The organism is Micromonospora sp. NPDC006766 (assembly GCF_040636055.1).
Taxonomy (GTDB): domain Bacteria; phylum Actinomycetota; class Actinomycetes; order Mycobacteriales; family Micromonosporaceae; genus Micromonospora.
Window position 1 is genome coordinate 1 of the sequence record NZ_JBEYIX010000019.1, and the last position, 93,237, is coordinate 93,237.

The window sequence follows — 93,237 nt, forward strand, 5'->3', positions numbered from 1 at the left end:
GGGTGGTCGTCCGCCGGCGCGCGGCGCCGGCAACAATCCGTTCGGCATCCAGGGCGGCCAGCAGCAGCGGCCGCCGGCCGCCGGTGCCGGCGGCCCCCGTCCGAGCCCGGCCGGCATGCCGCCGCGGCCCAGCCCGGCGTCCATGCCGCCGCGGCCCAGCCCGGCCTCGATGCCGAGCCAGCGTCCCACCACGGGTCGCCCTGGCGGCCCCGGTGGCGGTCGTGGCGGTCCTGGTGGCGGCGCGGGTCGCCCCGGCGGCGGTGGCGGTGGCTTCCGCGGCGGTCCCGGTGGCGGCGGCGGTGGCGGTGGCTTCCGCGGCGGTCCCGGTGGCGGCGGCGGTGGCGGTGGCTACCGTGGCGGTCCCGGTGGCGGCGGCGGTGCCGGTGCTCCCGGCGGTGGTTTCCGTCCGGGTGCCCCGGCCGGCGGTGGTGGTCGTCCGGGTGGCGGCGGTCGTGGCCGTGGCGGCGGCGCCGCGGGTGCCTTCGGGCGTCCGGGTGGTCGGCCGACCCGGGGCCGCAAGTCCAAGAAGCAGCGCAGACAGGAGTTCGACAACCTGTCGGCCCCGACCATGTCCTCGGGTGCTCCCCGCGGTCAGGGTCAGGTCGTCCGGTTGTCCCGTGGCGCCTCGCTGTCGGACTTCGCCGACAAGATCAACGCCAACCCGGGTTCGCTGGTCCAGGAGATGTTCAACCTGGGCGAGATGGTGACCGCGACCCAGTCGTGCTCCGACGAAACCCTGCTGCTGCTGGGTGAGCACCTCGGCTTCGACGTGCAGATCGTCAGCCCGGAGGACGAGGACCGTGAGCTGCTCGCGCAGTTCAACATCGACCTCGACGCGGTGGTGTCGGAGGACCGCCTGGTCAGCCGTGCGCCGGTGGTGACCGTCATGGGTCACGTCGACCACGGTAAGACCAAGCTGCTCGACGCGATCCGCAAGGCGAACGTCGTGGCCGGCGAGGCGGGTGGCATCACCCAGCACATCGGCGCCTACCAGGTCCACGTCCCGCACGAGGGCGAAGACCGGGCGGTGACGTTCATCGACACCCCGGGCCACGAGGCGTTCACCGCCATGCGTGCCCGCGGTGCCCAGGTCACCGACATCGTGGTGCTGGTGGTGGCGGCTGACGACGGCGTCATGCCGCAGACCATCGAGGCGTTGAACCACGCCAAGGCGGCCGAGGTGCCGATCGTGGTCGCGGTCAACAAGGTCGACAAGCCGGAGGCCAACCCGGACAAGGTCCGCCAGCAGCTGACCGAGTACGGCCTGGTCGCCGAGGAGTACGGCGGCGACACCATGTTCGTCAACGTGGCCGCGAAGCCCGGCATCGGCATCGAGGACCTCCTCGAAGCCGTGCTGCTGACCGCCGACGCGTCGCTGGAGCTGACCGCTCCGATCGACGGGCCGGCGCAGGGCGTCGCGATCGAGGCGCACCTGGACAAGGGCCGCGGTTCGGTGGCGACCGTGCTGGTGCAGAAGGGCACCCTGCGGGCCGGCGACTCGATCGTCGCCGGAGGGGCGCACGGCCGGGTCCGGGCCATGCTGGACGAGAACGGCAAGCCGGTCGACGAAGCCGGTCCGTCGCGTCCGGTCATGGTGCTGGGTCTGACCACGGTGCCGGGTGCGGGTGACACCTTCCTGGCCGCCGAGGACGACCGGACCGTGCGGCAGATCGCCGAGCAGCGGCAGGCGCGGCGGCGGGCGGCGGCATTCGCCAACTCCCGTGGCCGGGCCACCCTCGAGACGCTCATGGAGCAGCTCAAGGAGGGCGAGAAGACCTCGCTCAACCTGGTGCTCAAGGGCGACGGCTCCGGTTCCGTGGAGGCCCTCGAGGACGCGCTGTTCAACCTCGACATCCCGGAGGAGGTCCAGCTTCGGATCATCCACCGGGGCGTGGGTGCGATCACCGAGAGCGACGTCATGCTCGCGAGCGCCTCGTCCGAGGCGGTCACGATCATCGGCTTCAACGTGCGGGCCGCCAACAAGGTCCGCGAGATCGCCGACCGCGAGGGCGTGGAGATTCGGTACTACACCGTTATCTACCAGGCCATCGAGGAGATCGACGCCGCGCTCAAGGGGCTGCTCAAGCCGGAGTACGAGGAGGTCGAGCTGGGGAGCGCGGAGATCCGCGACGTCTTCCGCTCGTCCAAGATCGGCAACATCTCCGGTTGTATCGTCCGGTCCGGCATCATCCGCCGCAACGCCAAGGCGCGGCTGCTGCGGGACGGGGCGGTCGTGGCGGACAACCTCACGATCAGCTCCCTCAAGCGGTTCAAGGACGACGCGACGGAGGTCCGCGAGGGCTTCGAGTGTGGTCTGACGCTGGGCGGTTTCAACAACGTCCAGGTCGGCGACATCATCGAGACCTTCGAGATGCGGGAGAAGCCGCGCGCCTGAGCGGTGTGAACGAGGAGACGGCCGGGGCCCACTGGGCCCCGGCCGTCGCCGTCTGCGTCGGCTGCGACAATCTCCCGCGTGCTCAGGTACGCGCTGCTCCTCGCCCCCTCCGCCAACCGGGTCTACGCCGACGCGGCCAGCCGGCTGGCCCGCGCCGAAATGGCGGTCTTCGCCGGCTCGGGGGTGCTCGACGCGGTACCCGGTGACATCGCGGTGGAGCGGATCGGTGGGGTGGAGTACCTGACCTTCACCACGCCGACGCCGGGACTGGGCGCGCGGGACCTGGCGTACCTGGCCAACCTGTCGGCGGCGTACGCGCTGTTCGAGCGGGTGGCCGACGATCTGCTCCGGCCGGTGCCGCTGCACCCCCTGGCCCGGTACGACACCGACCTGATCACCATCCCCAAGTACGCCGGCAAGACCAACGAGCAGTTCACCCGGCTGCTGCTCAACGTCACCCTGCTGGCCTCCGCCTCGGCCGGCGGCATGCTGGACCGGCAACTGGTGGTGCTCGACCCGCTCTGTGGACGTGGCACCACGCTTAATCAGGCACTCATGTACGGCTACGACGGCATCGGTGTCGAGCACGACGGCAAGGACGTGGACGCGTACGCGGCGTTTCTGCGTACCTGGCTGCGCCGCAAGCGGCTCAAACACACCGCCGAGTCGGTGCCGGTACGCCGGGACCGCAGGCTCGTCGCCCGGCGGTTCGAGGCGGTGCTCGCGCCGTCGCGGGACGCGCACCGGGCCGGCGTGACCCAGCGGGTCACCGTGCTACACACCGACACCACCCGGGCCCGGGAGGTGCTCCGGCCGGCCTGCGCCGACGTGATCGTCACCGACGCGCCGTACGGGGTGGCGCACGGCAGCCGTACCGGGCAGGTGCTGTCACGCAGCCCGCTGGACCTGCTCGGCTCGGCCGTGCCGGTCTGGCGGCAACTGCTGCGCCCCGGCGGGGCGCTGGGGCTGTCCTGGAACACCCAGGTGGCGCCGCGGGCGGCGGCCGAGGCGGTGCTGGCCGGGGCCGGCCTGCGGGTGGTGGACGGGCCCGGCTGGCGGGACCTCGCGCACCGGGTCGATCAGGCGATCGACCGGGACGTGCTGGTGGCGGTGGCTCCGGGCGACGACCGCAGCTCGTAGCACCGCGCCGGGCCCCGGAGCCGTCGGCGGAAATCGGGTGCCCCAGACGTTGGCCTGGGCGTACCGTTGCTCGCCGTGTACACGGGAACTGCGCACTTCGACCTGTTGCTGCCGGGGGACTCCCGGTCCCTGAAGGCCAAGCGTTCGTACGTCCGGCCGATCGTCGCCGCGCTGCGCCGGTTCGAGGTGTCGGCCGCCGAGGTCGGGGGGCTCGACCTGCACGGGCGGGCCGAGATCGGGGTGGCCGTGGTGGCCGCCGAAGCGGCGCACGTCCGCGAGGTGCTCGACTCCTGCGAGCGGCTGGTGGCCGCCCGCCCGGAGGCCGAGCTGCTGTCCGTCCGCCGCCGCCTCTACGGCGGCGAGGACTGAGTGAGCCCGGCACGGGCCCGGGCACGCGCCGGGCTGCAGGTGTTAACAGGGGCCCTTCCTTACAAGCTGGCGGCGCTGCGCGGGGGGCGGGGCAGCGCGGGTAGGGTTTGCGGTGAGCACAAAGAAGCCCTGGAGGTGGGGGACATGACGGATCCGGCCAAGGTACGCCGGCACGCGGAGCGTATCCGTGAACTGGTCGCGTCGGTGGTGCGGAGCCAGATCAAGGACCCCCGGCTCGGGATGATCACCATCACCGACGCCCGGATCACCGCCGACCTGCGCGACGCCACCGTTTTCTACACGGTCCTCGGCGACGCGGCAGCCCAGTCCAGCACGGCCGCCGCGCTGGAGAGCGCCAAGGGCATGCTGCGCAGCACGGTCGGCAAGGCCCTCGGGCTGCGCCACTCGCCGACCCTGACGTTCGTCCTCGACGACGTGCAGGATCAGGTCAAGCACATCGACGACCTGCTCGCGGCGGCCCGCAACCGGGACGCCGAGGTGCAGCGGCTGGCGGCCAGCGCCCAGTACGCGGGCGAGGCGCAGCCGTACCGGGTGGACGACGAGGAGGCCGAGGAGGGCGACGAGACCGGCGACGACGAGCCGCGCGGCGACCTTCGGTGACCGCACCCGCCGAGGGCGGTACGCCGGCCGGTGCCGGTCCCACCGACGCCGACTGGGCGGCCGCCGTCGCGGCGGTACGCGCGCTCCCCGCCGACGCGCGGGTGCTGCTGATCTGTCACGTCAACCCGGACGGCGACGCGCTGGGCAGCATGCTCGGCTTCGGGCTGGGCCTGCGCCGGTGGGGCGTACGGCACCTCCAGGCGACCTTTCCCGGGCCGCCGGAGGTGCCCGAGCCGTTCCGCTGGCTGCCCGGCCTGGAGCTGCTCGTGCCGCAGGACGCCGCGTACCCGGATCCGGATCTGGTCATCTGCTTCGACGCGGCGAGCGAGTCCCGGTTGGGTGACCTGGTCGACCGGCTGGACAAGGCCGGGGCGGCGCTGGTGCTGGATCATCACGCCTCGAACACCCGGTTCGGCGGCATTCACCTGGTCGACCCGCACGCGGCGGCCACCTCGATGGTCGCCGAGGGGCTGCTGGACCGGCTCGGGGTGCCGCTGGACGCGGAGATCGCCACCTGCCTCTATGTGGCGCTGAGCACCGACACCGGCTCGTTCCGCTTCGAGGCCACCACGCCCGAGGTGCACCGGATGGCGGCCCGGCTGCTGGCCACCGGCATTCGGCCCGGGGACATCTCCCGGCGGATCTTCGACACCCGGCCGTTCGGCGCGGTCCAGCTCTTCGGCGAGGTGCTGGGCCGGGCCCGGCTGGAACCGGCGGCCGCCGCCGGGCGCGGGCTGGTCTGGACGTACGCCACCCAGGACGACCTGGCCCGGTACGGCCAGCCGGCGTACGTGCTGGAGGCGCTGATCGACTCGGTGCGCTGCACGGCCGAGGCGGACGTGAGTTGCGTGGTCAAGCAGGTGGCCGCCGCCGAGTGGGCGGTCTCGCTGCGCAGCAAGGGCGCGGTGGACGTGAGCCGGGTGGCGGTGGCGCTCGGCGGTGGCGGGCACCGGTTCGCGGCCGGGTTCACCGGCCGGGGCACCGTCGACGAGGTGCTGGACCAGATCCGCGCCGAGCTGGACGAGGCGCTGCCGGCAAGATCCGGACAACGTCCCTGAAACTAGCCCCTCACGGCACTCTCAGGCCGCACTTCTTCGAAAGTGCGGCCTGATTCCTGATTCTGGGCAGGATCAGGCCGCGCCGGGTGTCCGTATGCCGGGAACAGTGGGCAGCATGTGGAAAGTGAACGTTAATTTAGGAGGGCCGGCGCGCTAATTCGGCGCTGGTCACGGGCGGTGGCGCCCACCCGGTGCCGCCTCTCCTCAGGGTCTGACCGACCCGGGCTCACGCTGCCAGGCGAGCCGCTCCGGTGATCCCGGACCGCCGCCCCGGCGTCCAGCAGGACGACGACTCCACGTCGCGGCGCCAGACGCGCCGAGCTCAAGGTGTCGGACGACGCCCAGGGCCACCCAGCGCCGGTGGCCCGCACCCTGGAAGGGATTCCCATGGCCACCAAGCGCAAGCCGCAAACCGAGACCACCACCACCGACGACGCCCGCGAGCAGCTGCGCCGCGCCCTGCAGACCTCAATGGACACCCGCCAGTAACAACACCGCTCCCCCCGCCCCCCGCGACCGCCAACCTCATGATCGACGGCAGCTCGGCACGCTGGGACGCTGGGGGCGGCGGCTGGGCGGGAGAGGTCAGCGGGGGGTGGGGTGCCCTGGGCGGCGAGGCCCAGAGCCCGGCGGAGCGCAAGGGCGAGCGGGACCGAGGGGTTCAGGCAGTCGACGATCACCTCGCCGCGGGCCGTCATGGCCTCACCGTACGACGTTGACAGACCGTGGGGCCCCAGGTTGGCAGGCCTCGCCCGGGAGCCCGCACGGTAAGCGACAGCTGGGGTTGTGCTCCTTACCTTTGGCGTGTCAGGATCGGCCGCGATGAGCCAGACCACCGCCACGGCGTCACCCCGCCGGATCGCCGCGCTCGCCCTGCCGGCCCTCGTCGTGCTCGCCGCCGAGCCGCTCTACGTCCTGGTCGACACGGCGGTGGTCGGCCACCTGGGCCGCGTCCCGCTCGCCGCGCTCGCCGTCGGCGGCACGGTGCTGACCCTCACCGCCTGGCTCGGCACCGTCGTCGCGTACGGCACCACGGGACGGTCCGCCCGGCGGTTCGGCTCCGGGGACCGGGCCGCGGCGGTGGCCGAGGGCGTTCAGGCGTCCTGGCTCGCCCTGAGCGTCGGCGTGCTGATGGCGCTCGCCATCCAGATCGGCGGCGGGTGGCTGGCACGTACCCTCGTCGGCGGTCCCGGCGAGGTGGCCGACGCCGCCGCCGGATGGCTGCGGGTCGCGGCGCTCGGCGCGCCCGGCCTGCTGCTGGCCGCCGCCGGCAACGGCTGGCTGCGCGGCATCCAGGACACCCGACGTCCGCTGCTCTTCGTACTCGCCCCCAACCTGCTCTCCGCGCTGCTCTGCCCGCTGCTGGTCTACCCGGCCGGTCTCGGCCTGGTCGGCTCGGCGGTGGCGAACGCGGTCGCGCAGACCATCTCCGGCGGCCTGTTCGCGGCGGCGCTGGTGCGCGAGCGGGTCTCGCTGCGCCCCCGGCCGCGGTTGATCCGCCAGCAGCTCGTGCTCAGCCGCGACCTGCTCGTCCGGGGTGTCGCCTTCCAGGCGAGTTTCCTGTCCGCGACCGCCGTCGCCGCCCGGTTCGGCGCCGCTGCGGTCGGCGCCCACCAGATCGCCGTACAACTGTGGTTCTTCACCGCGTTGCTGCTGGACGCCCTCGCGATCGCCGCGCAGGCGCTGATCGGTGCGGCGCTCGGCGCCGGCGACGCGGCCGGCGCCCGCGCCCTGGCCCGCCGGATCGCGCTGCTCGGCGGGGCCTGCGGCGTGGCCTTCGCCGTGCTCATCGCCGCCGGCGCCGGCCTGGTGCCGTCCTGGTTCAGCGCTGATCCACAGGTACGCGGCCAGGCGATGCTCGCCTGGCCGTGGTTGGTCGCGCTGCAGCCGATCGGTGGGGTGGTCTTCGCCCTCGACGGCGTGCTGATCGGCGCCGGGGATGTCCGCTACCTGCGCAACCTCACCATCGTGGCGGCGCTGGGTGGCTTCCTGCCGGCCATCTGGCTGGCCTACGGGCTCGACCTCGGGCTGGGCGGGATCTGGGCCGGGCTGACGCTGTTCGTGGTGCTCCGGCTGGTCGCGCTGCTGCTGCGGCTGCGCTCCGGCGGCTGGGCGGTGGTCGGCGCGGTCCGCTGAGGCGAGCCCGGCCCGCCCGCCCGCCCGGCGGGGCAGCTGACCGGTCTGGCACGCTTGGCGGTCGTGAGCACAGACGGTCTGATCGTGGTCGACAAGCCGGGCGGGATGACGTCCCACGACGTGGTGGCGCGGATCCGGCGGTTGGCGCGTACCCGGCGGGTGGGGCACGGCGGCACGCTGGACCCGATGGCCACCGGGGTGCTGGTGATCGGGGTGGGACGGGCCACCCGGCTGCTCACCTACGTGATCGGTGCCGGCAAGAGCTACACGGCGACGATCCGGCTGGGCCAGGCCACCGTCACCGACGACGCCGAGGGCGACGTGATCGCCACCACCTCGACCGTCGGGGTGACCGACGACGCGATCCGCGCCGCGCTGGCCGCCCAGAGCGGCGAGATCGACCAGGTGCCCAGTGCGGTCAGCGCTATCAAGATCAACGGTCAGCGGGCGTACAAGCGGGTCCGCGAGGGGGAGGCCGTCGAGTTGCCCGCCCGCCGGGTCACCATCTCCCGGCTGGACGTCCTGGCAGTCCGCCGGGACACCCCGGACGTGGTGGACGTGGACGTGGACGTGACCTGCTCGTCCGGGACGTACATCCGGGCCATCGCCCGGGACGCAGGCCTGGCGCTCGGGGTCGGCGGCCACCTGACCGCGCTGCGCCGCACCGCCGTGGGCGGCTTCACCCTGGCCGAGGCGGCCACCCTCGACACGCTGGAGCAGCGCGCCCCCGACGTGGTCAACCTGCCGCTGGCCGCGGCCGCCGACCGGTTCTTTCCCCGCCGGGACGCCACCGGCGACGAGGCGAAGGTCCTCGCCCACGGCGGCCCGCTCGACGCGGCCGGCATCGCCGGCCCGTACGCCGTCTTCGGACCCGACGGCGGGTTGATCGCTATCGTCAGCGAGCGGGACGGGCGGGCCCGCGCGGAGATCGTGCTGGCCCCCGCCTGACGACGACGGCGGCGTGAGCAGGGGAGGAGCCGGAATGCAACGGTGGCGGGGGTACGAGGCGGCACCCGGGGGCTGGGGGCGCTCGGTGGTCACCATCGGCGTCTTCGACGGGGTGCACAAGGGGCACCAGGCCACCATCGGCCACGCCGTCGCCCGCGCCCGCGAGCTGGGCGTCCGGTCGGTGGTGGTGACGTTCGACCCGCACCCGGCCGAGGTGGTCCGACCCGGCTCGCATCCCGCGGTGCTCACCGAGCCGGCCCGCAAGGCGGAACTGATCGAGGCGCTCGGCGTCGACGTGCTCTGTGTGGTGCCGTTCACCCCGGAGTTCTCCCGACTGCCGGCCGAGGCGTTCGTGCACGACGTCCTGGTCGAGCACCTGCACGCCGCGCTGGTGGTGGTCGGCGACAACTTCCGCTTCGGGCACAAGGCGGCGGGTGACGTGGCCCTGCTGGAGCGGCTGGGCCGCACCTTCGGCTTCGGGGTGGAGGGCGCCCCGCTGGTCGCCGAGGCGGGGACGGTCTTCTCCTCCACGTACATCCGCTCCTGCGTCGACGCGGGCGACGTGGCCGCGGCGGCCGCCGCGCTCGGGCGCCCGCACCGGGTCGAGGGCGTGGTGGTCCGCGGCGACCAGCGCGGACGTGAGCTGGGTTACCCCACCGCCAACCTGCTCACCCACCGGTACGCGGCGATCCCCGCCGACGGGGTGTACGCCGCCCGGCTGGTGCGCCGCGGGCGGGAACCTCTCGCGGCGGCCGTCTCCGTCGGCACCAACCCGACCTTCTCCGGCCGCGAGCGCCGGGTGGAGGCGTACGCGCTCGACTTCTCCGGCGACCTGTACGGCGAGCGGCTGGCCCTGGACTTCGTGGCGCACCTGCGGGAACAGCGGACGTACGACTCGATCGAGCCGTTGGTGGCGCAGATCGCCGAGGACGTGGAGCAGACCCGCCGGGCGCTCGGCTGAGCCCGCCGGACGACCCCGGCACGGCCGGCGCACCGCCCTTCACCGGGCGGTTCCCGACCGGGCTGGTAGTCTGGCGGGGACGTCGGCTGACCGACGTGGGGCCTCGCGTGCCTGCACGACGCCGCGGGCGCGAGGACCGGTCCGATCTCCGGTCACTGAGACCGGTCCGACGGACCTCATCGAACCACCCACGAAACAGGGAGAACATGGCGCTCGACCAGGAAGCCAAGGCAAAGATCCGCGCGGAGTACGCGACCGCCGAGGGCGACACCGGTTCGCCGGAGGTGCAGGTCGCTGTCCTCACCAAGCGGATCGCCGAGCTCACCGAGCACCTGAAGGTGCACAAGCACGACCACCACAGCCGCCGTGGGCTGCTGCTGCTGGTCGGCCGTCGCCGTCGGCTGCTCAACTACGTCCAGAAGAAGGACATCAACCGCTACCGGTCGCTCATCGAGCGGCTCGGCCTGCGCCGGTGACGTGACGGGGGAGTGGCCAGCGGCCACTCCCCCGTTCCGGTACCACTGAAGAACCGGGCCACGCGACCACCTGAGAGGGAGCCGGTCGGCGTACCGGTCTCCGGTAGTGGCCCCCGGGCACCCCGGCATCCGCCGGTCACCCGGGCGCTTCGATCGAAGACCGGCCGTCTGAGCAGCTCCCGCGTCGTGGGCCCCCGATGCAAAGGAGCATTGCCGCACCATGACCGAGAACCGACTCGGCACCGAAGCCCGTACCGCAGTGATCGACAACGGGGCGTTCGGCACCCGTGAGATCACCTTTTCCACCGGCCGGCTGGCCCGCCAGGCCGCCGGCTCCGTCATCGCCCAGCTCGGCGAGACGGTTGTTCTCTCCGCGACCACGGCCGGCAAGCAGCCGCGGGAGCAGTTCGACTTCTTCCCGCTGACGGTGGACGTCGAGGAGCGGATGTACGCCGCGGGCCGCATCCCCGGCTCGTTCTTCCGCCGCGAGGGCCGGCCCAGCGAGGACGCCATCCTCACCTGCCGGCTGATCGACCGGCCGCTGCGCCCGTCCTTCGTCAAGGGCCTGCGCAACGAGGTCCAGGTCGTCGAGACCGTGCTCGCGCTCGACCCGCAGCACCCGTACGACGTCGTCGCGATCAACGCCGCCTCGATGTCGACCAAGCTTTCCGGCCTGCCGTTCTCCGGCCCGATCGGGGCCACCCGGATGGCGCACGTCGACGGCCAGTGGGTCGCCTTCCCGACCCACGATGAGCTGGCCCGGGCCACCTTCGACATGGTGGTGGCCGGGCGGTCCCTGCCGGACGGCGACGTCGCGATCATGATGGTCGAGGCCGAGGCCACCGAGCACACCGCGGCGCTGGTCGCCGGCGGGGCCCCGGCCCCGACCGAGGAGGTCGTCGCCAGCGGCCTGGAGGCCGCCAAGCCGGCCATCCGGGAGCTGTGCCGGGCGCAGAGCGAGCTGGCCGAGGTGGCCGCCAAGCCGGTCGCCGAGTTCCCGGTCTTCCTGGACTACCAGGACGACGCGTACGACGCGGTCGCCGAGCTGGCCCGCGGCGAGGTCGCCGAGGCTCTCAAGATCGCTGGTAAGCACGACCGCGAGGAGGCCCTGGACCGGGTCAAGGCCAAGGTCGTCGAGGAGCTGGGCCCGCGCTTCGAGGGCCGGGAGAAGGAGCTCTCCGCCGCCTTCCGGTCGCTGACCAAGTCCGAGGTCCGCAGCCGGGTGCTGCGCGAGCAGGTCCGCATCGACGGCCGCGGCCCGCGTGACATCCGCCCGCTGTCCGCCGAGGTCGGCGTGCTGCCGCGGGTGCACGGCTCGGCGCTCTTCGAGCGCGGCGAGACCCAGATCCTGGGCGTCACCACGCTGAACATGCTCCGCATGGAGCAGTCGCTGGACACCCTCTCCCCGGAGAAGTCCAAGCGTTACATGCACAACTACAACTTCCCGCCGTACTCCACCGGTGAGACCGGTCGGGTCGGCTCGCCGAAGCGGCGTGAGATCGGCCACGGTGCCCTCGCGGAGCGGGCGCTCATCCCGGTGCTGCCGTCGCGCGAGGAGTTCCCGTACGCGATCCGGCAGGTCTCCGAGGCGCTCGGCTCCAACGGCTCCACCTCGATGGGTTCGGTCTGCGCCTCGACGCTGGGCCTGCTGTCGGCCGGTGTGCCGCTGAAGGCCCCGGTCGCCGGCATCGCCATGGGCCTCATCTCCGACGAGGTCGAGGGCAAGACCCGGTACGTGACGCTGACCGACATCCTCGGCGCCGAGGACGCGTTCGGTGACATGGACTTCAAGGTCGCCGGCACCCGGGAGTTCGTCACCGCGCTGCAGCTCGACACCAAGCTCGACGGCATTCCGTCGGACGTGCTGGCCGCCGCGCTGCAACAGGCGCACGAGGCCCGGCAGACCATCCTCGACGTGATGCAGGCGGCGATCGAGGCCCCGGCCACGATGAGCGACTACGCGCCGCGGGTCACCACCGTCAAGATCCCGGTCGACAAGATCGGCATGGTGATCGGCCCGAAGGGCCAGACCATCAACGCCATCCAGGACGAGACCGGCGCCGAGATCTCCATCGAGGACGACGGCACCATCTACGTCGGCGCGACCAACGGCCCGTCGGCCCAGGCCGCGGTCGAGCGGATCAACGCGATCGCCAACCCGACCCTGCCCAAGGTCGGCGACCGGTTCCTCGGCACCGTGGTGAAGACCGCCGCGTTCGGCGCCTTCGTCTCGCTGCTCCCGGGCCGCGACGGCCTGCTGCACATCTCCAAGGTGGGCGACGGCAAGCGGGTCGAGAAGGTCGAGGACTTCCTCAACGTCGGCGACAAGGTCGAGGTGGAGATCGCCGACATCGACCAGCGCGGCAAGATCTACCTGGACAAGGTCCGCCCGGAGGGCGCCGAGGCGCCGGCCGCCGGTGAGGCCGCCGCCGAGCGCCCGGCCGGCCGGGACCGGGGCGACCGTGGCCCGCGCGACCGGGGTGACCGCGAGCGCGGCGGCCGTGGCCCGGAGCGGGGCGAGGGCGGCGGCGAGGGCGGCGAGGGCGGCGGCGAGTCCCGCCCGCGTCGCCGGACCCGGCACAGCTGATCCCTGACGGCAACACGGCCGGGCGACGCCGACGCGTCGCCCGGCCGTGCCGGATCATCGCACCATCCACCCCTTGTTGAACTGGAAGCAGGTTGCCGTGAGTCGGACCCGCGCGGTCACCCGTACGCTCAGCGACGACCCACTGGGCGGGACCGTGCGCCGTACCGTGCTGCCCAGCGGGTTGCGGGTGCTCACCGAGGCGATCCCGGCGATGCGCAGCGTCTCCTTCGGCATCTGGGTCGCCGTCGGCTCCCGGGACGAGACCGGGCCGCAGGCCGGCGCCGCGCACTTCCTGGAGCACCTGCTCTTCAAGGGCACCCGCAAGCGCAGCGCGTTGGACATCTCCGCGGCGATCGAGGCGGTGGGCGGCGAGACGAACGCCTTCACCACCAAGGAATACACCTGCTACTACGCCCGCGTGCTGGACGAGGACCTGCCGCTGGCCATCGACGTCATGTGCGACCTGGTCGCCGACTCGGTGCTCGACGACGCCGACGTGGAGACCGAGCGGGGCGTGATCCTCGAAGAGATCGCCATGCATGACGACGAGCCGGGCGATGAGGTGCATGATCTGCTCGCCCGGGCCGTTTACGGCGACCACCCTCTCGGCCGGCTGATCTCCGGCACCGAGGAGACGGTCACCCCGATGACCCGCCGGCAGATTCAGAGCTTCTACCGCCGCCGGTACACCCCGCCGGAGATCGTCATCGCCGCCGCCGGCAACCTCGACCATGCCGCCGTGGTCAAGCTGGTCCGGCAGGCGCTGCGTGGCACCCCGCTGGACACCGGCCCGGCGGCGCCGGCCCCGTGCCGTGCAGCCGCCCCGGCGGTACGCACGAAGCCGGCCGCCACCCTGGTCGAGCCGAAGGAGACCGAGCAGGCGCACGTGATCCTCGGCTGCCCCGGCATCGACCGTACCGACGAGCGGCGCTTCGCCCTCGGGGTGCTCAACAACGTGCTCGGCGGTGGCATGTCGAGCCGGCTGTTCCAGGAGATCCGCGAGCAGCGCGGCCTGGCCTATTCGGTCTACTCGTACGCCAGCCAGTACGCCGACAGTGGCCTGTTCGCCGTCTACGCCGGCTGCGCGCCGGGCAAGGTGGACGAGGTGCTGGAGCTGACCCGGGCCGAGCTGGCTCGGGTGGCCGTCGAGGGGATCACCGGGGCTGAGCTGGCCCGGGGCAAGGGGATGAGCAAGGGCTCGTTCGTCCTCGGCCTGGAGGACACCGGCTCCCGGATGAGCCGGCTGGCCAAGGGTGAGCTGCTCTACGGGAACCTGATGCCGGTGGACGAGCTGCTCGCCCGGGTCGACGGGGTGACCCTGGACGACGTGAACGCCCTCGCCGCCGAGCTGCTCGGCCGACCGATGTCCCTCGCCGTGGTCGGCCCGTTCGACGAGTCCGCCTTCGCGGCGTCTCGCTGACCGGTCTTGAAGCAGGACGGCGTCCCGATTGGGATAGGTTGTGCCCCGTGACTGACGAGCAGGAGAAGAATCCGGGCGAGCCGCTGCGGGTCGGCGTGCTGGGCGCCCGTGGCCGGATGGGCGTGGAGGTCTGCAAGGCCGTCGACGGGGCCGCCGACATGGACCTGGTGGCGATGGTCGACCAGGGGGACGGGCTGTTCGCCGCCGCCGACGCCGGTGCCGAGGTGGTGGTCGACTTCACCACCCCCGACGTCGTCATGGACAACCTGCGCTGGTGCATCGACCAGGGCATCAACGCGGTGGTGGGCACCACCGGCTTCACCGGGCAGCGCCTCGACCGGGTGCGTGGCTGGCTGGCGCACCGGCCCGAGGTGGGCGTGGTGATCGCCCCCAACTTCGGCATCGGCGCGGTGCTGATGATGCAGTTCGCCGCCCGCGCGGCCCGGCACTTCGAGTCGGTCGAGATCGTGGAGCAGCACCATCCGCGCAAGCTGGATGCGCCCAGCGGCACCGCCACGCACACCGCGCGGCTGATCGCCCAGGCTCGGGCCGAGGCCGGTCTCGGCCCCGCGCCGGACGCCACCAAGGACGAGGTGCCGGGCGCCCGGGGCGCCGACATCGACGGCGTACGCGTACACGCGGTGCGGGCCACCGGCCTGGTCGCCCACCAGGAGGTCCTGTTCGGCACCACCGGTGAGACGCTGACCATCCGGCACGACTCGTACGACCGGGCCTCGTTCATGCCGGGCGTGCTGCTCGCCGTGCGCGCGGTGCGCAACCGCCCGGGTCTCACCGTCGGCCTGGACGCCCTGCTCGACTAGCCCGCCCTCCCAGCGGTGGCGCTCCGGCCGAGCCTAGGCTCACCTTCATGATCGATTCTGGATTGTGCGACCGTGCCGGCCGGCGGGTGACCCTGCGGCCGGTCGACGACGACAACTGGCGGGCCGTGGCCGACGTCGCGCCCCGCGATGACCAGCGCGCCTGGGTGCCGGCCCTGGCCGCCCGCTACCTGCTGCTGACCATGCGCTCGGACGGCTGGACCTCGCTCGCCGTGTACGCGGACGAGACGGTGGTCGGGCACGTCATGTGGGCCGTGGACGACGACGGTTCGCGCTGGATCGGCGGCATGCTGATCGACGCCGCCGAGCAGCACCGGGGCGTCGGCCGAGCCGCCGTGCGCACCCTCACCGACTGGCTGGTCACCCAGGGGCACCCGGTCCGCCTCAGCTACCACCCCGACAACACCCAGGCCGCCGCCCTCTACCGCTCCCTCAACTTCCACCCCACCGGCGCCCTCGAAGACGACGAACTGATCGCCGAACTCACCCCCGCCCAATCCCGCTGATCATGAGGTTGGCGGCGAAGTCGATCGCCGTAGCTGCCGCCAACCTCATGATCAACGCTGGTCGGCGGGGGGAATGGCGACGTGGAGGCGGAGTTGGGGGACCAGCATGTCGTCGACGTCCAGGGCGCGTGCGGCGGCGTCCGGTTCCCAGCCGGTCGAGGTGAGGAACTTGCGGGTCGCCGCGTCCGCGTCGAACGCCCAGGCCACCGCGTGGGTGAGGCCGTCCTCCCGCCAATGGTCGACTGCGGCCGCGAGCAGCCGGCTGCCGTGCCCGCGTCGGCCCCAGCGCGGCTCGACCAGCAGGTCGGTGACCGCGGCCACCCCGTCGCCGAGCGCGTCGGCCGGCTCGCCCGGCGCGAGCGCCTCGGCGTCGGCCGGACCGGCCGCCATGAACCCCACCAGATAGGATTGTTCGGCCTGTTCGACGGCGACCAGCACCCGGTGTGCGTCCGAGGGTGGCTCCTGCACCGCCGCGCTCCACCGCCGGGTGAGGTAGGCCTCGTCCAGGTTGTCGAGCACGTGGCGAGGCAGGATCCGGCGGTATGCGACCCGCCAGGTCGCGAGCTGGATGCGTGCGATCTCGCCCGCGTCCTGGAGACGTGCGGGGCGGACGTACCCGAGTGCCATGGCACGTGAGCCTACGCAGGGCGAGGGAGGCGACGGTGGCGCAGGGTGCCAGGCGGACGATCGCGCAGGTCGTCGCCGTGGTGGTGCTCGCCGTCGCGGTGGCAGCCTTCCTGCGGGAGGAGGCCGTGCGGCATGAGTTCTTCGACCTCAAGGTCTATCAGGGCGCGCTGACCTGGTGGGTGCACGGCGGGGAGATCTACGACTTCCTCAAGCCCGGCAGCCCGTACGGCTTCACCTACCCGCCGTTCGCCGCGTTGGTCATGCTGCCGATGGTCTGGCTGCCGTGGCACGTGGCGACGACGGTGAGCCTGGTCGCGACGGTGGTGGTCAGCACCGTGGTGATCTGGTGGCTGGTCGACCCGATCGCCCGCCGCTGCGGCTGGACCCGTTGGTTCGCCCTCGCGGTGGCGCTCTGCCTGGCCGCCGCCTACGAGCCGATGCGCGAGACGGTCAGCTTCGGCCAGGTCAACATGCTGCTGCTTTTCGTGGTGGCGGTGGATCTGCTGTGGTTGCTGCCGGCGGGCAGCCGGTGGGCCGGGGCGGGTGTCGGACTGGCCACCGCGACCAAGCTGACCCCGGGCATCTTCATCGTCTATCTGCTGGTCACCGGGCGCTGGCGGGCCGCGTTCACCGCGATGGGCGCGGCGGTCGGGGCCACCCTGCTCGCCGGCGCGCTCTTTCCGAACGCCTCCCGCGAGTTCTGGACCTCGGCGTTGTGGAACACCGACCGGGTGGGCGAGTTGGCCTTCGTCTCCAACCAGTCGCTGCGCGGGGTGCTCGCCCGGCTGGACCCGGCACACCCGGGCACCGTCGCCTGGCTGGTGCTGGTGCTCGCCACCCTGGCCGGCTGGGTGTGGCGCTCCCGCGCCGCGTCGGCCGCCGGCGACGAGACCACCGGCCTGGCCCTGACCGGCGTCGCCATGTGCCTGGTCAGCCCGGTGACCTGGGTGCATCACCTGGTCTGGCTGCTGCCCGCGCTGATCCTGCTGGTCGACAACGGCATGGCGGCCCCCGCGCGCAGCCGCCGGCGCCCGATCCTGCTGGCCGCCGCGACCATCGGGTACGCGTTCCTGATCAGCCGGATCGTCTGGCGGTTCGACGAGGACTTCGGCGGGGTGACCGGCTTCCTCGGCAGCAACACGTACGTCTGGATCAGCCTGGGGCTGCTGCTCGGCCTGCCGGTCCGCCGCCCGGCCGCGCCGGCCGGTGGTCCGCCCGCCCAGCGGGGTTCGTCACGCGTCGAGACAGGCGGTGTAGCGCAGCTCCCGCAGCCGCACCGGGTCGCGCCCGCCGGACAGCGACACCGGATAGGTGCTCTCGGCGCCGTCCGGTGACAGCCCGGCCCGTTCGTAGAAGCGGCGGGCCCGGGCGTTGTCGGCGAGCACCCAGAGGCGATATTCCTGCCAGCCCCGTTCGGTCAGGCCGGCCCGGGCCGCGGTCAGCAGGTCCCCGCCGGTTCCGGTGCCCCAGTGCGCCGGCTCGACGTACACCGCCAGGATCTCGCCGTACCGGTGGTCGAGGTCGCCCCGGTCCTGGTTGTTCCGGTACGGGCCGAAGGTGGCGAACCCGGCAACCCGCCCGTCGACCTCGGCGAGCAGGGTGGCGAACGGGTGAGCCGGGTCGGCGGTGCCGAGGTCCCGGCGACGCTGCGCCCAGGCGGCCGGGTTCAGCCGGCGCAGCACCTCGTCCGGCATGATCCCGGCGTAGCCGGCCTGCCAGCTGCGCACGTGCACCCGGGCGATCGCCTCGGCGTCGTCCGGTTCCTCGCGACGGATGGTGAGCATCCGTCCGTTCTATGCCCCGACGGCCGCCGGGTCCAGCGTGTCGTACCGGTGAAATAGGGTGCCCGACGATGGCCGCACCGGAATCGCTCTCGCTCGCCCAGGCCCGCCGGGTCGCCCTGGCCGCCCAGGGCTTCGCCGACCCGCCGCCCGCCGGGGTGCCCACCCGCCGGCACCTGCGCCGGGTGCTCGACCGGGTCGGGCTGATCCAGATGGACTCGGTCAACGTCCTGCAGCGGGCCCACTACCTGCCGCTCTACAGCCGGCTCGGGCCCTACCCGACCGAGCTGCTCGACAGCGCCGCCTACCGGCGTCCGCGGGACCTGTTCGAATACTGGGGGCACGAGGCGTCGCTGATCCCGGTCGGCCTGCAGCCGGCGCTGCGCTGGCGGATGGCCCGGGCCCGCGACGAGGCGTGGGGCGGGATGCGCCGCATCGCCCAGGAGCAGCCCGAGCTGGTCGCCCGGGTCCGCGACGAGGTGGCGGCCCGGGGTCCGCTCACCGCCGCCGAGATCGAGCACGACGCGCCCCGGGAGACCGGCAACTGGGGGTGGAACTGGTCCTCGGTCAAGCGGGCGCTCGAGTTCCTATTCTGGGCCGGCGAGGTGACCGCGGCCGACCGCACCACCTCCTTCGCCCGCCGCTACGACCTGCCCGAGCGGGTGCTGCCGGCCGCCGTGCTGGACGCACCCACTCCGACCGACGCCGACGCGCACCGGGCCCTGGTGGCGGTCGCCGCCCGCTCGTTGGGCGTGGCGGCCGAGCCGGAGCTGCGCGACTACTTCCGGTTGCCGCTGGCTGGGGCCCGACGGGCGGTCGCCGAGCTGGTCGAGGCGGGCGAGCTGACCCCGGTCGAGGTGCCGGGCTGGCGCCAGCCGGCCTACCTGCACGCGCAGGCCCGGCTGCCCCGCTGGGTCCGCGGCAACACCCTGGTCAGCCCGTTCGACCCGCTGGTCTGGGAGCGGGCCCGCGCCGAGCGGCTCTTCGGCTTCACCTACCGCATCGAGATCTACGTGCCCGCCCCGCAGCGGGTGCACGGCTACTACGTGCTGCCCTTCCTGCAGGGCGAGCGGTTCACCGCCCGGGTCGACCTGAAGGCCGACCGGAAGGCGGGGGTGCTGCTGGTGCCGGCCGCCTGGGTGGAGCCGGGCGTCGACCCGGGGGAGACCGCGGTGGCGCTCGCCGCCGAGCTCTACCGGTTGGCCGGCTGGCTCGGCCTGGCCGCGGTCGCCCCGCCGGTCGCCGGTGATCTGGCGCCGCCGCTGGCCGCCGCGCTGGCCGGCCTGGCCGGTGTACGGTGAGCCCGTGACGAGCGTTGACCGGCCGGCCGCCGCACCCGACCCGCAGCCGAGCCCCGACCCCGGGTCGACGCCCTGGCCCGCCGCAGTGGCCTACCAGCCGGTCGAGCCGGACCGGTTCACCCGTTTCGTGCTGCGGCTGCACGCCCGCGCCCCGCGCTGGGCGGTGCCGCTGGCCGCCGCGGGCTGTGTCGGCCTGGGCATGGCGTACGCGCTGCTGAGCAACCCCACCCACAGCGCCCCGGACGCCGCGCCGACCTGCCTGCTCAAGCTCACCACGGGGCTGGACTGCCCGGGCTGCGGCGGCACCCGCGCCCTCTGGTACGTGCTGCACGGCGACCTGCCGGCTGCCGCCCGGCACCATTTCCTCTTCGTCTTCGCGCTGCCCTTCCTGGCGTATCTCTTCGTCGCCTGGGCGGGCAACCTGGCGTTCGGGTGGCGGCTGCCGGAGCTGCGGCTCAGCCCGAAGGTGCTCGGCGGTTTCCTCGTCGCGTGGCTCGCCTTCTCGGTGGTCCGCAACCTGCCCTGGGCCCCGTTCACCTCGCTCTACGTCTGACCTCGGCGCGACACGCCCGAGCCGCCGCAGGCGACCCGTGGTGCGGCGTTTCACGTCGGCGTGCCCAGGTTTCGCCGGAGCGCGGACGGCCACTACAGTCGCAGGAATGCCGGACATGGTGCAGCCACAGGTCAAGCTCATCGCGTGGACCCAGTTCCAGGCCCCGGACGACGTGCCGTGGTCGACCGACGCCGAGGGCGGTCAGGCCCTCGCCGAGTTCGCCGGCCGGGCCTGCTACCAGAGCTGGAAGAAGCCGAACCCGGCCACCGCGACCAATGCCGGCTACCTCGCGCACATCCTCGATGTCGGCCACCTGAGCGTGCTGGAGCACGGCTCGGTGAGCTTCTACTTCAGCGGGGTCTCCCGGTCCTTCACCCACGAGCTGATCCGGCACCGGCACTTCTCGTACTCCCAGCTCTCCCAGCGGTACGTGCCGGAGCGGGACGCGGCCATGGTCGAGCCCGCGGTGATCGCCGAGGATCCGGAGCTGCACAAGAAGTTCGTCGAGGCGACCGACGCGGCCGTGCGGGCGTACACCGAGCTGTTGGCGGGCCTGGAGGCGCGCTTCACCGACGAGCCCAACCCGACGCTGCGCCGTAAGCAGGCCCGGCAGGCGGCGCGGGCGGTGCTGCCCAACGCCACCGAGACCCGGATCGTGGTCACCGGCAACTACCGGGCCTGGCGGCACTTCATCAAGATGCGGGCCACCGAGCACGCCGACGTGGAGATCCGCGAGCTGGCGGTGGAGTGCCTGCGGCAGCTCCAGGAGGTCGCGCCGAACGTCTTCGCCGACTTCCTGATCTCCACCTTGCCCGACGGCACCGAGGTCGCGGCCAGCCCGCACGCCGAGTGACTCCTGCGCCCTTCGCCGCCGGGCCCCCGGTGGTCGTCCGCTAGGTTGTGAACATGACGCACGACCACCCTGCCGCTCCCGACCGGGACGCGTCGCGCCCGTTCGGGCGACTGATCACGGCCATGGTGACCCCGTTCACCACCGACGGGTCCGTCGACCTGGACGGCGCCGGCCGGCTCGCCCGGCACCTCGTCGACGAGCAGGGCAACGACGCGCTGGTGCTCAACGGCACCACCGGGGAGTCCCCGACCACCACCGACGCCGAGAAGGAAGCCCTGATCCGGGCCGTGGTGGAGGCGGTCGGCGATCGGGCCCGGATCATCGCCGGGGTCGGCACCAACGACACCCGACACACCATCGAGCTGGCCGCGCAGGCGGAGAAGGCCGGCGCGCACGGCCTGCTGGTGGTCACGCCCTACTACAACAAGCCGCCGCAGAGCGGCCTGCTGCGGCACTTCACCGCGGTCGCCGACGCCACCGGCCTGCCGATCATGCTGTACGACATCCCGCACCGGTCCGGCACCGCGATCGCCACCGACACCCTGCTGCGACTGGCTGAGCACGGCCGGATCGTCGCGGTCAAGGACGCCAAGGGCGACCTCACGGCCACCTCCGAGGTGCTCACGCGCAGCGACCTGGCCTACTACTCCGGCGAGGACTCGCTGACCCTGCCCGCCCTCGCGGTCGGCGCGGTCGGCGTCGTCGGCACCTCGACGCATTTCACCGGGGCGCCGACCAAGCAGCTGATCGAGGCGTACGAGGCGGGCGACGTCCGCACCGCCCTCGCCCTGCACCGGCGGCTGCTGCCGCTGTACACCGGGATCTTCCGTACCCAGGGCGTGATCCTGGTGAAGGCGGGTCTGGCGGCCAAGGGCCTGCCGGCCGGGCCGGTGCGCCCGCCGCTGGTGGACGCCACCGCCGACGAACTGGCCCAGTTGCGCGCCGACTGCGCGGCGGTGGGCCTGGCACTTCCCGAATGATCAAACGACACGACGGACGCCGGGCGACGGCGTCGCAGAATGAGGTGGACGCGTGACCGAGGCGCACATCGAGGGTGAACTTCCCCCGCCGCTGCCGGAAGGCGGTCTGCGGATCATGCCGCTCGGCGGGCTCGGCGCCATCGGCCGGAACATGACCGTCTTCGAGTACGAGGGCAAGCTGCTGATCGTCGACTGCGGGGTGCTCTTCCCCGACGTCGAGCAGCCCGGGGTGGACCTGATCCTGCCCGACTTCGGCCCGATCCTGGACCGGCTCGACGACGTTCAGGCGATCGTGCTCACCCACGGGCACGAGGACCACATCGGCGCGGTGCCGTATCTGCTCGCCCACAAGGCGGACATTCCGCTGGTGGGCTCGCAGTTCACCCTGGCACTGGTCGAGGCGAAGCTGGCCGAGCGGCGGATCCAGCCGTACACGCTGACCGTGCGGGAGGGGCAGCGGGAGCGGCTCGGCCCGTTCGAGTGCGAGTTCTTCGCGGTCAACCACTCCATCCCGGACGCGCTCGCGGTGGCCATCCGCACCGGCGCCGGTCTGGTGCTGCACACCGGCGACTTCAAGATGGACCAGCTTCCGCTGGACGGCCGGATCACCGACCTGGCGGGCTTCGCCCGGCTCGGCGCCGAGGGCGTGGACCTGCTGCTGTCGGACTCCACCAACGCGGAGATCCCCGGCTTCGTCACCCCGGAGCGGGAGATCGGCCCGGTGCTCGACTCGATCTTCGCGAAGGCGAAGGGGCGGATCATCGTCGCCTCGTTCGCCTCGCACGTGCACCGGGTGCAGCAGGTCTTCGACTCGGCACTTGAGCACGGCCGCAAGGTGGCGCTGATCGGCCGCTCGATGGTCCGCAACATGGGCATCGCCCGTGACCTCGGCCTGCTCAACATTCCGGCCGGCCTGGTGATCGGGATCGAGGAGGCCACCACCCTGCCGCCCGAGCAGATCGTGCTGATGTCCACCGGCTCGCAGGGCGAGCCGATGAGCGCGCTGGGCCGGATGGCCAGCGGCGACCACCGGCACATCACCATCGCCCCCGGTGACACCGTCGTGCTGGCCTCGTCGCTGGTCCCCGGCAACGAGACCTCGGTCTACCGGGTGATCAACCGGCTGGCTCGGGCCGGTGCCGTGGTGGTGCACAAGGACGTGGCCAAGGTCCACGTCTCCGGTCACGCCCCGGCCGGCGAGCTGCTCTACCTGCTGAACGTCACCCGACCGAGCAACCTGATGCCGGTGCACGGCGAGTGGCGGCACCTGCGGGCGCACGCCCGGCTCGGCATCGAGTCCGGGGTCGCCCCGGACCGGGTGGTGATCTGCGAGGACGGCGACGTCGTCGACCTGGTCGAGGGCCGGGCCAGCCTGGTCGGGCACGTGAAGAGCCGGTACGTCTACGTCGACGGCCTGGCCGTGGGCGACGTCAGCGAGTCGCTGCTCACCGAACGCCGGATCCTCGGCGACGGCGGGTTCATCGCCACCACCGTGGTGGTCGACTCGGTCACCGGCAAGGTCGTCGCCGGCCCGACCCTGTCGGCGAAGGGCTTCTCCGAGGACCCGGAGGCGTTCAACCCGGTGATCCCGCTGGTCACCGAGGCGCTCAACCGGGCCGCCGCGGACGGCATCACCGACCCGCACCAGCTTCAGCAGATCGTTCGACGCACCGTCGGGCGCTGGGTCAACGACGCGTACCGGCGCCGGCCGATGATCGTCCCGACGGTCGTCGAGGTCTGACCCCGCCGGCTGTCGACGCCGGTCCACCGTTCCCGGTGGACCGGCGTCAGATAGATCACGACGACTCCCCGAGGGCGCTGGATCTGACGTACTGGAAGACGCCGCGCACGCCGAACCAGTTGCCGGTAGTCGCCAAGCGGACAGGCCCCTCGTGGTGCTGCAGCCGCGGTCAGGGCAGCGCGGCGACCGCCTCGGCGTACGCGGCCCCGGTGCTGACCGCCGCGGTCACCAGCACCACGAGCTGCGCCGGGGCGACCCCGTGCGACAGGTCGGTGGTGACGTCGGCGGCCAGCATCAGCGCCCCGTCGCCGGGATCGTGCACGTACGCCGCCGGCAGCAGCCGGTCGTGGTTCCACGCATTGCAGAACGCGTACGCCTCGGCTCGGCGGGCGGCCGGCAGTTGGCGGCTTGCCACCACCCGCGCGTGCAGGATCTCCCCCTGCCGCCCGAGCCGCCGGAACTGGATCACCGCCTCGCCCCAGCGCCCCACCACCGTGCCGTCCGGCGTCACCGCGTAGCCGTCGCCGCGTACGTCGAGGGCGGCGGTGAGCAGCGCCAGGGTGAGCGGGACCGGTTCCTCCTCGCCCGCCGGTCCCGGCTCGGTGAGGTCGTCAGCCGGCCAGTCGTCGACGTCGTCCTCGGCGGGCAGCGGCACCGGGTCGGCGAGCGGCCGTTCCGCCAGCCAGGAGGCGATCCGGCCGGACTGGTGCCCGGTGCCGTTGCGGGCGTCGAAGCTGCCGGCCAGCTCGATGGCGAGCACCTGAAGCTGACCGCCCAGCGTGGTCACGTCCACCTCGGTCGCCGGCTGCGGCCCGTGCCCCGGGCGGTGGATCCGCCGGTCGCCGCGCCCGGCCTCGACGGCCAACCCACAGAGCAGCGCGCCCGCCGCGGCGAACTCCATGGCGGACAGGTCGTCGGCGGGCCGGTCCAACCTGGGCATCTGCTCGGCCAGCAGGTCCAGCCCGCGGTCCAGGTGCCCGCCGAGCGCGCAGTAGCGCAGGTGCGCGGCGAGCAGTGGGAACGCCGTCCGCTCGCGACGGTGCCGGCGGTAGGCCCGCACGTGTGCCCGGGCGGCGCGCGTGACCTCGCCGGTGCGCAGCCAGGGCAGCAGCGCCCCGGCGAGGGCCCGTTCCGGCTGGTCGGTGCAGCCCACCTCGCCGTCGAGCACCGGCCGCAGCGCCGCCAGGGCCGCCGCCGGCTCACCCCAGCCGGCCAGCAGCTCGGCCCGCCGCGCCGGCGCGCACCCCGGGCAGCCGGCGACCGGGTCGGGCATGGCCGGCCCTCCACCGCCAAGGCCCACCGTCGGACCGGCCGCGCCGGACGGGCCGTGCCAGCGGGAGTATTCCCGGCGGGCGGTGGGCTCGTCGCCGAGGTGGTCGGCGAGGCGGCAGCGCAGCTCCGCCACCGGCTCGGCGTCCGGACCGAGCCGGTCGGCCAGCTCGTCCAACAGGGACCGGGCCTGCTCCAGGCTGATCCGTGGGGTGCCGAACACCGCCTCCACCGCCTGCCGCTGGTGCCGGCGCAGCCGTTCCGCGTCGTCGGGGCGGTCGTCCAGCAGGCCGGGAGCCCGGTCGAGCGCGGCCAGGCAGCGGCGCACCGGCTCCACCAGCCGCCACCGCTGGCCGAGGTGCAGGTACGCCTCCATCAGCGCGAACCGTGCCGCCAGCCCGGTACGCGGGTCGTCGGTCGCGTCGGCCCGGGCGGCGATCCGCTCCAGCTCGGCGCAGCGGGCCTCGCCGTCGGGCAGGTCCTGGGCGTCGGCGAGGGCGTCGGACAGGCCCTGGTCGCGGGAGGTGGTCACCGGATCGACCCGCCGGGCAGGCGGCCCACGGCGGCGGCGAGCTGGCAGCCGGTGGTGATGCCGCAGTCGATGAGCTGGTCGAGTTGGTGCGGGGTGACCCCGCGCTCCAGGTCGGTGGTCACCTCACCGCAGATCTGGGCCAGCCCGTCGTCGGCTACGTGCACGAACGCCTTCGGCCAGAGCCGGTCGTGGTTCCACGAGTTGCAGAACGCGTACAGGTCAGGGACGCGCTCGATGCCGAAGCGGTGCGCGGCGACGGCTCGCACCTGCAGCAGCTCCCCGGCGACGCCCCGGCGGTGGAACCAGATCAGGCCCTGCTCCCAACGGCCCACCAGATCGCCGTCGGCGTCCTCGGCCACCGCGTACCCCCGGTTGGCCAGCACGGCGGCGATCAGCTCGCCGGTCAGCGGCCGCAACGCCTGTGGGGGCCCGGCCAAGGGGCCGTCCGGACCGTCCTCGATCTCCGGCGACGCCATCGGGCACCCCTTCTGAGGCGAATAACACAGACTGCGGCGTGGCCCGTGCCGCGACGCGCGGACACGACCCGGAAAAGCGGCGATCCGTCGAGTCCCGCCGTTACGGTGACTCTATGGCGGGCCGTACCTCTCAGGCGAGCCGGCGGCGCGGCGCGTCGCCGCGTGGCACCACGAACAGCCGTGCCCGTCAGCCGGCCAAGAAGGCCACCCGGGCGACTCCCCGGCGACGGACCGCGGCCCGGCCGAGCCCGGCGGCGTACGTCGGCCGGGCGGTCGGTGCCTTGTGGATGGGCGTCGCGCACGGCCTGGGCTGGGCGGTCCGCGCCGCCGGACGGCACGCCGCCTCGGCCCGCGACCTCGACCCGGAGCACCGCCGCGACGGCGCCGGGTTGCTGGTGTTCGGCCTCGCCATCCTCAGCGCGGTGGGCATCTGGTTCGGCGGCGCCGGGCCGGTCGGCGCCCGGCTTGCCGACACCGTGCGGCTCTTTCTCGGCGCGGTCGCGATCGTGGTGCCGGTGCTGCTGATGATCGGCGCCTGGCGGCTGCTGCGCAGCCCGGGCGATCCCGCGCACCGCGGGCGTGGCCTGGTCGGCTGGGGCTCGATGCTGCTCGCCACCGCGGCAATGCTGCACATCGGACAGGATCCGGTCGACGGCGGGCAGCGGGACTACGCGGGCGGGCTGCTCGGCGCGGGCGTCGGCAACGTGCTGAAGGCGGCCGTCACCGCCTGGGTGGCGGTGCCGCTGCTCGTTCTGCTGCTGGTCTTCGGCCTGCTGGTGGTCACCGCGACCCCGATCAACAAGATCCCGGAGCGGCTCGGGCTGCTCGCCGGCAGCCTGATCGGGCCGATCGCCACCGACGACGCCGAGGCCGACGCGGAACCGAAGCCGAAGCCGGCCCGTAAGCGGCCGGCCAAGCGGCTTCCTCCGTCGCTGGATCCGACGGACCCGGACGGCGTCCCCGACCTCGACGACCTCGACGGCGTCGACCTGCAGGACACCCTGGTGCTGCCGCGTAAGCGGCCGGCGAAGGTGCCGGCGCGTCGCAAGCCGGCCGAGCCGCCGGAGCACTCGCCGCTGCCCACCCGGGCCGAGCAGCTCGCGCTGACCGGGCTGGCCGGCGACTACACGCTGCCGCCGGCCAACATGCTGGGCAGCGGCGCCGCGCCGAAGACCCGCAGCAAGGCCAACGACGAGGTGATCGCCGCGCTGACCGGCGTCTTCGAACAGTTCGACGTGGACGCCGCGGTCACCGGCTTCACCCGCGGCCCGACGGTCACCCGCTACGAGGTCGAGCTGGGGCCGGGCGTCAAGGTGGAGCGGATCACTCAGCTCTCCCGCAACATCGCGTACGCGGTCAAGTCGCCGGACGTGCGGATTCTCAGCCCGATCCCGGGCAAGAGCGCGGTCGGCGTGGAGATCCCGAACACCGACCCGGAGAACGTGGCGCTCGGTGACGTGCTCCGCTCGCGGGCCGCTACCAGCGACCACCACCCGATGGTGGTGGCGCTGGGCAAGGACATCGAGGGCGGCTACGTGGTGGCCAACCTCGCGAAGATGCCGCACATTCTCATCGCCGGGGCCACCGGCGCCGGCAAGTCGAGCTGCCTGAATTCTCTGCTCGTATCCGTTTTGACCCGGGCAACGCCCGACGAGGTTCGGCTGCTGCTGATCGACCCGAAGCGGGTCGAGATGACCGGCTACGAGGGCATCCCGCACCTGGTCACTCCGATCGTGACCAACCCGAAGAAGGCGGCCGACTCGCTGGACTGGGTGGTCCGCGAGATGGACATGCGCTACGACGACCTCGCCGCCAACGGGGTCCGGCACATCGACGACTTCAACCGCAAGGTGCGCACCGGCGAGATCAAGGCCCCGCCGGGCAGCGAGCGCGAGCTGCGCCCGTATCCGTACCTGCTGGTGATCGTGGACGAGCTGGCCGACCTGATGATGGTCGCGCCGCGCGACGTGGAGGACTCCATCGTCCGGATCACCCAGCTCGCCCGGGCCGCCGGCATTCACCTGGTGCTGGCCACCCAGCGGCCCTCGGTCGACGTGGTCACCGGTCTGATCAAGGCCAACGTGCCGTCCCGGCTGGCCTTCGCCACCTCCTCACTGGCCGACTCGCGGGTCATCCTCGATCAGCCGGGCGCGGAGAAGCTGCTCGGTCGTGGCGACGGCCTCTTCCTGCCGATGGGCGCGTCGAAGCCGCTGCGGATCCAGGGCGCCTGGGTGACCGAGCGGGAGATCGCCGACGTGGTGAAGTTCTGCAAGGACCAGCGCGAGCCGGAGTTCCGCGCGGACGTGCTGACCGTGGCGCAGGACAGCAAGAAGAAGATCGACGAGGACATCGGCGACGACCTGGACCTGCTGGTGCAGGCGGTGGAGCTGGTGGTCACCTCGCAGTTCGGCTCCACCTCGATGCTGCAGCGCAAGCTGCGGGTCGGCTTTGCCAAGGCGGGCCGCCTGATGGACCTGATGGAGACCCGGGGCGTGGTCGGGCCGTCCGAGGGGTCGAAGGCCCGCGACGTGCTGGTCAAGCCGGACGAGCTGGAGGAGGTCCTGGCCGGCCTGCGAGGCGGCGACGACTGAGCCGCCGGAAATCAGGAGCGGTAGATCGCGTACCCGATGACCACGCCGATCACGGCGCCGACCACGCTGGCCGCGGCGGCCCACCAGCCGAGCGGCTTGTCGCCGAGCACCGCGCCGACGATGCCGAGCACGAGGCCGACCAGGCCGAACAGCGGTGGCAGGAAGAAGATCGCGATGACCGCGAAGACGAACGCGATTATCGTGCAGACGCGCGCCGCGCCGCTGCGCGGCCGGGCGGTGGCGTGGCGGTCGGCCATGGTGTCCTCCGTGAGGTCGGCGCGGCGAGGTGCCGGATGCCGCCCGGTTACCCGGCTTACGGCCCGGCTCACGCAAGGAATCAGGCGAAGAGCTTGAGGCCGACCACGCCAGCGACCACCAGCAGCAGGCAGGCGATCCGGGGCAGGCTGACCGGCTCGTCCAGGGCGAGCATGCCGACCAGCGCGGTGCCCACCGCACCGATCCCCACCCAGACCACGTAGCCGGTGCCAACGGGAATGTCGCGCAGCGCGTACGCCAGGCCGGCCATGCTCGCCACCAGCGTGACGACGAAGACCAGGGAGGGAAGGGGGCGGCTGAAGCCGGCGCTGCGGTCGAGGGCGATCGCCCACGCGGTCTCCAGCAGCCCGGAGAACACCAGCACGATCCAGGCCATGACGGTCACCTCTGCGGGGTGGGCCCGGCCGCCGGGGCCGGGACGGGTGGTTTTGTCGCGGGGCGTCTTGGCCTGACCGGGTACGCCCACCACTCGTCCGGGGCGGCAATGCCGCCATCGCCGACGGTAGCACCGCGGCCGGTGGCCGGCCGACGCGGTGACATGGACCACCATGGCTGGAGCTGACGTGAACTTTAAGTTGCACCCTGGTCGTCATGACCCTGCTCTACTCCGACGAGGATGTCGCCGCCCTGGACGCCGCGTTCACCGTCGCCGCCATGCGGGACGCGTTGCTGGCCGCGTACGAGGGGCGGCTGGTCGCCCCGCCCCGGGCGTCCGCCCCGCTGGGTGGGGGCCGGATGGTGCTCACCGCCGGCCACCTCACCGGCCAGTGGTACGGCTACCGCTCCTACGACACCTTCGCGCTCCCCGAGAGCGAGCAGTTGGTCGTGCTGCACGACGCGCGCAGCGGGGCGGTACGGGCGATCGCGGTCGGCGAGGAGCTCGGCTCCCGACGTACCGGGGGACTGGGCGGGGCCGCCGTCGACGCCCTCGCGCGCCCCGACGCGGCCACCCTCGGGGTGGTCGGCGCCGGCCGCCAGGCGTGGACCCAGGTCTGGGCCGCCGCCGCGGTCCGCCCGCTGCGCGAGGTGACCGTGCACAGCCGCGCCGCGGCCCGGCGGGAGGCGTTCGCCGCCCGGGTCCGCGCCGAGCTGGGCGTGCCGGCCCGCGCGGTCGACACGGCCGCCGAGGCGGTCCGCGACCGGGACGTGGTGGTGCTCGCCACCACCAGCACCAGCCCGGTACTGGCCGCCGCCGACCTCGCCCCGGGCGCCCACGTCAACACGGTCGGCTTCAAGCAGGCCGACCGGCACGAGTTCGGCACCGACCTGCTGGACGCCGCCGACGTGCTGGTCACCGACTCGCCGGCGCAGGCCGCCGCGTACGTCCCGCCGATGCTCGCTGCCGTCGAGCCGTACGCCGGGCGGCTGCGCGACCTGGGCGCGGTGCTGGCGGGGGCGGTTCCCGGCCGGACCGGCACGGACCAGATCTCGGTGTTCTGTTCGACCGGTCTGGCCGGCACCGAGGTCTTCCTGCTCGACCGCCTGGCCCGGGTAAGCGCGGCGACCGGCTGACCGGTGGCCCGCCGTGGCGGGCGCGTCGGTGTGGCCCGGTACCCTCGGATGGTGTCTGCCACCTCCCCTGCCAACAACTCCGCCGGCCGCCGGGTCGCCCTGCTGACCCTGGGCTGCGCCCGTAACGAGGTCGACTCGGAGGAGTTGGCCGCCCGGCTGCACGCCGACGGCTGGCAGGTGACCACCGACGGCGAGGGCGCCGACGTGGTGGTCGTGAACACCTGCGGCTTCGTGGAGAAGGCCAAGCAGGACTCGATCCAGACGCTGCTCGCCGCCGCCGACACCGGCGCCAAGGTGGTCGCCGCCGGCTGCATGGCCGAGCGGTACGGCCGCGAGCTGGCCGACAGCCTGCCCGAGGCGCAGGCGGTGCTCAGCTTCGACGACTACCCGGACATCGCCGCCCGGCTGGACGCCGTGGTGGCCGGGGAGGCGCTCGACGCGCACACCCCGCGGGACCGCCGCGAGCTGCTGCCGCTCACCCCGGTCAAGCGGCGGGAGGCGGCGGTGTCGCTGCCCGGCCACGGCACCCCGACCCGGGTAGCCACCGAGACCGACGAGCACACCCCGGCGCACCTGCGGCAGGTGCTGCGGCACCGGCTCGACACCGGCCCGGTCGCCTCGCTCAAGTTGGCCAGCGGCTGTGACCGGCGCTGCGCGTTCTGCGCCATCCCGGCGTTCCGCGGCGCGTTCGTCTCGCGTACGCCGGACGAGCTGCTGGCCGAGGCGGAGTGGCTGGCCAAGACCGGCGTCCGTGAGCTGGTGCTGGTCAGCGAGAACTCCACCTCGTACGGCAAGGACCTGGGCGACCCCCGGGCACTGGAGAAGCTGCTGCCGCAGCTCGCCGCGATCGACGGGATCGTGCGGGTGCGGGCCAGCTACCTCCAGCCCGCCGAGACCCGGCCCGGCCTGGTCGAGGTGATCGCCACCACGCCCGGCGTGGCCGCCTACTTCGACCTGTCGTTCCAGCACTCCAGCGAGCCGGTGCTACGCCGGATGCGCCGTTTCGGCTCCACCGACCGGTTCCTGGAGCTGCTGGCCTCCGCCCGCGCGTTGGCCCCGGAGGCGGGCGCCCGGAGCAACTTCATCGTGGGATTCCCGGGCGAGACCCGGCAGGACGTGGCCGAGCTGGTCCGGTTCCTGACCGAGGCACGGCTCGACGCGATCGGCGTGTTCGACTACAGCGACGAGGACGGCACCGAGGCTGCCGGCCTGCCGGGCAAGGTCTCCGCCGCCACCATCAAGCGGCGGTACGACAAGCTCAGCGCGCTCGCCGACGAGCTCTGCTCCCAGCGGGCCGAGGATCGCATCGGCTCGACGGTCGAGGTGCTGGTCGACTCGGTCGCCGACGGCGTCGTCGAGGGCCGGGCGGCCCACCAGGCACCTGAGGTGGACGGCTCGACCACCCTGGTCGCGCCGGACGGCGGCGGGGTCGACCTCGCCGCGCTGCGCCCCGGCGACCTGGTCCGGGCCACGGTCACCGCGACCGAGGGCGTCGACCTGATCGCGGTGCCGGATGAGATGATCTCGGCGGCGCCCGGCGCGGCACGGTGACGACGGGGCCGAGCAAGGCAGGGGAGCCACGTGGTGCGGTGCGAGGTACGCCGCGGCGGCCGGAGCGGAGCGCGGGGATGACCGGGGCGGAGCCGACGGTGGCGCCCCCGGTTCCGCTGCTCAACGCGGCGAACGTGCTGACCGCGGTGCGGCTGCTGCTCGTTCCGGTTTTCGCGGCCACGGTGGTGGCGGCCGGCGGGATGATCCACACCGGCTGGCGGACCGCGGCCTGCCTGATCTTCGCGGTCGCCTCGGCGACCGACCTGGTGGACGGCTGGATCGCCCGCCGCTGGGGGTTGATCACCTCGCTCGGCAAGGTCGCCGACCCGATCGCCGACAAGGCGCTCACCGGCGCCGCACTGGTGCTGCTCTCGTGGTACGACCGGCTGCCCTGGTGGGTGACCGCGGCGATCCTCCTTCGCGAGTTGGGCATCACCGGGCTGCGGTTCTGGGTCATCCGGCACGGGGTGATCGCGGCCAGCCGGGGCGGCAAGCTCAAGACGGCGCTCCAGATCCTCGCCATCACCTGGTACCTGTGGCCGATGCCGACTGCGGCAGCCGTCGTCGGCCCATGGATCATGGCAGCAGCAGTAGTCATCACCGTACTCACCGGCTTCGACTACATAGCCCAAGCCCTCCGCCTCCGCCACCGCACCCGCTGACCCCACCCCCCACCCGCGTCGATCATGGAGTCGTGGCACCTCTCAAAAGCCGCGAAGGTGTCGAACCGGGCGCCATAAGTCCATGATCGACGCGGGTGGGGGTGGGGGTGGGGGTGGGTGGGGTGGTATGGGTGTGGGGGTGGATGTGGGGCAGGGGTGGTCGGTCGGGGGCCTGGCGGCGGGGGTGGTGCGGGGGCTGGCGCGGCGGCACGAGACTCTCGCGACCGTCGAGTCCCTTACCGGGGGGCTGCTCTCCGCCTCGATCGTGGCGATCGCAGGGGTGAGCGGCGTCTACCGGGGCGGCTTGGTGGTCTACGCCACTGAGCTCAAGTCGCAGCTCGCGGGCGTACCGGAGGATCTGCTGGCCGAACGCGGGCCGGTCGACCCGGACGTGGCCGCCGCGCTCGCCGAGGGTGGGCGGTGCCGCTGCGGCGCAGACTGGGGGCTGGCCACGACCGGTGTGGCCGGGCCGCAGCCGCAGGACGACAAGCCGGTCGGCCTGGTGTACGTCGCGGTCGCCGGTCCCGGCGGTACCCGGGTGAGCCGGCTCGACCTCGACGGCGGCCGCGACCGCATCAGGTCGGCTGCGGTGATCGAGGCGCTGCGGTTGCTGGCCGAGCGGATCCATGCCGCCGGGACGGACGACGCGGGTCCACGCCGCCGGGGCGGATGATGCCGACCGGGCCGCAGCGGGCCGGTGAGCCGTCCGGCGACGGGCCTCGCCTGCCCGCCGGCCCGTCCGCGAGCGGCGGCCCGTCCTGTTGCCGGGACGCCGGATCCGGGTAATTGGAGGGGCGGGGCGGGATGTCGTGTGGGCGGGCAGCGGGTACCGTTGCGGAAAGGCTCCGACGGACGGCGTCGGCGCCGGGAGCGGTCAGCCGCGCCCGGCAGCGGCACGGCAGGTCCGGAGAATGGTGGTCCTGTCAGAGGGAGGTGCGATGGTCCTGCTACGCCGGGTGATCGGTGACGCTCTGCGGGCGCGCCGGCAGGGGCAGCACCGCACCCTTCGCGAAGTCTCCTCCGCCGCCAACGTCAGCCTCGGTTACCTCTCCGAGATCGAACGCGGCCAGAAGGAGCCCTCGAGCGAGCTGCTGGCGGCGATCTGCGACGCGCTCGGTGCCCGCCTCTCCGAGCTGCTCCGCGAGGTCAGCGACACGGTCGCCCTGGCCGAGCAGCTGCCGGAGGTGCTGGTCCCGGTGACCGGCAAGTCGGTCGAGCCGACGTCGGTGGCCCCGCAGACCGTCCGTAAGGCAACCAACCAGAACGTCCGCCAGGTCGCTTCCGACGGCTCGGTGGCTGTCCAGGTCCGCCAGGATTCGCCGCTCAGGGCCACGCTGCGCAGCACCCGGGTCCGCTCCGCGGATCGGGACGTGGTCTGCGCCGCCTGACTCTGCTCGGCCGCGCCGTGGCCATGGTGGCACCCGCCGCGTAATGTTGATCAGGGTCGTCCGGGTGCCGGGGCTGGCGTACGCCTGAAACGATGGAGGCACACCGCGCGGCCCGTCGGTCAACTCCGCCCGGCCCGGTCGAGGCGGCGCGACGCTACTGAGGGGACAACGCGGAGATGGCGAACCCGTTCGTCAAGGGTTGGAAATACCTGATGGCGCTCTTCGGCTCGAAGATCGATGAGTATGCCGATCCGAAGGTGCAGATCCAGCAGGCCATCGAGGAGGCTCAGCGCCAGCATCAGGCGCTGGTCCAACAGGCGGCCGCGGTGATCGGCAACCAGCGGCAGCTTGAGATGAAGCTGTCCCGGCAGATGTCCGAGGTCGAGCAGCTTCAGGCGAACGCCCGGCAGGCCCTGGTGCTGGCCGACCAGGCCCGGGCCCGCGGCGACGAGGCCGAGGCTGGCCGGTACGAGCAGTCCGCCCAGCTCCTCGCCACCCAGTTGGTCTCGGCCGAGCAGGCCGCCGAGGACCTGAAGACGCTGCACGACCAGGCGCTCGCCGCGGCCGCCCAGGCCCGCAAGGCGGTCGAGAACAACTCGATGATCCTCCAGCAGAAGCTGGCCGAGCGGACCAAGCTGCTCAGCCAGCTCGAGCAGGCCAAGATGCAGGAGAGCGTGGCCCACTCGCTGGAGTCCATGTCCTCGCTCACCGCGCCCGGCACCACCCCCTCGCTCGACGAGGTCCGGGACCGGATCGAGCGCCGGTACGCGACCGCGATGGGCCGGGCCGAGTTGGCCGGCAACTCGGTCGAGGGTCGGATGCTGGAGATCCAGAAGTCGACGATCGACTTTGCCGGGTCGGCGAGATTGGAACAGATCCGGTCGAGCATGGCGGGCGAGCAGCTCTCCGGCCGGCAGGAGCGCCCGGCGGTGGCGCCGGCGGAACCCGCCGATCCGGCCGCTGCCGCCCGGCTGGACGAGATCCGGGCCAGCCTGAGCCGGGACCGTGGCACCGGGGAGAGCACCTCCAGCTAGGGCGGGAGAACGATGGCGGACGAACGAGCCCGGCATTTCCGTCGGCTGCGTCGGCTGCGGCGCTCCGCCCGCCGGTGGAGCGTCCTGGCCGGCGGTCTCACCGGCGTGACGGCGGTGCTGACCCCGTACGCCGGGATCGGCCTGCCGGACGCGATCTGGGCCGGCGCCGCGGGCAGCGCGATCGCGGTCGCCGCCTGGCGCTGGGTCGACCTGCGGGCCCTCGCGGCCACGCCGGCGCCGCCGGCCCTCGACCCGTCGGTGGCCGCCGCCCGCTCCCGCGCCCGGCTGGTCGCCGCTGTCGAGCGGTTGCCCGTCGGTTCCGGCGTCCTGGGCGAGATACGCCGGTTCCGGTCCCGCCTCGAGCTGCGCGGCACCACGGCCGCGCAGGCGTGGGCCCGGCTCGACCGGGCGGCGCTCACCCTTCAGGGGCTGTCCGGCCGCCTCACCGGGTTGGCCGAGCCGGCGGTCCGCGAGGCGGCCGAGGCCGACCGTTCGCTGCGCGACCTGGCCGCCCGGGTGGCCGGCGTGGAACGGGCGCTCCGGATCGCTTCGCATCCGCCGCTGGTCGAGGTGCACGGTACGTTGACGGCCCAACTGGAGGGTGGGGTGGCGGCGTACGAGCGGCTGGTCGTTGCCGCGGCCGGTTACGTGGCCGAGGACGCCCGCCCGAGCACCGAGCACCCCGCCGCCGCCCGCCTGACCGAGGCGACCGACCTCCTCCACGGCGTAGCCTCCGCCCTGGCCGAACTCCGCACCCCCACCACCCCCACCGCGCGCGGTTGATCAAGGAGTTTGCGTCGGGGGCGCGAATCCTTGACGCAAACTCCTTGATCAACAAGGTCGGGTGGGGGTGGTCGCCGGGGTGGGGGCGGTCCAGGGGGAGGTGCCGACGACGTTGAACGAGCGGATTCGGTAGTGGTAGGTCGTCCCCGGGGCCAGGCCGGTGTTGGTGAAGCCGCGGCCGGTGACGGTGAAGGTGGCCAGCTCACGGGTGAAGGCGGGGTCGGCGGCGCGTTGCACCACAAAGCCGGAACCCGGGCCGGCGGGCGTGCTGGCGGACCAGCTCAAGGTCACCGTGGCGGTGTCCGGGGTGGGCGTGGTCGCGGTGGCGCTCACCCCGGTGGGCAGCCCCGGCCGCGGTGGGGTGGTCACCGTGGCGACCGTCGACCAGGGTGACGCCGCGCCCAGGTACGTGGTGCGTACCCGGTAGTAGTAGGTGGTGTCCGGGGCGACCGCCGGGTCGACGTGAGCGCCGCCGACGGCGATGGCGGTGGTGCCCGGGCCGCTGGTGAACGTCGGGTTGGTGGCCCGCTGCACGTCCACGCCGGTAGCGAACGAGCGGTTGGCCCAGTGCAACGCGACCCGTAGCGGCGCGGCCGGTGGCACCGCCGCGGTCAGCTTCGCCGGGGAGGTGAGCTGCACCGACGCCGGGACGCTGTTCGACCAGGCCGAGCAGCTCACCGCGTTCTCCGCACGGATCCGGTAGTGGTAGGTGACGCCGGGCGTCACCGTCGCGTCGGTGTGCCGGGTGGCGGTGGCGGCCACGGTGATCTCGGTGAGCCCGCTGGTGAAGGCGGCGTCGGTGGCCCGTTGCAGCAGGTGACTCGTGGCCGGGGGCCGGCTGCCGTGGCCGGTCCAGGCCAGCGCTATGGCCGGCAGCGCGGTGGCCGAGCCGGGCGCCGGAGTGGCGGTCAGCCCGGTCGGGGCCGCGGGTGCCACCCGCAGCACCAGGGGCCGGCTCATGCCCTGGTCGCGCAGCCCCGCCGCGCGGGTCTGCCAGCGATACTCCCAGCCCAGGTTCACCAGCTGGTTGATCACGGTCGTCGGCCGCCCGTCGATCGGGCTGACCGGGCTGGCGTCGAGCCGGACGCCGGCCGGCCGGGACGGGTCGAGCAGCCGTACACTGTCGCCGATCTTGAACGGGAGGCTGGGCAGGACCGGGCGCAGCGCCACGATCACGTCCTCCCGCGGGTTGACCCGGACGGTCTCCTTCCAGCCCAACTCGTCGGGGTTCGGCGGGCGGACCGTGCCGTCCCAGCCGACCCGGTTGACCAGTTGTACGTCACAGCCCTCGACGTGCACCGGATGGGTACGCGGGGCGTCCCCGACGATCCGCCAGAGCTGTGTGCCGTCGTCCGCCCCGCCGATCGGCACGGTGGGGGCGGTCGGGTACAGCACTTCGGTGGCCGGTTCGACCGGCCCGAGCGGCAGGGCGGCGGCGGTCAGCGGGCCGGCGTTCGGGTGGCCGACGCCGAGCCGGCCCACCGCCCGGCCGTGCCGGGCCTCGAAGACCTGCCCGACCGACTTCACCAGCAGCGGCAGGGTCACCGGGGCGACCGCGCCGGCCGGGGTGAAGGTGACCGACGTGGCCCGCGCCGCGACCAGCGTCTCCCGGGCCGTGTGGGTGCCGAAGGCCACGTCGTACGCCGGTTGCGGCACGATCGGCGGTCGCTGGCTCGCCGCGTACGCCTCGGGCAGGCGCGCGGCGAGCCGGGCCACGTCGTACGGCTCCGCCGGGGCGCCGACCACCCGGAACTGCAGCAGGGTACGGGTGTTCGGGCCGTAGCCGGGCCGGGCGGCGGGCAGGCCGCCGATCGGGGTGCGGTCCGGGGCGCCGGTGTGGTGGTCGTACCGGGGGTCGAACCGGGGCAGCGGGGCTGGGCAGTCGTTGTAGAGGATCAGGGTGCTGCCCGGCGGGACCGTGGCGAAGTCCACCACCACGTCGGCTCGCTCGCCGGGGGCGAGCAGCAGGGTGTGTCCGTCCACGTTGAGCACGGTCGGGTCCTGCCGGTCGTACCGGTAGCCGATCGGCCGGTTGGCCAGCACCACCGGGGCGGGCAGCAGGCCGCCCTCGTTGCCGATCCGGATCAGCTCCGGGCCGGCGGCCCTCGGATCCGGCACCCCGCCGTCGCGCCCGTCGGTGGGCCAGCCCGCCGGCCGCCCGGCCGCCCGTACCGCCTCGACCATCGGCACCTCGCCGGCGTCCGGGTTGGCCAGCCGCCCGTCCTCGGTCCACATCGGCCGGTCGGAGCCGGCCCGGTAGAGCTGGAGGTTGAGGCTGCGGTCCGCGCAGGCGTTGAGGATCCGGAACCGGTACGCCCGGCGCGCCACCTCCAGGTACGGGTAGGCCACCCCGTTGACCAGCGGGGTGTCCCCGTACGCCTCGGGGACGGCCGACGGGTGCGGCACGTTGGGTGCCAGTGGCGGCTCGTCCGGCTCGGCGACCGGGTGGTGGTGCGGGTTCGGCACCGGGGCGACCCACGGGCTGTCGCCGCCGTCCGGGTCGTGCGTCCACGGACCGTAGTCCCAGCGGCCGGTCGGGTTGGTGCCGGTGCTCCGGTAGGGGTTCTGCCGAGGCTGGTAGACGTGCGGGTGCCAGAGGCTGCCCTTGGCGCCCCAGCGGTCCCGGTCCCAGGTCGGGTCCTGCGCGGCGAGCTGCGCGTCGTCCGGCACGAAGGTTTTGTCCTGGATCACCAGCGGCACCTGGTCGGGAGGCAGCACGCCGTCGTCGACCAGCCGTTCCTCGGCCGGATCGGTGAGCAGATAGAGAGCGAGCTGCCCGGCGTAGACGGTGAGCCGGGCCAGGCCGACAGTGTTGTCGTGCAGCCACATCAGCCGGCCGCTCTGCTCGTTCGGGAAGTAGAGGGTGGTGGCCCCGGCGCCCGGCGGCGGCATGTCCGGCACGGGCGTCACCCCCACCCCGACCGGGTACGGGGTGATCTCGCCGGCCGGGGTGACCCACTGCCAGGGATTACCGGCGCTGATCCAGGCGGTCTGCCCGCCGGCCAGGTGCGGCACCGCCCGGTTCTGCGGGTACGGCGCCGGCCCGTCCAGCGGCCCGGCGCCGGCCCCGTCGACGGTCTCGTCCACCGGCAGGAAGAGTTCGCCGGCCCGACCGGTGGGCAGCTGGTTGATGAACTTGATCCGTACCGGCCGACCGCGACGTGCCATGATCACCGGCCCGAGGTGCCAGGGCCGGTCCGGCGGGCTGACCGTGTTGTGCCCGGACGGGTCGGTGCCCAGGTTGAGCTGGCGGTAGCCGCGCAGCCGGGTAGCCGGCAGATCCCGGTGCAGGCGCTGGGCGTACTCCTGCAACCCGATCTCGTAGTAGTCGCAGCCGGGCCAGGTGATGGTGTCCGGCACCGCCATCGGCAGCCGGGCGCCCAGCCCGGCGGCGGCCGGCGACGGCAGCGGCAGCGCGTCCACGAACTTGCGGATGCCGGTGCCGGGCACCGGCCGGCCGTCCCGGTCGGGCACCGGCAGCGGGCTGCCGGCGAAGTTCGGCACCGGGCCGAAGCAGCGTGGCACCGCCGCCGGGTCGAGGCTGGCCGGCGTCGGCCCGGTCTCGACCTCGGCGACCCGGGCGGCGGGCACGGTCGGCGCGGGGTCGTCGGTCCGGAGGACGCGGTCGACCCAGCCCGGCCGGAGTCTGCGGAACAGGGGCATGGCTCTCCCCCCGGATCAAGGCGCGTCCGCCGCCACCCCGGCGTGCCGGGCGTACGCGCTGCTGACGGCCAGTGAATGGCCAACCGCAGCATGCGACGTAAGAGCCGGGGGAGGGAAGTACCCAATCGTCCGTATCTTGGGGGATCTTGTCGATTCGTGGAAGTTCCACGAAGCGGCGGTAGTTTGTCACCGGTCGAAACGGATCTCCACCCGCCGGTTCCGGGCTCGGCCCGCCGGGTTGTCCCGGCCGTCCACCTGGTTCGGTGCCACCGGTCGTGCCTCGCCGAAGCCCTGCACCACGAAGTGGACCGGCGCGCCGTCGAGCAGTCGAGCCAGCTCGGCCCGCACCGTCTCCGCCCGTCGCCGGGACAGCGCCAGGTTGCTCTGCTCGCTGCCGATCGAGTCGGTGTGGCCGTCGATCCGGACGTTGCCCTTGGCCTCGGCGCGGAGCTGCTCGGCGATCTCGACCAGTCGGGCCCGGGCGGCCGGGGTCAGGTCCGCCTTGCCGAAGGCGAACAGCACGTCGGCGGCCAGGGTCAGCTCGACCCGCGAGCGGGACTCGGCGGTGATGCTTCCGTCGGTCAGGTCCTCGACCGGGACGAGGATGTCCAGTGCGGGGGCGGTGATGTCCAGCGCCGGGCGGGCCACGTCCGCGCCGGGGGCGATGCTCGGCCCGGTCACGACGACGGGCCCGGATGCCGGGGACGCGGTCCCCGCCACGGCGACCGGGCCGCCCGGTGCGACGCTCAGCGCGCCGAGAGTGACAGCGGCGACGGCCAGCGCCGCCACCCGCTCAGCCGAGCGGGACATTCTCGAACACCGGTACCCGGGGGATGACCACGTCAACGGCGGCGACATCGTCCGGCGGGGCGCCGAACGTGGCGTACAACCAGATGGACTGGCCGGCGCTCACGAACACCGAGGAGAGGTCGACGGAGGCCAGATATTCCTCCCGCTCGGCCTGGTTGGCCTGGGTCCGGCCGGCGCCCGGGTTGACCCGGGCGACCAGGTACCGCTTGCGGTTCGTGCGATCCACCAGGGTCACCCCGGCGAAGGTGAGCGAGATCGTGTCGCCCTGGAACGTCTCGCCGACCTGCCAACGGTCCGGGGTGCCCTGGTCGGTGCGGGTCAGCTTGACGTTGACCGTGACGAACCCGTCGCGGCGGTGGAGCTCGTAGAGCTCGACCCGGACCGGGAAGACCTTGCCGCCCTTGCTGATCTCGATGTCGCGGGTGCCGACCACCGCGCCGAGATCGGCGGCGCTCCCGGGCGCGGCGCTTCCCGCCGCAGTGCCGGCCGTGCTCTTCGCGTCGTCGGACCGGTCGGGGCCGCTCAGGGCTCCGCATCCCGTCATCGTCAACGCAGCGGTCAGCGCGAGCGCGCCGAGCCGGCTCGTCCTGGTCAGTCGCACGAGACCATCACCCCCATGGATACGTGTGCACGGGGGCCCAGCCTACAAAGTGGATCCAGGGGCGGCGATCACCGGTCGACTCAAGAGTCGGTCGCTAGATCCGGGCGATTCTTGGCGATCCATGCCGCTACGTCTGACTTCCGCCATATCTGGCCCATCTTCAGCACCTGATACGGGGGAGGAAAGTCGCGCCGGCTGGCGATCACGGACGCACGGGCGCGGCTGACGCCTCCAAGCATCTCCCGTATCTCGGCGATCCCCACGAACTCGACCACAGGTTGACGGTAGGTACCGGCACCTGATCATCGATCGTGAACGCCGATCGGGGTTGACGACCGCCAACAGCGGATGCAGGATCGGGGGATGAGCCGCAGTGAGGAACAAGACCCGGTCATTCGTCCGTACGTACGCAAGCACGTTGGTGCCGCGAGGCTGGCTCATCTGCCTCACCTGCCCCGCCGGCCTGAGTGGAAGTGCCGCGTCTGTGGGGACATGGATTGGCCGTGCCCGTCGGCCCGGATGCTCCTGGGTATCGAGTACCGGCGGAACCTCGCCACCCTTGGCATCTACATGGCCCAGCAGTTGCTTCAAGCTGCGGAGGACCTGCGGCGGCTCACTCCGGCCAACCCACCCAACGGCAACCTCATGTATGAGCGGTTCATGTCGTGGATCAGGCGGAAGGGCCCGCTGGGGCCCGACCGCCCGGACCTCGAAGAGGACTCTCTGGGATGAAGATGCCGTTGAGAGCGATATGCCGCGGGGGCATAAACAAATATGACCCAGAGGCATATCGCTTCTTGGTGATGTGTCGTTCGGGCGGGCGGTGTCGGCCCGGCAGGCGGCCGGAGCCGCCCGGTCAGCGGCGGTCCGGCTGGCAGGCCGGGCACCAGTAGGTGACCCGTTCGCCCAGATCCTCCTTGCGGATGGCGGTGCCGCAGCGCCGGCAGGGCTGGGCCCGCCGGCCGTACACGTAGGTGGTGCCGCCCCGGCGCAGCGAGCCGGTGGTGCTCTGCGTCCACCGGCCCCGGTTCGCCGCGAGCAGCCGTTGCGCGAGGGCGACCGTGCCGGCCAGGTCGGGCACCGCGCGCACCGGCGTCCACGGCGATGTTCCGCGCAGGAACAGCACCTCGCACTTGTAGAGGTTGCCCACGCCGGCCAGGTTGCGCTGGTCCAGCAGCGCCTCGCCGATGGTTTCGTCCGGATGGGCGGCCAGCCGGCGGACCGCCTCGTCCGGGTCCCAGTCCGGGCCGAGCAGGTCCGGCCCGAGGTGGCCGACCAGAGAGTCCTCCTCGGCGGCGGGGACCAGAGCCAGCTCGTGCAGGTGGTATCCGACCGCGACCGCGCCGGGGGAGCGGAGCACGACCCGGATCAGGTGTGCCGGCCGCGCCGCCCACCGCTCGCCTGGGGCGTACGCCCGCCAGGCGCCGTCCATCCGCAGGTGCGAGTGCAGCGTCCAATCGTGCCCGTCCGGTGCGGCGAGCCGGAGCAGCAGGTGCTTGCCGCGGCTGGCCGATTCGCGGATGGCCCAGCCGGTCAGGTCGGCCGTGGAGAGCTGCGGCACCCGGAGGTCGGAGCCGGTGAGCCGGGCGCCGGCCAGCGCCCGCTGCAGGACGCGGGCGGTGTTCCACACGGTGTCACCTTCAGGCACCCGTCCATCGTCCCTCGCCCGCCCGGGTCAGTCCTCCCGGTGCACGGTCAGCACGTCGCCGGGGCGTACGCCGAGCAGGTCGACGGCCCGGCCGGTGTTGACCGCCAGCGCGACCAGCCCCGCCGAGTCGACGTACGCGACCAGGCCACCGACCGGGGCGGCGCCGAAGGTGTGCCCGCGCACCGCCGACCGGCCGGCGACCCGGATCCGCTCCGGCATCCCGTCGAGGAGGCCGGCCGGAGCGGCGAGCTGCACGTTGCCGAAGTGGTCGACGGTGAGCACCTCGGCGGCGAACCCGTCCGGCTCGGCGCGGACCACCGCCGCCGGCAGCCGGACCAGTGCAGTCGGGTCCACCGCCGGGCCCGCCTCGGTCAGCGGCGCACCGAGCGCGAGCCGGGCGGCGACCGGCGCGAACACGTCCCGACCGTGGAAGGTGTGGGACACCACCGCCGCCAGCCACCCCGGGTTGGTCAGCTCCACCGCGCCGGTGACCCCGCCCAGGGCGTCGGCGGCGTCCAGCAGCAGCCCGTTGTCCGGCCCGACGAGCAGCCCGCCCGGGGTGGACAGGGCGATCCCCCGTCGGCTGGTGCCCACGCCCGGGTCGACCACCCCGACATGCACCCCCGTCGGCAGGTAGGGCACGGTCTGCGCGAGCACCGCCGCGCCCCGGCGGACGTCCGCCGGCGGCACCAGGTGGGTCACGTCGATCACCCGGGCGGCCGGGGCGAGTCGGGCGAGCATCCCGTGACAGGCCGCCACGAACCCGTCGGCGAGGCCGTAGTCGGTGGTCAGCGAGATCCACGGGGCGGTCACGGGTGACCGCCCGGCGGGGTGAGCGGCCGCTCCAGACGCAGCTCGTCGTGCAGCGGGATGTCGTCTTCGCCGACGTACGGGATGGTCGGCTTGAGCCGCCGCGCCCGGTCCACCGCGCCCGGGTCGACCGCCACGATCCGCAGCCCTCGGCGCTGATAGAACCGCAGCGCGGCGAGGTTGTCGTTGGTGGTGACCAGCCAGAGGCGGCCCGCCCCGGCGGCCAGTGCGGTCGCCTCGGCGGCAGCCAGCAGCGCGCTGCCGACACCCAGCCCGGCGTCGGCGGCCACCAGGCTCACCACCTCCAGCCCGTCGTCGGCGAGCCGGTAGACCAGCGCGCCGGCCAGCTCACCCGCGCCGTCCACCGCCACCAGCGTTGGCAGTTCCCGCAGGTCATAGCGGGTCTCGTGGACCACTACGTGCGGGCCGCCCCACTCCCGGTGGTGCAGCACCGCCACGTCCGGCTGGTCGGGTGGCTCCGCAGAACGGACGTGAATCCCGGTCATCGGATCGCCCCCTTCTCACCGCCCACCACACCCTAGGCGACCGTGGTCCGCTCGCTCCGAGCGTCACCGCGCCCCGGCCCGCCGCCTGGACCGGGGGCGGGGTGGGGCGCGGTCAGTTGCGCAGGCGCAGGCCGCGCGGGGTGGCCCGGAAGCCGGCGGCGGTCAGCGCGTCGCGCAGCGGAGAGGCGTGGACCGCCTCGCCGTCGGCGCGTTCGACCGAGATGGCGCCGAGCGCGCCGGAGTGCACCGCGTCGGCGAGCGCCTTGCCGGCCGTGGCGAGCGCGTCGGTGTCGTTGGTGAACGACAGGAGGGTCCGCCCGCCCCGCTCCACGTAGAGCACCAGGTCGCCGCCGATCAGCACGACCAGGGCGCCGGCCTTGCGCCCGGCCCGGTGCCCGGTGGCCGGGGCCGTGCCGTCGCCCGAGTCGACGACCCGTTCCGGCCAGGGCAGCGCCGCGCCGTACGGGTTCGCCGGGTCGGTGGCGGCGAGCACCACGGTCGGCCCGCCTCCGCCCCGGGTGTCGTCGGCCAGGGCCCGGATCCGGTCCACCGCCCCGGGCACCGCGAACTGGGCTGCGCCCAGCCCTTCGACGAAGTAGCCCCGGCGGGCCGCCCCGCGTTCCTCGAGCGCGGACAGCACCGGGTAGACCGCGGCGAAGCCACCGGCGACCTGCTCGGCCATGACCGCGCCGCGGGTGACCACGCCGTGCCGTTCGAGCAGCAGGTCGGCGAGGGCGGCGGCCCGGCGGGTCGGGTCGAGGTCCCGCTCGGGCAGCCGGGACCAGCGCCCGGCGACGGTGGGTGGGCCGCTCCGGCTGGGCAGCGCCACCCGGCCGGGCCGGCGGTAGCGGGTACGCGGGGCGGACGGCCGGGACCGGTGCGCCCCGCCCCCGCCGAGCCCGGCTCGCAGCGGTGCCAGGGTGTCGTTGGTGAGGTGCCCGGCCCAGACCAGGTCCCAGATCACCGCGGCCAGCGCCGCGTCGTCGGCCGAGCCGACCCGGTCGGACAGGGTGCGGAAGAAGAGTGCCTGCCCGTCGGCGAGCGCCTCGAGCACCGCGTCGTGCAGCGGGGTGCGGGTCAGCGCCTCGTCCGGTGGTGGGAGCAGCAGCGGCGCGACATCCGCGTACGCCAGGGTCACCCAGCCGTCGCCGCCGGAGATCGCCCCGGACCCGGCCCAGAGCACCTCCCCGCTGGCGCACAGCTCGTCGAGCTGGGCGGGCGTGTAGTCGGCGACCCGGGCGGGCAGCACCAGGCGTTCCAGCGCGGACGCCGGCACGGCGAGGCCCTGCAACTGCTCGACGGTGGCGGCGACCGCCTCCACGCCCCGGGCCGACGAGCCGACCTGCTGCCAGCGGGGCAGGAACGCGGCGAGGGCCCGTGGCGGCACCGGCTCGATCTCCCGGCGCAGCGCGGCGAGCGAACGTCGGCGCAGCAGCCGCAGCACCTCGGCGTCACACCACTGGGTGCCGACGCTGTCCGGGGCGAACTCGCCGGAGACCACCCGCCCGGTGGCGGCGAGCCGGCGCAGCGCCTGCTCGACCACGAACACGCCGAGCCCGAACCGGGCGGCGCAGCTGGCCGCCGCGAACGGGCCGTGGGTGCGCGCGTACCGGGCGACCAGATCGCCGAGCGGGTCGGCCACCGGCGTCAGGTACGCCTCGGCCACGCCGACCGGCAGGGCCACGCCGAGGGCGTCCCGCAGCCGGGCCGCGTCCTCCACGCCCACCCAGCGTTCCTCGCCGGCGATCCGCACCCGCAGCGCCCGGCGGGCCGCCGCCAGCTCGGCCAGCCAGCTGGCGGGCGCACCCCGCTCGGCCAGCTCCGCCTCGGTGAGGTCGCCGACCACCCGGAGCAACTCGACCACGTCCTCGGCGTCGCGGGGGCGGCGTTGCTCGGTGCGCCAGCGCAGCTGCCGCTCGGTTTCGGCGAGCACCGCCGGGTCGAGCAGCTCCCGCAGGTCGACCCGGCCGAGTAGTTCGCCGAGCAGGCCGGAGTCGAGGGCGAGCGCGGCGGCCCGCCGCTCGGCCAGGGGCGCGTCGCCCTCGTAGAGGAACGCGCCGACGTAGCCGAACAGCAGCGAGCGGGCGAACGGGGACGGGCGTTCGGACTCCACCTCGACGAGACGGATCTTGCGGGCGGCCAGGTCGCGCATCAGCTCGGTCAGGGCCGGCTGGTCGAAGACGTCCTGCAGGCATTCCCGGGCGGCCTCCAGGGTGACCGGGAAGTCGGCGTACTCCCGGGCCACGTCGAGGAGTTGGGCGGCGCGCTGCCGCTGCTGCCAGAGCGGCTGCCGGCGGCGCGGGTCGCGGCGGGGCAGCAGCAGCGACCGGGCCGCGCACTCGCGGAACCGGGCCGCGAACAGCGCCGAGGCGCCGACGGACTCCTCGACCAGCTGGGCGATCTCGGCCGGCTCGAAGACCACCACGTCAGCGCCGGGCGGGGTGTCGGCGGTGTCCGGCAGCCGTATCACGATGCCGTCGTCGGCGGGCATCACCTGGGCGTCCACGCCGTAGCGTTCGGCGAGGCGGCGGCCGATGGCGAGCGCCCACGGACCGTTGACCCGGGCGCCGAGCACCGAGTGCACGGCGAGCCGCCAGTCGCCCAGCTCGTCGCGGAACCGTTCGACCACCACCGTCCGGTCGTCGGGCAGGGCGCGGGTGGCCGCCTGCTGCTCATGCAGATAGGTCAGCAGGTTGCCGGCGGCCCAGTCGTCCAGCCCGCCGGCCCGCAGCGCGGCGACGGCATCCCCGTCGCTCTGCCGCAGCAGCGCCCGGATCCGGGCGCCGATGGCCCGGCCCAGCTCGACCGGGCGGCCGGGCTGGTCGCCCTTCCAGAACGGCATCCGGGCGGCCTGCCCGGGGGCGGGCGAGACCAGCACCCGGTCGGGGGTGATCTCCTCGATCCGCCAGGACGACGAGCCGAGCAGGAAGACGTCGCCGACGCGGGACTCGTAGACCATCTCCTCGTCCAGCTCGCCGACCCGGGCGGCCCGCTCGGCGCCGGCCAGGAAGACGCCGAACAGCCCCCGGTCGGGGATGGTGCCACCGCTGGTGACGGCGAGCCGCTGGGCGCCGGGGCGGCCGGTGAGCACGTCGGCGGCCCGGTCCCAGACCAGCCGGGGACGCAGCTCGGCGAAGGCGGTCGACGGGTAGCGCCCGGAGAGCATGTCGAGCACGGCGTGCAGCGCCGAGTCGGGCAGCTCGGCGAAGGGAGCCGCCCGGCGAACCAGCACGGCGAGGTCGCCCAGCCGCCACGGCTCCAGGGCCACCATCGCCACGATCTGCTGGGCCAGCACGTCGAGCGGGTTGCGCGGGTAGCGCAGCTCCTCGATCGCGCCCTGCCCCATCCGTTCCGCGACGACGGTGCAGGAGAGCAGGTCGCCGCGATGCTTCGGGAAGACGACGCCCCGGGAGACCGCGCCGACCTGGTGCCCGGCCCGGCCGACCCGTTGCAGGCCGGCGGCGACGCTCGGCGGGGCCTCGATCTGCACCACCAGGTCGACCGCACCCATGTCGATGCCGAGCTCCAGACTGGAGGTGGCGACCACCGCGGGCAGCTGCCCGGACTTCAGCGCCTCCTCGATGTGCCGGCGTTCCTCCCGGGAGACGCTGCCATGGTGGGCGCGGGCGATCACCGGCGCCGCCCCGGCCGCCGCCCCGGACTGCGCCATCACCTCGGCCGGCTGCCGGGGCGCGCGCAGCGGCCCGTCGTCCCGCGCCACGCGGCCGCCGTCCGGGGCGGCCGTCGCCAGTTCCTCGGCGGCCAGCTCGTTGAGGCGGGCGCAGAGCCGTTCGGCGCTGCGCCGGGAGTTGGTGAAGACGATGGTCGACCGGTGCGAGCGGACCAGCGCGAAGACGCGTTCCTCGACGGCTGGCCAGATCGACGCCCGGCGTGGGCCGGGACCGCCGAGGTCGTCCTCCGGCGGCTCCTGCTCGTCGAGGCGGGTCATGTCCTCCACCGGCACCTGGACGCTGACCTCGATGGTCTTGCTGCTGGCCGGCTGCACCACGTCGACCGGGCGGGCCCCGCCGAGGAAGCGGGCGCAGCCGTCGACCGGTCGTACGGTGGCGGACAGGCCGATCCGCTGCGCGGGCGTCTCCAGCAGCGCGTCGAGGCGTTCCAGCGAGAGCGCCAGGTGGGCGCCGCGCTTGGTGCCGGCGACCGCGTGCACCTCGTCGACGATGACCGTGCGTACCCCGCGCAGCGAGTCCCGGGCGGCGGAGGTGAGCAGCAGGAACAGCGACTCCGGGGTGGTGATGAGAATGTCCGGCGGGTTGCGCGCGAAGGCCCGCCGCTCGTCGGCCGGGGTGTCGCCGGTGCGCATGCCGACGGTGATCTCCGGTGGGGTGAGGCCGAGCCGGGCGGCTGCCTGCCGGATGCCGGCGAGCGGGGCGCGCAGGTTGCGCTCGACGTCGACGGCGAGGGCCTTGAGCGGACTGACGTAGAGCACCCGGCAGCGCTGCCGCGTCTCGGCCGGCGGCGGCGCCTTGGCCAGCTGATCCAGCGACCAGAGGAACGCGGCCAGGGTCTTGCCCGAGCCGGTCGGCGCCACCACGAGGGCGTTGCGCCCGGCGGCGACCGAACGCCACGCGCCGGCCTGGGCGGCGGTGGGCGCCGCGAAGGCGGCCGTGAACCACTCGCGGGTCGCCGCACCGAAATCCGTCAGCTCCGCCGCGTCCCCGCCGGTCACCTCGTCCGCCACGCCTCCATCCTGCCTCGCCGCTGGGACACCCGGTCGGCGGCGGGATGTGATCTGTCCGAGTCCAGGGGATTACGCGCCGGATGCGACGTTGCAGCTGTTAAGTCTTACTTAACTGCTTGCTTGTGTCGCGCAACATAAAGTAACTTCACTCACAACGTGGCGTGGGTGGAGGGCATAGATGGCCGTCGACGGGCGAGGTTCCGGGTCCGGGACGGATGTGCTTATCCGCAAGGTCGACGGCCATCTCGCCGTGCTCCGCACCGGCCTGCACGGCCCCGAGCTGGAGCTCGCCGAGGAACTGGCCGGCTGCCTGCGTGAGCTGGTGGCCGCCACCGCCCATTCCAGCGCCGCCGACCGCGGCCTGGTCCGCGCCGCCGTGCACTACTTCGTCCTGCGTCGGGAAAGCCGCGGCAAGCTGCTGCCGGTGCGCTCCCTCACCGCCGCGCAACGGGTGGTCAACAAGGCCGTCCGCCAGCTCGGCCGTCTCGACCTGCTGGTGGAGACCCCACGGGAGCGCCCGGCCCCCGAGCCGGCTACGACCATTCCGGCTCGGCGCGTCTGACGCCGTACCACGACCCGAGCGTCGCGTGCCGGCCGGCGACGTCGCGCCTGTGCTGATCCGGGATACGCCGATTCGTGCACTCTCCGGGTTATTTTTCGCAAACCGGCCCATGGTCCGGCAATCTGACGTGGGATCGGTCGTGGCGCAGCGTGCCGGCGCGCGCTGCCACCTCGACCTGGAGTACGAGTGCTCGTCCTGCTGATCCTGCACCTGGTGGCGGCCCTGCTCGCGCCCCAGCTGGTCAAGAAGTGGGGACCGCGCGCCTGCTACCCGCTCGCGCTCGCCCCGGCCGCCACCTTCGGCTGGGCCGTCGCCCACACCGGGACGATCCGCGCCGGCGGCGCGGTCGTCGAGACGTACCCGTGGGTCGAGGAGCTCTCGCTCGACGTGGCGCTGCGGGTCACCACCCTGTCCTGGCTGATGCTGCTGCTGGTCGGCGGGGTCGGCGCGCTGGTGCTGGTCTACTCCGCCCGCTACTTCCACGCCGGCTCGGCGGGGCTGGCCCGGTTCGCGGCCGTCATGGTCGCCTTCGCCGGGGCGATGCTCGGCCTGGTCGTCTCCGACGACCTGCTGCTGCTCTACGTCTTCTGGGAACTCACCTCGGTCTTCTCCTACCTGCTGATCGGGCACAGCACCGAACGGCGGTCCAGCCGGCTGGCCGCCGCCCAGGCACTGACCGTCACCACGCTGGGCGGGCTGGCCATGCTGGTCGGCTTCCTGCTGCTCGGCCGGCATGCCGGCGGCTACCGAGTGTCGCTGATCACCACCGTGCCGCTGCCCGGCGGCGGGTACCTCGTCACCGCCGTGCTGCTGATCCTGGTCGGGGCGCTCACCAAATCCGCCGTGTTCCCGTTCAACTCATGGCTGCCGGTGGCGATGGCCGCGCCGACACCGGTCAGCGCGTACCTGCACGCGGCGGCGATGGTGAAGGCCGGCGTCTTCCTGGTCGCGTTGCTCGCCCCGGCGCTCGCCCCGGCCGGCCCGTGGCGGCCGGTCACCGTGGCCGCCGGGCTGGTCACCCTGGTCGTCGGGGGCTGGGCGGCGCTGCGCCAGACCGACCTCAAGCTGCTGCTGGCGTACGGGACGGTCAGCCAACTCGGGCTGATCACCGTGGTGCTCGGCGTGGGCACCCCGCAGGCGGCCCTCGCCGGCACCGCGATGCTGCTGGCGCACGCGCTGTTCAAGGCGGCCCTCTTCCTCGTCGTCGGCATCGTCGATCACAGCGCCGGCAGCCGGGACCTGCGCGACCTGTCCGGCGTGTGGCGGAGCGCGCCCGTGCTCGCCGGGGTCGCCGCGCTGGCCGCCGCCTCGATGGCCGGGGTGCCGCCGCTGCTCGGCTTCGTCGCCAAGGAGGCGGTCCTCGCCGCGTTCACCGGGCAGCCCCTGGTGCTCGTGGTGCTCGTCGCGGGCAGCGCACTCACCGTCGCGTACAGCATCCGGTTCCTCTGGGGCGCGTTCGCCGGACGGCCGGGCGTTCCGGCAACCGACGTCGCGCCGCCCCCGGCTGTGATGCTCGTACCAGCGGCGTTGCTCGCCGTCGCCGGGCTCGCCGCCGGCCCGGGCGCCGGCTGGCTCGGCGGCCTGCTCCGCCCGTACGCCGAACTGCTCGGCCCGGTCGAGGAGGGCCTGGCGCTCTGGCATGGGCCGACCGTGGCGCTGGGCCTGTCCGGCGTCGTACTCGCCGGCGGGGTGGCACTGCACCTGGTCCGCGGCCCGCTCGCTCCGGCACTGGCCCGGCTGCGCTCCCCGGTCAGCGGCAACCAGGGGTACGAGTGGGTGACCCACCAGTTCGACCGGTTCGCCGTCAAGGTCACCGGCGCCACCCAGCGCGGTGCCCTGCCGCAGTACCTCGGCACCATGCTGCTCGTGCTGGTGTTGGCGCCGGGGGCGGCGATGCTGGCCAGCCGGCCCTGGCGGACCCGTGTGGTCGCCTGGGACACTCCCGCGCAGGTCGTGGTCTGCGTGGTGATCGCGGTGGCGGCGGTGTTCGCGATCGGCGCCCGGCGCCGGCTCACCGCGATGCTGCTGGTCGGGGTGACCGGCTACGGCACGGCGATGATGTTCGTGCTCTACGGCGCGCCCGACCTGGCGCTCACCCAAATGTTGGTGGAGACGGCCACCATCGCGGTGTTCGTGCTGGTGCTGCGCCGGCTGCCGGACCGCTTCTCGGCCCGCCCGCTGCGGAGCAGCCGCTGGGTACGCCGGGGGGTCGGGATCGCCGCCGGGCTGGTGCTCGCCGGGCTCGCCCTCGTCGCGGCCGGTGCCCGGCGTGCCCCGTCGATCTCGCTGGCCTTCCCCGATCTGGCGGTCGTCGAGGGCCATGGCCGCAACGTGGTCAACGTGACCCTGGTGGACATCCGGGCCTGGGACACCATGGGGGAAATCTCAGTGCTGGTGGCGGCCGCGACCGGCGTGGCCAGCCTGATCTACCAGCGATCCCGCACCGGGCCCCGGCCGCGCCGCCCCCGCCCGTCCGGGGACCGGCGCACCGTGTGGCTGCGCGGCGGGGCCACCCTGCAGGAGCGCCGGCGTTCGATCGTCTTCGAGGTGGTGACCCGGCTGATCTTCCACACCGTGGTGCTCTTCTCCCTGTTCCTGCTCGTCTCCGGGCACAACGCGCCCGGGGGCGGCTTCGCCGGCGGGCTCGTCGCCAGCCTCGCCCTGGCGGTCCGCTACCTGGCCGGCGGCCGGTACGAGTTGGCCGAGGCCGTTCCGCTCGGGACCGGAACGGTGCTCGGCGCCGGGCTGGCCATCTCGGTCGGCTTCGGGATGGCCGGGCTGTTGACCACCGGCGAGGTGCTGCAGAGCACGCAGGTGCCCCTGTGGCTTCCCCTGGTCGGTCACTTCCACCTGGTCACGTCGCTCTTCTTCGACATCGGCGTCTATCTGATCGTGGTCGGGCTGGTGCTGGACATCCTGCGCAGCCTCGGCGCCGAGGTGGACCGGCACATCGAGGCGGCCGGCGAGCCGGCCCGGGGGCTCACCGTCCAGCGGAAGGAACAGCGGCGATGAGGCAGCCGAGCCTGGTCCTGGTGCTCGCCGTGGGGGTGCTCGTCGCCACCGGCGTCACACTGCTGCTGGAGCGGAGCCTGACCCGCATCCTGCTCGGCATCATTCTGCTCGGCAACGGGGTGAACCTGCTGATCCTGGTCGGTGGCCGGCCCGGCGGCGCGCCGCTGGTCGGCAGCGGGCCGATCGACCGGATGAGCGACGCGTTGCCGCAGGCCATGGTGCTCACCGCCGTGGTGATCACCTTCGGGCTGACCGCGTTCCTGCTCGCGGTCGCGTACCGCGACTGGTTTCTCAGCGGCGACGACGAGGTGCAGGACGATCTGGAGGACCGGCAGATCGCCCGGCTCGCCGAGCGCAACGAGGTGTCCACCGCGGACCTCGGCGGCGAGGGGCCGGACGCCGACCCGGAGCAGGTGGACCCGGAGCCAGCGCTGCGCCGGGGGGAACATAGGTGACCGCCCTGGTGCCGTTGCCGGTGGTGGTGCCGCTGCTCGGCGCCGCGCTCACCCTGCTCGTGGGCAACCGGCCCCGGTTGCAACGGACGATCAGCGTGGCCAGCCTCGCCACCACCCTGGCGGTCGCGGTGCTGCTGCTGGTCGAGGCGTACCGGCACGGGCCCGTGGTGGTGCAGGTGGGTGGCTGGCCCGCGCCGGTCGGCATCGTGCTGATCGCGGACCAGTTGGCGGCGCTGCTGCTGGTGGTCTCCGTGGCGGTGACCCTCTGCGTGCTGCTCTACTCGATCGGCCACGGCCGCGGCGAGACCGGCGAGACCGCCCCGGTGAGCATCTACCACCCCACCTACCTGGTGCTCACCGCCGGCGTGGCCAACGCCTTCCTGGCCGGGGACCTGTTCAACCTCTACGTCGGCTTCGAGATCCTGCTGGCCGCGAGCTTCGTGCTGATCACGCTCGGCGGCACCGAGACCCGCATCCGCACCGGCCCGACGTACGTGGTGGTCAGCATCCTCTCCTCAATGATCTTCCTGACCGCGCTGGGCCTGGTGTACGCGGCCACCGGCACCATGAACATGGCCCAGCTCGCCGGGCGGCTGGACGCCCTGCCGGGCAACGTACGCCTGGCCTTGCAGCTCATGCTGCTGCTCGCCTTCGGCATCAAGGCGGCGGTCTTCCCGCTCTCCGCCTGGTTGCCGGACAGCTACCCGACCGCGCCGGCCCCGGTCACCGCGGTCTTCGCCGGCCTGCTCACCAAGGTCGGCGTGTACGCGATCATCCGCGCCGAGACCCTGCTCTTTCCCGGCGGCCAGGTCGCCAACCTGCTCCTGGTGGTGGCCGGGCTGACCATGCTGGTCGGCATCCTCGGCGCGGTCGCCCAGTACGACATGAAGCGGCTCTTCTCGTTCACCCTGGTCAGCCACATCGGCTACATGATCTTCGGGGTGGCGCTGGGCAGCATCGCCGGCCTGTCCGGGGCGATCTTCTACGTGGTCCACCACATCACCATCCTGACCACCCTCTTCCTGGTCGCCGGCCTGGTCGAGGCGCGGGCCGGCAGCACCGACCTGCGGCGGCTGGGCGGTCTGGCCCGGGTCGCCCCGCTGCTCGCCGTGCTCTTCTTCGTCCCGGCGATGAACCTGGCCGGCATCCCGCCGTTCTCCGGCTTCCTCGGCAAGCTCGGCCTGCTTCAGGCCGGCGTGGCCGCCGGTGGGGTGCTCCCCGGGCTGCTGGTTGCCGCGGCGACGGTGACCAGCCTGCTCACCCTCTACATCGTCTCCCGGGTGTGGAACATCGCCTTCTGGCGAACCTCCCGGCTGGCCACCCCCCACCCGCCCGTCCGACTGTCCGCGCTGATGGTCGGCGCCACCGTCGCCCTGGTGGCGCTCGGTGTGGCGCTGACCCTGGTCGCCGGGCCGCTGTTCCGGGTCACCGTGCACGCTGCCACCGACCTGCACGAGCGCACCCCGTACATCCGGGCCGTCCTGCCGGCGGACGTCCGGTGACCGGTGGGGCGTCGGCTCCCGGCGGGCCGGCGGGCCGCCCGCCCGACGGGGCGCATCCGCCCGACGACGGGCCGACGCCGGCCGTCCGACGGCGTGGGTGGCGTCGCGACCAGGCCGTGGCGCTCGGCTGGCTGGTGGTGATCTGGCAGCTGCTCTGGGGCCAGTTCTCCTGGGCCAACCTGCTCGGTGGTCTCCTCGTCGGCGCCGCCGTGCTGATCTTCTTCCCGCTCCCGCCGGTCACCTTCGGCGGCCGGCTCCGCGCCGGCGCGTTGCTGGTCCTCGCCGGCACCTTCGTCGGCGAGCTGATCAGCGCCAGCGTGCACGTCGCCGCCATCGCGATCCGGCCCGGCTACCGGCCGCGCGGCGCGATCCTCGCGGTGCCGCTGCGGGTCCGCACCGACCTCAACCTGGCCCTCACCGCCGAGCTGGTCACGCTGGTCCCCGGCACCCTGATCCTCGACGTGGACCGCGACCGGGGCGTCCTGTACGTGCACGTCCTCGAGGTCTGCCGCCCCGAGGACCTGGCCGCCAACCGCGCTCGCGTCCTCGCCGTCGAACGGCGCATCGTCCGCGCCGTCGGCTCCCCACAGGAGGTACGCCAGCTCGGCGTCGAATCCGTCGACAGGAGGAATCCGTGACCGCCTTTCTCGCCGTCGCGCTGACCGTGCTGCTCTCGGTCACCGCGCTGCTCGCCCTGGCCCGTATCTACCGGGGGCCGTCGCTGCTCGACCGGGTCGTCGGCGCCGACCTGCTGCTGGCCACCATGCTCGGCGCGGTGGGCGCGGAAGCGGCGGTCACCCGGCACGCCGCCACGCTGCCCGTGCTGGTGGTGCTCTCCCTGCTGGGCTTCGTCGGCTCCGTCTCCCTGGTCCGCTTCTCGGTACGCGAGGAGACACGATGAGCGCCATCGCCGACTGGTCGGGCGCGGCCTGCCTGCTGGCCGGCGCGCTGCTCACCCTCGCCGCCGGGGTCGGCGTGCTGCGCTTCCCCGACGCGTTGGGCCGGATGCACGCCGCCACCAAGCCGCAGGTGCTCGGCGTGCTGCTGCTCCTGGCCGGGCTGGCGCTGCGCCTGCGTACGCCCGCCGACCTGGGCATGATCGCGCTGGTCGCGCTCTTCCAGCTGGCCACCGCGCCGGTCGCCGCACAGATGGTCGGCCGAGCCGCCTACCGGTCCGGGCGCATCGACCGCGACCTGCTGGACACCGACGAGATGGCCGGCCGGTGAACCGGACGCCGGGCATGCTTCCCGGCACCTTCAGCGGGCGGCCAGGCAACGCCGATAGAATGGCGGCATGATCGACTCTTCTGCCCAGGAGGGCAGCAGTAGCCAGCCGGGTACGGCCCGGCAACCCCTCGGCCCGACGATCCCGGGAGCCCTGACTCTCCCGTGCTGATCCTCGTCGGACTCGCTCTCATCATCGTGCTCACCGCCGCCACCGGTTACTTCGTGGCCCAGGAATTCGGCTACGTCGCCGTGGACCGGGGCAAGCTCAAACAGCTCGCCGACGGCGGCGACCGGGCCGCCGCCCGGGCCCTGGAGGTGACCGGCCGGCTCTCGTTCATGCTTTCCGGCGCCCAGCTCGGCATCACCGTGACCGCCCTGCTGGTCGGCTACGCCGCCGAGCCGTACCTGGGCACCGGGCTGGCTGACCTGCTCGGCGTCGCTGGGGTCCCCACCGGCGTGGCGCTGCCGCTGTCGGTGGCGCTCGCTCTGATCATCGCCACCGTATTGCAGATGGTCCTCGGCGAGCTGGCCCCGAAGAATCTGGCCATCGCCCGCGCCGTGCCCCTCGCCCGGGCGTTGGCCCAGTCCACCCTGATCTATCTGAAGGTCGCCGGCCCGGTGATCACCCTCTTCGACCGGGCCGCAGTGCGGTTGCTGCGTCGGGTCGGCATCGAGCCGATCGAGGAGCTGCCGAGCGGCGCCACCCCGGAGGACCTGGAACAGATCATCGCCGATTCGCGGGAGGAGGGGCACCTCGACGCCGCGATGTCCGATCTGCTCGACCGGGGCCTCGACTTCCGGGAACTGACCGCCGGGGAGGCCATGGTTCCCCGGGTCGACGTGCACACCGTACGGGCCGACGAACCGGTCAGCCGGGTCGTCGAGCTGCTCGACACCGGCCACTCCCGGTTCCCCGTCCGGGGCGCCGAAGGGGTCGACGACCTGATCGGCGTGGTCGGCATCGCCGACGTGCTCGGGGTGCCCCCCGCGGCGCGGGCCACCACCCGGGTGGCGACGGTGGCCGTACCCCCGCTGCTGGTGCCGGAGACGCTGCCGTTGCCGACGGTGCTGGACCGGCTCCGGGTCGGGCACCGGCAGCTCGCCTGCGTGGTTGACGAGTACGGCGGATTCGCCGGCGTCATCACGCTGGAAGACATCGCCGAGGAACTGGTCGGGCCGATCCGCGACGAGGACGATCCGCCGGAGCGGGCCCCGGCGCGGCAGGAGGACGGGTCCTGGGTGGTGCCCGCCCGCTGGCGGATCGACGAGGTCGCCGACAGCACCGGCATCGCGCTGCCCGAGGCGCCCGAGTACGACACCGTCTCCGGGCTGGTGATGCGGGAGCTGGGCCGGGTGCCCGAGGTGGGCGACCGACTGGAGATCAGCCTCGGCGCCGACGGCGACGAGCCCGACGCCGAGCCGCGCGCCCTGGTCGAGGTGCTGGCCGTTGACCGGCACGTGGCCGACTCCGTCCGGCTCCGGATCGCCGAGCGCGGGGAGGCGGCGGCATGACGCCCGGTTTCGCGCTCTTCTTCTCGGTCGTACTCCTCGCCCTCAACGCCTTCTTCGTGGCGGCCGAGTTCGCCCTGGTCGCGGCCAAGCGCTACCGCCTGGAGCAGTCGGCGGCCGGTGGTGGCCGGGCGGCCCGCGCGGCCCTGGACGGGGCCCGCGAGCTGGGCCTGATGCTGGCCGGGGCGCAGCTCGGCATCACCCTGTGCACCCTGGGGCTGGGCGCTCTGGCCGAACCGGCGATCCAGCACCTGATCAGCCCGCTGCTGCACGCCTTCGGGCTGCCCCAGGCGGCGAGCCACATAGTGGGGCTGGTGTTCGCCCTGGCCCTGGTGACCTTCCTGCACCTGGTGGTCGGCGAGATGGCCCCGAAGTCCTGGGCGATCACCGACGCGGAGCGCTCGGCGATGCTGTTGGCGCTGCCGTTCCGGGCCTTCGCGCGGGTCGCCCGTCCGGTGCTCTCCGCGTTGAACGCGCTGGCCAACTCGGTGCTGCGGCTCGTCGGCGTGCACCAGCAGGACCAGCTCGCCCAGGTGCACGGCCCGGACGAGCTGCGCATCCTCCTGGAGCAGTCCCGCGAGCACGGGCTCCTCGGCGCCGAGCAGCACCAGATGCTGACCAGCATGCTGGAGTTGCAGGGCACCACGGTGGCGCAGGTGATGGAGCCGTTCGACCGGATCGTCGCGGTCCGCCGGGAGGCCACCGCCGAGCAGATCGAGCACGTCTCCCGGGACAGCGGTCGCTCCCGGCTGGCCGTCGTCGACGCCGGCGGCGAGGTCTGCGGCCTGGTCCACGTACGCGAGGCGGTCCGCGCGGTCACCACCGGCCGGTCGGCGACCGCCGGCGAGCTGATGACCCCGGCGTTCGTGCTGCCTGCCGGCGCCTCGGTCACCGAGGCGGTCGCGGCGATGCGCGGCCGGCAGGCCCAACTGGCGCTGGTCCGCAACGGCGGTGGCCCGACCCGGCCGATCGGTTTCGTGGCCCTCGAGGACCTGCTGGAGGAGGTCATCGGCGAGTTCGACGACGAGACCGACCCGGTGCCCCGGGGCCGTCGGCTGCGCTGACGTCCCGCCCTCACCACACGCACCCAGACCGCGGTTTGTCGTCCGGGGACCGGGCGCGGAGCCGTGCCCACTGCCGGCCAGGCCGGGGCGGAGCCGGGGCCAGGAGTGCCCGGCCGGCGTCCGGGGAATCCCGCCGGATCGGAGGAGAGGGGGCGCGCGGATGCGGCTGACCGGGGTGTCGTCGGAATCCGTCTGGACCGGGCTTTCGGTACATACCACCCTGCCCAACCCCAGCACCCGCCCCGGGCTGCGGCTGCCCGGCCGGGTGACCCTCATGGCCGAGGGCGCGGACGTGCCGGTGCGGCACATCCGGCTCGGCCTGGTCGCCCAGGTCGAGCCGGAGGATCCCGACTCGCCCCGCCGGCTGGTGCAGTATCACCAGGTGCCGATTGCCGGCCGGTTCGTGGTGCCGGCCGGCCGGCGGCGGGCGGTCGACTTCGCGTTCCCGCTGCCCTGGGAGACCCCGGTGACCATTTTCGGTGGGGTGCCGCTGATGAGCCTGCGCACCGGGCTGCGTACCGAGGTGTCGGTCGACCCCGACCTGGACCAGGGCGCGATGGTGCCGGTCTTCGTCCATCCGCTCCCCGCCCAGCAGCACGTCCTCGCCGCGCTGGACACCCTCGGGTTCGTCATGCGGCAGGCGGGCCTGCAGCAGGGCCGGCTGCCCGGGGTGGAGCAGGAGCTGCCGTTCCACGAGCGGCTCGGCTACTGGGTGGCGCCGCTGTACGCCGGTCCGATCACCGAACTGGAGGTGATCTTCGTGACCAACGCGGCGGGGCTGGAGGTGCTGCTCTGGGCCGACCGGCGGCTCTCCCTGGCCGGGGTCACCCACCAGAGCATCAGCCGCTTCCGGGTCCGGCACACCGACCAACGGGACTGGGTCGCCACCGTGGACGGCTGGCTGCGCCACGCGATCAACCGGCACGCTGCCGCCGCCGCGCACGCCGACTGGTCCGCCATGATCCAGGGGTCCGCGCACGTCAGCCGGCCGCCGGACGAGCCCGTCGCACCCGGTTACGGGCTCGGCGGCACGGGCGGCGGCCCCGGCGTCGGCGGCGGCGGCGACGGCACCTGACCCCGCACGCCGCGCGGACCGCCGCTAGGCCGACGGCGTTAACAGGGGGCCCCTCCTCTACCGCAGGCGGTAAGAAGGGGCCCCTCCTACATCGAGGCGGTGGCGAGTTTGAGGCTGAAGCCGAGGAAGAGCACGCCGATCCCGGTGGTGGCGCCGGCGGCCAGCCGCTGCCGGCGGTGGAACTGGGCGGCCAGGAACGTGCCCGTGAAGATCAGCGCGGTGAGGTAGAGCGCGCTGGCCACCTGGGCGATCAGCCCGAGCAGCACGAACGACAGCGCCGGCCAGGCGTACCCGGGATCGACGAACTGGATGAAGAACGAGATGAAGAAGAGGATCGCCTTCGGGTTGAGCAGGCTGATCACCAGCGCCTTCCGGAAGGGGCTGCTCATCGCCGCCGGCTCCGCCGCGTCGATCAGCCGCGGCGTCGCCGGGTCGTTGCGGTCGCGCCAGCGCCGCCAGGCGCCGCGCAGCATGGTCAGCCCCACGTAGCCGAGATACAGGGCGCCGGCGTACTTGACCACCAGAAAGAGCGGCGGGTACGCCTTGAGCAGCGACGCCACCCCGGCGGCGGAGAGAAACATGAGCACCGCGTCGCCGACGAAGACGCCGCCGGCGGCCCGGTAGCCGGCCCCCACCCCGCGCTTGGCGGCGGTGGAGAGCACGAAGAGTGAGTTCGGCCCGGGCAGCAGCACGATCGCCACCGTCCCCAGCACGTATGTCCAGATGTCAGTGATGCCCAGCACGCCGGACATCATGACGCCACGGGTGCCGCCGGGCGAAGCCTTTCCCGCAGCCGGAGTTGTGCGTTGGGCCACTCGGCCGCGAGCATCGCATAGAGCGCGGAATCCCGCCAGGAGCCGTCGGCCCGCCGCCGGTTGGACCGCAGCGTCCCTTCCCGGGTCGCGCCGAGCCGTTCGATGGCCCGCTGTGAGCGCTCGTTGAGCGTGCTGGTCTGCCAGGTCACCCGGATCGCGTCCAACTCCTCGAAGGCCCGGGTGAGCAGCAGCAGCTTCGCCTCGGTGTTGATCCCGGTGCGCCACCACGCCCGGCCGAGTTGGGTCCACCCGATCTCCAAGGTCCGCAGCCCCTCGTCCGGGTGGTAGTAGGAGGTGGTGCCGACCACCGCGCCGGTGACCGCGCAGCGCTGCACCCAGGGCACCCGTACGCCCCGCTGGTGGTCGGCCAGCGCGGCCCGGATGAGGCCGGCCGTGTCATCGACGCCGGTGGGCCGGGGGCTGCCGACGTACCGCCACACCTCCTCGTCGTCCAGGGCGGCGTACAGCTCCTCGGCGTGGGAGAGGTTGAGCGGCTCCAGCACGACGTGCGCACCGCGCAGCACCACCGGCTCCAGCCAGGGCGAGCGGGCCGGCCGCAGGTACGCCGGCACCGGCACGCTCACCCCGGCGTCCGGTTCCGGCGCGCTGGCGGTGAGCCGCAGCGGCACCACCCCGGCCCAGTACGGCAGGTGGAGGTCGGCCGGCTCGTCGCCCACACCGCCGGCCCGGGTGCGGACCGACACCTCGCGCAGCGGCAGCGCCAGCACCGCCGTCTCGGCCAGCTCGCGCGGGCTCGGCGGGCGGCTGTCGGTGCTGCGCCCGGCGGCCACCTTGTCGACCAGCGCGGTGAACACGTCGCGCTTCTCCTGCTCGTCGGTGACCAGCCGGGCGGTGCCGTGCACCACCACCGAGCGGTAGTTGGCGCTGTGGTTGAACTGGGACCGGGCGAAGACCAGGCCGTCGAGGTGGGTCACCGCGACGCAGACCGGCAGGCCGTCTCCGCCCCGGGCGGCGAGCAGCGGGCGGCTGCCGGTGGAGCCGTGCAGGTAGAGGGTGTCACCGACGCGGACGTGCAAGGTGGGCAGCACGCGTGGCTCACCGTCCACGACGAACGACAACGCGCAGTGGTACGCCTCGTCCAGCAGGGCGTGCGCGGCGGCCTCGTCGTAGCTCATCCGGTCGCGCATCCGGGTGGCGGTGGTCCGTTCGGTTCGGGGGTACATACGGCAGCTCCACCTTTGTTCTAGTACAATCTCCGAACTGTGGCAGCACGTTATCAGATCATCGGCTCGTCATCGGCCGCCATTTCGGCCAGCGTGGAAACCGGCATCCGCTCCGGTGCCCTCGCCCCCGGCGAGGCCCTGCCCGCCGTCCGCGCCCTCGCCGTCGAGCTGGCGGTCAGCCCGGCCACCGTCGCGAAGGCGTACCAGGAGCTGCGGCTGCGCGGCCTGGTCGCCACCGCCGGCCGGCACGGCACCCGAGTCCGGCCCCGCCCGCCGGTGGCCACCCGCCGCGCCGCGCTGATGCCGCCGCCACTGCCCGGCGCCCGCGACCTCTCCTCCGGGCAGCCCGACAACCGGCTGCTGCCGCCGCTCGGCCCGCACCTGGCCGCGCTCGCCGCCGAGCTCGGCCCACCCACCGGGTACGCGGCCACCACCGTGCTCCCCGAACTGGCCGACGCGGCCCGCACCCGGCTCGCCGCCGACGGGGTGCCGGCCGCCGAGATCACCGTGACCGGGGGCGCGCTGGACGGCATCGAGCGGCTGCTCGCCGCCCACCTGCGACCCGGCGACCCGGTCGCGGTCGAGGACCCCGGCTGGGCCAACCTCCTCGACCTCGTCGCCGCGCTCGGGCTACGCGCCATCGGAGTGCCCGTCGACGACGCCGGCCCCACCGAGTCCGGCGTCCGGGCCGCCCTCGCCGCCGGCGCCCGCGCGCTGATCGTCACCAGCCGCGCCCAGAACCCGACCGGCGCCGCCGTCTCCGCCGACCGGGCCGCGGCCCTGCGTACGCTGCTCGCCGGCCGCGCCGACCTGCTGCTGATCGAGGACGACCACGCCGCCGAACTGGCCCGCGTACCCCTGCATCCGCTGGCCGGCGCGACCCCGACCTGGGCCTTCGTCCGGTCGGTGAGCAAGCCCTACGGCCCCGACCTGCGGCTCGCGATACTCGCCGGCGACGAGGCCACGGTGGCCCGGGTGGCCGGCCGCGCCCGAGTCGGCGCCGGCTGGGTCTCCACCCTGCTGCAACGCCTGGTCCTGTCGCTCTGGCGCGACCCCGCCACCGCCGACCTGGTACGCCGGGCGGCGGAGAGCTACGACGGGCGGCGGGCCGGGCTGGTCGACGCGCTGGCCGCCCGAGGACTGACCGCCCACGGGCAGACCGGCATCAACCTCTGGGTGCCCGTGCCGGACGAGACGGTGGCGGTCACCGCGCTGCGTGACGCCGGCTGGTCCGTCGCCCCCGGCGCGCTGAACCGGGTCGCCGCCGCGCCCGGCGTACGGATCACCGTCAGCACCCTCGACGAGGCCGACCTCGCGCCGCTCGCCGACGCGGTCGCCCGAGCCGTACGCCCCCTGACGCCAGCCGGATACACCGCCTGAGCCGGACGACGGCATGGCCCGGCCGGGGACGGGTACACCCCGGCCGGGAGGTAGCGACCGTGGCTTCGAACGGCTCCAGAACCCGGGTCTGGATCGGCCTGACGACGCTGGTGATCATCCTGGTGGTCATCGCGATCGCGCTGATCTCGCGCGGCCTCAGCAGAAGCTACTGACGACCGACCTTCCCCGGGACCGGGCGGTGATGACGAAACCGGTATATAAAGTCGGCATGGTCGAGACCGAGAGCGCGCCCGGAGCCCAGGAGTTCATCCCGCCGCAGGCGGACACCATCGACCAACTGCGCGCCGCCGCGGCCGGCTGCCGGGGCTGCGAGCTCTACCGGGACGCCTCGCAGACCGTCTTCGGCCGGGGCGACGAGAGCGCCCGGGTGGTCTTCGTCGGCGAGCAACCCGGCGACATGGAGGACCAGAAGGGGCTGCCCTTCGTCGGCCCGGCCGGCCGGGTGCTGCGCCGCGCGGTGGACGACGCGGGCATCGACCCCGGCCACACCTATCTCACCAACGCCGTCAAGCATTTCCGCTTTGAGCTGCGCGGCAAGCGGCGCATCCATCAGACACCGGACCGGGTGCACATCACCGCGTGCCGGCCCTGGCTCGTCGCGGAGTTCGCCCGGCTCCGCCCGGAGGTCGTGGTGGTGCTCGGCGCCACCGCCGCCAAGGCTCTGCTCGGCCCGACGTTCCGGGTGACGAGGCAGCGCGGGGAACTGCTGCCCTGGCCGGCCGCCGCGCAGCGCCCGGAGGACTTCAAGCGGGTGCCGGTGGACAGCGCCGGCAAGGTCGCCGACGCCCCGCAGGCACAGCTGCTGGCCACCATCCACCCGTCCGCCGTGCTGCGCGCCGACAACCAGGACGTGGCGTACGACGGCCTCGTCGCCGACCTCAAGGTGGCCGCCGCCGTGCTCACCGCCTAGCCGGCCGCTGGGGTTCTCGCTGCTGCCGCCCCTCGGCCCGGATCTTGGAGAGTTTCCGTTCCAGGAGAACGACAACTCTCCAAGATCTCCCGAATCCCGGATGGGGGCATGGGTTCAATGCGGAAAGGTGGCAGCTGAGCGGGCCCGATTCACCGCGACGGCGGTCGCCACGGACAGGGCCAACAACGCCACCGGGATCAGCGCGGCCCAGGCCCGCCACGCGGTGAACGCCGCCGCCACCCCCAGGGCGGTGAGGGCGTACAGCCCGAGCACGGTGGCTTCGCGGTGCAGCGGACCGACCGACTTCCCCGTCTCCCAGCCGCGCAGCCGACTGGCCACACCGATGCTGAACGCCGTCCAGGTACCCGTGATGTACGTCGTGGACACCCCGGCCCTGCCCCACCGGTGGGTCACCGCGCTCTGCATCCCCATCGCACCACCGAGCAGCGCGATGAGCGCGTGCTGCGGCCAGCCCGACGGACGACCGGGCAACGCGAGCCACCACGCCGGCAAGGCGGCGAGCAGCAGCAGTTCGACCACGAGCACCCCCACCAGCCCACGCGACCGACCCCGCACCGGCACCGTCGCCCCCACCACGCCCGCACCCAGCAGGAACGCGACCAGCGCGGTGGCCGAACGCCCCGCCGCGGCCAGATCGCCGGTGGCCACCCCGATCCCGAGCAGCACCGTGTTGCCGGTCATGTTCGCCGGGAACGCCCGGCCCAGACCGAGATAGCTGACCACGTCCGCGCTGGCGGCCGCCGCGCTCAACGCGTGCACCACCAGCGTCTCCCGCCGCCCGACCCGCGAGACAACCCTGGCCGGTACGGACACCGCGCGCCCCCTACCTCAGGCCGGTGGACCACGCGAGCTACCCGACCTGTACGCCGGCAAACGTGCCAGCTCGCCCGGCCCTTCCCGCCCGCCGGCGCGGCCGGCACACTCAACGCCATGGAACATCATCTCTACGAGCCCGTACACCACGAGTTCCGCGAGCTGTGCCGCGAATTCCTCGCCCGCGAGGCCGTGCCACACCACGCCCGCTGGGAAGCCGACGGGATCGTCGACCGGCAGGTGTGGCGCCGAGCCGGCGCCGCCGGGCTGCTCGGCATGGACGTTGACGAGGCGTACGGCGGCGGCGGGCAGCGCGACTTCCGCTTCAACGCCGTGCTCGACGAGGAGATCGTCGCGGCCGGCTGCTCCGGCCTCGGGTTCGGCCTGCACAACGACGTCGTGGCCCCGTACCTCACCGAGCTGACCACCGTCGACCAGCGCAAGCGCTGGCTACCGGGCTTCTGCACCGGCGACCTGATCACCGCCATCGCGATGAGCGAACCCGGAGCCGGATCCGACCTCGCCGGCGTCCGCACCAGCGCCGTCCGCGACGGCGACACCTACCTCCTCAACGGCCAGAAGACCTTCATCACCAACGGAGAACAGGCCGACCTCGTGATCGTGGTCGCCAAGACCGCACCGGACCGGGGCGCACACGGGCTGAGCCTGATCGTCGTCGAAACCGGCACCCCCGGCTTCACCCGAGGCCGGCGGCTGGCCAAGGTCGGCCTGAAAGCCAACGACACCGCCGAACTCTTCTTCGACGACTGCCGAGTGCCGGCGGAAAACCTGATCGGCGCCGAGAACCACGGCTTCTACCACCTGATGGCCAACCTGCCCCGCGAACGGCTGGGCATCGCCGTCGCGGCGGTCGCGGCGGCCGAACGGCTCCTCGCCCTCACCCTCGACTACGCCCGAACACGCGAAGCGTTCGGCCGGCCAATCGGAAAATTCCAGCACAACCGCTTCCTCCTGGCCGAACTGGACACCGAGGTCACCATCGCGCGCACCTTCGTCAACCACTGCATCGCCGAGTTCAACGCCGGCCGGCTCACCGTCACCGACGCGGCCAAGGCCAAATGGTGGACCACCGAACTACAGAACCGGGTCGCCGACCGCTGCCTGCAACTACACGGCGGCTACGGCTTCATGCTCGAATACCCGGTGGCCAAGGCCTGGCTGGACGGCCGGGTGCAGACCATCTACGGCGGCACCACCGAAATCATGAAAGAGATCATCGGCCGCGGGCTCGGCCTGTAGCAGAAACCGGGCGCTGCCGGTCCGGTCGGTGCGGGAGGATGGTCACCCCTTACCGAGGAGCACTACGCATGGCCACCGACCTCACCGCGCCGCCGCAGGCCCGGCCCGACGTCGCCCCCATCCAACGGCGAACGCTCCGGCTGCTCTTCCTCACCCAGACCATCGGCGGCATCGGCGTCACCATCGGCATCTCCGTCGGAGCGCTCCTCGCCGCCCGGGTCGCCGGCACCGCCCTGGCCGGCCTCGCCCAGAGCGCCGGAGTGGTCGGCGCGGCGCTGCTCGCCGTACCCGTCACCCGGATCATGGCGGCCCGAGGACGACGACCCGGCCTGGTGACGGCCTACCTCACCGGAGCCGTCGGCGGCGTCCTGGTCGTCATCGCCACCACCGCCCACCTGGTGCCACTGCTGTTCCTCGGCATGCTCCTCTTCGGCGGCGGCACCGCCGCCAACCTCCAGGCCCGCTACACCGCCGTGGACCTCGCCGAACCCGCCCGCCGCGGCCGGCAACTCTCCCTGATCGTCTGGGCCACCACCATCGGCTCGGTGGCCGCACCGAACTTCGCCACGCTCGCCGACACCACCGCCAGCGGCTGGGGACTGCCCCCACTGGCCGGCCCGTTCGCCTTCAGCGCCGCCGCGTTCACCCTCGCCGCCCTCGTACTGCTGCTCCTGCTCCGGCCCGACCCGCTGCTCACCGCGCGCCGGCTCGCGGCGGCCGACCCGGTCGCCCCGACCGACGGCTCCGGGTCGCAGCGCGGCGTCAGACGCGCCGAGCCGGAGTTGTCGTCAGCCCGGCGCTCCGGCATGATCGGCGCCTGGCGGACGGTACGCGAGCGGCCCGCCGCCCGCCTCGGCCTCGCCGCGGTGGCGATGGGCCACCTGGTGATGGTCGCGGTGATGTCGATGACCCCGGTACGCCTCGGCGAGTCGCACGCCGACACGGACGTGCTCCGGGTGGTCGGCATCGTGCTGAGCCTGCACATCGCCGGCATGTACGCGCTCTCCCCGGTGGTCGGCTGGCTCACCGACCGGCTGGGCCGACGCCCGGTGATCCTCGGCGGCGTGGCCCTGCTGCTGGCCGCCTGCGCGGTCGCCGGCGCCGCCGGGCACGACACGCCGCTGCTCTCGGTGGGCCTGATCCTGCTCGGGCTGGGCTGGTCCGGGACCATGGTCGCCGGCTCAACCCTGCTGTCCGAGTCGGTGCCCACCGCCAGCCGGCCCAGCGTGCAGGGGCTCTCCGACCTGATCATGGGCCTGGCCGGGGCGGGCGCGGCGGCGGCCAGCGGGTTTGTCATGCGGGCCGTGGGTTATCCGACCCTGACCCTGCTCGCGGCGATCGCGGTGGTGCCCCTGGTGGCGCTAGCGTTGCGCCCGGTGCCGCCGACGGCGCCGGACGGGCTCCGGCATCCCGCAGGGGCACCCGACGAGGAGGGTTGATCACGTGCGGCTGACCGATTTCTGGACCCGGCTGGCGGAGGCGTTCGGGCCGGGCTACGCGGCCAGTCTCGCCAGTGACCAGGTGCTGTCCCAGCTCGGCGGACGGACCATCGAGCAGGCCCTCGCCGCGGGTGAGGAGACGCACGTGGTGTGGCGGGCGGTGGTCGCCGCGTACCCCGACCGGGTGCCTGCACGGCTACGCTGAGCAGCCATTTTCTCAACTCCGCGTGTCGCTTGCCGGGTCGTACACCTGTTCGGCTATTGTCCACAGCGGGGTGCTCGTCCACAGCTCACAGCCCGTCGGCTGGTTTTCTGTCGGACCCAGCGCCTAGCGTGTCCCGCGTGACGCGAAGCTCAGGGAAGACGCCGGCGAAGGCAGGGGTGGCAACGATGGCGGCAGGGCCGGACCGGGAGAAGGCGCTCGACCTTGCTCTCGCTCAGATCGACAAACAATTCGGCAAGGGCTCGGTGATGCGGCTGGGGGAGCGGCCGGTCATCCAGACCGCCGTGATCCCGACCAGCTCCATCGCGCTCGACGTCGCGCTCGGCGTGGGCGGCCTGCCGCGTGGCCGGGTCGTCGAGATCTACGGGCCGGAGTCCAGCGGTAAGACCACGGTCGCTCTGCACGCGGTGGCCAACGCCCAGCGGGCCGGCGGCATCGCCGCCTTCATCGACGCCGAGCACGCGCTCGACCCGGAATACGCGAAGGCCCTCGGCGTCGACACCGACGCCCTGCTGGTCTCCCAGCCGGACACCGGCGAGCAGGCGCTGGAGATCGCCGACATGCTGGTCCGCTCCGGCGCGATCGACATCATCGTGATCGACTCGGTCGCCGCGCTGGTGCCGCGCGCCGAGATCGAGGGCGAGATGGGCGACAGCCACGTGGGCCTCCAGGCCCGGCTGATGAGCCAGGCGCTGCGGAAGATCACCGGTGTGCTCAACAACACCGGCACCACCGCGATCTTCATCAACCAGCTCCGCGAAAAAATCGGAGTCATGTTTGGCTGTATGTCGTACTCGACCAGGGTCACTCTGGCCGACGGCACACAGGAGAAGATCGGCAAGATCGTCAACCAGCGGATGGACGTCGAGGTTCTCTCCTACAACCCGGAGACCGACCGGGTGGAGCCGAAGCGAATCACCAACTGGTTCAACAACGGCCCGGCCGAGCACTTCCTTCAGTTCACCGTCGCCAAATCGGGTGGCAACGGTCGTGCCCAGTTCGCCGCGACCCCGAACCACATGGTCCGTACTCCGGGCGGCTGGCGGGAGGCGGGCGAGCTGATTGCCGGCGACCGGGTCATGCTGACCGAGCCGCGACGCCTCAGCGAGCAGCAGTGGCAGGTCGTGCTCGGCTCCCTGATGGGCGATGGTGCCCTGTCGCCGAACCGGCGAGACCGGTCCGGCGTCCGTTTCCGCCTCGGGCACGGCGCGCAGCAGGTCGACTACCTCGACTGGAAGGTCTCGCTGCTCGCCAACATCAGCCACTCCCAGCGGAGCGACGCTCGCGGGGCGGCCTTCGTTGACTTCACCCCGCTGCCCGAGCTGGACGAACTGCGTCGCGCGGTTTATCTCGGTGACGGCAAGAAGCACCTCAGTTGGGACTACCTCAAGGCGTTGACTCCTCTCGCCCTCGCCGTCTGGTACATGGACGATGGGTGTTTCACGCTTCGCTCGAAGGGCCTGCAGGAGCGTACGGCTGGCGGTTCCGGCCGAATCGAGATCTGCGTGGAAGCGATGGCGGAGGGCACTCGAGAGCGCCTGGTCGAGCACCTGCGCGATGCGTACGGCATGGACGTGAAGCTGGTGGCCCGGGGTGCGCGACAGACCGCGTCGATCATGTTCACCACGGAGGCGTCGGCGAAGTTCCAGGAGTTGATTGCGGCGTACATGCCGGCGGCGATGGAGTCCAAGCTGCTTCCGCGCTTCCGCGGCCAGTGCTCGGTGGAGCCGCAGTTCGTCGCGGAGGAGCTCACACCGGTGCCGGCGCGCATCATCGATGTGCACGTCAAGCCCAAGACTCGGTCGATGAACCGCTTCGATATCGAGGTGGAGGGCAACCACAACTACTTCGTCGACGGGGTCATGGTGCACAACAGCCCCGAGACGACGACCGGTGGTCGGGCGCTGAAGTTCTACGCCTCGGTTCGGCTCGACGTGCGCCGCATCGAGAGCCTCAAGGACGGCACCGACATTGTCGGCAACCGGACCCGGGTCAAGGTCGTGAAGAACAAGGTCGCCGCGCCGTTCAAGCAGGCCGAGTTCGACATCATGTACGGCAAGGGCATCTCCCGCGAAGGCTCCCTGATCGACGTCGGCGTGGAGCAGTCGATCATCCGCAAGTCCGGTGCCTGGTACACCTACGACGGCGATCAGCTCGGCCAGGGCAAGGAGAAGGCCCGCGAGTTCCTTCGGGAGAACCCGGACGTGGCCGCCGAGATCGAGAAGAAGATCCTGGAGAAGCTCGGCGTCGGGGCCGGCGCGGGCGATGCCGCCGGTGGCCCGGAGCTGCCGCCGGTCGACTTCTGATCTGACCCATGGCAGGACGACGTGCCCGTACGGGGCGGGGCTGGGATGCCAGCCCGCCCCGGGCGGGCGACGCCACCACCCCGCCCCGTCCCCGCCGGGGCCGCCGCGCCGAGGAGTCCGATCCCGAGGCCACTCCGGCCCCCCCGCCTCGGGACGAGGCCGAGCTGGCCCGGGAGATCTGCCTGCGGCAGCTCGCGGTCCGGCCGCGTACCCGGGCGGAGTTGGCCGGCGCGCTGGCCCGGCGGGGCATCTCCGAGGAGGTCGCCGCCCAGGTTCTCGACCGGTACGACGAGGTCGGCATCGTCGACGACGCCGCCTTTGCCCGTGCCTGGGTGAGCAGCCGGCATGCCGGCCGTGGGCTGGCCCGGCGGGCGCTCGCCAACGAGCTGCGCCAACGGGGGGTCGACGGCGAGGTGGCCAGCGAGGCGCTCGGCGAGTTGGATGAGGAGACCGAGGCGGAGACGGCCCGTGCCCTGGTGGAGCGGAAGCTGCGCGCCACTCGGGGCGAGCCGGACGCAGTGTTCCGCCGCCTGGTCGGCATGCTGGCCCGCAAGGGCTATCCGCCGGGCGTGGCGATCCGGGCGGTGAAGGACGCCCTCGCCGCGCAGAGCGCCGAGGCGGCTGAGTTCGCCGAGCACATCGACGCCGACGCGCTCGCCGACGCCGAGCAGGACCTCGACCCGGCCCCCCGACCCGTCGACTGACGGCAGCCCGGGCCGCGTTCGAGATCCGCACAGCTTCAGGGAAGTTGCTGTCTCCTGTCGCCGGGAGGCAGCAACTTCCCCGAAGCTGCGCGCGGCGGCAACGCGCGGGTCGGCGGCAACGCGCGGGTCGGCGGCCGCAAAAACTTGCGGGAAATGTGTGGGGTTTTCGTTGCGTCATGTCACACCTTCCACGGTCTCCTCTCGGCTTCCGATGGTGCTGCCGGAGAGGGCTCTGAGCAGGTCGGGAGGCTGCCCCGAGGGGCTGGTCGGGCGGGGCGTTTGTCCGAACGTATCCGGCATCTGATCGACGTAGTGTGACCTGGCAACTTCTCTCCGTCCGGGTGGTTTGATCATGACTTCTTGACCGAACGGCCCTCGGAGACCTAGCCTCGCCGTACAGGCTCACATTGCCCGACCAGCGCAGGCTAAGCGCACAACATAGATCGCGTAACAGAACAGCATCACTTTTAGGGCCAGCTTCACCGGCCTTTGACGGCAGCTCCGGACCGGTGGTCCGGAGCCGGTCGACAACTGCAACCGGCCGTCAGCGATGTCCAACGGGGGGCATCGCCGACGGAAGCTACCCACGGCCAGCCGCTCGGTCGGGCGTCCAGAGCCGCAGGTGCGTGCCTGTTTGGCACACAGCCTGCGGCCCGACGTGCAGGGGAGGCGGCCATGGCGGGGTGGCACAGGTTCACCGGGGGTCTGCCGTACGCTGCCGGCCGCGTATTCGGAGCGGCCGTATGAGCGCGTTCAACACCGTCATCCTCGTGGTGGTGGTGCTCCTTGCCGTCCTGGTGGTCGGTGCTGTCCTGGTCGGCGTCCGTACCCTGCGTCGGCTAAACCTCGCGCCCGCTCCCGAGGATTCGGCCTTCATCGCCGAGAAGGATCGGCAGGAGCAGTCGTTGGCGGCGTTGCGCAGCGCCGCCGACGAGGTGAACAGCACGATCGACGTGGCGAAGTCGGCCGCCGCCGCGGCCCGGACGGAGGCGGCCGCCGCCAAGGCGGAGGCGAAGGCGGCCCGGGCGGAGGCTCGGCGGGTCCTCGACGACGCTCGGGCCGAGGCCGACACCGTGCTGGAGCGGGCGCACAAGCAGGCCGAGGCGGACGCCGAGCAGCTGCGCGCCGCCGCCCGGCGCAGCGGCGAGCGCGAGGTGGCGGTGCTCGCCGCGACCACCCGCGAGCAGGCCGCCGAGGTGGAGCGGCGGGCGGCCAGGATGGACGAGCGGGAGCGGCTGCACACCGAGGAGGTGGAGCGGCTCGCGGAGCGGGAACGGCAGTTGACGGCCGCCAGCGCCGCACTGGCCGCCCGGGAGGCCACTCTGGTGGAGCGGGAGCAGGCGCTCACGCAGGTGGAGGAGCAGCGCCACCGGGAGTTGGAGCGGGTGGCCGGGTTGACCGCCGAGGCGGCCCGGGCCGAGCTGGTCGAGTCGATCGAGAGTCAGGCGAAGCGGGAGGCTGCCCTGCTGGTCCGGGACATTGAGTCTGACGCGCGTAACACCGGCGAGCAGCGGGCCCGGCACATCGTCGTCGACGCCATCCAGCGGGTTGCCAGCGAGCAGACCGCGGAGAGCGTGGTGAGCGTCCTGCACCTGCCGGGTGACGAGATGAAGGGGCGGATCATCGGCCGGGAGGGGCGCAACATCCGCGCCTTCGAGTCGGTGACCGGGGTGAACCTGATCATCGACGACACTCCCGAGGCGGTGTTGCTCTCCTGCTTCGACCCGGTGCGCCGGGAGGTTGGTCGGCTCACGCTGGAGAAGCTGGTGTTGGACGGTCGGATCCATCCGCACCGGATCGAGGAGGTCTACGACCTGGCCCGGCACGAGGTCGATCAGCTTTGTCACCGGGCTGCCGAGGACGCGTTGGTCGAGGTCGGGATCACCGAGATCCATCCGGAGCTGGTCACTCTGCTGGGCCGGCTGCGCTATCGGACGTCGTACGGGCAGAACGTGCTCAAGCACCTGGTGGAGACCGCGCACATCGCCGGGATGATGGCCGCCGAGCTGCGGCTGGACGTGCCGACGATCAAGCGGTGCGCGTTCCTGCACGACATCGGCAAGGCGCTGACCCATGAGGTGGAGGGCAGCCACGCGATCATCGGCGCGGACCTGGCCCGCAGGTACGGGGAGAGCGAGGACGTGGTGCACGCCATCGAGGCGCACCACAACGAGGTGCCGCCGCAGACCATCGAGGCGGTGCTCACCCAGGCTTCGGATGCCTGTTCGGGGGGTCGGCCGGGGGCTCGGCGGGAGAGCCTGGAGGCGTACGTCAAGCGGCTGGAGCGGATCGAGGAGATCGCGGCCGGCAAGCTCGGTGTGGAGAAGGTCTTCGCCATGCAGGCGGGCCGGGAGATCCGGGTGATGGTCAAGCCGGAGGACGTCGACGACATCGGCGCGGCGGTCCTGGCGCGGGACGTGGCGAAGCAGATCGAGGAGGAGCTGACCTACCCGGGGCAGATCCGGGTGACGGTGGTCCGCGAGTCCCGGGTCACCGAGATCGCCCGCTGACCCGGGCGCCAGCTCCTACCGGGGGCTCCATCGGCCGGCATGACGAACGCCCTGCCACCTGGCCTGTTGGGCAGGTGGCAGGGCGTTCGTGTGGTGTGGGTCAGCCCTGCGGTTCGGCGACGGCTGCCCCGCCGGGCGTGGTCGGGCCTGGTGCGGCGGTCTGCTTCGGGGTCCGGAAGGCCCGTTGCCGGGTGCGCCGGTCCAGCCAGCCCGCGAGCATGGTGATCAGCGAGTTGAGCGCGATGAAGATGGCGGCCACCACGATGGCTGATGCCACGATGTTGCCGTAGTTGGCCGCGAGGTCGTTGACGCCGCGCTGGAGCAGCTCGGGGAAGGCCACGATGTAGCCGAGCGCGGTGTCCTTGAGCAGCACCACGAGTTGGCTGACGATCACCGGCAGCATGGCGCGGGCGGCCTGCGGCACCAGGATGAGTCGCATCACCTGGTTTTTGCGCATGCCGACGGCGTACGCGGCCTCGGACTGCCCCCCGGGGAGGGAACGGATGCCGGCGCGGAAGGCCTCGGCCAGCACCGACCCGTTGTAGAGGGTGAGGCCGATGACGACCGCCCAGAATGCCGACACTGGCCCCTGAATGAGGAATGGCACGCCGTAGAAGATGAAGAAGATCATGATCAGCAGCGGCACGGCGCGGAAGAATTCCACCACCACGCCGGCCGGCATGCGGAGCCACCAGTGGTCGGAGAGCCGACCGACGGCGAACACGATGCCGAAGGCGAGGGACAGGACCATGCCGGTGGTCGCGGCGAGCAGTGTCTGGCCCAGGGCGGGAAGGATGAACTGGGTCCAGGTCGTCGGCTTGGTGAAGGGCTTCCAGAGCCACCCTTCCCACTGCCCGGCCTGGTCGAACTTGTGGTAGATCCACCAGAGCAGGGCGACCAGTCCGACGCCGAAGACGACGCTGAGCACCCTGTTGCGGACGCGGGCCCGCGGTCCCGGGTGGTCGTAGAGAACGGTGCTGGTGCTCATCAGCGCTTCACCGCCAGTCGGTTGGCCAGCCAGCCGAAGAGGTAGCCGGTGGGAACGAGGAGCGCGGCGAAGGTGCCGGCGAAGACCGCGAAGATCGGAATCACCGCGTCACCGTTGTCGTTGATCAGCTGCTTCATGACGCTCGACGCCTCGATCAGGCCGATGGTGCCGACGATCGTGGCGTTCTTGCACAGCGCGATGAGGACGCTGCCCAGTGGGGCCACCACGGCCCGCCCGGCCTGCGGCAGCACCACGATGCGCAGGGTCTGGAAGAAGGTCAGCCCGATCGCCCGGGCCGCCTCGGCCTGGCCGGCCGGGACGGTGTTGATGCCGGAGCGGACGGCCTCGCAGACGAAGGCGGCGGTGTAGACCGACAGGCCTACCACGCCGAGCCAGAAGTTGTTCAGGTTCAGGTCGTCGGAGAGGCTCACGCCCAGCGTCGCGTAGAGGCCGAAGTAGCAGAAGAAGATGATCAGCGTGAGCGGCGAGTTGCGGAAGACGGTCACCCAGGCCGCGCCGATCCAGCGCAGCACCGGCACCGGCGAGACCCGGAACGCGGCGAGCAGTACGCCGAGTATCAGCGCGAACACCGCCGACGCGCCGGTCAGCTTGAGAATCCAGAGAAAGCCCGACACGTACGCGTCGAAGTTGCTCGGATCAGCGAATACGTGCATCCGTCGACTCCCGGGGACGTCGTCGGCGTCGTGACAGGCCGAGGCCGGCACCCGTACGGATGCCGGCCTCGGAACCGGTCAGACGCTGCCGCAGTTGGTCAGCTTGGTGGTGTCCAGCTCGGGCGCGGGCGTGCCGCTCTTGCCGAGGGTGGCGTCCCAGGCGGCCTTGTAGGAGCCGTCCGAGGCGGCGGCCTTGAGGATCTCGTTGACCTTCTCGCAGCCGTCCTTGTCGTCCTTCTTCAGGCCGATGCCGTAGGGCTCGACGGAGAAGGGCTTGCCGACGACCTTGAACTTGCCGGCGTACTGGTCCTGGGCGGCGTAGCCGGCCAGGATGATGTCGTCGGTGGTCACCGCGTCGACCTTGCTGTCGCCCAGCAGCGGCAGGCACTTCGAGTAGGCGTCGAACTGCTGCAGCTTGGCCTTCGGGTAGTCGGACTGGATCCGCTTGGCGGGGGTGGAGCCCTGCGCCGAGCAGACGGTCTTGCCGTCCAGATCCTCCGGCCCGGTGATGGTGGAGTCGGCCTTCACCAGCAGGTCCTGGCCGGCGATGTAGTACGGCCCGGCGAAGTTGACCTTCTGCTTGCGCTCGTCGTTGATCGTGTAGGTCGCCACGACCAGGTCGACGGTGCCCTGCTGAATGAAGGGCTCGCGGTTGGACGAGACGGTGGTCTTCCACTCGATGTTGTTCGCGTCGACGCCGAGGCCCTTAGCGATGATCTTGGCGATCTCGACGTCGAAGCCCTCGTACTGGCTGCCCGTCTGCAGGCCCAGGCCCGGCTGGTCGGCCTTCACGCCGATGACCAGCTTCTTCTGGTTCTGCGCCTTGCCGATGATGCCCTTGGCGCTGCTGCTGGTGCCCTTGTCGTCGCTGTCACCGCCGCAGGCGCTCATGCCGAGGGCCAGGGTCGCTGCCGCGGCAACCGCGGCCACGCGCTTGAAACGCATACTCATCTCCTTTTTCGACGGAGCTGCCGTGGGACGGCGTGCTCCACTACGGACGCTCAGTGGGTGAGGATCTTGGAGAGGAAGTCCTTGGCCCGCTCGCTGCGCGGGTTCGCGAAGAACTCCGTCGGCGGGGCGTCCTCGACGATCCGCCCGTCGGCCATGAAGACCACCCGGTTGGCCGCGTGCCGGGCGAAGCCCATCTCGTGGGTGACGACGACCATCGTCATGCCTTCGCGGGCCAGCGAGGTCATCACGTCCAGCACCTCGCCGACCATCTCCGGGTCCAGCGCGCTGGTCGGCTCGTCGAAGAGCATCGCCTTGGGCTGCATGGCCAGCGCGCGGGCGATCGCTACCCGCTGCTGCTGGCCGCCGGAGAGCTGCGCCGGGAACTTGTTCGCCTGGTTGGCGATGCCGACCCGGTCGAGCAGGGCCAGGCCGCGCTCGCGGACGGCGGCGGGCTTCTCCTTGCGGACCTTCACCGGGCCGAGGGTGACGTTCTCCAGGATGGTCTTGTGCGCGAAGAGGTTGAACGACTGGAAGACCATGCCGACCTCGCTGCGCAGCTGCGCCAGGGCCTTGCCCTCGGCGGGCAGCGGGGTGCCGTCGAAGGTGATGGTGCCCGAGTCGATGGGCTCCAGCCGGTTGATGGTCCGGCAGAGCGTCGACTTGCCGGATCCCGAGGGGCCGATCACCACGACCACCTCGCCCTTGTCGACGGAGAGCGAGACGTCGTCAAGCACGTGCAGCGGGCCGAACCACTTGTTGACCCCGTCCAGCACGATGAGCGGTTCGCCCGTCGTCACGTCGTACACCGTCCCTGTCGTCAATGGCGGATAGTGGGGAGCGATCGTCCCCGGTTGGGTCACTGTAGGCGGGGCGATGTGTCGGGACGCAACTCGAATGGTCACGGAGCGGTAACACCAGGCACGTGTGTGCCTGAGCGTCCGAAATACGGCAGTGACTGGGCTGTTCAGATGGCGGCGTCGGCGGTCGACGTGGACCATGTGGGAATGACCGAGGTGCTCCGGCTGACCGATTACGCCCGCGGTGGCGGCTGCGCATGCAAGATTCCACCGGCCGAACTGGAGGCCATGGTGGCGGGCCTCAGGCCGGCCACGGGCACCGCCGACCTGCTGGTCGGTCTGGACCACGGCGACGACGCCGCGGTGGTCCGGCTGGACGAGCGCACCGGGCTGGTCAGCACCGCCGATTTCTTCACCCCGGTGGTGGACGACGCGTACGACTGGGGCCGCATCGCCGCGGCCAACGCGCTGTCCGACGTGTACGCCATGGGCGGCACCCCGCTGGTCGCGCTCAACCTGCTCTGCTGGCCTCGGGACGTGCTGCCGTTGGAGTTGGCCCGGGAGGTGCTGCGCGGCGGCCAGGACGTGGCCCGGGAGGCCGGCTGCCATCTGGCCGGCGGGCACAGTGTGGACGATGACGGCCCGAAGTACGGCCTCGCCGTCACCGGGGTGGTCCGGCCGGAGGAGCTGATCACGCTGGACGCCGGTCGGGCCGGGCTGCCGCTGTCGCTGACCAAGCCGCTCGGGGTGGGGGTGCTGAACACCCGGCACAAGCGGACCGGCGAGCGGTTCCCGGAGGCGGTCGCCGCGATGACCCGGCTGAACCGGGACGCGGCCCGGGCGGCGGTTGCCGCCGGCATCCGCTGCGGCACCGACATCACCGGCTTCGGGCTGCTCGGGCACGCGTCGAAGCTGGCCCGGGCCAGCCGGCTCACCGTGGCGATCGACGCGGCGGCCGTGCCGTACCTGCCGGGGGCCCGGGAGGCGGTGGCCGCCGGGTACGTCAGCGGCGGCACCCGCCGCAACCTGGAGTGGGTGGGCCCGTGGACCGACTTCGGCGGCCACGACGAGGGGGAGCGGCTGTTGCTGGCCGACGCGCAGACCTCCGGCGGGCTGCTGGTCGCGGGTGAGGTGCCCGGTGGCACGGTGATCGGCGAGTTGCTGCCCGGCGGCGAGCATCTGGTCCGGGTGCGCTGAAGCTCATGTCGCTGCCACGGTTGGGGCACCATACCCGATAAACTGTCATCTTCCCGCTACTCTGGGCGACGGTGCCGGAGGAAATTTTGCCCGGAATGGTCACAGACCGGTAACTTGCCCCCGGCTGTGGTCATATGCACCCCACCATCGTCAGTAAGGCCCGATCCGGAGGCCGGTGGAACGAGCACAGCGAGGAGGCGGCATGACCGAGCTGTGGAACTGGAGAATCGACGGCGCGGCGCCCGTGGAGGTCTATCCGGCGCTGGCCGAGGCGCTCGGCCGGGTGGTGATGCCCCTGGCCGTGGCCGACCCGGCCCGACTTCCCGCGTACGCGGTGATCTGCGACGTGTGGGAGGCGCCGGGGGTGTACGGCACCATGGTCGACTGCTACGGGGTGCCCGAGCGGCTGGCCGAGTTGCCCAGCATCGCGGCGTTGGCCAAGCTGCTGGACCGCAACTGCCTGATGCGCGACGACACCCTCGACGCCGGGCGGCACCTGCTGGTCGCCCCGGGCGGCACGATCCGCCCGGTGCACTTCGACGTCGTCGAGACCGATGAGGGTGAGGTGCTCAGCGACCAGCGGCTCTGCACCGTGGCCCACCCCGGCTGTCGGGGTTGGTCGCAGTGTCACCGCTCGCAGTGGGGGCCCGACTCGGTCGCCCCGGCTCTCGCCGCCGCCTGACCGGGGGCGAGGCCGTTTGGACCGGGGGTGAGGCCGGTTGACCGGGGCGAGGGCGGCGGGCCGGTCAGGAGTGGGCCGCCGGCCGCTGACCGCGGACCACCAGCTGGTCGAGGAGGGTCGCGGTGGCCGCGGCCACACCGTCCACCGCCGCCTCGAACGCGGCCGCGTTGTGCGGGGCGGGCGTACGGAATCCGGAGATCTTCCGGACGTACTGCAACGCGGCCGCCCGGATGTCCGCCTCGGTGACCACCGGGACGTACGGCTCACGCAGGGTCTTGATGCTCCGGCACATGGCTCCTCCTCATTCGGTCCGACGGCGCGGCCCGGATACGCTGTCCGGGTCATGACTACCGCAGCCGCGGGCAGCCCGCGCACCTATCAGGTGCGCACGTACGGCTGCCAGATGAACGTGCACGACTCCGAGCGCATTTCCGGCCTGCTGGAGGCAGCCGGATACGTGCGTGCCGCCGAGGCCGACGAGCAACCCGACGTCATGGTGTTCAACACCTGCGCCGTGCGGGAGAACGCCGACAATCGGCTCTACGGCAACCTGGGTCATCTGCGCCCCGTGAAGGACAAGCACCCCGGGATGCAGATCGCGGTCGGCGGCTGCCTGGCCCAGAAGGACCGCGGCGAGATCGTCCGGAAGGCCCCATGGGTGGATGTGGTCTTCGGCACACACAACATCGGCTCGCTGCCGGTGCTGCTGGAGCGGGCTCGGCACAACACCGCCGCCGAGGTGGAGATCCTCGAATCCCTCGAGGTGTTCCCCTCCACGCTGCCGACCCGCCGCGAGTCGACGTACGCCGGTTGGGTGTCGATTTCCGTCGGCTGCAACAACACCTGCACGTTCTGCATCGTGCCCGCTCTGCGGGGCAAGGAGAAGGACCGCCGCCCCGGCGACATCCTCTCCGAGGTGCGCGCCCTGGTCGACGAGGGTGTGCTGGAGGTGACCCTGCTCGGGCAGAACGTCAACTCCTACGGGGTGGAGTTCGGCGACCGCTACGCCTTCGGCAAGCTGCTGCGCGCCTGCGGGGACATCGACGGCCTGGAGCGGGTCCGGTTCACCAGCCCCCACCCGAAGGACTTCACCGACGACGTGATCGCGGCGATGGCCGAGACGCCGAACGTCTGCCACTCGCTGCACATGCCGTTGCAGTCCGGCTCCGACGACGTGCTGCGTGCGATGCGCCGGTCGTACCGGTCGGAGAAATACCTGGGCATCATCGAGAAGGTCCGGGCGGCGATGCCCGGCGCGGCGATCACCACGGACATCATCGTCGGCTTCCCCGGCGAGACCGAGGCCGACTTCGAGCGGACCCTCGACGTGGTCCGGGAGGCCCGGTTCGCCTCCGCGTTCACCTTCCAATACTCGAAGCGCCCCGGCACCCCCGCCGCGATCATGGACGACCAACTCCCGAAGCAGGTCGTGCAGGAGCGGTACGAGCGGCTGATCGCCTGCGTGGAGGAGATCACCTGGGCAGAGAACAAGAAGCTCGTGGGGGAGACCGTCGAGGTGCTGGTCGCCGTCGGCGAGGGGCGCAAGGACGAGCGCACCGGCCGGCTGTCCGGCCGGGCCCGCGACGGACGCCTCGTGCACTTCGACGCCGGCTCGCTCGCCGGGCAGATCCGCCCCGGTGACATCGTGCACACCACGATCACCTACGCCGCCCCGCACCACCTCAACGCCGACGGGGAGCCGCTGTCGCACCGGCGTACCCGGGCCGGCGACGCGGCCGAGGCGGGGCGTGCCCCGCGTACGCCGGGGGTGCTGCTGGGGCTGCCCACCATCGGCGCGCCCGCCGCGCCGCCCGCGCCGACCACCGGCTGCGCCGCCCACTGACGCAAGGAGGGGCCCCTTGTTAACACCCGTGCGTTAACAAGGGGCCCCTCCTTCTCGCTCAGCAGGCGGTGCCGTTGAGCTTCACGCTGGCGGGCGCGGAGGCATTGCCGTTGGCGGTGAAGCCGATGGTCACCGAGGCGCCGGGGGCGAGGGTCTTCGCCCAGTCGGGCGCGGCGGCGGTGACCGTGGTGCCGGACTGGGTGACGGTGGCGTTCCAGCCGCTGACCAGGGTCACCCCGGACGGCCAGGTCCAGGTGACCGTCCACGGGTTCAACGTGCCCGTGCCGTTGTTTTTCACGGTCAGCTCGCCCTGGAAGCCGCCCTGCCACGCGTTGACCTGGTTGTACGTCGCCGCGCAGCGCCCGGTCGGCGGCGCGGTGGTGGTCGGCGGCGGGGTGGTCGGCCGGGTGGTGGGCGACGCGGTGCCGGTGGGGGCGCCGGTCGGGTTGCCGGTCGGTGACGGGTTGCCGCCGCCCACCGGTGGGATCAGGTACGGCTGGATGATGTTCTGCTTGGCCTGGTTGATGGTGGTCCAGTCGTCGTTCGCGATGCCGCCGGTGTCACCCGAGTTCGGGTTCCACGACCAGTAGGTGAAGGACATGCCGCTCACCCCGGTCCCGGTGTACGCGAGCAGGTTCTGCAGCCACACCTTGTCCTTCGGGTCCTGGAGCGTGGTGCCGAACTCGCCCATCATGATCGGTGCGATGTTCTGCTTGTAGAGGTAGCCCCAGTATTTGTCCCAGATGGCCGGCATGTTCGCCGGGTAGGTCGGGTCGTCGAACCACTTCTGGCGGTAGACCGAGGTGGCGTACTCGTGCGGGGAGTAGACCAGCCGGTTGGCCACGTTCAGCCGGACCGGGAAGTCCTTGGCCTTGGAGAGGTTGCCACCCCACCAGCCGCAGTCCTCGTTCTCGCCGTTCCAGACGTTAGGCTCCCCGCCGCTGGGGCAGCTCACCCCCTCCACGAAGATCAGCCAGTTCGGCTGCACCCCGAGGATGGCGTTGCCGGCCCGTTCGGCGGCCAGCCGCCAGTCTCGGTTGGTGTCGCCGCAGCCCCAGCAGGCGCCGGTGGCGTTCGGGTTGGTGCCCTCGGCGTGCGGCTCGTTGTGCAGGTCGGCGCCGATGACGGTGGTGTTGCCGGCGTACCGCTGGGCCAGCATCTTCCAGTTGTTGATCCAGGTCGTCTCGGAGACCGTGGCGGTGTACCAGAGCGCCGACTGCCCGGCCGAGGTGGGCCGGTGCCGGTCCAGGATGACCCGCATGCCCTTGCTGCCCGCGTAGTCGATGACCTTGTCGAGGATCTGCAGCGGGGAGAGCCCGATCAGGTCTGGGTTGACGTAGTCGTTGATCCCGGTGGCCACTGCGCCCGACTTCACCGAGTCGTCCGAGTACGGGATCCGCAGCGTGTTGTAGCCCAGCCGGGCCATGGTGTCGAGTTGGCTGCGCCACGGGTTGCTCGACCACAGACCGTGGAAGGTCTTGTTGTCGGTCTCCATGCCGAACCAGTTGATGCCGGTGAGCCGGACGGTGGCCCCCGTACTGTCGACGATCTTGTTACCGCTGGTGTGCAGGTAACCGGTGCCGGTGCCGCCGACGGCGGCGGCAGCCGGGGTGGTGCTGACGGCGGCGGCGACGAGGACGCCGGCCGCGGCGGTGGCGAGCGCCGCGAGGGCGCCGCCGATTGCCTTGGGTCGGAAGTGCATGCGAACTCCACTTCGGATCCCCGCGTCGCGCGAGCGCCGCGGGCGGTAAGACCAAGGGAGACGGCCCGCTCGTCATCGAGTACGCGGACAGCCGCGACGGGCCGTGTCACGTGGACGGCCACTCACGGGAAAGACCCGGCGACCCGCGACGGCGAACATGCGCCGTCGGTGCCCTCGCGCCGGTGATCCGACCTGGCTCTGCCGCCCATTCTGATCAGCTTGCCTCGATGCGTCAACCACCCGCCGGGCACGCGGAAGCCCCCGGTCCCGTGGTGGGACCGGGGGCTTCCGGTGGGGCTCAGCTCAGCTGGCCTGTTCGGCCAGCTGGAGGAACTGCCGCTTCGAGGCGAGCGCCTGCTCGGCCTCCTTGACCCGCCGGGCGTCGCCGGCGGCCTGCGCCCGGGCCAGCCGCTCCTCGGCCTCGGCGACCTGCGCCCGCATCTGGGCCAGCAGCGGGTTGTCCTGCGGGGCGGTGCGCCGCCACGCCGAGTCCATGACCTCGCGGACCTTCTCGTCCACGGCACGCAGCCGGCGCTCCAGCCCGGCGGCGGCCTCCCGCGGCACCCGGCCGGCCTCGTGCCACTGCGCCTGGATGTCCCGCAGCCGGGCCTGGGCGCCCTTGGGGTCGCCGTCGACGTCGAGCGCCTCCGCGTCGGCGAGCAGGGCCTGCTTGCGCTCGAGGTTGGCGCGCTGCTCGTTGTCGCGGGCCGAGAAGACCTCGCTGCGTCGGGTGAAGAACTCGTCCTGCGCCGCCCGGAACCGTTCCCAGAGCTTCTGCTCAACCTCCTTGGACGCCCGCGGCGCGGCCTTCCACTGGGTCATGAGGTCCTTGAGCTGGCCGGCGGCGGTGCCCCAGTCGGTGGAGTCCTTCAGCTTCTCAGCCTCGGCGACCAGCTCCTCCTTGACCGTCTGCGCCTGCTTGCGCTGCTGATCGAGGGAGGCGAAGTGGGCGCCCCGGCGGCGGGTGAAGCCGTCCCGCGCGGCGGCGAACCGCTTCCACAGCTCACCGTCGGCTTTCTTGTCGACCCCGCGGATGGTCTTCCACTCGTCAAGGATTTCCTTGAACCGATCCCCGGCGGTCTTCCACCCGGTCGACTCGGCGGCCAGCTTCTCCGCCTCCTCCACCAGGGCGGTCTTGCGGGCCAGGGCCTCGCCTCGGGCGGCCTCCCGGGCCGCCTTGGCCTCGCTGGCCTTCTCCTCGGCCACCGCGGTCAGCTTGTCCAGGCGCGCGGCCAGCGCGTCGATGTCGCCCACGACGTGCGCCTCGGCCAGCGAGGCGCGGATCCGTCGGATCGTGGTCAGTGAGTGCCCGGCGTCCGCCGCGCCCGAGTTGAGGCGGGCCTCGGTCAGGTCAACCTCCGTCACCAGGTCATCGAAGCGTCGGGCGAAGTGCGCCAACCCCTCCTCCGGGGCGCCCGCCTGCCAGGATCCGACCACCCGCTCGCCCTCGGCGGTCTTGACGTAGACGGTGCCGTCCTCGTCCACCCGTCCGAAGGCAGTCCAGTCGCTCATGTGCCCATCCTCGTTCTCCCGGCGTCGGGAGGGTGGTCCCCCCGATCGCCGCCACGGCGCAGCAAAGTTACTCCCGGCATTGTCACAGGTCTGACCCGGTCCGTGTCGAGCGCCTGTCGTCGACCGTGACCATACGGTGTCGTAGCTCCCGGATGACCGGATCGGCGCGGGGACGCTCCGGGGCATCCGGATAGGTTGGACGGGTGCCTCTGGTCGCCGCCGCCGTCTGCCCCCACCCGCCCCTGATCGTGCCCGAGTTGGCCGGCGCCGCCGCCGGTGAGCTGGACGGCCTCCGCGCCGCCGCCGGTGTCGCCCTGGCCCGGCTGCTCGCCGCCGAGCCAGAGGTGGTCATGCTGGTGGGCGGCGGGCCGGAAACGAGGATCTTTGGCTCCGCCGACTCCGGGTCGCTGCGTGGCTATGGCCTCGACCGGCCGGTGCGGCTGTGGAAGACGGCCTGCTCCGGGGCGGAGATCCTGCCGCTGAGCCTCACCATCGGGGCGTGGCTGGTCGGTCGGACCGGCACCGAACTGCCCCGGCTGGCCCGGTCGGTCGCCGAGAGCGCGACGCCGGCGGAGTGCGCCGAGCTAGGGGCGGCCCTGGCCGCCGAGTCCGAGCCGCGTACCGCGTTGCTGGTGATGGGGGACGGGTCGGCGTGCCGGGGCGTCAAGGCACCCGGCTACGACGACCCGCGCGCGGCGGCGTACGACGACGGGGTGGCCCGGGCCCTGGCCGACGCGGACGTCGAGGCCCTGCTCGGCCTGGACCCGGTCGTGTCGGCGGAGCTAAAGGTCGCCGGGCGGGCGCCGTGGCAGGTGCTGGCCGGCGCGGTCCGCGCGGCGGGCGGCGATTGGCGGGGCGACCTCGGCTACCACGAGGCCCCCTACGGCGTCGCCTACTTCGTGGCCCCCTGGGAACGCCGATGACCGGGACCGTCGTGGCCGTGGTCGGGCCGACCGCGGCCGGCAAGTCGGCGCTGAGCATCGCCCTCGCGCACGCCCTCGGCGGCGAGGTGGTCAACGCCGATTCGATGCAGCTCTACCGGGGCATGGACATCGGCACCGCCAAGCTGACCCCGGCCGAGCGGGAGGGCGTTGCGCACCACCTGCTCGACATCTGGGCGGTGACCGAGCCGGCCAGCGTCGCGGAATACCAGCGGCTGGCCCGTGCGGCTGTCGACGACATCCTGGCCCGGGGAAGGGTGCCGCTGCTGGTCGGCGGTTCCGGGCTGTACGTGCGGGCGGTGCTGGAGCAGTTCGAGTTCCCCGGCACCGACCCGGCGGTGCGCCAGCGGCTGGAGGCGGAGCTGGCCGCCAGCGGTCCGGCCCCGCTGTACGCCCGGCTGCAGGCGGCCGACCCGGTGGCGGCGGCGAGCATCCTGCCCGGCAACGGGCGGCGGATCGTCCGGGCACTGGAGGTGATCGAGCTGACCGGGGCGCCGTTCACCGCCGCGCTACCGGAGCCGACGCCGTACTACCCGTCGGTGCAGCTCGGGGTGGACCTGGACACCGGGCTGCTGGACGAGCGGATCGCGCGCCGGGTGGACCGGATGTGGGCCGACGGCCTGGTCGCGGAGACGCGGACGCTGGTCGGCCGGGGTCTGCCCGAGGGGCGTACGGCCAGCCGGGCGCTCGGCTACCAGCAGGTGCTGCGGTTCCTGGCCGGGGAGCTGACCGAGACCGAGGCGTACGAGGAGACGATCCGGGCCACCCGCCGGTTCGTCCGGCGGCAGCGCTCCTGGTTCCGGCGCGACCCGCGGATCCACTGGCTGGACTCGGCCTCGCCTTCGTTTCTCGACACTGCGCTGCGGGTGGTCGCCGACCATCGGGAATGATGGGGGCGTGCAGTTCACCAAGGGCCACGGCACCGGCAACGACTTCGTCATCCTGCCCGACCCGGACGGGGCGCTCGACCTGACGCCCGGGCTGGTCGCCGCGCTGTGCGACCGCCGCCGCGGCATCGGCGGCGACGGCGTGCTGCGCGTGGTCCGCGCCGCCAAGCACCCGGAGGGCGTGGCCCTGGCCGGCGAGGCCGAGTGGTTCATGGACTACTGGAACGCCGACGGCTCGTTCGCCGAGATGTGCGGCAACGGTGCCCGGGTCTTCGTCCGTTACCTGCTGGAGACCGGGCTGGCCACCCCGTCCGGCGCGACGCTGCCGATCGCCACCCGGGCCGGCCTGGTCCACGCCCGGATCGAGGGGGACGCTGTCGCCGTCGAGCTGCGCCGCCCCCGGGTGTACGGGACGGCCGCCGCCACGCTGAGTGGGCTGACGCTGACCGGCGCGGCGGTGGACGTGGGCAACCCGCACCTGGTCTGTGCCCTGCCGGCCAGCCTGGATCTGCCGGCCCTCGACCTCACCCGGGCGCCCGACGTCAACCCGGCGGTCTTTCCCTCCGGCGTGAACGTCGAGTTCACCGCCCCTGGCGAGCCGGTGTCCGGCACCGACGGGCACGTGCTGATGCGGGTCTACGAGCGGGGTTCGGCCGAGACCCTCTCCTGCGGCACCGGCGCCTGCGCGGTGGCGGCGGTGGTGCTGAGCGACGCCGGCCGGGACACCGGCACGGTCGCGGTCGACGTGCCCGGAGGCCGCCTCACGGTCACCGTGACCGACGACTCCTGCTGGCTCTCCGGCCCGGCCGTCCTGGTAGCCACCGGCGAGATCACCCTCCCCACCCCGCACCCCTAACCGCCCCACCCACCCCCACCGACGGCGTCGGCGTCGGCGTCGGTGTCGGTGGCGGCCCGTCAGGGGGTGGCGCTGGCGTTGGCGGCGATTTCGGGGAGGTCGGCCGGGCCCGGGTCGGCGGCCGGGGGCGGGGTGGCGGCCGGGTTCTGAGCGGCGGCGCGGACGGCGGCGGCGACGGCCGGGGCGACCCGGGAGTCGAAGACGCTCGGCACGATCACCGTCGGGTTGATCTTGTCCTCCCCGACTACGTCCGCGATGGCCTGGGCCGCGGCGAGCGCCATCTCCTCGGTGAACTCCTCGGCGTGGGCGTCGAGCATGCCCCGGAAGACGCCGGGGAAGGCGAGCACGTTGTTGATCTGGTTCGGCTGGTCGGAACGGCCGGTGGCGACCACCGCGGCGTGCTTGCGCGCCTCCCGCGGGTCGACCTCCGGGTCCGGGTTGGCCAGCGCGAAGACGATCGAGTCCTTGGCCATGGTGGCGATGTCGTCGCCGGTGAGCAGGTTCGGCGCGCTCACCCCGATGAAGACATCCGCGCCGCGGACCGCCCCGGCCAGGTCGCCGGAGTAGTTCTCCTTGTTGGTGTTCTGCGCCAGCCACTGCCAGGCCGGGTTGAGGCCGGTCAGCCCGCGGTGCAGGGCGCCCTGCCGGTCGTACGCGATGACGTCGCCCACGCCCTGACGAAGCAGCAGCTTCATGATCGCGGTGCCGGCCGCGCCGGCGCCGGAGACGACCACCCGGACGTCCGTGAGCCGCTTGCCCACGACGCGCAGCGCGTTGGTCAGCGCCGCCAGCACGCAGATCGCGGTGCCGTGCTGGTCGTCGTGGAAGACCGGAATGTCCAGCGCCTCGCGCAGTCGAGCCTCGATCTCGAAGCAGCGCGGCGCGGCGATGTCCTCCAGGTTGATCCCGCCGTACGCGGGGGCGATTGCCTTGACGATCGCCACGATCTCGTCGGTGTCCTGGGTGTCCAGCACCACCGGCCAGGCGTCCACCCCGCCGAAGCGCTTGAACAGCGCCGCCTTGCCCTCCATCACCGGCAGCGACGCGGCCGGCCCGAGGTTGCCCAGGCCGAGCACGGCCGAGCCGTCGCTGACCACGGCGACCGTGTTGCGCTTGATGGTGAGCCGGCGGGCGTCGGCCGGGTTGTCGGCGATCGCCTGGCAGACCCGGGCCACCCCCGGGGTGTACGCGCGGGACAACTCGTCCCGGGTGCGCAGCGCCACCTTCGGGCTGACCTCGATCTTGCCGCCGAGGTGCAGCAGGAACGTCCGGTCGGAGACCTTGCGGACGTCCACCCCGTCCAGCACGGTCAGCGCCTTGACCACCTGGTCGGCGTGGCCGGCGTCGGCGGTGTCGCAGGTGAGGTCGACGATCACGTGGGACGGGTCGGAGTCGACCACGTCGAGCGCGGTGACGATGGCGCCGGCCTCGCCGACCGCGGTGGTCAGCCGGCCGATGGAGGAGGCGTCCGCGGGTACCGCCAGCCGGATCGTGATCGAGAACCCCGCACTCGGCAGTCGGGTGATAGCCACGCAAACTCCTCGGTACTCGCTGATCTCCTCGCCCCGCATTTCTACTCGCCCGCCCAGGTTCACCGGCAGCCGGCCCCGCTACTGGTGGGTACCGCCACGGGCATATAGCAGGTGCGTCGGGCGTTGCCACGTGTCAGGATTGCTCGTACGCGCCGAAAATCCCTCGGCGACGCACATAACGGACAGGAGACGCGATTTGCGCGAGCAGGAGACCTTCCTTCCCTACGAGGACGACGAGTTCGACGCCACGACCGGCGAGTTCGAGCTGTCGGAGCGGCAGGCGCTGCGGCGGGTCCCCGGCCTCTCCACCGAGCTCACCGACATCACCGAGGTCGAATACCGCCAGCTGCGGCTGGAGCGGGTCGTCCTGGTGGGCGTCTGGACCGAGGGGACCCAGGAGGACGCCGACAACAGCCTCACCGAGTTGGCGGCGCTGGCCGAAACGGCCGGCTCGCAGGTGCTCGAAGGGCTGATCCAACGCCGCAACCGGCCCGACCCGGCCACGTACGTCGGCCGGGGCAAGGTCGACGACCTCGGCGCGGTGGTGCTCGCCACCGGCGCCGACACGGTGATCTGCGACGGTGAACTTTCCCCGTCCCAGCTGCGCAACCTGGAGCAGCGCACCAAGGTCAAGGTGGTCGACCGGACGGCCCTGATCCTCGACATCTTCGCCCAGCACGCCAAGAGCCGCGAAGGTAAGGCGCAGGTCGAGCTGGCCCAGCTCGAATACCTGCTGCCGCGGCTGCGCGGTTGGGGTGAGACGCTCTCCCGGCAGACCGGTGGTAGCGGTCGCGGCGGCGGCGCGGGCGGCGGCGTGGGCCTGCGCGGCCCCGGTGAGACCAAGCTGGAGACCGACCGGCGCCGGATCCGGCACCGGCTCGCCAAGCTGCGCCGCGAGATCAAGAGCATGGCGACGGTACGCCAGACCAAGCGTGCCCGCCGCTCGCGCAACGCGGTGCCCGCGGTGGCCATCGCCGGCTACACCAACGCCGGCAAGTCCAGCCTGCTCAACCGGCTCACCGGGGCGGGCGTGCTGGTGGAGAACGCGTTGTTCGCCACCCTGGACCCGACCACCCGCAAGGCCACCACCTCCGACGGCCGGCTCTACACCCTCTCCGACACAGTCGGGTTCGTCCGGCACCTGCCGCACCAGATCGTCGAGGCGTTCCGTTCGACGCTGGAGGAGGTCGCCGACGCCGACCTGGTGGTGCACGTGGTCGACGGCACCCACCCGGACCCGGAGGAGCAGGTCCGCGCGGTCCGCGAAGTGCTCACCGAGGTGGGCGCCGACCGGCTGCCCGAGCTGTTGGTGATCAACAAGAGTGACGCGGCCGACGAGGAGACGCTGTTGCGACTCAAGCGGCTCTGGCCGGATGCCGTCCTCGTCTCCGCGCACACCGGGCGCGGGGTCGACGGGCTGCGCGAGGCGATCGAGCAGCGGCTGCCCCGCCCGGCGGTCGAGATCCGGGCGGTGCTCCCGTACGACCGGGGTGACCTGGTGGCCCGGGTGCACCGGCAGGGCGAGGTGCTGAGCACCTCCCACCTGCCCGAGGGCACGGCGCTGCACGTCCGGGTGGGCGAGGCGCTCGCGGCCGAGCTGGCGCCCTACCGCGCCGGGAACCGGCTCGTCAGCGAGGAGCGGGTGGGCGTCGGCCGGTGAGCCGTCCGGCGTCACCCACCCAAACCTCGGGGCATGCGATTATAAGCCGCATGCGGCACGCTGTTTCCTCGGTCACGATTGTGCTGGGCCTCGTCGGCGCGATCGTGGCGCCGGCGGGGGCCGCCCTGGCGGCTCCCGCCGCGGCCCCTGTGCTCGTTGCGGCACCAAAGAAGAAGTGCACGGTGGAGGACAAACGGCTGCGCGAGCTGTCCGGTCTTGTCGCCACCGGCAGCGGCTACGTGGTGATCAACGACGGCAGCGGCCCGGACAGTCACAAACGGGTCTTCTACCTCAACAGCAAATGCGCGGTCACGAAAGAGGTCCGCTACTCGAGCCCGGGGTCGTACGACCCGGAGGATCTGGCTCTCGGCCCGGACGGCAAGACCCTCTGGATCGCCGACATCGGCGACAAGAGCACCAACAAGACCCGCCGGGAGCGGGTGGCCGTCTGGACCATGCCGCTCGACGGTTCGAAGCAGCCGGTGCTGCACCGGCTGTCGTACCCGCAGCGGAAGCCGCACGACGCCCAGGCGCTACTCGTCGGCGACGACAACCTGCCGCTGATCATCACTCGGGACGCGTCCGGCACGGCAGAGATCTTCAAGCCCGAGGCGCAGCTCAAGTCGGGCGACACCGAACCGGTGCCGATGAAGAAGGTCGGCGAGGTCACCATCCCGAAGACGAGCACCGAGAACAAGCTCGGCGCGACCGGCCGGGCGACGGTGACCGGCGCGGCCCGCTCGCCCGACGGCACCAAAGTCGTCCTGCGCACGTACGCGGATGCCTTCGAGTACGACGTGACCGGCGGCGACATCGTCGCCGCGCTGACCGACGGCAAGCCGCGGATCACCCCGTTGACCGACCCGTTCGGCGAGGCCATCTCCTACACGCCGGACGGCAAGTTGTTCGTCACCATCTCCGATGGTGGTCTTCTGGAGAGCTCCGATCCGATCGACATCCTCAGCTACGTTCCGTCTACCACCGGGGCCGACGCACCGCCTGGCGCCGGTGACGAAGGGGCGAAGCCGGCGGCCACGACGTCCTGGTTCGACGGATTGACCTTGAACCAGATCACCTACCTGATCGCGGCGGTCGGTGTGCTCGGGGCACTGATGGTTGGCGCCGGCATCTTCGGCATCCTGCGCGCCCGCAGGAAGCCGGCACCGGCCGCGGAGCCGGCCGACGAGCCGACGCGCGACGACGCCCCGCCGGGCAACGGTGTGCCGCTGCACGGCGGTCGGTCCGACACGCCGCCGCCCGGCGGCCCGCGGGGCGGGGTGTACGGCGGTGGCGGCGGTTACGGCGACGACACTCCGGTGAACGGCGCACCGGGCCGAGCACCTGCCGGCGGGGTGTACGGCGGTGGCCGTCCCCAGGACGGCGGTGGTCGTGGTGGGGGCGTCTACGGTGGCGGCCAGCAGAGCGGCGGCGTCTACGGCGCGGGCCGGCAGGGCGGTGGCCACGGCGGGGCCCCGCAGGACCGTGGCCACGGCGGTGCCCCGCACGACCGTGGCCACGGCGGTGCCCCCCAGGGACGTGGCCACGGCGGGGGTCGGCCGCCGGGTGGCGGCGTTTACAGCGGCGCACCGCAGGGTGGTGGCGTACCGCAGGGTGGTGGCAGGTACGGCGGCGGCCGTGGCGAGCCGCCGCGACGGGAGCCCGACCCCCGGGGCCCGCGGGCTGGCCGCCGCGGCGACAGTTACGACGACCGAGGCCAGTACGGGCCGATGCCCGACGGCCGGGATTACCGGAGCGACCGCTACTGAGCCCGGCCCCTCACGTGAGCCCGCTCGCGGATGCTGATCGGGTGACCGCCGCGTCGGCGGTCACCCGAATGGGTGTCAGATTCGGCGCAGCACGGCGACCACGCGGCCCATGATGGTCGCGTCGTCGCCGGGGATCGGGTCGAAGGCCGGGTTCTGTGGCATCAGCCAGACGTGCCCGTCGCGGCGTCGGTAGGTCTTCACGGTCGCCTCGCCGTCGAGCATGGCGGCCACGATGTCGCCGACCTCGGCGGTCGGCTGCTGCCGGACAACCACCCAGTCGCCGTCGCAGATGGCGGCGTCGAGCATCGAGTCGCCCTTGACCTGAAGCATGAAGACCTCGCCCTCGCCCACCAGCTCACGGGGGAGCGGGAAGACGTCCTCGAGCGCCTGCTCGGCGAGAATCGGGCCACCGGCGGCGATCCGGCCCAGCATCGGCACGTACGCCGGGGCGGGCCGCTGCGCGCGGGCCGCCTCGTCGTCGAGGACCTCGCCGGGGGCGCGGACATCCACCGCGCGCGGACGGTTGGGATCGCGCCGCAGGAGGCCCTTCTTTTCCAGCTCCTTGAGCTGGTAGGCGACGCTGGACGGGGAGACCAGGCCGACCGCTTCGCCGATTTCGCGCACGCTCGGCGGGTAGCCGTGGCGTTCCACCCAGGTGCGGATAAACTCCAGGATCCGACGCTGCCGGGCGGTCAGGTCGACCGTCGTCGGGTCGGAAAAGCTGCTCATCGGCGTGACCGGGCGCACGGCGGGCTGGGCCGCCCGGCTGCGCATGGTGCGGGGTCGGCGCGTCGCCGGCGGCCCCGCCCCGTCGATCGGCTGCGGGTTTTCCTGCCGGCTGGCCCGGTCCTCGGTCACGTCCGTCCTCCCTGGTCGGCGCTGGGTGCCTCGTCGGCTCGTGGTGCGTGCTCAGGTGATGTCTCGACCGAGGCGACACGCCGCGTTCGGTCGTTGTTGACCGTATAGGTGAGATCGGCCATTTTCAAACATCTGTACGACCTGCTGTCGGCGTGTCGCGGTGAAATCCTGGATTTCCGAACGCCTGTTCTGCTAATAGTACGTCGTTATCGAACACGCGTTCTAGATGTGATGCGACGCGCCGGACACGCCGACCAACTTGACCTCGCTAGGGCGACGGCATACGGTCGACCCCTAGATGTAGTAGTCACAAGGGCGTAAGTCGCCTACAGGTTGGGTTCGACTACCGACCGCACTCCCGTATTGTCGACCGGCGGCAGCCATCGGAGCGATGGCCGCGCCGCGGTGTCGCGTGCCCGGGAGTCGGTCGGTGTGCCCGCCGGTCGGCGTGTCCGCGGTTGGTCAAGGAGGTTAGGCGATGCGGTGTCCGTACTGCCGGCACGCCGACTCCCGAGTGGTCGACTCGCGGGAGGCCGACGACGGCCAGCTCATTCGGCGGCGGCGGTCCTGCCCGGAGTGCGGCAAGCGGTTCACCACCGTCGAGGAGGCGGTGCTCGCGGTGGTCAAGCGTAGCGGGGTGACCGAGCCGTTCAGCCGGACCAAGATCATCGGCGGGGTGCGCAAGGCGTGCCAGGGCCGGCCGGTCGACGACGACTCCATCGCGCTGCTGGCGCAGAAGGTCGAGGAGACCGTGCGGGCCAAGGGGGCCGCCGAGCTCCCCAGCCACGAGGTCGGGTTGGCCATCCTGGGCCCGCTGCGCGACCTGGACGAGGTGGCCTACCTGAGGTTCGCCAGCGTCTACCGCTCCTTCGACTCGCTCGCCGACTTCGAGCGCGAGATCGAGACGCTGCGGGCCGCCGCGCGGACCCGCGAGGGTGCCGGCGCCGAGGCGGCCGAGGCCGCCGGCCGTACCAGCTGAGTTTTTCAAAAGTTCTGACAGTTGACGACGCGCGGTGGGTGACCGCGCGCAGACGAGGGGGGCGAGGGCGTGACGACCAGCAAGTCACGGAACAAGGCCGGGACAGGGCTGAAGATCGAGCGCGTCTGGACGACCGAGGGGGTGCACCCCTACGACGAGGTCACCTGGGAGCGCCGCGACGTCGTGATGACGAACTGGCGGGACGGCTCGATCAACTTCGAGCAGCGCGGGGTGGAGTTCCCCGAGTCCTGGTCCGTCAACGCAGCCAACATCGTGACCACCAAGTACTTCCGGGGCGCGGTGGGGACCCCGGAGCGGGAGTGGTCGCTCAAGCAGCTGATCGACCGGGTGGTCAGCACCTACCGCACCGCCGGCGAGGAGTACGGCTACTTCGCCACCCCGGCCGACGCGGAGGTCTTCGCGCACGAGCTGACCTGGATGCTGCTGCACCAGGTGTTCAGCTTCAACTCACCGGTCTGGTTCAACGTGGGCACGCCGTCGCCCGCGCAGGTCAGCGCGTGCTTCATCCTCTCGGTCGACGACTCGATGGACTCCATCCTCGACTGGTACAAGGAGGAGGGGCTGATCTTCCAGGGCGGCTCCGGCTCCGGGGTCAACCTGTCCCGGATCCGCTCCTCCAAGGAGCTGCTCTCCTCCGGCGGCACCGCCTCCGGCCCGGTCAGCTTCATGCGCGGCGCCGACGCCAGCGCGGGGACCATCAAGTCCGGCGGCGCCACCCGGCGCGCGGCCAAGATGGTCATCCTCGACGTGGACCACCCGGACATCGAGGAGTTCGTGCTCACCAAGGCGCGCGAGGAGGACAAGATCCGCGCGCTGCGGGACGCCGGCTTCGACATGGACCTGGGCGGCGCCGACATCGTCAGCGTGCAGTACCAGAACGCCAACAACTCGGTCCGGGTCTCCGACGAGTTCATGACCGCGGTGGAGAACGGCGGCACCTTCGACCTGCGGGGCCGCCTCGACGGGCAGACCATCGAGACGATCGACGCTCGGAAGTTGTTCCGCACCATCTCCCAGGCCGCCTGGGAGTGCGCCGACCCCGGCCTGCAGTACGACGACATCATCAACGACTGGCACACCTGCCCGGAGACCGGGCGGATCACCGCGTCGAACCCGTGCTCGGAATACCTGCACCTGGACAACTCCTCCTGCAACCTGGCGTCGCTGAACCTGATGAAGTTCATGCGCGCCGACGGCGGCTTCGAGGTGGAAAAGTTCGTCAAGTCGGTCGAGTTCGTCATCACCGCGATGGACATCTCGATCTGCTTCGCCGACTTTCCGACGCCCAAGATC

81 protein-coding genes, 4 pseudogenes and 1 riboswitch are annotated in these 93,237 nt (G+C 72.7%); of the genes and pseudogenes, 59 read left to right on the forward strand and 26 right to left on the reverse strand.

All coding sequences use genetic code 11. The annotated features are described in order from the left end of the window. The 14 genes from infB to ABZ671_RS17700 form a co-directional block, all read left to right on the forward strand. A partial coding sequence (gene infB, locus ABZ671_RS17635; protein WP_357858585.1) for a translation initiation factor IF-2 occupies positions 1-2,395 on the forward strand: 2,395 nt, incomplete at its 5' end. A 78-nt stretch (positions 2,396-2,473) separates the two neighbouring features. Continuing rightward, positions 2,474-3,535 carry an SAM-dependent methyltransferase gene (locus tag ABZ671_RS17640; protein ID WP_357858588.1) on the forward strand — a complete coding sequence of 354 codons (1,062 nt, stop codon included), beginning with the start codon at positions 2,474-2,476 and terminating at the stop codon, positions 3,533-3,535. Positions 3,536-3,610: 75 nt separating this feature from the next. Then, positions 3,611-3,904, forward strand: a complete 294-nt coding sequence (locus ABZ671_RS17645) for a DUF503 domain-containing protein (protein WP_357858591.1) — start codon at positions 3,611-3,613, stop codon at positions 3,902-3,904. Between the two features lie 144 nt (positions 3,905-4,048). Beyond that, positions 4,049-4,525 carry a 30S ribosome-binding factor RbfA gene (gene rbfA / locus ABZ671_RS17650; RefSeq protein WP_357858594.1) on the forward strand — a complete coding sequence of 159 codons (477 nt, stop codon included), beginning with the start codon at positions 4,049-4,051 and terminating at the stop codon, positions 4,523-4,525. Then, a complete protein-coding gene (locus ABZ671_RS17655; protein WP_357858597.1) occupies positions 4,522-5,583 on the forward strand; it encodes a bifunctional oligoribonuclease/PAP phosphatase NrnA in 1,062 nt (353 codons plus the stop codon). The genes rbfA and ABZ671_RS17655 overlap by 4 nt, the downstream gene beginning before the upstream one ends. Positions 5,584-5,943: 360 nt before the next feature. Then, a complete protein-coding gene (locus ABZ671_RS17660; protein ID WP_357858600.1) occupies positions 5,944-6,072 on the forward strand; it encodes a hypothetical protein in 129 nt (42 codons plus the stop codon). Positions 6,073-6,405: 333 nt separating this feature from the next. Next, positions 6,406-7,719: an MATE family efflux transporter gene (locus tag ABZ671_RS17665; RefSeq protein ID WP_357858603.1), complete on the forward strand. Its 1,314-nt coding sequence runs from the start codon at positions 6,406-6,408 to the stop codon at positions 7,717-7,719. 63 nt (positions 7,720-7,782) lie between these two features. Next, entirely contained in the window at positions 7,783-8,667 is an 885-nt protein-coding gene (truB, locus tag ABZ671_RS17670; RefSeq protein ID WP_357858606.1) for a tRNA pseudouridine(55) synthase TruB, read from the forward strand. A gap of 34 nt (positions 8,668-8,701) precedes the next feature. Beyond that, positions 8,702-9,628, forward strand: a complete 927-nt coding sequence (locus ABZ671_RS17675; RefSeq protein WP_357858609.1) for a bifunctional riboflavin kinase/FAD synthetase — start codon at positions 8,702-8,704, stop codon at positions 9,626-9,628. 206 nt (positions 9,629-9,834) lie between these two features. Further along, the gene (gene rpsO / locus ABZ671_RS17680) at positions 9,835-10,104 is read left to right on the forward strand and encodes a 30S ribosomal protein S15 (protein ID WP_043962418.1); all 270 of its coding nucleotides are present in this window, start codon (positions 9,835-9,837) and stop codon (positions 10,102-10,104) included. 220 nt (positions 10,105-10,324) lie between these two features. Beyond that, positions 10,325-12,691 (forward strand): polyribonucleotide nucleotidyltransferase, encoded by a 2,367-nt coding sequence (locus ABZ671_RS17685; RefSeq protein WP_357858612.1) that lies wholly within the window; start codon positions 10,325-10,327, stop codon positions 12,689-12,691. 97 nt (positions 12,692-12,788) lie between these two features. Beyond that, a complete protein-coding gene (locus tag ABZ671_RS17690; protein WP_357858615.1) occupies positions 12,789-14,111 on the forward strand; it encodes a pitrilysin family protein in 1,323 nt (440 codons plus the stop codon). Positions 14,112-14,158: 47 nt separating this feature from the next. After that, positions 14,159-14,932, forward strand: coding sequence for a 4-hydroxy-tetrahydrodipicolinate reductase (gene dapB / locus ABZ671_RS17695; protein ID WP_357858618.1), 774 nt, complete (start codon positions 14,159-14,161; stop codon positions 14,930-14,932). Between the two features lie 47 nt (positions 14,933-14,979). Then, positions 14,980-15,456, forward strand: a complete 477-nt coding sequence (locus ABZ671_RS17700) for a GNAT family N-acetyltransferase (RefSeq protein WP_357858621.1) — start codon at positions 14,980-14,982, stop codon at positions 15,454-15,456. 51 nt (positions 15,457-15,507) lie between these two features. On the opposite strand, the gene ABZ671_RS17705 is transcribed toward ABZ671_RS17700, so the two are convergent. Continuing rightward, a complete protein-coding gene (locus tag ABZ671_RS17705) occupies positions 15,508-16,083 on the reverse strand; it encodes a GNAT family N-acetyltransferase (protein WP_357858624.1) in 576 nt (191 codons plus the stop codon). 35 nt (positions 16,084-16,118) lie between these two features. Between ABZ671_RS17705 and ABZ671_RS17710 the strand changes: the two genes are divergently transcribed. Then, positions 16,119-17,417: a glycosyltransferase 87 family protein gene (locus ABZ671_RS17710; RefSeq protein ID WP_357858627.1), complete on the forward strand. Its 1,299-nt coding sequence runs from the start codon at positions 16,119-16,121 to the stop codon at positions 17,415-17,417. Here the strand turns inward: ABZ671_RS17710 and ABZ671_RS17715 are convergent. After that, complete coding sequence (locus ABZ671_RS17715) at positions 17,316-17,867, reverse strand: GNAT family N-acetyltransferase (protein ID WP_357858630.1); 552 nt, start codon at positions 17,865-17,867, stop codon at positions 17,316-17,318. The genes ABZ671_RS17710 and ABZ671_RS17715 overlap by 102 nt on opposite strands. Before the next feature lie 68 nt (positions 17,868-17,935). On the opposite strand from ABZ671_RS17715, the gene ABZ671_RS17720 reads away from it, so the two are divergent. The 5 genes from ABZ671_RS17720 to ABZ671_RS17740 all read left to right on the forward strand — a co-directional run bounded on the left by ABZ671_RS17720 (position 17,936) and on the right by ABZ671_RS17740 (position 23,292). Beyond that, positions 17,936-19,165 (forward strand): crosslink repair DNA glycosylase YcaQ family protein, encoded by a 1,230-nt coding sequence (locus ABZ671_RS17720; protein WP_357858633.1) that lies wholly within the window; start codon positions 17,936-17,938, stop codon positions 19,163-19,165. Then, positions 19,155-19,718, forward strand: coding sequence for a DUF2752 domain-containing protein (locus ABZ671_RS17725; protein WP_357858636.1), 564 nt, complete (start codon positions 19,155-19,157; stop codon positions 19,716-19,718). Before ABZ671_RS17720 ends, ABZ671_RS17725 begins: the two co-directional genes overlap by 11 nt. A gap of 115 nt (positions 19,719-19,833) precedes the next feature. Next, positions 19,834-20,571, forward strand: coding sequence for an FAD-dependent thymidylate synthase (gene thyX / locus ABZ671_RS17730; RefSeq protein ID WP_357858812.1), 738 nt, complete (start codon positions 19,834-19,836; stop codon positions 20,569-20,571). Between the two features lie 53 nt (positions 20,572-20,624). Next, positions 20,625-21,551 carry a 4-hydroxy-tetrahydrodipicolinate synthase gene (gene dapA, locus ABZ671_RS17735; RefSeq protein ID WP_357858639.1) on the forward strand — a complete coding sequence of 309 codons (927 nt, stop codon included), beginning with the start codon at positions 20,625-20,627 and terminating at the stop codon, positions 21,549-21,551. 52 nt (positions 21,552-21,603) lie between these two features. Beyond that, a complete protein-coding gene (locus ABZ671_RS17740; protein ID WP_357858642.1) occupies positions 21,604-23,292 on the forward strand; it encodes a ribonuclease J in 1,689 nt (562 codons plus the stop codon). Positions 23,293-23,461: 169 nt separating this feature from the next. On the opposite strand, the gene ABZ671_RS17745 is transcribed toward ABZ671_RS17740, so the two are convergent. Then, positions 23,462-25,093, reverse strand: a complete 1,632-nt coding sequence (locus ABZ671_RS17745) for a YbjN domain-containing protein (RefSeq protein ID WP_357858645.1) — start codon at positions 25,091-25,093, stop codon at positions 23,462-23,464. Then, entirely contained in the window at positions 25,090-25,569 is a 480-nt protein-coding gene (locus ABZ671_RS17750; RefSeq protein WP_357858648.1) for a YbjN domain-containing protein, read from the reverse strand. Before ABZ671_RS17750 ends, ABZ671_RS17745 begins: the two co-directional genes overlap by 4 nt. A 113-nt stretch (positions 25,570-25,682) precedes the next feature. Between ABZ671_RS17750 and ABZ671_RS17755 the strand changes: the two genes are divergently transcribed. Beyond that, on the forward strand, positions 25,683-28,160 hold the full coding sequence (locus ABZ671_RS17755; protein ID WP_357858651.1) for a DNA translocase FtsK 4TM domain-containing protein: 2,478 nt from the start codon (positions 25,683-25,685) through the stop codon (positions 28,158-28,160). Between the two features lie 11 nt (positions 28,161-28,171). Here the strand turns inward: ABZ671_RS17755 and ABZ671_RS17760 are convergent, their stop codons facing one another. Both ABZ671_RS17760 and ABZ671_RS17765 read right to left on the reverse strand, forming a co-directional pair. Then, positions 28,172-28,417: a hypothetical protein gene (locus tag ABZ671_RS17760; protein WP_357858654.1), complete on the reverse strand. Its 246-nt coding sequence runs from the start codon at positions 28,415-28,417 to the stop codon at positions 28,172-28,174. Between the two features lie 80 nt (positions 28,418-28,497). Beyond that, positions 28,498-28,812 (reverse strand): SMR family transporter, encoded by a 315-nt coding sequence (locus tag ABZ671_RS17765; protein WP_357858657.1) that lies wholly within the window; start codon positions 28,810-28,812, stop codon positions 28,498-28,500. 56 nt (positions 28,813-28,868) lie between these two features. Then, positions 28,869-28,933, reverse strand: a riboswitch (guanidine-III (ykkC-III) riboswitch). Positions 28,934-29,027: 94 nt separating this feature from the next. Between ABZ671_RS17765 and ABZ671_RS17770 the strand changes: the two genes are divergently transcribed. The 7 genes from ABZ671_RS17770 (at position 29,028) to ABZ671_RS17800 (ending at position 35,366) form a co-directional block, all read left to right on the forward strand. After that, on the forward strand, positions 29,028-29,948 hold the full coding sequence (locus tag ABZ671_RS17770) for an ornithine cyclodeaminase family protein (RefSeq protein ID WP_357858660.1): 921 nt from the start codon (positions 29,028-29,030) through the stop codon (positions 29,946-29,948). Between the two features lie 48 nt (positions 29,949-29,996). Continuing rightward, a complete protein-coding gene (rimO, locus tag ABZ671_RS17775) occupies positions 29,997-31,499 on the forward strand; it encodes a 30S ribosomal protein S12 methylthiotransferase RimO (RefSeq protein WP_357858663.1) in 1,503 nt (500 codons plus the stop codon). Positions 31,500-31,576: 77 nt separating this feature from the next. Then, entirely contained in the window at positions 31,577-32,161 is a 585-nt protein-coding gene (pgsA, locus tag ABZ671_RS17780; RefSeq protein ID WP_357858666.1) for a CDP-diacylglycerol--glycerol-3-phosphate 3-phosphatidyltransferase, read from the forward strand. Positions 32,162-32,288: 127 nt separating this feature from the next. After that, positions 32,289-32,834 carry a CinA family protein gene (locus ABZ671_RS17785; RefSeq protein ID WP_357858669.1) on the forward strand — a complete coding sequence of 182 codons (546 nt, stop codon included), beginning with the start codon at positions 32,289-32,291 and terminating at the stop codon, positions 32,832-32,834. A gap of 265 nt (positions 32,835-33,099) precedes the next feature. Further along, positions 33,100-33,549 (forward strand): helix-turn-helix transcriptional regulator, encoded by a 450-nt coding sequence (locus ABZ671_RS17790; protein ID WP_357858672.1) that lies wholly within the window; start codon positions 33,100-33,102, stop codon positions 33,547-33,549. Between the two features lie 176 nt (positions 33,550-33,725). After that, the gene (locus tag ABZ671_RS17795; RefSeq protein WP_357858675.1) at positions 33,726-34,583 is read left to right on the forward strand and encodes a PspA/IM30 family protein; all 858 of its coding nucleotides are present in this window, start codon (positions 33,726-33,728) and stop codon (positions 34,581-34,583) included. Between the two features lie 12 nt (positions 34,584-34,595). Beyond that, complete coding sequence (locus ABZ671_RS17800; protein ID WP_357858677.1) at positions 34,596-35,366, forward strand: hypothetical protein; 771 nt, start codon at positions 34,596-34,598, stop codon at positions 35,364-35,366. A gap of 48 nt (positions 35,367-35,414) precedes the next feature. On the opposite strand, the gene ABZ671_RS17805 is transcribed toward ABZ671_RS17800, so the two are convergent. The 4 genes from ABZ671_RS17805 to ABZ671_RS17820 all read right to left on the reverse strand — a co-directional run bounded on the left by ABZ671_RS17805 (position 35,415) and on the right by ABZ671_RS17820 (position 40,703). Beyond that, positions 35,415-39,029: a fibronectin type III domain-containing protein gene (locus tag ABZ671_RS17805; protein ID WP_357858680.1), complete on the reverse strand. Its 3,615-nt coding sequence runs from the start codon at positions 39,027-39,029 to the stop codon at positions 35,415-35,417. Between the two features lie 186 nt (positions 39,030-39,215). Continuing rightward, complete coding sequence (locus tag ABZ671_RS17810; RefSeq protein WP_357858683.1) at positions 39,216-39,839, reverse strand: OmpA family protein; 624 nt, start codon at positions 39,837-39,839, stop codon at positions 39,216-39,218. After that, positions 39,823-40,440: a hypothetical protein gene (locus ABZ671_RS17815; RefSeq protein WP_357858686.1), complete on the reverse strand. Its 618-nt coding sequence runs from the start codon at positions 40,438-40,440 to the stop codon at positions 39,823-39,825. The genes ABZ671_RS17810 and ABZ671_RS17815 overlap by 17 nt, the downstream gene beginning before the upstream one ends. A gap of 80 nt (positions 40,441-40,520) precedes the next feature. Further along, positions 40,521-40,703, reverse strand: a complete 183-nt coding sequence (locus tag ABZ671_RS17820; RefSeq protein ID WP_357858815.1) for a hypothetical protein — start codon at positions 40,701-40,703, stop codon at positions 40,521-40,523. Between the two features lie 256 nt (positions 40,704-40,959). Here ABZ671_RS17820 and ABZ671_RS17825 point away from each other — a divergent pair, with 256 nt between their 5' ends. After that, a complete protein-coding gene (locus ABZ671_RS17825; protein WP_357858689.1) occupies positions 40,960-41,172 on the forward strand; it encodes a hypothetical protein in 213 nt (70 codons plus the stop codon). A gap of 124 nt (positions 41,173-41,296) precedes the next feature. Here ABZ671_RS17825 and ABZ671_RS17830 read toward each other — a convergent pair whose 3' ends face one another. From ABZ671_RS17830 to ABZ671_RS17845, 4 genes are all read right to left on the reverse strand, one after another. After that, positions 41,297-42,088 (reverse strand): DNA-formamidopyrimidine glycosylase family protein, encoded by a 792-nt coding sequence (locus tag ABZ671_RS17830; protein WP_357858692.1) that lies wholly within the window; start codon positions 42,086-42,088, stop codon positions 41,297-41,299. 27 nt (positions 42,089-42,115) lie between these two features. Next, positions 42,116-42,901 carry an SAM-dependent chlorinase/fluorinase gene (locus ABZ671_RS17835; protein ID WP_357858695.1) on the reverse strand — a complete coding sequence of 262 codons (786 nt, stop codon included), beginning with the start codon at positions 42,899-42,901 and terminating at the stop codon, positions 42,116-42,118. Further along, positions 42,898-43,404 (reverse strand): GNAT family N-acetyltransferase, encoded by a 507-nt coding sequence (locus tag ABZ671_RS17840; protein WP_357858698.1) that lies wholly within the window; start codon positions 43,402-43,404, stop codon positions 42,898-42,900. The genes ABZ671_RS17835 and ABZ671_RS17840 overlap by 4 nt, the downstream gene beginning before the upstream one ends. A 112-nt stretch (positions 43,405-43,516) precedes the next feature. Further along, entirely contained in the window at positions 43,517-48,106 is a 4,590-nt protein-coding gene (locus ABZ671_RS17845; RefSeq protein ID WP_357858702.1) for an ATP-dependent helicase, read from the reverse strand. 178 nt (positions 48,107-48,284) lie between these two features. Between ABZ671_RS17845 and ABZ671_RS17850 the strand changes: the two genes are divergently transcribed. From ABZ671_RS17850 to ABZ671_RS17895, 10 genes are all read left to right on the forward strand, one after another. Further along, entirely contained in the window at positions 48,285-48,668 is a 384-nt protein-coding gene (locus ABZ671_RS17850; protein ID WP_357858705.1) for a hypothetical protein, read from the forward strand. Between the two features lie 186 nt (positions 48,669-48,854). Then, complete coding sequence (locus ABZ671_RS17855) at positions 48,855-51,680, forward strand: Na+/H+ antiporter subunit A (protein WP_357858708.1); 2,826 nt, start codon at positions 48,855-48,857, stop codon at positions 51,678-51,680. Then, the gene (locus ABZ671_RS17860; RefSeq protein ID WP_357858711.1) at positions 51,677-52,135 is read left to right on the forward strand and encodes a Na(+)/H(+) antiporter subunit C; all 459 of its coding nucleotides are present in this window, start codon (positions 51,677-51,679) and stop codon (positions 52,133-52,135) included. Before ABZ671_RS17855 ends, ABZ671_RS17860 begins: the two co-directional genes overlap by 4 nt. Further along, positions 52,132-53,637 carry a Na+/H+ antiporter subunit D gene (locus tag ABZ671_RS17865; protein WP_357858714.1) on the forward strand — a complete coding sequence of 502 codons (1,506 nt, stop codon included), beginning with the start codon at positions 52,132-52,134 and terminating at the stop codon, positions 53,635-53,637. Before ABZ671_RS17860 ends, ABZ671_RS17865 begins: the two co-directional genes overlap by 4 nt. Beyond that, positions 53,634-54,275: a Na+/H+ antiporter subunit E gene (locus tag ABZ671_RS17870; RefSeq protein WP_357858717.1), complete on the forward strand. Its 642-nt coding sequence runs from the start codon at positions 53,634-53,636 to the stop codon at positions 54,273-54,275. The genes ABZ671_RS17865 and ABZ671_RS17870 overlap by 4 nt, the downstream gene beginning before the upstream one ends. Then, a complete protein-coding gene (locus ABZ671_RS17875; RefSeq protein WP_357858720.1) occupies positions 54,272-54,538 on the forward strand; it encodes a monovalent cation/H+ antiporter complex subunit F in 267 nt (88 codons plus the stop codon). Before ABZ671_RS17870 ends, ABZ671_RS17875 begins: the two co-directional genes overlap by 4 nt. After that, positions 54,535-54,864, forward strand: coding sequence for a monovalent cation/H(+) antiporter subunit G (mnhG, locus tag ABZ671_RS17880; protein WP_357858723.1), 330 nt, complete (start codon positions 54,535-54,537; stop codon positions 54,862-54,864). The genes ABZ671_RS17875 and mnhG overlap by 4 nt, the downstream gene beginning before the upstream one ends. Before the next feature lie 162 nt (positions 54,865-55,026). Continuing rightward, a complete protein-coding gene (locus tag ABZ671_RS17885) occupies positions 55,027-56,376 on the forward strand; it encodes a hemolysin family protein (protein ID WP_357858726.1) in 1,350 nt (449 codons plus the stop codon). Continuing rightward, positions 56,373-57,437, forward strand: a complete 1,065-nt coding sequence (locus ABZ671_RS17890) for a hemolysin family protein (protein WP_357858729.1) — start codon at positions 56,373-56,375, stop codon at positions 57,435-57,437. The genes ABZ671_RS17885 and ABZ671_RS17890 overlap by 4 nt, the downstream gene beginning before the upstream one ends. A 160-nt stretch (positions 57,438-57,597) precedes the next feature. Then, entirely contained in the window at positions 57,598-58,512 is a 915-nt protein-coding gene (locus ABZ671_RS17895) for a sporulation protein (RefSeq protein WP_357858732.1), read from the forward strand. Between the two features lie 86 nt (positions 58,513-58,598). Here the strand turns inward: ABZ671_RS17895 and leuE are convergent, their stop codons facing one another. Both leuE and ABZ671_RS17905 read right to left on the reverse strand, forming a co-directional pair. Then, on the reverse strand, positions 58,599-59,267 hold the full coding sequence (gene leuE / locus ABZ671_RS17900) for a leucine efflux protein LeuE (RefSeq protein WP_357858735.1): 669 nt from the start codon (positions 59,265-59,267) through the stop codon (positions 58,599-58,601). Continuing rightward, positions 59,264-60,511 carry a bifunctional pyridoxamine 5'-phosphate oxidase family protein/GNAT family N-acetyltransferase gene (locus ABZ671_RS17905; protein WP_357858738.1) on the reverse strand — a complete coding sequence of 416 codons (1,248 nt, stop codon included), beginning with the start codon at positions 60,509-60,511 and terminating at the stop codon, positions 59,264-59,266. The genes leuE and ABZ671_RS17905 overlap by 4 nt, the downstream gene beginning before the upstream one ends. 39 nt (positions 60,512-60,550) lie before the next feature. Between ABZ671_RS17905 and ABZ671_RS17910 the strand changes: the two genes are divergently transcribed. Continuing rightward, positions 60,551-61,891, forward strand: a complete 1,341-nt coding sequence (locus ABZ671_RS17910) for an aminotransferase class I/II-fold pyridoxal phosphate-dependent enzyme (protein WP_357858741.1) — start codon at positions 60,551-60,553, stop codon at positions 61,889-61,891. A gap of 229 nt (positions 61,892-62,120) precedes the next feature. Beyond that, positions 62,121-62,822, forward strand: a complete 702-nt coding sequence (locus tag ABZ671_RS17915) for a UdgX family uracil-DNA binding protein (protein ID WP_357858744.1) — start codon at positions 62,121-62,123, stop codon at positions 62,820-62,822. A gap of 114 nt (positions 62,823-62,936) precedes the next feature. Here ABZ671_RS17915 and ABZ671_RS17920 read toward each other — a convergent pair whose 3' ends face one another. After that, the gene (locus tag ABZ671_RS17920) at positions 62,937-63,656 is read right to left on the reverse strand and encodes a YoaK family protein (protein WP_357858747.1); all 720 of its coding nucleotides are present in this window, start codon (positions 63,654-63,656) and stop codon (positions 62,937-62,939) included. A gap of 117 nt (positions 63,657-63,773) precedes the next feature. Between ABZ671_RS17920 and ABZ671_RS17925 the strand changes: the two genes are divergently transcribed. The 8 genes and pseudogenes from ABZ671_RS17925 (at position 63,774) to rny (ending at position 72,098) form a co-directional block, all read left to right on the forward strand. Further along, the gene (locus ABZ671_RS17925) at positions 63,774-64,916 is read left to right on the forward strand and encodes an acyl-CoA dehydrogenase family protein (RefSeq protein WP_357858750.1); all 1,143 of its coding nucleotides are present in this window, start codon (positions 63,774-63,776) and stop codon (positions 64,914-64,916) included. A 68-nt stretch (positions 64,917-64,984) separates the two neighbouring features. Beyond that, on the forward strand, positions 64,985-66,355 hold the full coding sequence (locus tag ABZ671_RS17930) for an MFS transporter (RefSeq protein ID WP_357858753.1): 1,371 nt from the start codon (positions 64,985-64,987) through the stop codon (positions 66,353-66,355). 4 nt (positions 66,356-66,359) lie between these two features. Beyond that, a complete protein-coding gene (locus tag ABZ671_RS17935; protein WP_357543540.1) occupies positions 66,360-66,560 on the forward strand; it encodes a DUF3046 domain-containing protein in 201 nt (66 codons plus the stop codon). Between the two features lie 185 nt (positions 66,561-66,745). Continuing rightward, positions 66,746-67,360 (forward strand): annotated as a pseudogene (gene recA / locus ABZ671_RS17940) (recombinase RecA); the annotation flags it as partial. Positions 67,361-67,363: 3 nt separating this feature from the next. Next, positions 67,364-68,212 (forward strand): annotated as a pseudogene (locus tag ABZ671_RS17945) (recombinase RecA); the annotation flags it as partial. Positions 68,213-68,347: 135 nt separating this feature from the next. Further along, positions 68,348-68,884: pseudogene (locus tag ABZ671_RS17950) on the forward strand (recombinase RecA); the annotation flags it as partial. A gap of 8 nt (positions 68,885-68,892) precedes the next feature. Next, positions 68,893-69,588, forward strand: a complete 696-nt coding sequence (locus ABZ671_RS17955; protein ID WP_357858757.1) for a regulatory protein RecX — start codon at positions 68,893-68,895, stop codon at positions 69,586-69,588. A gap of 743 nt (positions 69,589-70,331) precedes the next feature. Next, entirely contained in the window at positions 70,332-72,098 is a 1,767-nt protein-coding gene (rny, locus tag ABZ671_RS17960) for a ribonuclease Y (RefSeq protein ID WP_357858760.1), read from the forward strand. 100 nt (positions 72,099-72,198) lie between these two features. On the opposite strand, the gene ABZ671_RS17965 is transcribed toward rny, so the two are convergent. The 4 genes from ABZ671_RS17965 to ABZ671_RS17980 all read right to left on the reverse strand — a co-directional run bounded on the left by ABZ671_RS17965 (position 72,199) and on the right by ABZ671_RS17980 (position 75,517). Continuing rightward, positions 72,199-73,086 carry an amino acid ABC transporter permease gene (locus tag ABZ671_RS17965; RefSeq protein ID WP_357858763.1) on the reverse strand — a complete coding sequence of 296 codons (888 nt, stop codon included), beginning with the start codon at positions 73,084-73,086 and terminating at the stop codon, positions 72,199-72,201. After that, positions 73,086-73,760 (reverse strand): amino acid ABC transporter permease, encoded by a 675-nt coding sequence (locus ABZ671_RS17970; RefSeq protein WP_357858766.1) that lies wholly within the window; start codon positions 73,758-73,760, stop codon positions 73,086-73,088. Before ABZ671_RS17970 ends, ABZ671_RS17965 begins: the two co-directional genes overlap by 1 nt. A gap of 78 nt (positions 73,761-73,838) precedes the next feature. Then, a complete protein-coding gene (locus ABZ671_RS17975; RefSeq protein WP_357858769.1) occupies positions 73,839-74,705 on the reverse strand; it encodes a glutamate ABC transporter substrate-binding protein in 867 nt (288 codons plus the stop codon). Between the two features lie 56 nt (positions 74,706-74,761). Then, positions 74,762-75,517 (reverse strand): amino acid ABC transporter ATP-binding protein, encoded by a 756-nt coding sequence (locus ABZ671_RS17980; protein WP_357858818.1) that lies wholly within the window; start codon positions 75,515-75,517, stop codon positions 74,762-74,764. Positions 75,518-75,715: 198 nt separating this feature from the next. On the opposite strand from ABZ671_RS17980, the gene selD reads away from it, so the two are divergent. Further along, positions 75,716-76,705 (forward strand): selenide, water dikinase SelD, encoded by a 990-nt coding sequence (gene selD, locus ABZ671_RS17985; RefSeq protein ID WP_357858772.1) that lies wholly within the window; start codon positions 75,716-75,718, stop codon positions 76,703-76,705. Between the two features lie 202 nt (positions 76,706-76,907). Then, positions 76,908-77,387: a hypothetical protein gene (locus ABZ671_RS17990; protein WP_357858776.1), complete on the forward strand. Its 480-nt coding sequence runs from the start codon at positions 76,908-76,910 to the stop codon at positions 77,385-77,387. 64 nt (positions 77,388-77,451) lie between these two features. Here the strand turns inward: ABZ671_RS17990 and ABZ671_RS17995 are convergent, their stop codons facing one another. Further along, entirely contained in the window at positions 77,452-77,679 is a 228-nt protein-coding gene (locus ABZ671_RS17995; RefSeq protein ID WP_357543560.1) for a DUF2277 domain-containing protein, read from the reverse strand. Positions 77,680-77,730: 51 nt separating this feature from the next. On the opposite strand from ABZ671_RS17995, the gene miaB reads away from it, so the two are divergent. Further along, positions 77,731-79,230, forward strand: coding sequence for a tRNA (N6-isopentenyl adenosine(37)-C2)-methylthiotransferase MiaB (gene miaB / locus ABZ671_RS18000; RefSeq protein WP_357858779.1), 1,500 nt, complete (start codon positions 77,731-77,733; stop codon positions 79,228-79,230). A 58-nt stretch (positions 79,231-79,288) separates the two neighbouring features. Here the strand turns inward: miaB and ABZ671_RS18005 are convergent, their stop codons facing one another. Both ABZ671_RS18005 and ABZ671_RS18010 read right to left on the reverse strand, forming a co-directional pair. After that, positions 79,289-80,932, reverse strand: coding sequence for a cellulase family glycosylhydrolase (locus ABZ671_RS18005; protein ID WP_357858782.1), 1,644 nt, complete (start codon positions 80,930-80,932; stop codon positions 79,289-79,291). Positions 80,933-81,235: 303 nt separating this feature from the next. Beyond that, positions 81,236-82,444 (reverse strand): DUF349 domain-containing protein, encoded by a 1,209-nt coding sequence (locus tag ABZ671_RS18010; RefSeq protein WP_357858785.1) that lies wholly within the window; start codon positions 82,442-82,444, stop codon positions 81,236-81,238. A 203-nt stretch (positions 82,445-82,647) separates the two neighbouring features. Between ABZ671_RS18010 and ABZ671_RS18015 the strand changes: the two genes are divergently transcribed. From ABZ671_RS18015 to dapF, 3 genes are read left to right on the forward strand one after another with little or no spacing between them, the layout of a single operon-like run. After that, complete coding sequence (locus ABZ671_RS18015) at positions 82,648-83,367, forward strand: class III extradiol dioxygenase subunit B-like domain-containing protein (protein WP_357858788.1); 720 nt, start codon at positions 82,648-82,650, stop codon at positions 83,365-83,367. Next, positions 83,364-84,275, forward strand: a complete 912-nt coding sequence (miaA, locus tag ABZ671_RS18020; protein ID WP_357858791.1) for a tRNA (adenosine(37)-N6)-dimethylallyltransferase MiaA — start codon at positions 83,364-83,366, stop codon at positions 84,273-84,275. Before ABZ671_RS18015 ends, miaA begins: the two co-directional genes overlap by 4 nt. Positions 84,276-84,282: 7 nt before the next feature. Next, positions 84,283-85,128, forward strand: a complete 846-nt coding sequence (dapF, locus tag ABZ671_RS18025; RefSeq protein WP_357858794.1) for a diaminopimelate epimerase — start codon at positions 84,283-84,285, stop codon at positions 85,126-85,128. 59 nt (positions 85,129-85,187) lie between these two features. Here dapF and ABZ671_RS18030 read toward each other — a convergent pair whose 3' ends face one another. Then, positions 85,188-86,660, reverse strand: a complete 1,473-nt coding sequence (locus tag ABZ671_RS18030; protein WP_357858797.1) for an NAD-dependent malic enzyme — start codon at positions 86,658-86,660, stop codon at positions 85,188-85,190. Positions 86,661-86,856: 196 nt separating this feature from the next. Here ABZ671_RS18030 and hflX point away from each other — a divergent pair, with 196 nt between their 5' ends. Together hflX and ABZ671_RS18040 are read left to right on the forward strand one after the other, a co-directional pair. After that, positions 86,857-88,320, forward strand: a complete 1,464-nt coding sequence (hflX, locus tag ABZ671_RS18035; RefSeq protein ID WP_357858800.1) for a GTPase HflX — start codon at positions 86,857-86,859, stop codon at positions 88,318-88,320. A 50-nt stretch (positions 88,321-88,370) separates the two neighbouring features. Continuing rightward, entirely contained in the window at positions 88,371-90,086 is a 1,716-nt protein-coding gene (locus tag ABZ671_RS18040) for a hypothetical protein (protein ID WP_357858803.1), read from the forward strand. Between the two features lie 75 nt (positions 90,087-90,161). Here ABZ671_RS18040 and lexA read toward each other — a convergent pair whose 3' ends face one another. Further along, the gene (gene lexA, locus ABZ671_RS18045; protein ID WP_357858806.1) at positions 90,162-90,944 is read right to left on the reverse strand and encodes a transcriptional repressor LexA; all 783 of its coding nucleotides are present in this window, start codon (positions 90,942-90,944) and stop codon (positions 90,162-90,164) included. Positions 90,945-91,422: 478 nt separating this feature from the next. Here lexA and nrdR point away from each other — a divergent pair, with 478 nt between their 5' ends. Beyond that, complete coding sequence (gene nrdR, locus ABZ671_RS18050; protein ID WP_357858809.1) at positions 91,423-91,923, forward strand: transcriptional regulator NrdR; 501 nt, start codon at positions 91,423-91,425, stop codon at positions 91,921-91,923. 69 nt (positions 91,924-91,992) lie between these two features. Then, positions 91,993-93,237: pseudogene (locus tag ABZ671_RS18055) on the forward strand (vitamin B12-dependent ribonucleotide reductase); the annotation flags it as partial.

Coding starts and splice junctions, on each gene's coding strand:
- rbfA (WP_357858594.1), top strand. CDS start 4,049: ATGACGGATCCGGCCAAGGTACGCCGGCACGCGGAGCGTATCCGTGAA.
- ABZ671_RS17665 (WP_357858603.1), top strand. CDS start 6,406: ATGAGCCAGACCACCGCCACGGCGTCACCCCGCCGGATCGCCGCGCTC.
- ABZ671_RS17675 (WP_357858609.1), top strand. CDS start 8,702: ATGCAACGGTGGCGGGGGTACGAGGCGGCACCCGGGGGCTGGGGGCGC.
- rpsO (WP_043962418.1), top strand. CDS start 9,835: ATGGCGCTCGACCAGGAAGCCAAGGCAAAGATCCGCGCGGAGTACGCG.
- ABZ671_RS17685 (WP_357858612.1), top strand. CDS start 10,325: ATGACCGAGAACCGACTCGGCACCGAAGCCCGTACCGCAGTGATCGAC.
- ABZ671_RS17700 (WP_357858621.1), top strand. CDS start 14,980: ATGATCGATTCTGGATTGTGCGACCGTGCCGGCCGGCGGGTGACCCTG.
- ABZ671_RS17705 (WP_357858624.1), bottom strand. CDS start 16,083: ATGGCACTCGGGTACGTCCGCCCCGCACGTCTCCAGGACGCGGGCGAG.
- ABZ671_RS17715 (WP_357858630.1), bottom strand. CDS start 17,867: ATGCTCACCATCCGTCGCGAGGAACCGGACGACGCCGAGGCGATCGCC.
- ABZ671_RS17720 (WP_357858633.1), top strand. CDS start 17,936: ATGGCCGCACCGGAATCGCTCTCGCTCGCCCAGGCCCGCCGGGTCGCC.
- thyX (WP_357858812.1), top strand. CDS start 19,834: ATGGTGCAGCCACAGGTCAAGCTCATCGCGTGGACCCAGTTCCAGGCC.
- dapA (WP_357858639.1), top strand. CDS start 20,625: ATGACGCACGACCACCCTGCCGCTCCCGACCGGGACGCGTCGCGCCCG.
- ABZ671_RS17750 (WP_357858648.1), bottom strand. CDS start 25,569: ATGGCGTCGCCGGAGATCGAGGACGGTCCGGACGGCCCCTTGGCCGGG.
- ABZ671_RS17755 (WP_357858651.1), top strand. CDS start 25,683: ATGGCGGGCCGTACCTCTCAGGCGAGCCGGCGGCGCGGCGCGTCGCCG.
- ABZ671_RS17760 (WP_357858654.1), bottom strand. CDS start 28,417: ATGGCCGACCGCCACGCCACCGCCCGGCCGCGCAGCGGCGCGGCGCGC.
- ABZ671_RS17765 (WP_357858657.1), bottom strand. CDS start 28,812: ATGGCCTGGATCGTGCTGGTGTTCTCCGGGCTGCTGGAGACCGCGTGG.
- ABZ671_RS17770 (WP_357858660.1), top strand. CDS start 29,028: ATGACCCTGCTCTACTCCGACGAGGATGTCGCCGCCCTGGACGCCGCG.
- rimO (WP_357858663.1), top strand. CDS start 29,997: ATGGTGTCTGCCACCTCCCCTGCCAACAACTCCGCCGGCCGCCGGGTC.
- pgsA (WP_357858666.1), top strand. CDS start 31,577: ATGACCGGGGCGGAGCCGACGGTGGCGCCCCCGGTTCCGCTGCTCAAC.
- ABZ671_RS17785 (WP_357858669.1), top strand. CDS start 32,289: ATGGGTGTGGGGGTGGATGTGGGGCAGGGGTGGTCGGTCGGGGGCCTG.
- ABZ671_RS17790 (WP_357858672.1), top strand. CDS start 33,100: ATGGTCCTGCTACGCCGGGTGATCGGTGACGCTCTGCGGGCGCGCCGG.
- ABZ671_RS17795 (WP_357858675.1), top strand. CDS start 33,726: ATGGCGAACCCGTTCGTCAAGGGTTGGAAATACCTGATGGCGCTCTTC.
- ABZ671_RS17800 (WP_357858677.1), top strand. CDS start 34,596: ATGGCGGACGAACGAGCCCGGCATTTCCGTCGGCTGCGTCGGCTGCGG.
- ABZ671_RS17805 (WP_357858680.1), bottom strand. CDS start 39,029: ATGCCCCTGTTCCGCAGACTCCGGCCGGGCTGGGTCGACCGCGTCCTC.
- ABZ671_RS17810 (WP_357858683.1), bottom strand. CDS start 39,839: ATGTCCCGCTCGGCTGAGCGGGTGGCGGCGCTGGCCGTCGCCGCTGTC.
- ABZ671_RS17825 (WP_357858689.1), top strand. CDS start 40,960: ATGCTCCTGGGTATCGAGTACCGGCGGAACCTCGCCACCCTTGGCATC.
- ABZ671_RS17840 (WP_357858698.1), bottom strand. CDS start 43,404: ATGACCGGGATTCACGTCCGTTCTGCGGAGCCACCCGACCAGCCGGAC.
- ABZ671_RS17850 (WP_357858705.1), top strand. CDS start 48,285: ATGGCCGTCGACGGGCGAGGTTCCGGGTCCGGGACGGATGTGCTTATC.
- ABZ671_RS17860 (WP_357858711.1), top strand. CDS start 51,677: ATGAGGCAGCCGAGCCTGGTCCTGGTGCTCGCCGTGGGGGTGCTCGTC.
- mnhG (WP_357858723.1), top strand. CDS start 54,535: ATGAGCGCCATCGCCGACTGGTCGGGCGCGGCCTGCCTGCTGGCCGGC.
- ABZ671_RS17890 (WP_357858729.1), top strand. CDS start 56,373: ATGACGCCCGGTTTCGCGCTCTTCTTCTCGGTCGTACTCCTCGCCCTC.
- ABZ671_RS17895 (WP_357858732.1), top strand. CDS start 57,598: ATGCGGCTGACCGGGGTGTCGTCGGAATCCGTCTGGACCGGGCTTTCG.
- leuE (WP_357858735.1), bottom strand. CDS start 59,267: ATGATGTCCGGCGTGCTGGGCATCACTGACATCTGGACATACGTGCTG.
- ABZ671_RS17905 (WP_357858738.1), bottom strand. CDS start 60,511: ATGTACCCCCGAACCGAACGGACCACCGCCACCCGGATGCGCGACCGG.
- ABZ671_RS17915 (WP_357858744.1), top strand. CDS start 62,121: ATGGTCGAGACCGAGAGCGCGCCCGGAGCCCAGGAGTTCATCCCGCCG.
- ABZ671_RS17925 (WP_357858750.1), top strand. CDS start 63,774: ATGGAACATCATCTCTACGAGCCCGTACACCACGAGTTCCGCGAGCTG.
- ABZ671_RS17930 (WP_357858753.1), top strand. CDS start 64,985: ATGGCCACCGACCTCACCGCGCCGCCGCAGGCCCGGCCCGACGTCGCC.
- ABZ671_RS17955 (WP_357858757.1), top strand. CDS start 68,893: ATGGCAGGACGACGTGCCCGTACGGGGCGGGGCTGGGATGCCAGCCCG.
- rny (WP_357858760.1), top strand. CDS start 70,332: ATGAGCGCGTTCAACACCGTCATCCTCGTGGTGGTGGTGCTCCTTGCC.
- ABZ671_RS17965 (WP_357858763.1), bottom strand. CDS start 73,086: ATGAGCACCAGCACCGTTCTCTACGACCACCCGGGACCGCGGGCCCGC.
- ABZ671_RS17970 (WP_357858766.1), bottom strand. CDS start 73,760: ATGCACGTATTCGCTGATCCGAGCAACTTCGACGCGTACGTGTCGGGC.
- ABZ671_RS17975 (WP_357858769.1), bottom strand. CDS start 74,705: ATGCGTTTCAAGCGCGTGGCCGCGGTTGCCGCGGCAGCGACCCTGGCC.
- selD (WP_357858772.1), top strand. CDS start 75,716: ATGACCGAGGTGCTCCGGCTGACCGATTACGCCCGCGGTGGCGGCTGC.
- ABZ671_RS17990 (WP_357858776.1), top strand. CDS start 76,908: ATGACCGAGCTGTGGAACTGGAGAATCGACGGCGCGGCGCCCGTGGAG.
- ABZ671_RS17995 (WP_357543560.1), bottom strand. CDS start 77,679: ATGTGCCGGAGCATCAAGACCCTGCGTGAGCCGTACGTCCCGGTGGTC.
- miaB (WP_357858779.1), top strand. CDS start 77,731: ATGACTACCGCAGCCGCGGGCAGCCCGCGCACCTATCAGGTGCGCACG.
- ABZ671_RS18005 (WP_357858782.1), bottom strand. CDS start 80,932: ATGCACTTCCGACCCAAGGCAATCGGCGGCGCCCTCGCGGCGCTCGCC.
- ABZ671_RS18010 (WP_357858785.1), bottom strand. CDS start 82,444: ATGAGCGACTGGACTGCCTTCGGACGGGTGGACGAGGACGGCACCGTC.
- miaA (WP_357858791.1), top strand. CDS start 83,364: ATGACCGGGACCGTCGTGGCCGTGGTCGGGCCGACCGCGGCCGGCAAG.
- ABZ671_RS18040 (WP_357858803.1), top strand. CDS start 88,371: ATGCGGCACGCTGTTTCCTCGGTCACGATTGTGCTGGGCCTCGTCGGC.
- nrdR (WP_357858809.1), top strand. CDS start 91,423: ATGCGGTGTCCGTACTGCCGGCACGCCGACTCCCGAGTGGTCGACTCG.